Genomic DNA, 107,605 nt, shown 5'->3' with positions numbered 1-107,605 from the left:
CGCATAGGCGGGGCGACGTCCGCTCCTTGCCGCAATCACGTCGTTCCGACAGGCGCGCATACGGCAAGTTTCCACCCTGAGCTGCCCTACGCGTCGGGTAGCAAGCGTCAGGCTTTCACCACTAGGCGCCGCCTCCGGCGGCTTACCGCCGCGATGCGACCGCGGTGATCGGCGCGATCGTTGGCGAATGGATCGGGTCCGACAAGGTCTTGGCGACGATCGTCGACGCGACCTTCAACTATTGGTCCGACCGGCTCGACGCCGCTATCGTGCTCTCATCGCTGTTGTCGTTCGGGTTCTTCATGACTGTCGTCGCCGCCGAGCGATGGTCCGTTCGATATTTTTGACCGGTTGGCTACCGGGATGGCCGCTTGGCGTCGCGCAGCGGACTTTGCTGTATCGCGCAGGCGAGGGCTGGCCTTCCCTGCGTCGGCCTGTAGTATGACAGTGCTTGCAGGGGAGGAGCTCGAGCGTGGGGTTGGGTCGGAATTTCCGCCGTTGGGGGACGTTGGCCTTCATCGCCGTCATGGTGCTTTCGCCGCAGGCGGCGTCGGCCGACAGCCTTACGCCCGACCGGATCACTGCCGCCCTGTCGAAGCTCGAACTGCTCGCCGAAGGTGTCGTCGCGGACGGTGCCGTACCCGGTCTCGCCATCGGGGTCGTGCATGACGACAAGGTGGTCTTTCTCAGAGGGTTCGGGCGTCGCGAGGCCGGCAAGCCGGAGACCGTCGACGCCGACACGGTGTTCCAGATCGTCTCCCTCTCCAAGCCAGTCTCGGCAACGATAGTGGCGGCGCTGGTCAGCGAGGGCATCGTATCCTGGGATGCGAAAATCGTCGATCTCGATCCCGCCTTCCGGCTCGCCGAGCCCTATCCGACCAGTGAACTCACGGTCCGCGACCTGTTTTCGCACCGCAGCGGGCTTCCCGGCACCGCCGGGGACGATCTTGAGGACATTGGCTACGATCGCGCGGAGATCCTGCGTCGTCTGCGGTTCGTGTCGCCATCGTCGAGCTTTCGCGCCGGCTACTCCTACAGCAATTTCGGACTGACTGAGGGTGCCGTCGCGGCCGCGAAGCCGACAGGCAAGTCCTGGGAAGAGGTCGCCGAGGAGAAACTCTACCGGCCGCTTAAAATGGTTTCGACCAGCTCCCGTCATGCGGACTTCATCAAGCATGCCAATCGCGCTGCGCTCCACGTCAAGATCGACGGCGTCTGGGCCGCGAAGGTAAAGCGCGATCCGGATGCGCAGGCGCCCGCGGGCGGTGTCAGCTCCACGGCGCGCGATCTCTCGCAATGGGTGCGCCTCGTGCTCGGCAATGGGGTCTACGCCGGCGAGACGCTCATTAAGGCAGATGCACTGGACCAGACGCATGTTCCCCTGATGGCGCGCGGCAGGAACCCCGTCTCAGGCGGCACGTCCTTCTACGGCCTCGGCTGGAATGTCGAATTCGGCCGGCACGGCCTGAGCTGGGGCCATGCCGGCGCCTTCAGCGTCGGCGCCCGTACCCTGGTGACAGTTTTTCCTGAGGAGAAGCTTGGCATCGTCATCGTCGCCAACGCCTTTTCGACAGGGGTGCCGGAGGGGCTGTCCGACAGTTTCGCCGATCTCGTCTTCGACGGAACGGTCGAGAAGGATTGGATCAAGGCATGGGACGATACCTATGCGGGTCTGTTCGGCCCGGCAATCGCGGCGGCCAACGCCACCTATGCCGCGCCACCGTCTCCGGCAAGCCCGGCCCGGCCAGCCAGCGCCTATGCAGGCCGTTACTCCAACGATTTCATCGGCGATGCGGTCGTGTCGACTGCGGGAGACACTCTTGTGCTCAAGGTCGGGCCGGCCGGCGCCCGGTCATATTCGTTGAAGGATTTCGACGGCGACCTCTTCCTGACCTTCCCGGACGCCGAGACGCCGGACAGGCCATCGGGCGTAGGCTTTGACATCGGCCCCGACGGCAAGGCGTCGGCGATGACCATAGAGTTTCTCAACGATAATAATCTCGGCACGCTGCAGCGCGTCGGAGATTAGAGTTCCTCTGCGCCTTCGTCATCCTGGGGCGGAGCAAGGAGCGAAGCGACGCGGCGCAGACCCTGGGATCCATTCCGTTACATAAGCCGAAGAATGCTGCGGCTCAGAATAAAAGCGCTCTGTAGCGATCTTTCGCGCCCCCTCGCGCTGTTCCTCCGCGATCAAAGGTTCTGCACCGCAGCAGCGCTCCGAGGTAAGATGGTGCCAACTATCCTCCCGCCAGTCTCGGCAGCAGGAATATCTCAGCGCCCTGCGGCAATTCCTTCGACCAGGTGTCGCGATAGATAACCCCGTCTATGGCGACTGCGATGCCGCGGTCGATGTAGGGCTCGAAGCCGGGATACTGCTCAGCCAGCTTCCTGAACAGCTCCCGAATATCCTTCGCCTCGATCTCGACCTTGCTCTTGCCTCCGGCGATTGCGCCGAGCGATCCCCAGAGCGTTACTTCGACCATCGGCCTCCCCGTTCCGCCTCGATCGCAGCCAGAATCCGCGGCGGCGACATCGGGATATGCGTCATCCGCACGCCCGCGGCGTTCGACACCGCATTGGCGATCGCCGCCAGCGGCGGCACGATCGAGGTCTCGCCGACACCCCGCACCCCGTAGGGATGGTTGGGATTGGGGATCTCGAGGATCTGCGTGTCGATCATCGGCAGGTCGGAGCAGACCGGGATGCGGTAGTCGAGGAAGCCGGGGTTCTGCAGCCGCCCGTCCTTGCCGTAGACGTACTCTTCGTTGAGCGCCCAGCCGATGCCTTGCGCGGCACCCCCCTGGTACTGCCCCTCGACATAGGTCGGGTGCACCGCCTTGCCGGCATCCTGCACGACCGTGTAGCGCAGCACCCTCGTGGCGCCGGTCTCCGGATCGACCTCGATATCGCAGATATGGGTGGCGAAGGAGACGCCGGCGCCGTCGGCGACGAGCTCGCTGTGGCCGGCGATCGGCCCGCCGGTTTTTCCTGACGCCGCCGCGATCTCCTTCAGCGACAGCGCCGCAAGGTTGCCGTACTTCTCGCCCTTGGCGATGGCATGGCCGTTTTCCCAGACCACGTCGTCGACGGGAATGTCCCACATCTGCGCGGCGCGTTCGCGCAGGATCTTGATGGCGTTGCGGGCGGCTGAGATCGTCGCCATCGAGGAGGAGAAGGTGCCGCGGCTGCCGTCCGTCATGTCGTTGTAGCCGAGGCTGGAGGTGTCGGCGACCACCGCCTTGACCTGCTCATAGGCGATGCCGAGTTCCTCGGCCGCCACCAGCGACAGCGAGGCGCGGGAACCGCCCACATCGACCGTGCCGACGGCAAGCGAGACCGACCCGTCCATGCCGATGTTGAGGTCGGTGCAGGTCTGGCCGCCGAAGTTGAACCAGAAGCCGCAAGCCATGCCGCGGCCCTGGTTCTTGCCCAGCGGCGCCTTCATGTGCGGATGGTTCTTCGCCGCCTCCAGCGTCGGGCCGATGCCGATCGGGCCGTAAACCGGGCCGTAGGACGATCTGGTGCCTTCCTGGGCGGCGTTCCTGATCCGGAACTCGACCGGATCCATGCCGATCTCCTTGGCCAGCTCGTCGACGGCACTTTCCACTGCAAACGCCGCCATCGGCGCCGATGGCGCGCGATAGGCCGCCGTCTTTGGCCGGTTGACCAGCACTTCATAGCCGACCGTCCTGACGTTAGCGAGATTGTAGCAGGCGAACGCGGTCATGGCGCCGAGCTCGGCCCACATGCCGGCATAGGGGCCGCAGGAATAGCGCAGCGTCGCCTCGGCCGCGGTGATCGTGCCGTCCTTGCGGGCGCCGATTCTGACGTCGATCGAGGTGGCACTGGTCGGCCCGGAGGCGCGGAACACCTCGTCGCGCGTCATCACCAGCTTGACCGGCCGGCCGGCCTTGCGCGAGAGCGCCAGCGCCACCGGCTCGGCCCAGACGTGGGTCTTGCCGCCGAAACCGCCGCCGATTTCCGACGAGGTGACGCGCAGCTTGGAGGCTTCCATGCCAAGCAGCTGAGCGCAGTGCTGGCGATAGACGAAATGGCCTTGCGTGCAGACCCAGAGGTCGGCGGTGCCGTCGGAACTGACGCTCGCCACGCAGGCATGCGGCTCGATATAGCCCTGGTGCGTCTGCTCGGTCTTGAAGGAGCGTTCGACGACGTAATCGGCCTGGCCAAATCCCGCATGGATGTCGCCATGGCCGTACTGGCTGCGTTTGGTGACGTTGGACGGCTTGACGGGCTTTTGCTCAAGGCCCTCGGTGAAGATGGTGTCGTCGAGCACGGGCGCCGAGTGCTTCATCGCCTCGTCGACATCGGTCACATGCGGCAGCACTTCATAGTCGACCTCGATCAGCTTCAGCGCCTGCCTTGCCGTGCGGGCGTCGACCGCGGCGACCGCGGCCACCGCATGGCCGTCATAGAGCGCCTTCTTGCGCGCCATGCAGTTGTCGAGGATGTCGTACATGGCGGCATCGCCGTCGGTGAGGTCGGGCAGGTCGGCCGCGGTGATCACCGCCTTCACGCCGTTGAGCTTCTCCGCCTTCGAGGTGTCGATCTTCCTGATCGTGGCGTGCGCGTGAGGGCTTCTCAGGACACGCCCGACCAACTGGCCGGCCATGTTGAAATCCGCGCCATAGCGCGCGCGGCCCGTTACCTTGTCGACGCCGTCGGGGCGGATGGGACGCGTGCCGACGGAGGCGAAATTGCGTCCGGAATAGCGCGGATCGAAGTTCATCGTCAGGCTCCCTTCATTACGCTTGCGGCGTCCTGGACGGCGCGCACGATCTTGTCATAGCCGGTGCAGCGGCAGAGGTTCCCGGCCAGGCCGAAGCGGATTTCCTCCTCGGTCGGGTCGGGGTTCTTGGCCAACAGGTCTTTCGCCGCGATCAGGAAACCCGGCGTGCAGACGCCGCATTGCAGCGCTGCGTGCTCGAGGAACTTCTGCTGCAGCGGGTGCAGGCTGTCGCCATGCGCCATGCCCTCGATGGTCTCGACGCGCCGGCCTTCGGCCTCCGCGCCAAGCACCAGGCACGAGCACACCAGCCGGTCGTCGAGGATGATGCTGCAGGCGCCGCAGTCGCCAGTGCCGCAGCCTTCCTTGGCGCCGGTCAGCCCGAGGCGGTCGCGCAGCACGTCGAGCAGCGTCTCGTCCGGCTGGCAAAGGTACTCGACATTGTCGCCGTTGATTGTCGTTGAAACTGCTACACCAGCCATCACTTGCCTCCTGCACGCGCATAGGCGGTCGTGGCGGCCCGCCTGGCCAGCACACCCGCAACTTTTCTTCTGAACTCGACGGTGCCCCGCTTGTCGTCGATGGGGCGGCAGGCCCCCGAGCAGACCTTGGCGAGCCGCTCAAGTGCTGCTTCGTCCAGCTTCCTGCCGATGAGGGCCTCGGCCGCCTCTTCCACCAGCAGCACCGTCGGTGCCGCTGCGCCCAGCGCCACGCGGGCCGATTTGACGACGCCTTGCTCATCGAGCGTCAGGTTCACCCCGGCGCTGACCACGGCGATGTCCATCTCCGTGCGTGGAATGAAACGCAGATAGGCATCGCCGGAGCGCGGCGCCCGCCTGTCGAGCAGGATCGCCTCGATGATTTCTCCCTTGGCGAGCGACGTCTTGCCAGGCCCGGTGGGGACTGCCTCCACCGCGACCGTGCGCCTGCCTCCTGGCCCGACAATCGATGCCCTGGCGCCGGCGGCCACCAGCGCCGGCACGCTGTCGGCGGCCGGCGAGGCGTTGCAAAGATTGCCGACGATCGTGCAGCGTCCCTGCACCTGTTTGGAGCCGATCAGCTTGGCCGCTTCGACGACGCCCGGCCATTCCCTGTTCAAGGCCGCGCTCTCTCCCATCAGGGCGCAGGGGACCGCAGCACCGATGCTGAAGCCCTCCGCCGTTTCCCCGATCTCGCCCAATCCGTCGATCGACTTGATGTCGACGATAAGGTCGGGCTCGATAAAGCCGCCTTTCATTCTCACCAGGAGGTCGCTGCCTCCGGCGAGAATGGCGGCGGTGCCGGGCGAGCCGGCCAAATGGCCAACGGCATCTTCCATTGAAAGCGGACGTATGTAGCGCATCGTCTCCCCTTGATCATCGCAATTCTGTCGGCCTGTTATAGAGCCTTGGATTGGAATGGTCATCCGGTTCTGCATGAGCAGCGATTAGGCCAGGCGCGTCCGCGTTCAGGGCGCCGGGTTGAACTGGAGCAATTTGAAACAATCGCCGCTTCCCGACTTCAACTGCGTCAGGAAACGTTTCGACCGATCGATCCATTCCTGGTGCGACCTGGCTTCGGCCTCGATCTCGTCGACCGGTCCAAGCTTGACGAAGCTGCGCCCCTTGCTGAAAAGCCAGCACGCACGGCCGAGAAGTCTTCGGCTGCGCTGGCGCAAGAGGTCGGCATCATAAAAGATGTCGAGCACCTCCTGCTTGATTTTTGCCTGTTTTTCAGGATTTGCGATCGCAACCGCGATCGAGTCTCCGCCGATCGCATCCTGCAGGTCCTTGTAGTCGAGGGCGAGCTGAGTGGTGGCATATTTGATCTCGCTCTCATCCCGGACGATGTTGAACCACAGCGCGGGATCGAGCTCGTTGACGACGAACGATGCCTCGAAGTCGCGCGATAGGTTCAGGATCTCGAACCCTTGAACCTCAACATCGCGCTCAACCAAAAGGATCTCGGCGACCTGCTTGCCGACTTCCGCCCCGTGCGCGCTGATCGCGGCGTTGGTTCCACCGAGTTCCGGACTGATATAGGGTCCGCCATCATCCAGCAGCGCATCGAATTCGCTGAGGTATTCGACGACGGCCGCCCCGCGAGCAATGCGCGCGGCCAGTTTGGCGAGAACCAGCTGGAGCTCGGTTTCGCGTTTGCGCTGCTCCTGATAATTCTGCTGAAAAAAGAAGATGAACAGGGAAACGCCAATTCCGATCAGGATCACGCCGAGTTGGGAAAAGATGTTGCGATAATACTCCAGCAGCTTTTCACGATGGCGCATGTCGTGGCGCACGCTGTGCGCCACACGAGCATTGACGATCAGCGAAAGGATCAGCAGCCCGGCACCGACCAGCATCAGGCCGCCGATGAGGAAATAGCCTTGGCCTGAACTGAAATCCATTCTTTTGCCCGCGTCCCTTAAGCCCGAGACCGCGCAGACTAATCCCATTCCGTTTCAACGCCTACGGGCACCTTCCAAAGCGCGCGCTCGCCTAATACTTTAGTTGTAATCTGTCGCGTGTTTGATATCGTGACAGTGGGAGGAATTCAGATGGCCGTGGAGTGCAAATCCGCGCCCTATATGGGCGTCTTTTCAACCATTGAACTGGATCTCTTGAGGGGTGTGGTTCGGGAAATTTTGCGGTCCGGCGAAGCGGAGCTCGACAACGAGGACGCCGAAATGATCGCGCGCGTGCTCATCGCAACCTACAAGGACGGCGCCTCGGGCCGCGAGGAATTGGTTGAAGCCGCCCGGATTGCCGCCAGGCGCTGCGCTCTCGACCATTTTTACGATCGAGCGGTCGGCTTGTTCGCATAGGATTTCGCATCTAGAGGCCGGCCGGCAGCGACGCTTTCAGGCTCGGGACCACTTCCTCTGTGCAAATGCTCTACGCAGAAAGGCCCAGCCTGAACTTGTCCGTATCTTTCATCCTGCCTCGCCTCGCAGCCAGATGGTTCGTCAGCAGATTTTCTTCGATGGGCTGTGACAGGAAAAACCCCTGAGCGCTGTGACAACGCTCGGCGATCAGGAAATCGAGCTGCGCTTCGTTTTCCACGCCCTCTGCCAGAACGGTCAAGCCGAGGGAATTGGCCAGTGCTATAATGCCTCGAACGACGTTCTGTTTTTTCTTCGACGCTTCCAGACCGCTCAAGAACGATCGGTCGATCTTCAGCCGATCGAGGTTGAAGTCGGCAAGGTAGCCGAAACTTGAATAGCCGGAGCCAAAATCGTCGAGTGCCAGACCGACGCCGATATTTCGAATTTCCGTCAGCATGTTCAAGGCGTTTCGGCTGTTCTGGATAAGCACCCCTTCCGTTATTTCCAGTTGCAGGCGCGACGGCGGCAGTCCTGTTTGTTGCAGCACCAGAACAAGGTGGGCAAAGTACGCATCGTTCTGAAGGCTTTTGCCCGACAGATTGACCGAGCAAACGAAATCATCGGCAGAAACAGGCGCCCATCGAGCTGCCTGCAGGCAAGCCTTGCTCAGCACGACCTTGTCGACTTCCAGTATCAGGTCGCTTCGTTCGGCAATTGGAATGAATGACATCGGCAGACGAATCGCGCCCGAAGCAGGATCGCGCCAGCGCACCAGCGCCTCGGCGCCGATCATGCGGCCGGTTGCCAGCTCGAACTGCGGTTGCCAAACCAGAAAGAACTCGTCGCAGTTAAGCGCACGCTTAATCCCAGCTTCTTGGCCGAGTTGCATATCGAACTGATTGAGGATTGCAGGCGAGAACGTCACGAAGCCAGAGCGTCCTTCGGCTTTGGCGACATAAAGAGCGCTGTCCGCGTTGCGCAACAGGGTGGAAATATCCGAACCATGTTCGGGGAAACACGCCATGCCGATACTGGCTCCCATCCGCACGTGGTGGCCCGCGAGTTCGGCAAACCGGTTCAATTGCTCGCGAAGCCGATTTCCGAGAGCATCGGCTGCCGCGTGCCGGTCCCCGATCGCCATGACGGCGAACTCGTCACCGCCCAAACGGATGGCGACAACTTCGTCGGGCCGTTCGACCGATTGCAGGATTTCGGCGACGGCTTTCAGCAAGAGATCACCGATGTGATGACCGAACGTATCGTTCACGCTCTTGAAATGATCCAAATCTATCAGGAAAAGCCGGAGTTGCTTGCCGGCCAGCCTTGCCCGATCCAGCATCACGTCCCTGTTGGCTGACATCCAGGCACGGTTCTTCAGTTCCGTCGTCGCGTCGCGCCAGGCCAGAAACTCCAGTTTCCTTATCGTTTCCCGACGGCCGATAAGTAATACGGCAGTTCCGATCGCCAGCAGCGACAAGACCGCCAGAGCGAATGCAATCTGGTAGTTGAATCTCTTCAGGCTTTTTTCCGCCGAATAGAGATCTACGTTGATCTCATCTCCATATTTATAATATTCGTCATTCATCCTCGCTACGAGATGCTCGAGCTCCAACCCCATTTCCTTCAAAATCTTTTCGTCGAGAGGCAGCCCGGCCGCAATCATGACATCAAGCCGTGTCACCGCGTCAACGATACGCGGAACGATACTTGCGTAGGCGGGAATCTCGCTTGCCGTCCCGGTGCCGTCGATCCGTTTGAAGCGGATGTAGACCAGGTCGTTCGCCGCCGATAACTGCTCAAGGCTGTCTGCAGAGCCGGGGGCGGCCTTGGCGAGCGATGTCATGTCCTTGAGGTGAGTTACATCGCGTATTGCAATATGGAACTCGCGGATGGCGAAAAAGCCGAACCGCGGCAGCGAATATTCGATCTTGCTGAGGCTGAGAAACAGCACGGTGATCAGGACCGCAGAGCTGGCTGCTGCAGCCGCGATGGCGGTCCCGTAGGTGACGGGAACGCGCCAGCCTTCAAAGCGTGCCATTCGAGCCACGCCGGAGCTCGATCAGCCGCCAGGCTCGAGCGTCTTGATCAGCCAGACCCACCGTGGTTTGTGGATTGGCGTGTCGAAGGCCGGGTGGTCGTTGAGCGGATAGACCAGCCGGGTCGGACCTTGCGTGCGCCGGGTCAGCAATTTTCCATTCTGGCGGGTGGCAAGCAGGAGAGGACCTTCCGTCCAATCCTGGCGCGGAATTATCTGCACATATTCGTCCACCGCCCGCAGAACAACGGAATCCTCGCCGTCCAATCCAACGAGCTTGAGCACATCGCGGAACAGGACGCCTTCAAACGTAAGCTGCCCCTTTTCAAATGGACTTGCGGTGGTGACCCGGTAGAGACCGAGCTTTTCCAGCTGTCGCAACGTGACCGGGGCCGACTTGCCGTTGCTCTGAACATTGAAGGCCACAGTGTCTGGCGACTCCGGGAGATCAACGGGCTCCAACGCCTTAGCCGGCAGGATGCCAAGCGACAGGACTGCCAGCATGATCAGACTGCGCTTAAGTGATGAAAGTTCTGTGTTGAGCAAGGATGACATGCGCAATCCTTTTCTTCTCGATGGGCCAGCACCCAGCCGTCGCCCGACCTTCATTCGGGCAGGCGGGTTTAACATTGCCATGAATGTCTGATTTTTCCGTTAGCCCTGTTCGGCCGACAAACGGGGAGAGACGCGCAACGGCGGACCTGCCGATCTCCCCGCTCGTGGCGGAGATGGTCGGCAGGCCAGAGGGGGGCGCGAAGGATCGCGGCCTCATTCCAGCTTGGGTTCCTCGCCCCGCCTTCGCCAATCTCCATCACGCGCTCACCATGACAGCGCAAAGCAAGATTGCCGAAAAACCCCGACGCGGGCCGGGGCTTTGTTCCGTCCGGCAAATCAGAACTTGTGGCTAACGCCGACCCGGATGTCGTGCGTCTCGAGATCGATGTCCGCAATCGTGTTGACACCGTCGGCTATCGAGAGATCCTGATTGCCGAAGTCGGAGTAGCGATACTCGACCCGAGCGAGCCACTTCTCGGTGAAGGCGTGCTCGACGCCGGCTCCAGCCGTCCAGCCAATATGGGTTTCGTCGTGGATCGGTATGTTGCCTTGCGGGGTGCCGGTGATCAAAGTCGCTTCATACTTGGCCGCGGCAACGCCTGCGGTGATGTAAGGCAAGGTCCGGTCGAAGGTATAGCCAGCCCGCAGCCGTGCCGAACCCGACCACTTGATTTCGCTCTTAAGCAAACCGCTAGAGAAGGTCGTCAGCCCATCTACGTCATTGTACGCAATGTCGGCTTCGGCACCGACCACGAAGCGGGTTGCCATTTCTTGATTGAAGCCGACGTGGACGCCACCGATAAAACCGTCGGGATCCAGGGGTCTGGTAACGCCGGGGTTGGCGATGAAAAAATCGGAGTTTCCGGCTGCGTAACCGACGTGAACGCCCGCATAAAGGCCGGACCAGCTGTAGGCGGCGTCAACAGGCAAAACCTCATTGACGTCCGCCGCCGACGCCATGCCGACAGGCGCGAGAATGAAGGCTGTAGCGAGAAGAATCGTTTTCATTGTTCGTTGCTGCCCCAAATGTGTTGCGTTCCCCGCCGCGGAAAAGCGCCGCGGAGATCCAGCTGTTGTGGAGACGCCGGTGTTGCATTGTCCGCCGGCCGCGTCTTGGGCAGGACCGCACCCGAATTGTCCTGGAACGCACCGCAGCACTTTCCCGGTCAGTGTGGCAGTTCGGCCTCAGTCGACCCGAGGGAGCTTCGCGGTCGGCTCTTCCTCTACAGCGTTTGTGATTGGCGAAACCGAGATGTCGTCCGGGGCAGGTTGGCAGCTTCAGCGGGCACACCACTATCCGGCGGGGGCGAGGGGCGTGCCTATGTCCGAGACGAGTTTAACGAGATCCGCTTGGCGCCTCGTGCCGGTTTTGGCGAAGATGCGGTTGAGGTGGGTCTTCAAAGTGTTTTCACCGATACCGAGGGATAATGCGGTCTTGGACGCAGTCAATCCGCTGCCGACCCGCAGGAGCACACGCGCCTCTGCGGGAGTAAGGTCGAACAGCGTTGTGACAACGGCCTCCGGGAGTGGCGAAGAGGACGTCGTGGTCGACACGAAGACGGCGGCGCATGCAGGCCGAAAAACCGCGCGCGCGGTTCCCTTGCTCAACGGCAAGACATAGGCGACGGCGGGCGGCTGACCGGGACCTGAAATCGGCAGCCCTATGCCGCGGGAGCCAAGCCCAGCGTCCGTGCCCGCGGCACTCGCGATTGCTTCCAGCAGGGCGCGGGCTAGCATCGGGTTCTGCGCCTGGAGCAGGCCGTTCCTGGAAAGAATAGGACCTTGCACGCAAAACATCTGATCGGCAGCCGCATTGGCATGCAGGATTGCTCCGTTGGCGCCAGTAAGAACAATAGGCACAGCCAAATAGTCGAGCGCCTCGCGATAAAGATTGGCGGTCACGCGTGCCTGATCGAGCAGATCTCCAATCAGGGAAGCGCGGCGCAGATGCGGCGACAGCAATGCCAGGAAACGCTGATCTTCAACTGATATAGTCCCCCTGCCGGCCCGCGTGGTGCAGCCCATGAGCCCGATCCGGTCTGCTGTATGAACGAATTTGGTGATGCAAGCCTCGCGCAATCCCTGCGGTTTGGCCCAATTCTGAAAAAATGGCGTTTGCTGGAGTTCGGCTTCACTCATATGCGACAGCGTCGCAACCGGCGTGTCGATGTCGCCGACCACTGCTGCCTTCAGTCCAGGAATTGCATCGAAGTCATAGTCCTCCTGGAGCACGCGCATTTGCACGGGATCCCAGGGCGATTGAGCCGCGAAGCGGCCATGATTGTCGGCGGTGCTGGCAAGCGCGATGGTGGTGTAGGCCGCGTCGACGGCCTTTGTGATCCGGGTCAATACATCAGGCCAGCCTTCCGGATTCAAAACGCAATCATAAATATCACCGATAATCGAACTCAGTGCTTCGCCGCTCAGCCTCACCACGCCTCCTGTCGCTTACATTCCCGATCTCGCATCGGAGGATTTTCGCGGCGTCATACTTTTGGGTGACGCCACGCGTGGTTGAGCTCGATTAAGGGTTCAATTCGATCAGTTGAACGCCAAGCGATTTGTCGCTGTTTATTCCTCGAATGGAAAGCATCGCGTTCGATATTTTTTGAAATTGCAGGTATTTATCGGAGTGCCGCATTGTCGCAAAAGACGGTGTTTTCATCGGCTCAATTGCCCTCGCATCTTAGCGAAAATGATCGGTTTTCCCTCTGGCAGGACATCCATGTCGCGGAGATATGGTCGGTCGAATACGGCATATCCGAAAACCTGCCTTTCGAGGCGACGATCGAAGCCTCGGCGATTGGACCGGTGGTTCTTGGCCATATGTCGGGAACGATCAAGCATGCGACGAGGAAGGCGAACAACATCGCCGACGACGACAATGATGGCTACCTCCTGCTGATCAACAAGGCCGACACCGTATTGGCCGGAGCCCAGGTCGGCCGTGACTATGATGTCGGCCAGGGAGAAGCGGCCCTGGTCACAGCGGCAGAACCTCTAAAAATGAGCGGCAGCGACAAGAACGTATGGATGAACGTGGTGATCCCGCGCGCCATGCTCGCGCATGCCTTCCCTCGCATCGATGACAGGTTGGGGTTGAAGATCGATGGTAAGAACGAGGCCCTCGGGCTGCTCAGGCGTTACTGCCAGTTTCTTGCAACCGGCGATCCTCTCATTGCCCCGGAACTGATAACCCATGCCACGGAAACGATCGTCGATCTGATCGGTCTGGCAACCGGAACAAAGAGTGAGGCGGCTGAATTGGCCGGCTTGCGCGGCCTGCGAGCGGCCAGGTTGCAGGCTGTTTTGGCGAAGATCGCGGACAATTTTGCCAACCCTCAAATCTCGGCGCAGCGCGTGGCGGGAGAGCTCGGCCTGTCGGTCCGCTATGTCCATGATCTCCTTCAGGAAACCGGTATCAGTTTCGCCGAGCGCGTGCTCGAACGGCGCTTGCACAGAGCACACAGGATGCTCTCGCAGCGAGGCAACGACGGCATCCGGGTCAGCGAAATTGCCATGGCAAGCGGATTCAGCGACGTCTCGTACTTCAATCGCTGCTTTCGTCGGCGCTTCGGCTATACGCCGACCAGCGCCAGGTAGAAGAAGCCGATGCCCACAGCGCTTAATGCCAATGGTGCCAAATCGCCACAGCGTGCGGGAAAGGCACGGCACTTCTCTCCACTCCAATTCCGGTGCGTCCCTGCCCAAGACAGCGCCTGGCTGCGATGACATGTCAGCACAGGGCGAGACAACAGCTATATCAGGGGATTTGAATGCCGCAGAATACATTTGGTGGCCGCAAGGCGACGGGATTGAAATATCTGGCGCTGACTTCGACCGCGCTGACGAGTTATCTCAGCCCCTCGCGCAATCCTCGCCACATGGCCGGGTTCGGTTCGCTCGCGCTGGCGTTTGGCTTTGCCGGTCTTGGCGTCGTCGCTTTGCCCACTCCCGTTACGGCAACCGATTGGACCGGCACGACATCCAGCGACTGGTTTACCGCCGCAAACTGGGACACCGGCGTTGTCCCGACAGCGAGCGAGGACGTTGTCATCGCTACAGCCTCTCCCAATGCTGCGGTGGTGAACGGCGCCAATGCTTTCGGCCATAACGTGTTTGTAAGCGACTACGCGCCGGGCACTCTGACGATTTCGAACGGCGGAACGCTCACCAATAGCTCCAGCTATATCGGCTGGGGCGGCGTCGGTACGGTGAACGTCACCGGCGCCGGATCCGCCTGGAACACCGACCTCGCCCTGTCGCTCGGCCTCAATGGCGGCGACGGTGTGCTGGTGATCTCAAACGGCGCGACGGTTGCCAGCACGAGTGGCAATCTAGGTTCCGGCCCAGGCGCTACCGGCGCGGTGACGGTCGATGGTGCCGGCTCGGCCGCGACCTGGACCAACAGTTCCGACCTGTATGTCGGCGAATACGGCACCGGCATTTTGACAATTTCGAACGGCGGCAAGGTCAGCAATGGCTTGGGCCACGTTGGCTACTACACAGACTCGACCGGCACAGCGACGGTCACCGGCGCGGGCTCGACCTGGACCAGCTCGGACCTAAACGTCGGCGAATACGGCACGGGCACACTGACGATCTCGAACGGCGGTACCGTCAGCGACATTAACGGGGTATTGGGCGCCGGCCCCGGTACCGGCACGGTGTTCGTCGATGGCTCGACCTGGACCAACAGTTCCAACCTCACTGTCGGTTATGGGGGCAAGGGTACGCTAAACATCCTGAACGGCGGCATTGTCAGCGACACCAAAGGCTTCGTCGCGCTCGAAATCGGTTCGGCCGGAGGAGTCTCGGTCGATGGACCGGGTTCGACCTGGACGAATTCCGACGACCTGTTCGTCGGCTTCAAGGGCGCCGGTACGCTCCAGATCACCGACGGCGGCCACGTCCTCAACCAATCCGCTACCATCGGCGAATTCAATACCGCTACGGCGGCGGTGACGGTGGATGGGGCGGGATCCTCCTGGAGCACCGACGACGTTCTTGCCGTGGGCGGCAGCGGTGGCGGAACACTCTCCATCTCCAACGGCGGTTCAGCAGATGCTGATTTCGTCATTGTCGCCCAGGGAGCAACTGCCACTGGTGCAGTTGCCGTCGACGGCGCGGGCGCGAAATGGACCAACAAGAACGGCCTGTACCTTGGCGGTCTCGGAAGCGGCGCTCTTGCCGTCACCAATGGCGGCGTCGCCGCCGGCAGCCTCACCTACTTGGCGTTGGGCGCCGATGCCACGGGCCAGGCAACCGTCGACGGCCCAGGTTCGCTGTGGGAGGTGCACGGCGACCTGGTGATCGGTTTGAACGGTACGGCTTCGGTGACGCTCTCCAACGGCGGCAAAGCTGTGGTGGACGGTCTTACCGTGATCGCCAGCCAGAACGGCTCGACCGGCACGCTTAACATCGGCGGGGCGGCAGGCTCCGCAGCAACGGGCGCCGGCGTCCTCGATTCGGCCACGTTGCAGTTCGGCACCGGCGCTGGCACGATCAATTTCAACCATACCGATGCAAACCATATCTTCGCTTCGGCGATCAGCGGGTTGGGGACGATCAACCAGATCGCCGGCAATACCAAGCTGACGGGGACTTCCAGCGGTTTCACCGGAGCGACCAACGTTTTGGGCGGCGGCCTCTATGTCAACGGCTCGCTCGGCGGGGCAATCGATGTCACCGGCGGCCTGCTTGGCGGGTCGGGCACTGTAGGCAACGTGACCATCGCTTCGGGCGGGACCTTTGCACCGGGTAATTCGATCGGCACGATCCATGTCAGCAACACGACCTTCTCGGCGGGCTCGACTTATGCTGTCGAAGTCGAAGGTGGCGGTACATCCGATCTGATCAGCGCCACCGGTGCCGTGACGATCAGCGGCGGCGCGGTTGCCGTCGTCGCCCATCCGGATTATGCACTCGGCACGACCTATACGATCGTCACCGCGACCGGCGGTGTCACGGGCACCTTCGACGGCGCCAGTTTTGGAGACGGCTCGGTCTTCATTGCGCCGACGCTGACCTATGACGCGAACAATGTTTATCTGGACCTCGCCAAGGCAAGTTTTGCCAGTGTGGCGATGACCCCGAACCAGATTGCTGCAGCCGGCGGAGCGGACAGTCTGGGCACCGGCAATGCGCTCTACGATGCGATCTTGGCTCTCGGCACAGCATCTGAAGCCCAGATGGCTTTCGATGCGATCTCGGGCGAAATCCATGCCTCGGCCAAGGGGATGCTGATCGAGGACAGCCGCTTCATCCGCGACGCCGCCGCCAACCGCATCAGCGCCGCGTTCGGCGATGCTGGTGCAGCCGCATTGCCGGTCATGGCCTATGGCGAGGGCGGGCCGGAGATGGTGGCCGCCGAAACCGACCGCTTCGCCGCCTGGGGCCAGGCCTTCGGCTCATGGGGTAATACTGACTCCGACGGCAACGCCGGCGCCTTTGACCGCTCGACCGGCGGGTTTCTGATGGGTGCCGACGGTCTGGTCGGCGACTGGCGCGTCGGCCTGCTCGGCGGCTATAGCCATTCGTCCTTCGACGCCAATGACCGCCAGTCCTCCGGCGACAGCGACAACTATCATCTTGGTCTCTATGGTGGCACCAATTGTGGGGCAATCGCCTTCCGCACCGGCGCCGCCTACAGCTGGAACAGCATCTCGACGAAACGCTCGGTCGCCTTCAACGGTTTTGCCGACACCCTGTCGGCCGATTACGACGCCGGCACTGCGCAAGTCTTCGGCGAACTTGCCTACAAGATGGCTGCCAACCATTTCAAGTTCGAGCCCTTCGCCAACCTCGCCTATGTCAACGTGCACACCGACGGCTTCAGTGAAAAGGGTGGTGCAGCGGCGCTGACCAGCCAAAGCAGCAACGCCGACGCCACCTTCACCACGCTCGGCCTGCGTGCCTCCACCGATCTTGGGCTCGGCGGGATCAAGGCGTCGGGGCACGGCACACTCGGCTGGCGCCACGCTTTTGGCGATGTCACGCCGACTTCGACCTTCGCCTTTACCGGCGGCGATGCCTTTACCATCGGCGGCGTGCCTGTCGCAAGGGACAGCGCCGTGATCGAGGCCGGCTTCGACCTGCAAGTGTCGGCCAATGCCACATTCGGCCTGTCCTATGCCGGCCAGTTCGGCGCCCACGCCGCCAACAACGGCGCCAAGGCCAACCTCAACGTCAGGTTCTGACAAGGGCGGATGAGGAAAATCGCCGGGACGCCGAAGCTGCCAATCTCCCCCATTATTGTGGGGCGAGATGCCTGCCAGGGCAGAGGGGGTTGAAGGATCGCCGGCCTTCGAGCTCACGTCTTCTCGCCGGTCGGCCTGATGAAATGGCCGAGCAAATCCATCGGCACCGGAAACACCACCGTCGACGAGCGTTCACCGGCGATGTCATGGAGCGCCTCGAAATAGCGCAGCTGCATGGCCTGCGGGGTCTCGGACAGCATCTTGCCGGCCTCGACGAGTTTTGCCGCCGCCTGCTGTTCGCCGTCGGCATTGATCACTTTCGCACGCCGCAGCCGTTCGGCCTCGGCCTGCTTGGCGATGGCGCGGACCATGTTCTCGTTGAGGTCGACATGCTTGATCTCGACATCGGAGACCTTGATGCCCCAGGCATCGGTCCGCTGATCAAGGATCTCCTGGATATCGCTGTTGAGCTTGTCGCGTTCGGCCAGCATTTCATCGAGTTCATGCTTGCCGAGCACCGAGCGCAACGTGGTCTGTGCCAGCTGGTTGGTGGCGGTCATGAAGTCCTCGACCTGGATCACCGCCCGCTCGGCGTCGACGATACGAAAATACAGCACTGCGTTGACCTTCACCGAGACGTTGTCGCGCGAGATCACGTCCTGCGGCGGCACGTCCTGGACCACCACCCTCAGGTCGACCTTCACCATCTGCTGCACGAAGGGGATGAGGATGATCAGGCCGGGCCCCTTGACCCCGGTGAAGCGGCCGAGCGTGAAGACCACGCCGCGCTGATATTCCCTCAGGATGCGAATGGCCGCGGACAGGAACATGACCACGACGAGCGCTGCCACCAGATAGGCCACATATCCGAGCATCATTGCCTTGCTCCATCGCTTCGCACATTGCGGCGCCGTATCGTCAGCACGAGACCCCTGACATCAGCCACCTCGACGCTGTCGCCCACCGCAATGGGTTCGTCGGCTTTCGCCCGCCAGCGCTCACCCCGGGCCAGCACGTGTCCCTCGCTGCCCTGCCAGTCGAGGACCTTGGCCGGCAGCCCTTGCATGGCCTGGGCGCCAACACGCGGAACGTTCTTGCGGGCCGCCCACAAATAGCTGCCGGTCAGCAGCGCCAGGCCGAGCGTCAGGATGGCGGCGGTGCCGATGACGGCCCACGACATCTCGAAGCCGGGACCTTCGATCCTGAGCAGCATGGCAGCGCCCAACAGAAACGCAGCCACGCCTCCCAGCCCAAGCACCACTGTGGGATTAAAGACCTCGACGACGAGGAAGATGATGCCAAGCAGCATCAAGGCGAGGCCGGCATAGCTGATCGGCAGGAGATTGAGCGCATAGAGCCCGAGCAGCAGGCAGATCGTGCCGATCACGCCTGGCGCGACCGCGCCTGGGCTGGTGAACTCGAAGACGAGGCCATAAACGCCGATCAGCATCAGGATGACGGCGATGTTCGGGTCGGTGATGACGGCGAGAAGCCGGATGAGCCAGCCAGGCTCGAGCGTTTCAACCGGCAGCCTTTTGGTCGCCAGCACCTTTTTCCTGCCGGCGATCTCGACCGTCCGGCCGTCGGCCAGCTGAAGCAGTTCGGTCGTGTCGCGGGCGACGAAGTCGACGACACGCTCCTGCCGTGCCGCGCTGGCCGACAGGCTGGCCGCCTCACGCACCGCCTTTTCACCCCAATCGGCATTGCGCCCGCGCAGTTCAGCCAGGCTGCGGATCAAGGCAACCGCGTCGTTCGTCGCCTTGGCGATCATCGCATTGCCCGCCGGTGGATTCTTCGGGTCCTTGCCGGCTTCCGGGCCATTGTTCTTGTCGTCGCCGGGAAAGGATGGCATCGGCCCGCCCATCTCGATGGGCGTTGCCGCGCCCACATTGGTGCCGGGCGCCATCGCCGCCACATGGGTTGCGTAGAGGATGTAGGTTCCGGCGCTCGCCGCATGCCCGCCGGCGGGCGCGACATAGCCGATGACGGGAACCGGGGAGGCGAGGATGTCGGCGATGATCTCACGCATGCTGGTGACCAACCCGCCCGGCGTGTTCATCTGCAGGATGAAAACCTCGGCGTTCCGTTCTGCGGCCACCGCCAGCGCTTCCTCGAACTGCATGGCGCTCGCCGGACCGATGGCGCCGTCTATCTCGATGCGCAGCGCAGTCCTCCCCTGGCCGTTTGCTTCTCCTGTTGCTGCGGAAGAAGAACAAACAGCCACAGCGGCTACAAAAGCCGCGGCAATCAGGGCTACACGCGCGAGTTTCACGCTCAAAGCTCCCTGTCAGGGATATGGGCTCGATTTTGCCAAAATCCATGCTGCGTCGCGGCGGTGAAGCTGATCCATGGCAACCTTGCGTTGTGCCTAGACCGGTTGGCAGGAAACGGGTGGTTTGCACGCGCCGATTCACCCATCTGATTGCAGAAGCCGATGAAGCCAGAGGAGGCAGAGCCATGACCATACACACGGTTCCAGAAGCAGCGGTCCGATCGGCGGAAGCGCGCGTCGCCGGATATGGCTGGCAGGCACTGGCCGAGGAGATGAGCTTCTATGGCTGCGCGGTGATGGAAAAGCTGCTGACACCAGAAGAATGCCGGGAGATCGCTGGGCTCTATCCCGACGAAAGCCGTTTCCGCAGCCATGTCCACATGGCGCGGCACGGCTTCGGCAAGGGCGAGTACCGCTACTTCCGCTATCCCTTGCCCGAGCTGATCGGCGGCTTGCGCACCGCGCTCTATCCGCGCCTTGCCGCCGTCGCCAACGACTGGAACGAACGCATGGGCGTCGCGCAGCGCTACCCGGACGAACACGCCGCGTTCCTCAAGCAATGCCACGAACAGGGCCAGACGCGGCCGACGCCGCTCCTGCTGCAATATGGTCCCGGCGACTTCAACTGCCTGCATCAGGATCTCTACGGCGAGCTTGCGTTCCCGCTGCAGGTGGCAATCCTGCTGTCCGAACCGGATAAGGATTTCACCGGCGGCGAGTTCGTGCTGACCGAACAGCGCCCGCGCATGCAGAGCCGCGCCGAGGTGGTGCCGCTGCGCCAGGGCGACGCAGTCGCCTTCGCGGTCCACAATCGTCCGGTCCAGGGCAGCAAAGGCAGCTACCGCGTCAATCTCAGGCACGGCGTCAGCCGGATTCGCTCCGGCCTGCGCCATACGGTGGGCATTATCTTCCACGACGCGAAATAGGGCTGTCCCTGCGTGGAGGCGACCAGCAACTTCGTGCCAAGGGGATCTGTTGTCGGAGTCGGCGCCGCCCCTCATCGCCCTGCCGGGCACTTCTCGCCGTGTGACGGGGAGAAGGGACTGGTCGCACCGTGGCGGATATTCTGCAACGCTGGTGATTGGCGAAACCCTCGATGAGAGCGCCCCTCTCCCCGTCACTATACGGGGAGAGGGTGCCGGCAGGCAGGTGAGGGGCAGCGCAAAGCTGAAGCGATTGGCTGCCGAACAATTCTTCAGGCAACCGCGGCAATCGCGGAAAAATAAAAATCTAACCCGCAAAGATCTTTGTCATCCAATCGTTAACCAAGGTTCATACGGTGAGCGGGTTGTTTCTCTGCCGGCGTTCGTTCGCCGAGCGGATGACTGTTGATATCTGCCAAGACTGAAAACTAGCTATTTGTTCGCGCGTCGGGGATCGCCATGATGTTTCCAGCAAGCTTTGCGTCACTACGGCGCAAATCGGCGAAGTTAAGCGGCGCCATCACGCTGGCTGTTGCCTTGATGATCGGGGCCGCTGCACAGGCCGAGCCTATCCGCGGCGCCGGATCGACACTGGCCGCCCCGATCATCGGCAAATGGGGAACGGCCTACGAGAACGCCCGCGCCGACGGCGGCGACTATGTCTCGCCCGATTGGAAGGTGGACTATGAAATCGTCGGCTCGCTCGCCGGCGTCCTGCGTCTCGATCAGCCGGATATCGACTTTGCCGTGACGGATGCGCCGATCAATGGCGCCGAACTCAAGAAGGCCGGCCGACAGCAGTTTCCGATCGTGATGGGCGCCATCGCCGTCGTCGTCAATCTCGACGGCATCGGCCCGGGAAGCCTTCGCCTGACCGGGCCGCTGCTGGCCGACATCTATCTGGGCAAGATCCAGTCATGGTCCGATCCCGCGATCAAGGCGGTGAATCCGGATGTGACGCTGCCCGATCTCAGGATCAGCGTCGTTCACCGCAAGGATGGCTCCGGCTCGACCTTTGTCTTCACGCAGTATCTGTCGGCGGTCAGCGATGAATGGAAGGCCAAATACGGCGCAAATACACTGATCTCGTGGCCGCTCGGCACTGACGCGGAAGGCACACAGAACCTCATCCAAGCCGTGCACGACACGAAGGGCGCGATCGCCTATGCCGAATCCGGCCAGGCCCAGCGCGCCAGCCTTGCCTACGCGCTGATCCAGAACAGAGCCGGCAAGTTCGTCAAGCCGGAGCCGCAGGGCGTGCAAGCTGCCGCGACATCCATCGACTGGGCGCAAACGACCGACTTCTTCGCCTCGCTGACCGATCGAGACGGCGATGCCGCCTATCCGATCAGCACGGCGGTGTTCGCGGTCGTTCAGGTCTCGGGCCGTTCGGAACATCGCTATCGCCGCGTGCACGACCTTTTCCGGCTCGCCTTCGCCCACGGCGCTGATGACGCCGCCGCGCTCGGCTACGTGCCGCTGCCGAAGGCGCTCGTCGCCCGGATCGAGCAATACTGGGCAAGGCTGGAGCCGGTCGGAAACTGAGCGGAAGAGCCAGGCCGCTGCTTCGCGCAGCGCCTGAACTGAAATTCATATCGCGCCGTGATGGCGGCTTGTTGGGGACTGCGTGACATGGACATCGATATCTTCAAGGACATCCTCGTGCCGGTGATCGGCGGGTTGGGCATTTTTATGCTCGGCCTCGACTTCATGGCCAACGGCATCCAGGCGCTGTCGGTCAACCGGATGCGCGCCTTTCTCGCCAAGGCCGCCGGAACGCCGATCAAGGGCGTGCTGGCGGGAACGCTGATCACCGGCGTCATCCAGTCGTCGACCGCGATGAGCGTCATGGTCGTCGGCCTGGTCAATGCCGGCGTCATCGCGCTTCGACCGGCGATCAGCGTGATCATGGGCGCCAATATCGGCACCACTCTCGGCAACGGGCTCATCGCCCTGCCGCTCGGTCCGCTCGGGCTGATCCTGGCCGGCGTGTTCTCGCTGATCTACTGCTTTGCCAAAAGCGAGAAGGTCAAGAACATAGCGCTTGCCGGCATGGGCTTCGCGCTGATCTTCTATGGCCTCAACCTGATGACCGGCGGCCTGCGCCCGCTGCGCAATCTGCCCGAAGTCATGGCACTGCTTCAAACACTGACGGCCGACTCCTATCTCAACCTGCTCAAATGCGTGTTCATCGCCGCCGGCGTGACCGCCATGATCCATTCGTCCTCGGCGACGATCGGCATTGTCATGGGCCTTGGCGCCGCCGGCATTCTCGACTGGACGACGGCCGTCGCCTTCTCGCTCGGCGCCGATCTCGGCACCACGATCACCTCGTGGATGGCTTCGCTCAATCTTTCGAAAAACGCCAAGCGCACCGCCTACGCCCACATCTCCTTCAACATCATCGGCGTGTGCATCACCATCCCGCTGTTCTTCGTCTCCATGCAGGTCCTGGAATGGGCCATGCAGTTCTTCGGCGGCGATCCCGCCATTCCGGTGATCGTCGACGGCAAGGAGACCTTTCCCCTGGTGCCGGTCGCGGTCGGCCTCTACTCGACCTTCTTCAACGTCTTCAACACGTTGTTGCTGTTTCCGTTCATCGGGGTGTTCGAGCGGGTCCTGTCGCGTGTCGGTCACACCGATGCCGAGGACACGGAAGATTTCTCGACGCCGCGATTCCTCGACCGCAAGCTGGCCGGCGATTTCGCCAAGGCCGTTCCCGCTGTCCAGCAGGAGACGGCCCGCCATCTGCAAGCCGGCGCCATGTTCCTCGACATCGCCCGTTCGTCGAAGAAGGCGCCGTCGGATCCGGGCGAGCACTACCTCGCAACCGATATCCTCAGCCGCGACATCCGCGCCTACACCGCCGAATTGATGAAGGAAGACCTGCCCTACGACCAGCTCGACCTGATCGCCAGCCTGATCGAGGAAGCCGACTTCACCGCCGCCCTGACGGAATCGATGCATCAGGTGGCGCGCCGCGTCAGGCGCGAGAAGTTCAGCGGTCCGGCGCAGGCCATCGTCGACGTCGGGCTGAGCAAGCTCGATGCCTCGCTGCGACAGATCTTGCCGACTTACGGCATCTCCGACCCGAAGGTGCCGGCCGGACATGTCAATCTGCCGGAGGTCGAGGAACTGCGTGCCCGCACGCTGGCGCTCGGACCCAATGCAGGCGCCGCCGAACGCGGCACGATCCTGGCCCTGCTCGGGTCGATCGAACGCGCGGAAATCCTGATCCAACGCATCGATGCCGAGCGCAAATCGGTCAACCGGCAAAGCGTGCTCGCCCGGGCGTCGGCACGCAAGGAAACCAGGCCGCACGCGATGGGCGATTCCGGCCTCAGCCCGGTCCCGGCCGAGTAGCGGGGCGGGACATAGCGCGTTCGCATTAGAGGCGACGAATTATCGAAGTCGGCGCCGCCCCTCATCGCCCTGCCGGGCACTTCTCCCCGTATAGTGACGGGGAGAAGTGGCTGGCGGCGACCTAGGTGAATATTCTGCAACGCTGGTGATTGGCGAAACCGGCGAAGAGAGTGCCCTCTCCCCGTCACTATACGGGGAGAGGATGCCGGCAGGCAGGTGAGGGGCAGCGCCAACCTGAAGCGATGGGCTTGCCGTTCCGCTTTGCCGGGTCGCTTCGGCGCCTTCGCTCAGCCTTGAAACAGCGCCAGTTCTTCGGCCGTGAGGTGGCGGGCCTTGCCCTTGGCGAGGTCGCCGAGCTGCAAGCGGCCGATCGCCACCCGCACCAGGCGAAGCACCTCGACCTCATGCGCGCCGAGCAGCCGGCGGATGTGGCGGTTGCGGCCCTCGTCGAGTGTGATTTCCAGCCAGGCGGTGCTGGCGCCGCTGCGCAGGATGTCGATCGACCGCGCCGTCAAATCTTCGCCATCGACCGTGGCGCCGGCGCGCAACCGCGCCAGCAAGGCCGCGTCGGGCAGGGCGCCGATCTGGACGTGATAGATCTTGGCGACGTGCGAGGCGGGGTCGAGCAGGCGCTGGGCGAAACGCGTGTCGTTGGTCATCAAGAGCAGGCCCTCGCTGGCCTTGTCGAGGCGGCCGACCGGCGACACGAAGGGCAGGTCGAGCTCTGCCAGGCAGTCGTAGACGGTGCCGCGGTCCTGCGGGTCGTTGCGGGTGGTGACCAGGCCGCGCGGCTTGTTGATCATCAGATAGACCTTGCGCTCGGCGACGACGCGGCTGCCGTCGACCTCGATGCGGTCGCGGCCGGGATCGACGCGCAGCGAGCCGTTGCGCACGATTTTGCCGGCGACCCGGACGCGCCCTTCGGCGACCAGAATTTCCGCCTGCTTGCGCGAGCACAGGCCGAGCTTTGACAGCGCACGGCAAAGGCTGACGCCTGGCGGACTGGCTCCGGCGCTAGGCGAGGGGCGTGGCCAGCCGGCGTTCGGCCGTGGCGCCATAGTTTTGCGTGATCGTTCCGGCAAGTCAGGTCTTCCCCGCCACCTGAGGTGAATATTTGCTAACAGAAAGCCGCCGGGGTGGATATCTGGATTTCTCGATAGGAGTATCCGGACGTGTGAGCTGCGGCCCTCCGTTGCGACAGGTCGCCTCCGGACATCATGGCAAAGTTGGCAGGACAGAGGGGGGCGCCGTAGAGCGCCAACATTTCGAGCCTCGCACGCGCCCCGACGCTGATCGCCGGGGCGCCACGATCGTCAGTTTGCCCTGGGCTCGTCCTCGACAACGAAAGATGCGGCAATCAGGTCGTCGGCATCGATCCGCAGGGAGCCTTCACCTCCTCCCATGACAGCGGCGACCTTCTGAAAAATTTTCATCTCGTGCTCGGTAATCCGGGCGCTCCGCATCCTGGCTTTGAGATCAGCGATACGCAGCCCCAATGTGTGGGACGTTCCAATTTCACGGTTCGACATGACAACATGCTCCTCCCCGACCCATGCTTTTTGCCTCCCCACCGGTATTCGCCCGTCGCCTGCCATGTTGCCTAAATATAAGGCATCGCGAATACAGCGCCCCGAACGCTGGTGCGAGGGGAAGGTTCCAGCGCAGCACGGTCACGAAATAATACGGGCCGCCGCCGCCGGCCGGCCGGTCAACCGCAGGAGGTGGCTGGCCGTCCTTCTTCGGATGTGACGGACTCGCCGGCAGACGAGCCTAAAGATAATTTGACTGGATCCTCCGGGGGAGGATACAAAACAGGCATGTCTGAAGGTATCCATCGTTCGCATCCGGCTATCGTGAAGCGCCTGAAGCGCGCGCAGGGCCACCTTGCGGCGGTGCTGTCGATGTTCGAGGCGCATCGTCCTTGCGTTGATCTGGCGCAACAACTCCACGCCGTGGAGAGCGCCATCAGCAGTGCAAAGCGCGAACTGATCCACGATCATATCGGGCATTGCCTGACGGACACCGCGGAAGCCGGCGGCAACTCGCTGGCGGAACTCAAGCAACTGGCGAAATATCTGTGAGCCGTCAAATGCCTGTGCTCGGCGCGCGCTTCCTCGACTGGTTCGGGTTCGGGCCGCGCCATCACGCCGCGCATGGTCATGGCCATCACGATCATGTGAGCGGGTCGCATAGCCACGGGGTCATCGATGCGACCATCGCCACGACCGACCGCGGCATATGGGCGATAAAATGGTCGTTCGTCATCCTGGCAATCACCGCGGCGATGCAGATGGTCGTGGTCGCGCTGTCGGGCAGCGTGGCGCTGCTGGCCGACACGGTCCACAACATCGGTGACGCCACCACCGCCATTCCGCTGTGGATCGCCTTCCTGCTGGCCCGGCGCAAGCCGTCGCCGACCTTCACCTACGGCCTGGGCCGGGTCGAGGACCTGGCCGGGATCATCATCGTCGGGATCATCCTGTTCAGCGCCATCGTCGCCGGTTACCAGGCCATCGACCGTTTGATCAATCCACGCGTGGTGACGCATCTGGGCTGGCTGGCGGCGGCGGGCATTATCGGCTTTCTCGGCAACGAGGCCGTCGCGGTGTTCCGCATCCGCGTCGGCCGCGAAATCAACAGCGCCGCACTCATTGCCGACGGCTACCACGCTCGCACCGACGGCCTGACCAGCCTTGCCGTGGTCCTCGGAGCGTTCGGCGTCTGGCTCGGTTTTGCGCTGGCCGACCCGATCGTCGGCCTGCTCATCACGCTTGCGATCTTCGGCATCGTCTGGCAGTCGGCGCGCTCGGTGCTGACCCGCATGCTCGACGGTATAGATCCTGACGTCATCGGCGACATCCACCATGCCGCCGCGCATGTGCCGGCAGCGCGCATTGTCGAGGCCAAGGCGCGGTGGATCGGTCACAGGCTGCACGCCGACATTGCCATCGCCGTGGAAGAAAGCCTGCCCGTCTGCGAAGCGAAGACGATCATTGCAGCGCTGGAGCACCAGCTGTTCGAGCACATGCCGGCGCTTGCGGCGGCGAATATTAGATTGGCGAACGCGGTTGCCGATCATCGCCATGGACATCCCCACGGCGAGCACGACAGCCACTAACGGTCGCTCCGACCGGCGCGTTTCCGTTCGCCGCGTGAAAGGTGTTGAGACCGCCGCGTCTTAGTCCATTATCCCTGGGTCCATTATCTCTGGCTCGTGCAAGGCTTGACCCGAGCGCCAAGCGTGGCCGGAAACCGGATTGAGAAGATGCCTCAGGCGCCACTTATCGCAACCCTTGTCGCCGGCCTCGGACTCGCCTTCATCCTCGGCACGTTGGCGAACCGACTTCGCCTGTCGCCACTGGTCGGCTACCTCGTGGCTGGTGTCTTGATTGGCCCGTTCACGCCCGGCTTCGTTGCCGACCAGGCGCTGGCGCGCCAACTCGCCGAGCTCGGCGTGATCCTGCTGATGTTTGGCATAGGGCTGCATTTTTCGCTGAACGATCTGCTGTCGGCAAGAAAGATCGCGATTCCCGGCGCTATCGGTCAAATGGCTCTGGTGACCATGCTCGGGCTCCTCGTGACGCAGGCGATCGGCTGGCCGATCGGAGCCGGAGTGGTGTTTGGGCTGGCCCTGTCGGTTGCAAGCACAGTCGTGGTCCTACGGGCGCTGCAGGAAATGCGGCAGCTCGAAACCGATGGCGGACGCATCGCAGTCGGCTGGCTGGTCGTAGAGGACCTCGCCATGATCCTCGCGCTCGTGCTGTTGCCGGCCTTCGCCGGTGTGCTCGGTGGCAATTTCAACGGGCCAAACCTTAACGGCAATGACCTGTTCACATTGTTTGAGCCGCAGACCATCTGGAGCGCGCTCGGGCTGACGCTGGGCAAATTGGCGGCTTTCTTCGCGATCATGGTTGTCGTCGGGCGACGTGTCATTCCGCCGATCCTTCACTACGTTGCTCACACTGGCTCGCGAGAGCTTTTCCGTTTGGCCGTGCTGGCGATCGCCCTTGGTGTCGCTTTCGGGGCAGCCGAGCTGTTCGGCGTCTCGTTCGCTCTTGGCGCGTTTTTCGCAGGAATGATCCTTGCCGAATCCCAGTTGAGCCAAAGGGCCGCTCAGGAAACGCTGCCGCTGCGCGACGCATTCGCCGTGCTTTTCTTCGTCTCCGTCGGCATGCTGTTCAACCCGATGATCCTGGTCGAGCAGCCGCTGCTCGTCGGCGTGACATTTTTGATCATCGTCATCGGCAATGCCACGGCCGCATCGGCCATCGCATTGATGTTCGGCTATCCGTCCCACGTGGCCCTGACACTCGGCCTAAGCCTGGCGCAAATCGGCGAGTTCTCCTTCATCCTGGCGGGACTAGGTGTCGACCTCGCGCTTCTTCCAGAGGCTGGACGTGACCTGGTGCTTGCCGGAGCCATCCTTTCGATCCTCGTCAACCCGCTGCTGTTTGCGGCGTTGGATCGGCTGACGCCGTGGCTGAAAGCACGAGAGCGAACCATCGCCACGCAAGAAGGCAAATCCGAACCGCCCGAACTCGCGGCTACCAGCCTGACAGACCACGCGGTGCTTGTCGGCCATGGACGGGTCGGAAGCCTGGTCGCGGAGACGTTGCAAAAGGCAAGGCAGCCTTACCTGGTGATTGAGGAACGGCAAGTGATAGTAGAACAGCTGCGCGCCCGCGGCGTTGATGTCATTGCGGGAAATGCCGCCCAGCCGGGCCTGCTTGAGGCGGCCAACGTTGCCTCGGCCCGGTGGTTGATCAGCGCCATTCCCAATCCGTTCGAGAGCGGCAATCTCATCGAGCAAGCCCATGCCATCAATCCAAGGCTCGAGATCATCGCCCGTGCGCATTCCGATGCCGAAGTGGATTACCTGAAGAAGTTCGGCGCCGACCTGATCATCATGGGCGAGCGGGAGATCGCGCGCGGCATCTCGGATCACATTCTGAGCCGGATCGATGCCCCAGCCGCCCCGGTCGCCGACCAGAGCCAAAACGCGCGCCAGGTCGACTCAAAACCGATGGCCGGGTAATGCGGCAGCTGCGCCAACAGCATCTCCAGCTTCTTCCGCTGATAGCGTGAGGTCTGGCAGGCGTCGGTCTTTGAAGCAACGCCGGGTTCCGGCACCTGCAATCACGGCCGGCCGACCTATATCCAACTGAAGCTTGCCAATATCGAGCGGCTGTGTCGACGGCGGAAACGTCGTTTGCAACGGCAATAGCTTGTTTGTTCGCATCACTTTCAGGGAGATAAGGAGCCATGATTTCCGGCGCACACATGATCATCTACAGCACGGATGCCGAGGCAGACCGCGCATTTTTTCGCAATGTCCTACGTTTTCCAGCAGTCGATGCTGGCGAAGGCTGGTTGATCTTCGCATTGCCGCCGGCCGAGATTGCCGTTCACCCGGCCGCCGAAGTCGACAGCCACGAAGTCTATCTCATGTGCGAAGACATCAATGCTACGATCCAAGAGCTGAAATCGCACGATGTTGAATGCACTTCGGTCACCGATGAAGGCTGGGGCCTGCTCACGCATGTCTCGCTTCCCAGTGGCGGCTCGCTTGGCCTCTACCAGCCAAGGCATGCTTTGGCGCACAAGGCCGGGGCTGCTTGAGTGGCCGTTTTCCGCCCGGACGCACGACCCATTCAGATGCCCGCTCTCCGGCTGCACCCGCTCATTGGCTGCCGATCACCATGCGGTTGCCCTCGCTGTCGCGAAATTCCGCCACCGTGCGGCCTGGCTGCCAGGGCGCCTCCTGCGGTTCGGTGATGATCTCGACGCCGCCCGCCTTCAACGCGGCGATCGTGGCCTTGACGTCGTCGTCGACCAGCACCAGCACCGGCTCCGCGCCTGGCGTGTCGTCGGCGCGCCTCACGAAATGCAGGTTCGTCACGGCGCCGGGAAATTTCAGCTCGATCCAGCGCCAGCCGCTATCGCCCATCTTCTCGTCGGCCGCGACCTTGCAGGCGAAATGCCTGGTGTAGAACGCCTTGGCGCGGTCCTGGTCGAATACCGGCAGTTCGGCAAACTGGATGTGCATGGTCGTCTCTCCTGCTCCTCGATGGCCGCTGCGTAGCCGTCCACAGGTCGAGGACGGGTCCGGCCGGCCGAAGAGATTTATAGCGTGCGAGAATCTTTTCGGGAACGCGAAACGTCTTCTGCTCAGAGCAATCATTCAGGAGACGAACCATGGGCTACAAACTCATTCGCTACAGCGTGAAAGACACCGGGCTGGAAGAGAACCGCGCGCTGGTGGCAAAAGTGTTCGAGGCGCTGGATGAGACGGCGCCGCAGAGCGTGCGTTATCTCGTGCTCGAACTCGATGACGGCGAGTTCGTCCATGTCGTCGGCGAGGGAAACGACACATCTGCGCTGACCGGGCTTGCGGCCTTCGAGGCGTTCACGCAAAACCATGCGGAACGGCGCTCGACCCCGGTGAAGCGGTCGCCTGCCAAAATCATCGGCAACTACCGTGTGCTTGAGGAGAGCAAGGCCGGATAGAATGGACGCCATGATCCAACCGAAATTCGATCGGCCGGCGCTTGAGGCGATGCTCTCCGAGTTTCGCCCAAAACTGCACCGCTACTGCGCCCGCATGGCCGGCTCGGTGATCGACGGCGAAGACATCGTGCAGGAGACGCTGATCAAGGCGCTGCAGGCGGTCGACGGCAGCATGACGGTCGAGCGGCCCGAGCAATGGCTGTTTCGCATCGCGTATAATGCCGCGCAGGACCATCTGCGCCGGCGCCATCGGGAAAGGTCGCGCATGACCGAGACCGACATGACCACCATCGAGGATCCTTCCGGCAGCGCCGACGCAAGGCTCGCCGCTGCGGCCGGCCTGCGCAGCTTCATGCAGCTTTCGGTGGCGCAGCGCGGCGCCGTGATCCTGGTCGACGTGCTCGGCCTTTCGCTGCACGAGACCTGCGAGGTGACCGGCGCGACGCTGGCCGCCACCAAGGCGGCGCTGCATCGCGGGCGGGCGCAGCTGCGCCTGCTGGCATCGCAGCCCGAGCACGTCGCCGCACCCAGGCTCGACGCCGATGACGAGCGACGGCTGCGCCGCTATGTCGACCTGTTCAACGCGCGCGACTTCGACGCGGTCAGGGCGCTGATCGCCGAGGATGTCCAGCTCGAATTGGTCAGCCGCCTCCGCCTGCGCGGCAAGGCCGAAGTGTCGACCTATTTCGGCAATTACGACCGCATCAGCGACTGGACGCTGTCGCCGGGTTTTGTCGACGGCAGGCCGGCGATCCTGATCCGCAACCCGCAGGAGCCGGACGGCGCGGTGCGCGGCTTCATGCTGGTCGAATGGCGGGACGAGCGGGTCGTCCAGATCCGCGATTTTCGCTATGCACCCTGGTGCCTGGTCGATGCCCAGATCAGCACTGTGGAGGGGTAGGGGGAGGGTCGGCCTCCGGCCGCCCGTTATCCGCGCCGGCCGTCGCGCCAGCCAGCCGGCGAGACGCCCGCGAGCTTCTTGAAGCTCCGGCTGAAGGCCGCTTCGGACTCGTAGCCGACATCACGCCCGACTGCCGAGACTTTGGCCAGCCCATCAGTGAGCAGTCGTGCGGCCAGTTGTACGCGCCATCGCGTGAGATACTGCATCGGTGGGCAGCCGACGAGACGCGTGAAGCGGGCCGCGAGGACGGACCGCGAGACGCCGGTTTCGCGTGCGAGTTCTTCAATTGTCCAGCCACGCGCCGGATTTTCGTGGACAAGCGCAACAGCGCGGCCGACGGCGGGGTCGCGCAAGCCGGCCAGCCAGCCGGTCTGCTCCGGCGGCAGTGCCTCAAGATAGCGGCGAACGACCTCAACGAACATCAGCTCGCTGAGGCGCAGGCGGATGCATTCAGCGCCTGGCCGTTGAACGGACACCTCTGCCAGCGTCAGCTCGATCAGCCGGTCGAGCAGATCGCTCGGTGCGCCGGCCGCGCGCCGGATGCGTATCAGCGGAGGAAGAGCCCCGAGCAGAGGATTGAACGGCCGTGCATCGCAACCAAGGAAACCGCAGACATATCTGGTCAGGAGGAGGCCGTCGCCACCTTCGTTGACCACGAAGGGCAGTTGTCCGGCCGCCATGGCGCGAAAGAAATCGAGCGAATCTTCCGGGCTCAAACCTGATCGCACTCCGGGCGCACTGCACATCGCGTACGAATCCTCATGCGGGATCACGAGTATGTCGCCTTCGGCAAACTCCATCGGCGGATCGTCACCGATGCTGACCGAGCCCGATCCTTGGGTGATGATGTGGTAGGAAATCACGTGTTGGGCGTGCGGCAGGATGAGATGGGCAAATGAATCCGCCCGCGGCACTTCCACGCTCCAGGGCGAAGAGGCATCGACCCAGAAGAAAAGCGCGCCGGTGAGCTTTACCACGCGCAGCACATCCGAAAGCACATCCTTGTCCGGCGCGGCCGAAGGTGCGGCATCGGCAACGACCTCTTCCGGTGGCCGCCCAGGCGATCGCGCCAGAACGGACGCTGCGGCAAGCGATCGAGACGCTGGGTCATGGAGCGTGCCCATGGCCAAGTCTACTATGCGCCGAACAGCATATCCACCGCGCATCCCGTGGAGTCCATGCGATCAACGGAGGTCGGCCATGTCTACCTATTGCTTCTTCGACGTGCGTGAAATCACCGACCAGGCCAAGGTCGAGCAGTATCTGGCAGGGGTCATTGCAACGGTTGAACAGTATGGAGGGCGCTATCTGGTGCTGGGCGGGAAATCCGACCTTGTCGAAGGAGACTGGCAGCCGGTCTATCCGGTCATCGTCGAATTTGCCGACGGCGAGCATGCCCGGCGCTGGTATTCATCGCCCGAATACGAGCCGCTGAAGGCGCTTCGCGTCGCCGGAACCCGATCCAACGCAGTGTTCCTTGAAGGTGCAACGCCGGGATCGGAGCAAGCGGCGGCCCAGACCCGTCGGGGCAAGACATCGAAAACTCCGGCTGAAATCTACGACTCACTGTTCGTTCCAGCGCTGTTCCGACAATGGGGGCCTATCGTCGCCGCCGAGGCGCGAATAGGGAGGGGCGACTGCGTGATCGACATTGCCTGCGGTACGGGTGTGCTGGCGCTCGCGGCCCGAGACCGCGTTGGCGCGGAGGGCAAGGTGGTCGGGCTTGACCCCAATCCCGATATGCTTTGCGTTGCCCGCGGCAAAAGCACTCGCATCGAGTGGCGAGAAGGGCGCGCCGAGCAGATTCCTTTCCCGGATGAAAGCTTCGACGCCGCAGTCAGCCAGTTCGGCCTGATGTTCTTCGACGATCGAGCAGCCGGACTGCGGGAAATGATGCGCGTGGTCAAGTCCGGCGGCCGGCTCGCCGTCGCGGTCTGCGGACCGCTCGACCAGTCGCCCGGCTATGCCGCAGTGGCGGATATGCTTGAACGGCTGTTTGGAAGCGACGTTGCGAACCCGTTCCGGGCGCCCTTTGTGCTCGGCGATGCGGAGTTACTGCGCTCGCTCTGCGCGAAGGCAGGCATAGAGCATGCCGAGGTGAAGCGGCACCGCGGAACGGTCCGTTTTGCCTCGATCGAGACGCTGATCTCGACTGAAAGAGCCTGCATCTGGACGTTGGGCGGGCTTTTGGACAACGAGCAGTTCAAGCGGCTTCTGGAGGAGGCCGAGCGGGCACTTATGCCTTTCGTGACAGCAGCCGGCGCCGTCGCTTTCGACATGCCGGCGCTCGTCATCACGGCATCCAAGGACTGACGCTGGCGACCAGTCTGCGATCAGGCGCTGCCTGCTTCACCTTCCCGCAAAGTCTATCAAACGACACGCACGCGGCGCGTCACCTGGCCATTGCTTTCCCAGTATGTGTGTTTCTTGGCAATCAAGGGATCGTCCATTGCCGGTTGAACCTGTCCCGTGGTGCTGACCGCGCGCGAGGTCACCGTGTGTTCTCCAGGCGACGGATTTGGCCAATCCAGGGACCAGATCTTCCAGGCGTGTTCGGCCTCCTCGCTGCGGTCGATGGTCGCCGGTGCCCATGGCGCTTGATCGATTTGCACTTCGACCCGATCGATCGGTGCCCCCCAGGCTGCCCCAATGATGCGGTAGTCCGAGTCCTTGCGGGTGACCTTCGCGGGCGCGGACTTTATCAGCGCTCGCCCGACTGAGTCCTCGGTCCACACGGTCTCGCCATTGCGCTCTTCCTCCCGGATGGTGACATAGTCACGGGCCATCAGAAGGCTCATGAAGCGGGTGTCGCGCACCTCGATGCGCTCCAGCCACTTGACGTTGGCGATGCCGTACCAGCCCGGAGCAATCAGCCGCAGCGGAAAACCATTGGCCGCCGGCAAGGCGGCTCCGTTCATTTCATAGCAGAGCAGGTTGTCTGGGTTCGTCGCTTCGGCAAGCGACATGCTGCGCGCGAAGTTCTGCTGCATCTTGACGTCGCGGATGGCGACCTCGCCGGTGTCAGTGCCGAAAAAGACCACCTCGATGCCATCTTCCAGGACGCCGGCTTCCTCGAGGATCGGGGCGAGCGGCGTCCCTGCCCAGCGGGCATTGCCGATGCCGCCGGTGAAAAACGGAAAACCGTGGTTGCCCGAGCATTCGACTGTGAAAACGACCTCCTGGCGCGGCCGCGCCTTGATGTCGGCGAGGGTCAATTTCAGGGGCTTCTTGACCAGACCGCCAATCTCCATCGACCATGTCTTCTCGTCGATGGTTGGTCGATTGAAATGCGAGATGCTGAAGAACTTGTCGTTTGGCGTTATCCAGCTGTCCAGATCCTCCCAGACAAGCTGCTTCTGGATACCGACCGGATCGGGATTTTCGGTCGGCTGGTCCAGCCACCGAATAACTTCCTCGCTCGGCCGTGTTGGAAAAGCGTAAGCCCGACGCGAGGTATAGAGAGAAGCAATTGCGGCAAGGGCAGCACTTCCCTGAACAAGAAGTTCTCTGCGTTGAAGATCAGGCATGTTGTTTCCTCCCAGTTGATCCGGAAACAGGCTGCACGTGCCTTAGGCCGCAGCCTGAACACGGATAGGCGCAATGAACGTTTGCCCCACCCGGAGATTATCCGGACAGGTCAAGCGATCAGCGGCGCATCTCAAACATGTGAAGCCTTGGACGAAACTCTCGCTTGGGTTTCGCCTTTTTGAGGGTGCGCCTTTGAGAGGGAAGAGTCCAGTGTATGATGATCGTCTAATATTTCGAGATCAGGGAGGACAGCATGACGTCTTGGGAAATCAAGGGGCGCGAACTCGTCAATTGCACCTGCGAATATGGCTGCAACTGTCAATTCAATGCGCTGCCCGACAAGGGCCATTGCCATGCCGTGGCCGGCATCCAGATCGATGAAGGTCATCATGGCGAGACCGTTCTCGACGGCCTGCGCATCGCCGCGATCTTCAAATGGCCCGGCGCAATCCACGAGGGCAACGGCGAAGCCATCGCTTTCGTCGACGAGAAGGCAACCGACCAGCAGCGTAACGCGCTGCTGCGCATCATGACTGGCCAGGACACCGACCCGTTCGCGACGATGTTCGCCGTCTACGCCTCGACCGTGACAAAAATGAACGAGCCGGTTTTCACCAAGATCGATCTCGACCTCAATATCGACGGCCGCAGGGGCCGCATCTTCGTCAAGGACTACATCGAAACCGTCGGCGAGCCGATCCGCAACAAGGTGACGGGCGCGGACTCGCGGGCTCAAATCGTGTTGCCGAACGGCTTCGAATATGCCGTCGCCGAGATCGGCAGCGCTTCGAGCGCAACCAGCGGGCCGGTTCAGGTGACCACTAAAGACAGTTACGGCCAGTTCGCGCGGCTGCATCTCAACAATCACGGGGTGGTGCGGGCCTGACGCGGCGCATGAACGGCGGGTCGCCACTGGAACGGCTGCTCAGGCGCGACCGCGTCATCACGATTGCGGGCGTGGTGGCGCTGTGCCTGCTGGCCTGGCTTTACATCGCCGCCGGCGCAGGGCTCGGCATGAATGCGTGGGAGATGTCGAGGCTCGCGCTATTCCCCCACCTGCAAACTCCGAACATGACATCCGATATGCCCGGTATGGATATGTCTGGCATGGATATGTCTGGCATGTCCGGCATGGACATGAGCGCGATGGCGACGGAGCCGCGGGCCTGGGGGGCCGCGAACTGGGCGCTGATGATCGCCATGTGGTGGGTCATGATGGTCGCCATGATGTCGCCGAGTGCGGCGCCGACCATCCTGCTCTATGCGCGCGTGCATCGCCATGCGCTGGCACGGGGTCAGATCCAGGACAAGCTCGCGCCGACCGGCGTGTTCATGGCAGGCTACCTCTTGGTCTGGCTGGGGTTCTCCGTCGCCGCAACCGCGTTGCATTGGCTGCTCGAACGCGAGGCCCTCGTTTCGGCGACGATGATGAGTTCGCAAAGCCGCTGGCTTTCAGCCATCGTCCTGATCGGCGCGGGGCTGTATCAGCTCTCGCCCTTCAAGAATGCCTGCGTGTCGCATTGCCGGGCACCGACGGCGTTCCTTGCCCGCCACTGGCGTCCGTACGCAACTGGCGCGCTGCGTCTCAGCGCACTGCACGGGGCGTTTTGTGTCGGATGCTGCTGGATGCTGATGGCGTTGTTGTTCGTGGGTGGCGTCATGAATCTGGTGTGGGTTGCCGCGCTCGCCATTCTGGTGCTGGTGGAAAAACTGTTTCCTGCCGGCCCGTGGGTTGGCCGGGCAGCTGGCATCGCCCTGATCGCCTGGGGCGGCGCAACGCTTTTGGTCTGACAACCAGGGCCGCCTCTGTCGGCATTCAAAGCGTCGAGGAACTTTGAATTCTCGCATCCGTTACCGAATATCGTGGATGGGAGGCTCCGCCGATGAATGTCAGCGATGAAAGGACTGTATCGCTCTGGGCGGCGACCGAAGTCGTGCCCGATGCGGTGCCGCTCGGGCAAAGCGAACAGGTCGATGTCGTGGTTGTCGGGTCTGGGATTGCCGGACTGTCGGTCGCCTACGAACTGGCCGTCGCCGGGCAAAAGGTGGCTGTCCTCGATCGCGGCCGGATCGGAAGCGGCATGACGGCTCGCACCACTGCGCACCTGTCATCTGTCTGCGACGACTATTTTTCGGAGCTGACCAAATTGCGCGGCGAGGACCTGGCGCGGATTTTTTACCAAAGCCAGTCGGCCGCTATCGACCGTATCCAATCCATCCGGGAGACCGAGCGTATCGCTTGCGATTTCCGGCGCCTTGATGGCTTTCTCTTTCCGGCTTCCGGCAGCCAGGAATCCGATATCACGCGCGAACTGGACGCCGCTCTGAAGATCGGTGTCGAGGTCGAGAAGACCAGGGGCGTGCCATTTGCAGGCTTTTCGGATGTGCAGGCCCTTCGATACGCCAATCAGGCGACCTTCCACCCGCTCAAATATCTCCGCGGGCTGGCCGCGGCCATCCGCGCGCGCGGCGGCGTGCTTTATGCTGATACTATCGTCGAAAAGGTCGAGGAGACTGATGGCGGCGTGCGTGTAACCACGGTTTCAGGCTCTACCGTGTCTGCCAGATCGGCCGTTGTCGCCACCAACTCGCCGATCAACGATCGGGTCGCGCTTCACACCAAGCAAGCGCCCTATCGAACCTACGCGATGTCGTTCGAGATCGCGCGCGATACCATACCGGATGCGCTGTATTGGGATACTGAAGACCCTTATCACTACGTTCGGCTTCAGCCTGGCGACGGTGGGACCGACTTCCTGATCGTCGGAGGTGAAGACCACAAGACAGGACAGGCCGATGATGCCGGTGACCGTTTCGCGGCCCTGACGGCCTGGACCAAAAGGCTGGTGCCCGATGTCGGCGTGGAAATCAACCGGTGGTCCGGGCAGGTGATGGAGACCGTCGATTATGCGGGGTTCATCGGCCGCAATCCTGGCGACAGCCGCGTCTTTGTGGCGACCGGGGATTCCGGCCAGGGCATTACCCATGGCGTTGTCGCCGGCCTGTTGATTTCAGACCTGATTCTGAAGGAGGAAAGTCCCTGGCGCGAACTCTACGAGCCGTCGCGCAAGACGGCAGGCGCGATCGGCGATTACCTGTCGGAGAATGCGACGGCGATCAAGAGTTTTGCCGAATATATCGCGCCTGGCGAGATCGATTCCGTCGATAAGCTGCGACCGGGAGAAGGTGCCATCGTCCGCGAAGGGCTCAGCAAGATCGCCGCATTTCGCGATGACGACGGCACGCTCTACAAGCGCTCGGCCGCATGCACGCATGTCGGCTGCCACGTCCACTGGAACTCGCTCGAGCGCTGCTGGGACTGCCCCTGCCACGGTTCGCATTTTGCAATCGATGGCACGGCCTTGAACGGACCGGCCGTGGCGCCGCTGGGAAGCGAGTAGGGCAATAGGCAGTAGGCAGTAGGCAGTAGGCAGTAGGCAGTGGGCAGTAGGCAGTGGGCAGTGGGCAGTGGTGAGGAAGCCATTCCAGGGGCCATTCCCCTACTCCCCTACTGCCTACTGCCTTCCCTTACTTACAATTCCTTTTCGGCCAGCTCGCGAAACGCATCGGGGACCGATCGCGATTGGCCGAGCGCGACCGAGGCATAGCCGACCGCCTCCCAGCCGAAGCGGTCGCGGATCTTGTCGATGGCGTGGTCCGCGGTCCAGCGCGCCGCACCCTTCCTGGTGCCGGGGCGGAGGCGGTCGTCGTCGAGGCCGAGCGGCAGTTCCAGCTGCAGGGCCGGCTGCTTCTCCAGATGCGAGACGGCGATCGCCAGCAGCGAAATGGTCTTTTCGTGCGGATGATCGACAAGCACCTTGCGCACCAGCGCCTCGGCGATCTCGGCCAGCATCGCGGTTGCCGAAATCGGCTGGTCGAGCGTGATCGAACGCGTCACCGAGCGCAGATCGGCAAAGCGGACGCGGACCGTCACCGTGCGGCCGGGCCGGGATTTCGCCCGCAGCCTGGTGGCGACCCTGTCGGCCAGATGCAGCAGGGTGGGTACGAAGATTTTTGCCTCGGCCGGTTTCCTGCCGAGCGCCGATTGCGCGCCGGCCGATCGTGCCCGGCGCTGCGTCTCGAGTTTTCGCGGATCGCGGTTCCAGGCCAGCGCGTTGAGTTTTTCACCTGCCGCCGGGCCGAGCAGACGCTCCAGCGACCCACCATTGGTCTTCGCCAGTTCGCCGATGGTGCGCACACCAATGCCGGCCAGCCGCTCCCTGGTGACCGGACCGACGCCCCACATCAGCTCGACCGGCAGATCGTGAAGGAACTCCAGCTCGTGGCGCGGATCGACCACTACCAGCCCGTCGGGCTTGGCCACCTGCGAGGCGATCTTGGCCAGGTGCTTGGTGCGCGCCACGCCGACCGAGATCGGCAAGCCAAGCTCGGCCCGCACGCGGCGGCGGATGGTTGTCGCGATCTCGGCCGGCGGGCCGAACAGGTGGGTGCAGCCGGCGACGTCGGCAAAGGCCTCATCGATGGAAATCCGCTCGACCACCGGGGTAAAATCGCCGAGCACTTGAATAGCCGCATCGCCGAGCCGCTGATAATCCTTGAAATGGCCGCCGACGAAAATCAGCCCGGGGCAGAGTTCCCGCGCGCGCCGCCCCGGCATGCCGCCGCGCACGCCAAAAGCCCTGGCCTCGTAGGACGCGGCCAAGACGACGCCGCCGCCGACGGCGATCGGCTTGCCGCGCAGGGCGGGGTCGAGCAACTGTTCGACCGAGGCATAGAAAGCGTCCAGATCAGCGTGGAGGATGTTGGCTTCCATCCGGCCCGTTCGCCCGCGGCAGTTCGAACGCCGCATTGTCCTGAGGGTGGGTTTTGTGCGAACATAAAGAGAACAAATAGGGCGGATTGTCAAGGAGCGTGGAGGGCAGGTGGAGGGTAATCGCTTCAGGTCTGCGCTGCCCCTCATCGCCCTGCCGGGCACTTCTCCCCGTATAGGAACGGGGAGAAGGGACACTTCGCAAAGGATTTCGCCAATCTCTGGCGTTCAGAAATGGAGCCGACGCTGCGGCCAGCCCCTTCTCCCCGTCACCATACGGGGAGAAGGTGCCGGCAGCGCGGCAGCGCCGACGTTACTCACCTCTAGCCTAGGCCGCCTGCCGTGCCCAGAGGCGGTGGCCGTAGCGGCGGAAGAAGCGCGCCAGCAGAAGCTGCTGCCTGGCGCGGGCGAGATCGGCGCCGCGCCTTTCCTGGCGCCAGCGCGGCATATTGCGATAACAGGCAATGAAGCGGGCGGCGTCCTCGAGCGCCTCCTCAGTCGACTGCGCCGGGCGGATCGCCGCCAGGAACAAGGCCTCGCCGAGCTTCAGCCGGTCGACCAGCGCCTTGCGCTGGCCATGGCCGAGGCGCGCCCGGCCTATGCCGTCGCGGCGGATAGCGGCGAAGGCGGCGAGCATGGCCGGGCTGTCGCTGGTATAGCCGCAATCGCGGGCGAACTGGGCGGAGAGGGCGTCCATCTTCGTCTCCTTGGCTGGCGGCGGCGCGACGGAGACCCGGTCCCGTCGCCCGTTCGTCTGGAGTATTTTATATAAGCATAACTCAAAAATTGGCACAAGTTAAACTTTTGCACGGGTTGAGCGGAACCGACTCGACTCTTCGGGAAAAACCCCTAATGATGTGAACAAAACAGGAACCGAGGCACCAGGGACGATGGCATTGCCGGGCAAGGAAGCCACGATCGCCGAGGTCGTCTCGATCGCGGTCGAGTGTATCGATTGCGGTCGAAACAGATGGTGGAAGCCGGCGGAGCTGAGGCGATTCGGGGTGACCGCGCAGACGCCGCTGGCGGCGCTGTCGGGGCGGCTTCGCTGCTCGGCCTGTCGCGCCGATGGCCTGCCGGGCGCGGCGGTCTCGATCCAGGCGGCGTTCATCGACGAGCGGCAGCAGCGCCGCGCCGAGGCGCGGATGCTTGGCGAGCGCGAGGTTCCGCTGGAGAGATCCAGGCGGGCTTGATGGGGAGTGGCGATTCCTTCTCCCCTTGTGGGAGAAGGTGGCCTCGCGAAGCGAGGTCGGATGAGGGGTGTTGGACGGATCGCCAACGCCTGCCTTTGCTCCAGGGAAGTGAAGCGAAGGCGACGGATTGCCGATGCCTCATTCCGTCCAGCACCCCTCATCCGGCTCGGCGCTACGCGCCGATCCACCTTCTCCCACAAGGGGAGAAGGGCGCGCTCCGCCGCCGCCCTAGTACCCCAGCAGTTCCTTGAGCGGGATGACGCGCCAGACGTGTTTTATCGCGTAGCGGTTGAAGGTCAGCGACTTCGGCGGATTGTACTGCTCGACGACCAACTCGGCGGCGGTCCGCTTGACCAGCTTTTTGATGAAGGCCTTGCCGTTGCGCTCGTTTTCCTCGGGAAACATCTCGATCACCACGTGGTCGCCGGGCACAGCGTCGCGGCCGCCGCAATAGAGCATCTCGCCGGGCTCGTAGCGCGGCACCATCGAGTCGGAGAGCACGTGCAGGGCGAACACCTTGCGCAGATGGGCGATGCCGGGCGGGCGCTGGACATAGCCGGCGACCTCGCCGTTGAAGGTGAAGTCACCGTCGTCGCCGCCGACCGCGGCACCCAGAAGCTCGATGTCCATCGGGCCGGCGGGCAGGGGGGCGGCGTCGGTGACGATCTCGGCGTCGGCGACATTGTCGGCGTCGTCGAGGAAGACGACCTCGCCCTTGCCGAGCGCCACCGGGTCGATGCGCAGGAAGGCGGCGGTCTTCAAAAGGTTCTCGGTTTTCGGCAGGTTGCGGCCGGTTTCCCAATTGCCGACAGCGGCGACGTCGGTGTCGTTGTGCTCGGCAATATGGCGCATCACCAGGCCGCGCTGCTTGCGCGCCTTGCGGATCGCCGCCCCGACCTTGATCGACAATGAGGTTTTCGCCATGGCGCCATCTGAAACATAAGAATCGGTTTCGTCCATGAAAGAATGGCTTGCATAATTTTTTGAGTTATGCTTATATATAGCCATGCACAAGCCACGCTCCATCTCGCTTTCCCATCCGTCCCGGCTGTCCTCCTCCCCGGCCGGGACGAAGCCCGAGGCTCGCGCCTCGGATCCGGTGGCCCTGCCGTCAGCGGCGGCAACCGGAACGGCCGGAGCCGTCCCCTCACGGCTCCGGCCCCGAATTTCGGCGCGTGCAATGCGGGCCTTTCGTGCAGCCGCACCGAGGACGGCACGGTCATCGTCTTCGCCCGGCGCACGGGCAGGGCGGTTTCCCCTGGGAGAGGTAATCGGCGACGCCGCGCCGCCCCTCACCTGCCTGCCGGCATCCTCTCCCCGTGAACGGGGAGAGGGGGCAGCTTCGGCATCTACGCAACCCTTTCGATCTCGATGGAAGAACATCATGCCCGCCTATACCGACACAAAATTGCAAAGCATCGCCCGCACGCCGGCCAGGCTGGCGCCGCCGGTCTGGCTGCCGCAGCGCCCGTTGGTGCGCGAGATCCAAGGGCCCGACGGCGAGGCCCTCAAGCTGCCGTCGCCGCGCCCCGCTGCCGCCGTCGGGCGCCAGCCGCATGTCGCGGCCATGCGCTTCATCGACTGCCTGTTCAACCGCTGCCGCGCACCGCTCGACCTGACGCTCGAGCAAAATCCCGAAAACGACGCGCCCGGCAGCCGGCCGGCACTGGCGATGCTGTGCTGCGGCTTGCGCACGCGGCCGCTGAAAAGCTACTGCGCCTATCACGCGGCGCGGTTCTGCGACCATCGCCGTACGGCTCTCGCGGACGCAGCGTGAGCGGCATCGGTCGAGAGTCTTCTCGCCAAGCACGGCGGCCCGGTTCCTCGCCCCCGCTGCGCGGAGGAGCCCAGGTTCTGCGAAGACAGCAATGAAACGAGGAGCCACAGATGAGCAAGAAGACCGCCCAAAAGGCCAAACCGCCCAAATTACCCACGGGCGAGGCCGAGCAGGTGCGCATCCGCAAGCAGGTCGGTCATGATTTCGCGCTGAAGGACGATGCCTTTGGCCGCAAGCGGCTGGCGACCGGCACGCTGGAGGCGAGGCGCGTCTATGAGGTGTCCAATAACGGCCACACCGCGACCGGCGGGATTGTGCGGGTGCGCAATGTCGACCCGCTGACCGGCATCACCTCGCTGTCGCGCCAGCAGCGCGAGGCGGGCATGCGCTACCGCGAGGATTTTCGCGTCTCGGCACAGGACGGCGTCAAGCCGATGGCGCTGATCGAGCGCGTCGACGGCGGACCCATCGGCGGCGGCGTTGCCGACCGCATCCTGTCCGCCGGCCGCGCCTATGCCGACGCCACCAGGGCGCTTGCGCATTGGGAGGTGTCGGTCGTGGTGCAAAAAGTCTGCTGCGCCGGCGAAACGGTGAAGAGCCTGGCCGAACAGACCGGCGAGCCGCGGGATGTGCTGTCGAAACTGCTCAAAATCGGGCTGGACTTGCTGGCGGTGCATTACGGCATGATGCTGATGCGGCGGCCGCGGTGAAGGGGCAAACGGGGCGTTTGGCAATGCGTTTTGGCCAGCGTCCTCCAATTGAAGGGCGCGGGTTTCCCGACGGCCTGTTACGCTGCGCCATTGCTGGTAAATCACAATGCCAAAGATGCCGCAAAACGCTCATTTCGCAGATACGGCGCCGACGTCTTCGGCGCTGACCGCGTATGACGAGCACTGCATGCTGACTTACATCCGGCTGCTCGATGCTTCGGCGGACAGCGCCGATTGGCGTGAGGTCGCCCACACCGTCCTGCACATTGACCCGGAGCAGGAGCCAGAACGGGCATTCCGCGCCTGGGCGACGCATCTGGCGCGTGCCCGCTGGATGACCGAGGTTCGTGTCGATCGGCGTGATCGTGGCACGGAATGACGCGGGAGATTTTTCGTGGAACTGCCATCCCGGTCTGACCGTTTAGACAGGAAACCAACTGGGAAGCGCCCGATGAACTCTTGGCAAATCAACACCTTGGAGGCCTGCTGCCTGCTTGCCGTCCCGCTGTCGATGATCCTTACGGTTCTGGTGGCGGGTGTCATCCTTGGCTGAATCTGCACTGTTCAGTGAAGGAGACGGCACGCATGCCGGCACCGGCGTGAGTTGCGCCTTGGCATTCATCGCGCGCGACACCTTCAGTGACGACAGAAATGATCCTGCCTCTCAGTCCTTGGCGCGCTCCACATAGGCGGCATCAGCCGTCATCACCACCACGCGGGTGCCGGCGGTGATGTGCGGCGGAACCAGCGTGCGCACGCCGTTGGACAGCGTCGCCGGCTTGTAGGATGAGGACGCCGTCTGGCCCTTGGTCACCGGCTCGGTCTCGACCACCTCGAAGGTGGCGCGCTGCGGCAGCACCAGCGAGATGGCGATGCCGTTGTACTGTGAAATCTGCACCGCCATGCCTTCCTTGAGATAGGGCGCCATCTCGCCGACCACGCTTTCCGGCACCGCGACCTGGTCATAGCTTTCCGGGTTCATGAAATGATAGCCTTCGGCGTCGTGGTAGAGGAAGGTATGCTCGCGCTCCTCGACATAGGCGCGCTCGACCTGCTCGGTGGTGCGGTAGCGCTCCGAAACCTTCACCCCGTCGGAGATGCGGCGCATGTCGAGCTGGGTCACCGGCGTGCCCTTGCCCGGATGGATGTTTTCGGCAAAGAGGATCACATAGAGCTTGCCGTCCTTTTCGACGACATTGCCTTTGCGTAGGGAACTGGCGATGACCTTCACGGGCTTTATTCCTAACAGCGTTGACTGGCCTGGGAGCGCCGAATGGCGCAAATCGGCTGCGGGAGCCGTTCGGTGCGGCCTAGCGCATCTTGGCGGCAATCGCCAGTCCTCGATGCAAATCCTGTCGCCATGACCGCCGCCTCGCCCTGGTGGACGCCTGATGTTCACGCCGACCGGCGGCCGCGGTTGATCCTGCGCAACGCCATCACCGCGGCCGTGCGCGACTGGTTTGCCCGCCGCGACTTCGTCGAAGTCGAGACCGCGGCGCTGCAGGTCTCGCCCGGCAACGAGGCGCATCTGTCGGCCTTCGCCACCGAGGCGCTCGGCCCAGATGGGCGGCACCAGCCGCTCTATTTGCACACCTCGCCGGAATTCGCCTGCAAGAAGCTGCTCGCCGCCGGCGAGAAACGCATCTTCAGCCTGAGTGCCGTCTATCGCAACCGCGAGCGCGGCCCATTGCACCATCCGTCCTTCACCATGCTCGAATGGTACCGGGCCGATGAGACCTACGACAGCCTGATGCAGGATTGCGCCGGGCTTGTCGCGCTGGCCGCCGAGCGCGCCGGCACGAAACGCTTCGCCTTTCGCGGCCGCGAGGCCGATCCGTTCGCCGAGCCGGAACGGTTGAACGTCGCCGAGGCTTTTATCCGCTATGCCGGTATCGATCTGTTGGTCACGGTCGCCGCCGACGGCAGCACCGATCGTGAGGCGCTGCATGCGGCTCTGGTCCAGGCGGGCTTGCGCACCGCGCCCGACGACAATTGGGCCGATCTGTTCAGTCGGGTGCTGGTGGAAAAGATCGAGCCGGCGCTGGGGCAGGGGCGCGCCACCATTCTTTACGGCTATCCGATCTCGGAGGCCGCCCTTGCCCGGCCGAGCGCCGATGACCCGAGGACCGCCGAGCGCTTCGAGCTCTATTGCTGCGGCGTCGAGCTGGCCAATGCGTTCGGCGAGCTGACCGACGCCGACGAGCAGCGCCGGCGCTTCATCCTCGAAATGGACGAGAAGCAGCGCATCTACGGCGAACGCTATCCGATCGACGAGGATTTCCTCGCCGCACTGGCCATCATGCCGCAGGCAAGCGGCGCCGCACTCGGCTTCGACCGGCTGGTGATGCTGGCGACGGGGGCGATGCGGGTCGAGGATGTGATGTGGACGCCGGTGACGGGGTGAGGCGAGGCCTGCACTCTACGGCGCCCCCTCTGTCCTGCCGGGCATCTCCCCCTCAAGGGGGAGATTGGCTGACCGCAACGCCGCACCTCGTCCTTCAACATCGGCGATTGAGGCCGGAGCGACGCGAAGGCGCAATCTCCCCCCTTGAGGGGGAGATGCCCGGCAGGGCAGAGGGGGGTGCCTCGCTCAGGCGTCACAATACTACCGCCCCATCAGCAAAGCGACGATCAGCCGCTGCAGATTGCCGCGCGGGGCGAATTCTACCCGGTCGAAATCGCGGCTTGCCTGCCGCTGCGCCTGGGAGAGTTCGGCAAGCCGCGTGGTCATTTCGGTCCTGATCTTTTTGCAGCCGGGATCGTCGGCGACGGACAGGCCGATGGTCGCCGTCTCGATCTTGCGGACCATGTCGACGATGATGTCGCCATGCACCTTTTCGTGGGCGGCGAGGCCAGCGGCGAAAACGTCCCAGCTCTTCTGCACGGCGGCCGGCACCGGCCCGGACGCTTTGGGCAAGGTATAGGTTATGATGAGTTTTGGGCGCGCCGACACCAGCACACAGGCATTGCCTTGCCGCTGATAGTCCCTGACCCAGGTCAGCTTGAAATTGGTATAGGCCATGGCGCGGACCCTGCTTTTGCCGATCGTCGGACCGCGCTCGCCCATCGAGGCATGGAGCTGGGGACCGGTCTGCCCTGAAACGGCGTAGGTCTCGACCTTCTCGACCGGCTTCCAGCCCGCCTGCGCCGGCGACGCCAGCAAAATGGCCAGGAGCAGGTAGGTCAGAACGGCTGTTTTCATGCGAATCCTCCGGGGCGATGCCTTTGGTGTGAGATCATCAACGCATGGCCGGAATGCGGTCAAGGCGCCGTTGCCGAACTCGCCGTTCGCATTTCGCGTCGAAAGAACCAATCAACGGCGATGTGCCGCAAACTCAATCCGCTTGGCGGGCTCGTTTTGAAATCTTCTTTCTCATTAAACTCTATAAACTTAGTAGAGTTAAAGCACACAAGCGTTTTGCGAGGAGCCCAAATGTCGAAAAATCTGGTGGTGGGGCTGTCGGGCAACCTGACCCGTCCGTCGAAGACCAAGGCGTTCATCAGCCACATCGTTGCGGAGGTGGCGAGCAGCACCGGTGCAGCCTCGACCGTTTTCGACATCGAGGATCTCGGTCGGTCGTTTCCGCTGGCAAGGCGCATTGGCGATCTGGATCCATCGGCCAGGAACATCGTCGAGCGATTGCTGGGCGCCGACGTTCTGGTGGTTGGCTCGCCGACTTTCAAAGGCAGCTACACCGGGCTTTTCAAGCATTTCTTCGACCTGCTCGACCCGTCATCCCTGCGGGGAAAGCCGGTGATCCTTGCTGCAACCGGCGGCGGCGATCGTCATTCGCTGGTGGTCGAACATCAGCTGCGGCCGCTGTTCGGCTTCTTCGAGGCTTTGACCCTGCCGACCGCGATCTACGCCTCCGACAAGGACTTCGCCAACGGCGTGCTGGTGTCCGAAGCCATCCATGCTCGCGCCAGCCAAGCGGTCGCCGAAGCATGCCGTGCGGTGCCACGCAGCGTCGGTCTTGCCGCCTGAATACCGGCCCCGTGTCCTCAATTCGCTTCCCGCACAGCTCAGAAGGAGCCCGCAATGACCAGACCCAGCAAGTCGAGGCAGATCAAGCTTGGTGCTTTCCTGCCCGGTGGCGGACAGCATATCGCAGCCTGGCGCCATCCTGACGCGCCGGCCGACGGCGCGACGAATTTCGAGTTCCACAGGCAGCTCGCGCTGACCGCCGAGCGCGGCCTGTTCGACGCCTATTTCCTGGCCGACAATCTGACCGTCGGCCTCGGCGCCCGCGAAGGCGGCAATGCCAAGATCGCCGGGTTCGAGCCGGTGACGCTGTTTGCCGCATTGGCGCCGCTCACCACGCATCTGGGCTTCATCGCCACCGCCTCCACCACCTATGAGGAGCCCTATACGCTCGCCCGCAAGTTCGCCTCGCTCGACCTGCTGTCGAACGGCCGGGCCGGCTGGAATGTGGTGACCTCGGCGGGTGACGAGACCGCGCGCAATTTCAATCGCGTGACGCAGCCTGCCCACGCCGAGCGTTATGCCCGCGCGGATGAACATGTCGAGACGGTCAAGGCGCTGTGGGACAGCTGGGAAGACGATGCCTTCATCCGCGACAAGAAGTCGGGGCGCTTCTACGACAAGGACAAGCTTCACGACATCGACCACAAGGGCCGGCATTTCAGCGTCAAAGGCCCGCTCAATGTGCCGCGACCGGTGCAGGGCCATCCGGTGGTGGTTCAGGCCGGGCAGTCGGAGGACGGACGCAAGCTCGCCGCCCAGTCGGCTGAGGTCATCTTCACCGCCCATCAGAACCTGGCCTCGGCGCAAGAATTCTACCGCGACATCAAGGCGCGCGTGGCGGCAGTCGGCCGCGATCCCGGGCAGGTGCTGATCATGCCGGGCGTAGCACCCTTCGTCGGCCGCACCGAAGAGGAAGCCCGCGCCAAGTACCAGCAGCTGAACGAGCTGATCCTGCCCGAGGATGGCGTGGCCCTGCTCAATGGGCTGGCCGGCCAGACGCTCGACATCCGGGGTTACCCGCTCGACGGACCGCTGCCGCCGAGCCGGGAAACCGAAGGCATGAAGAGCCGCCAGGCGCTGATCCGCCAGATTGCCGACGAGCACAACTTCACCATCCGCCAGCTCTACCAGTGGGTGGCGACGGCCCGCGGCCACTACACCGTGATCGGCAGCGCGGCGCAGGTTGCCGATCAGCTGGAGGAATGGTTCGGCAACGACGCCGCCGACGGCTTCAACATCCTGCCGCCGTGGCTGCCCGGCGGGCTCGACGATTTCGTCGACCTGGTGATCCCCGAGCTGCAGCGTCGCGGCCTGTTCCGCACCGCCTACGAGGGCAGGACGCTGCGCGAGAATCTCGGCCTCAGGCGGCCGGAAAACCCCTGGACCGCCGCCCGCTCCAAGGTGCTGGCCGCCGAATAGATTCTCTTGAAGCAAAGGGCAAGACGATGAGTTTGCAACACATCGAGCAGCGGGTGACGATCGATGCACATGACGGCAGAACCGGCCTTGGCGCCGATTTCCCGCGCCTGGCCAACCGCACTGTCATCCGCTTCCTGTCCCGCTACGGCATCCTGATCGGCTTCCTCGCGATCTGGCAGGTGTCGAGCAGCGCGGGATGGGTCAACGCCGCGGTGCTGCCGCCGGTCGACACGATCGTCTCCGCACTGTGGAATGGTCTGGCCGGCGGCACCTTGCTTGGCGATATCGCCATCAGCCTGCAGCGCGCCGGCCTCGCCTTCGCGGCGGCGGTGGCGGTTGCCATCCCGCTTGGTCTGTTCATGGGCCAGGTGCGCGCCGTCGAAACCGCGCTTGACCCGATCCTGCAGGTTTTCCGGCAGACCTCGGCGCTTGCGCTCTATCCGGTGTTCATCCTGCTGCTCGGGTTGGGGGAGGCATCAAAGGTCTTCGTCATCTTCTGGGCGACGCTGTTTCCGCTGCTGCTCAACACCATCAGCGGCGTCAAGCAAGTCGATCCGAAACTGCTCGAGATGGCCCGGGTCTACGGCGCCACGCGGGTCACCGCGTTTCGCCGGGTCGTGCTTCCGGGGGCCGTCCCTTCGATCTTCGTCGGCTTGAGGCTGAGTGCGACCACGGCGCTCTTGTTGCTGATCGCATCCGAAATGATCGGCGCCAACAAGGGCATCGGCTTCCAGGTGATGAACGCGCAGTACAACTTCCAGATCCCGCTGATGTTTGCAGCGATCGTCATCCTTGCCGGCCTCGGCCTGATCGCCAACCAGGCGCTGGTCGGCCTGCAGCGGCGGCTCTGCCGCTGGAGCAATCCCATCGACTGACCAGCTTTCAACCACCCTCTCCAACAGGCCCCATCCTCCAACACGAAAGTCCGGACCATGCCAATCACTCGCCGTTCCCTGCTTGCGGGCGCTCCCTTTGCCGCCGGCATCATCGCCTCCGGCCTGCCTCGCTTTGCCGTTGCGCAAGCCGCGCCGGTCACGTTGCGCTACCTCGCCAGCCGTGGCAGCATCTCGCCGCATGAGCTGGCGGACGCGCTCGGCTATTTCAAGGACGTCGGCGTCAAGCTTGAGAATGTCGGCTACTCCAGCGGCGGCCCGGAATCGCTGTTCGCGCTCGCCTCCGGCAGCGTCGATCTCGGCTCGGCCGCAACCGCTGCGGTGATCAATTCGATCTCCGGCGGCAACGACTTCGTCGCTGCCTATCCAAGCAACGGCATCAACGGCCAAGTGCGCAGCATCTTCTACGTGCTGGAAGACAGCCCGATCAAATCGATTGCCGACATCGCCGGCAAGACCATTGCGGTCAACACGCTCGGCGCCCATCTCGACTATACCGTCCGCGAGGCGCTGCACGGCGTCGGCCTGCCGCCTGATGCCGCCAACCTCGTCGTCGTGCCCGGGCCGCAGCTTGAACAGACCTTGCGGTCACGCCAGGTCGATATCGCGGCACTGGGCTACTGGCAGGCGACGTTTGCCGGCGCGCTGGTCGACAAGGGCGGTGTGCGCGGCGTGTTCAACGACACCGACGTGCTGGGCGAACTGGCCGGCGGCTTCATTGTCCTGCGGCGCGACTTCATCGCGGCGCATCCGGATGGCGCCCGCAATTTCGTCGAACAGTCGGCCCGCGCCGCCGACTGGTCGCGCCAGAACCCGAACGAGGCGCGCAAGGTGCTTGCGGAGATCCTCGATAAACGCGGCGAAAATGGCGAGCTGGCGCGCTACTGGACCGGCTTCGGGCTGCGCGAAGGGGCGAAGGCCGACGACCGCGACATAGACTTCTGGGTCGGCGTGCTCGAGCGCGACGGCCGGCTGCCCAAGGGCAGGCTGAAAGCCGCGGATATTCTTTACGGGCGCGGCGAAACGAAAACCAATTGATCGGGAGACGGCCATGGCCAGCACAAGCGGCGGCGAGGTCACGATACGCGACCTCTCCAAATCCTTCACCCTCGGCGGGCGCCTGCTTGCCGTGCTGAGGGCGCTCAACCTCGACATCCGCTCCGGCGAATGTCTCGTCATCGTCGGCGTCAGCGGATCGGGCAAGACCACGCTGCTGCGCATCCTTGCCGGTCTTGAGGCCGCGGACAGCGGCGGTGTCGCGATCGACGGCAGGCCAGTCCATGGCGTCGGCGCCGAGCGCGCGGTCATCTTCCAGGAACCGCGCCTGCTGCCCTGGCTGACGGTGCTCGGCAACGTCGCCTTTGGCCTCGAAGTGCGGGGCGTGCCCAAGGCGGAGGCCGAGGACAAGGCCCGCTTCTATACCGCGCTCGTCGGCCTGGCCGAATTCAGCGATGCCTATCCCAGGCAGCTTTCGGGCGGCATGGCACAGCGCGTCGGCATTGCCCGGGCCTTGACCGTGCAACCTGAAATCCTGCTGCTCGACGAGCCGCTAGGCGCGCTCGACGCCATGACCAAGATCGGCATGCAGGAGGAACTGGCACGCATCTGGAGCGAGGAGAACGTCACCATGGTCATGGTCACCCATGATCTGGAAGAAGCGATCTATCTTGCCGACAGGGTGCTGATCCTGCCCAGGGAGAAGGGCGGCACAGCACGGCTGGTCGAGGTTGAACTGCCGCGCCCCCGCGATCGCAGCGAGAGCCGGTTCGTGCGCTACCGCGAAGAACTGCTGCGCGAGTTTGGCTTGCACTGAGACTGGGGGCACCGAGACGCTGGTGAAAGGCGCGTCTTGCGCGCCTTACTTCCTGGCCGCCCCGGTCGAGAACAGCGCGCGCTCGACCGTCGGCTCCAGTGTTTGCGCAAAGGGCGTCGCCATGTGGTGGCGGTCGCGATAGGCCAGCTTGCCATCGATGAAGACATGGCAGGTCTTGGCGTCGCAGAACCGGTCGGTCATGTCGATGTAGGTCGCGTTGGGGACGGCGCGCACGATGTCACGCTCCACCGCGGCCATGGCGTCGTTGGCGGCGTCGGTTCGCGGCGCGTCACATACCGATGGCGTCTGTCCACGCCACAGCGCGCGGGCCACGCAGGTGTCGACAAAAAGGGTGTTGAACGGCACATCGCGGATGAAGGCGACTTTCAGCCCGGCCTGGCTGAACGCCTCCAGCGTTGCGCGCAGGCCGCCCCGCCAGTCCTGATCGAGGCTTTCGGATTGCCGGGCGTCGGGCGACAGTTTGCGCGAACTGGTCAGCGAGATCTCCGAGATCACCACCAAGCTCGGGCGCAGGGCGATGATCTCCTTGATCGATTGCTCGCGCCATTGATCGCACTCGGTGTAGTCACGCTTCAGCTTCGAGCTCCAGACCGTCAGCCGCGATGCCCGGCAGGCGGCTTTGAGCCAAGTGACGACCTTGTAGTCGTTCTTCTTCGCCGCCTCGATCAGCGGCGTCGACCAGTGATCGGCATGCGAATCGCCGAACAGCGCGATCGAGCGCTCGGCATTCTTGGCGCCGAACTCGCAGGCCCTCGGCGTCACTGTCTCGTAGTCGACAACGCAGCCTACCTTGGCGCGCGCGGTAGAGGGCCGCGCGGCAGTTTCGGCAATGATGCGTTGCGAGGGGTCGAGGCCGTCCACGGCAAGGCGCGCATTGGCGTAAGTCGCCACGACGCCGGCGCCGGTCAGCATTGCGGCGGGGATTAGCGCGCGCGCCGCGTTCGCCATCAGCCAGCCATTGCGACGGATCGGGTTTTCGATGAAATTATAGGTGAAGAGCGACAGCGCCAGCGTCAATGCGGCGCAGGCAAGCCGCCCCGGCCAGGCCAGGTCGGGCACCATCATCGTCGCATAGACGATGACCGGCCAGTGCCAGAGGTAGAGTGAGTAGGAAAGTTTCCCCACCCATTGCAGGGGCGGCAGCGCCAGCATGGCGCTCGGCCCTCTTTGGACATTGCCGGAGCCGCTGAGCAGCAGGAGCACGGTGCCGGCCACCGGCACCACCGCCGCAAAGCCGGGGAAGGGGGTGTCCTGCTCGCTGAAGGTCAGATAGGCACCGGCGATCAGCGCCAGGCCAAGCCATGCCAGTGCTGCGCCCAGTTGCGGGCTCTCTCGCCAGAATTTTACCGGCGCCATCGTCGCCAGGCCGCCGGCGGCGAATTCCCAGGCCCTGAGCGGCGAGAAATAGAAGGCCCAGGGCTGCGCCACGGTGGTGAGCCAGGCGCAGACGGCGAACGACACCGCGCCGGTGAGGCCGATCACCAGGATCGCCGTGCGCTTGCCCGGGCGCAGCCATGCCGCCAGCAGAAGCAGCCCCGGCCATACGAAATAGAACTGCTCCTCGACCGAGAGCGACCAGAAGTGGATGAAGGGGTTGTTCGCCGCGTCGGGGGCGAAATAGTCGAACGACCAGCGTATCAGCCAGAAATTGATCGCATAGGCCGAGGCGAACATGGCGCCTTTCGAATAGAGCGACTGTTCGTCCGGCGACAGGATGAAGTAGCCGGCGACCAGCGTGGCGAAGATGACGAACAGCGAGGCCGGCAGCAGGCGCCGGGCGCGCCTTGCATAGAACCGCCACAGGTCCAGCCTGCCGTCCTCGGCGATTTCCCGCAGCAGCTGGCCGGTGATCAGGTAGCCGGAGATGACGAAGAAGATGTCGACGCCGGTGAAGCCGCCAGGCAGGTCCGACAGACCAAAATGGAACGCGACGACGCCGGACACCGCCAACGCACGCAGCCCTTCGATATCAGGCCGAAACGATGCTGACACGGCAAAACCTCGCGAAGTCGTTGAAAAGCCACCCGTGCGAAGACTCGACGCAATGCATTGATATTGCAATGCAACAAATCTAACGCAGTGCAACATAAGTGGAAGTTTGCCGGGTGCAGTGCGGAATGCTCGTCGGCGCGTCCTCAGCGAACGCCGCGCCAGCGCTGCCATCCGCATCCGCGGCGGCGGACTTTGGGCGGCGGGATTTTGGAGCACAAAAAGACAATTTGGCCGGGATACGGCGGGCGGGAGGCGTGCGAATTTGACTGGCGTCCGCTCTATCTGTTCGTTTTAGCCGCATTTCTGCAACGCCAGATTCCTCCTGGCTGCAAAAACACTCTAGCGGGCCCGATCTCAGGCTTTAGAAGGAGCCCGCCGCTCGCGCGCCGCGCTCCTCCCTTAAAGCGCCTCGCGTTCGAAAGGAAATCGACGCGCTTTAAGTCTTTGTTTCTGTGCCTGTCGTTACCCCCCAAAACCGCTGCGCACCCTCGGGTCAGGCCCGAGGGCATGCTTTTGGGCGACAAGCATCAGTCGTCACCGATCACGCATGCGCTGGCGGATGATGACGGGAGTCCCAGACTGCCCAGGCCGATGCCGCAACCACCAGCACGCCGAGGACAACGTGGGTCGCCATTGCGTTGGCGTTTGCCACGAAGCCGAGCAGCCAGGGCGACGCGATCAGCCAGAGCCCGACGACAAGGTTCACCCACTCTTCCCATTCGGCGAATACTGAAAGCGCCGCGAGCGCCAAGGCGCCGAGCACGACCGCGGCAATCCAGGCGTTCCAGGCAGCAGCGGTTTCAGCAGCGAAGCCGATAACCCAGGGTGAGATGAACAGGCATGCCGCAAGGATCAGGTTGATCCAATCCTGGGCCTTCTTTCCTTCCATCAGATCGTTTGCCATGACAACCTCCACAGATGAAGCTTGACCAAAGCACTACGTCGCGTGCAACGCACGCTTAGTCATTGATATATCGCAGTTTCGCGCGCTTTCAAGGAGTGGCGCCGGGGGCGGCCGGTTACGCACCTGAGTGCCGGGCGCGATCACGCCTTTTTCAGGAACTCGGTCTTCAGCACCAGGCCCTTGACCTGCTTGGTGCTGCACTCGATCTCGCCGGGATTGGCGGTGAGGCGGATGTTCTTCACCAGCGTGCCGCGCTTGATCGTCTCCGACGTGCCCTTGACCTTCAAATCCTTGATCAGGGTGACGGAATCGCCCTCGTTCAACTGGGCGCCGTTGCTGTCTCTTGCGATCGCGTCTGTCATATCAGGGTCTTTCATCGAAGGGGATAGCGGACTATCCGGCGGATGGCGGCAAGGTCAAGCGTGGTGGCAACTGTGCCATCGCTGGCGCGTGAAGCGGGCAGGGCACCCTTGTTGCTCATGTCAGGAGGCCGTATCGCCCGTCGAAGTCGGCGATGCCTCGTGGTTGAAGCCGATTTCACCGGAAGGTGGAGGATCACAGCCTGGCGCGCCGCCGGCTAAGCCTGTCGATCATGTGGCCTGTCGAACAAATGACTTGTCGAACAGGTGACCTGTCGAAATGCGGACCCGTCGATCGCGGACACCGCAAGCGGCGTACGGCCGGTTAAAGATTGAGCCCCACAACGGATGGAGGGACTCTAGAAATTGAAATAGATCGCCGGCGGATACAGACTGGATCCATTGTTGTCGGCTGGCGCCGCCGTCGCATCAGACGACGTGATCCCGCTGGTGGACTTGTTGTCGAGCGGCGGCCGGTTTTTCTCGGCTGAGGACGCTTTGGCATCGGTGGCAACGGCTTTCGTCTTGGCCTCCACGGCTTGCGAAAGTGCGAGCACGGTGAGAAGTGCAGACAGGGCAAGTTTCATGACGAGGTCCCTCCATGGTTAACGCAAGGTTAACCGCGGCCGCCGGCCCGAACACGGCCGCTGTGTGGAAGGACGTGGAATTCTCCGGAATTTCTGGAATATTAGCTTGTGGAAAAGTACAATGTGAGCAGTTGCCGGCACGTGTAGGCTTGCAGCCGCATCAGGCCGAAGCTTGGAGCGGCCGCGACAGAACCCAGACATCCAGTTGCGCTTGGCCGCTCAATGTCGCGGCCAACGCTGGTGTTAAGATCAATCCCTGAAGCCGTTCGAGTCGAGCAGGGCGACCTGCTTGCCGTCGATGAAAAAGCGTATCACGTGCGCGCCGCCGTCGACTTCGATGCGCGTCGGATCGATGACCGGCGCCGCAGGAGCCGCCTTGCCATATGTCGCTGCCGCGCGCGAGCCGGCAGCGGCACGCGACGGTCCATCCGGCCCGAAGGTCAGCAGCAGCAGTGCAGCGGATCCAGCCGCAACCGCGGTGAAAGGGATTTTGGGGGAGGCAATCCAGGACATCGAATTATTCCTTCCTTGTTGAGGCGGCATCTACGCTGGTTTGTGCCGGTGCCGAGAGCTCGGCTTCGCCGTCGTTCAAATGACTGAGGAAGGGTGTTGGTATTCAGGCCTAAATAGCGTGAGTTTCATAACTTGCCCCTGCCCTGCGCGACCTTAGCGCCGCCCGGCGGGGCGAAAAGCGCAGGCGCGTGGAGGGGCGTGGAATTCTCCGGAATTTCTGGAATATTAGCTTGTGGAAAAGTATAGCCGGCGCGTGCTATCCTCGCGGCGGCATAAAGGGGCGGGTAGGATGGCACGGCATATCGCGCAGAAATTGCGGCTGACCGCGGCCGTGCTTGGGACCGTCACCCGCAAGGACCTTGCGGCGGCGTTCCGGGGCGTCAACCCGAAGACGGCGTTCGACCTCGGCCGCGCCGATAAATGGCTGCAGGGGCGCTCCCAGCCACGCGAGCTCAGCGTCTACGACGACTGGACGAAGCTGCTCAAGCTGGAGCAGCCCGGCGCCTGGATCGCCGAGAGCGACCTGCTAGGTTTTACCGCGGCGATCTGTGCCCGCCACGGCATCGACAGGGCCGAACTGGAGCGCCGCGCCAATGCGCATTTCGAAACCGCTGCCGGGCATGAGGAGCGGAGCCCTGGATTGGCCCTTGCCGGAACCTACGCCTGTTATTCGAGCGCCTTGTCGCCCTACTATCGCGGCCAGCTGATCAGGGGCAGCCTGTCGATTGAGGTCGGGCCGGGGGCGAACGGCCTGACCGCCGCCTATCGCGAGGCCTTGCCGACCGGGCAGCTGCTGCTCGGTGGGCAGATGACGTCGGCAAAACGCGGGCTTTATGCGCATCTGAAGGAAGCCAGCGGCGAAGCGCAATTCTTCTTGTGCCTGTTTCCGCACTCGCGGCCGGGAAGCGTGCTTGGCGGCTATTTGTGCGGCACCACCATCATCGGCCCGGAGCCGCAGCCGTCGCTGACCCGAATCCTGATGGTCCGCTTGCGCAATCCGGCGCCCCAGGCATGGGGCGGATATCTGCCGCCCGACGGATCGATCGCCGCCGATCTGGCATCGCTTGGCCTGTCCGTCGAGCAGACGGAAGCGGTTGACCGGCAGCTGGCGCAATTCCTCGTCGGAGACAGCGACGGCGGCGCCAGCCAGATCCCGCCGGCCGAGTTCCGCGCCATCGTCGACGTGTTCGACCGTCATTGGCTGAGCCATTCCGCCTGACACCGGGCCGTCTGACCCCGGGCTGAGCGAGAGACGAAGACCGCTTGTCGCTCGCGCGGGGCTCGCTGGCACGAAGGTGGGGACGTTGCATGCCGGCTCAATATGCCCGATCATGGTCATGGCAGGGTGGAGGCATCAAGTGGCGGCCAATCGGCGAAACGGCATGCATCCGTCGGAGCCCGGGCTGGTGGGCGTTGTTTCGGCTGCCATGGCCCTGCCGCGCATGTCGCTGCCCACCGTCGCGACCGTCGTGGCGGCGGTTGCGGCCCTGTATTTCGGGCGCGAGGTTTTCCTGCCGATCGCAATCGCGCTGCTGCTGACCTTTGCGCTTGCACCCTTGGTTTCGGCACTCAAACGGGTTGGCATTCCCCGTCTTCCTGCGGTCATCGCCAGTGTGCTGGGCGCATTCACCGTCCTTGCGCTGTTCTCCTTCATTGTCGCCACGCAGGTCAGCGAACTGGCGCAGAACATCCCGCTTTACCAGTCAAATATCCTGACCAAAGTCCGATCCCTGAAGGAGACCGGCGTCGGCGGCGGCGTCATCGCCAGGCTGAGCGAGGCGATCGAACGTGTTGGCCAGGAACTCGACAGGCAGGAAACCTCGCCGCCGGCCGCGGATCAGCCACGGCGCGAGCCGGTGCCCGTCGAGATCATCGCACGCGAAAGGCCGCTCCAGGTTCTGCAGAACCTGATCGGCCCGCTGATCAGCCCGCTGGCATCGGCCGGCCTGATCGTCGTCGTCGTCATATTCATGCTGCTCGAGCGCGAGGACCTGCGCGATCGTTTCATACGCCTCGTCGGCTACGGCGACCTTCATCGGACCACCGAGGCGCTCCAGGAAGCGGGCAAGCGGGTCGGCCGATATCTGCTCATGCAATTGGTCGTGAATATCGTCTATGCCATACCGGTTACAGCAGGGCTTTGGGTTCTCGGCATACCCAATGCACTGCTGTGGGGATTGCTGGCGCTGGCGCTGCGCTTTGTTCCCTATATCGGCCCGATCATTGGTGCGCTGCTGCCGCTGTTCCTGGCGCTTGCCGTGGCGCCCGGCTGGTCGCTCGTGCTGTGGACCGCCGGGCTGTTCGTGGCCATGGAAATGATAACCGGCAACGTCGTCGAACCGTGGCTCTACGGGTCGCGCACCGGGCTTTCGCCATTGGCCATCATCGTCGCGGCTATCTTCTGGACCTGGCTCTGGGGCCCGCTGGGCCTGGTTCTGTCGACGCCGCTCACGGTCTGCCTCGTCGTGCTCGGCAGGCACGTGCCGCAGTTCGAATTCCTCGACGTGCTGTTCGGCAACGAACCGGTGCTCGAACCCCACGCCCGGCTCTACCAACGGCTGCTGGCCGGCGATCCAGAGGAAGCCACGGATCACGCCGAGGAGATGCTGGAGGAAGAATATCTTTTCCAATTCTATGACAAGGTCGCCATTCCCGCACTGCTGCTCGGCGAGCAGGATCGCGTGCGCGGCGTCATGGGCGATGAGCAAAGACGGCGGGTGGCGGCCAGCGCGCAGATGCTGGTGACGAACCTCGACGACAGCGCACGTGAGGAAGCAGAGGAGGACGACAATCCGGCCACAGTCGAGCCTGCCACAGCGGACAAGGACAAGGACAAGGACAAGGACAAGGACAAGGACAAGGACAAGGACAAGGACAAGGACAAGGACAAGGACAAGCAGGCTCAAGCGGAGGGCGAGGACGACACTGAGCTGCCGGATGGCACTGACATGTCGGTGCTGTGTGCCGGCGGCCGCGGCGAACTCGACGATGCCGCCGCCGCCATGCTGGCGCAGGTGCTCGAAGTCCAGGGGGCGACGGTCTCGAAGGCGAGCTTTGCCGATATGGATCCGACTGGCATTCGCCGGCTCGACCTCGACGCCGTCGACACCGTCGTGGTCGGCTTCCTGAACCGCGACTCGGTCAAGCACGCCCGTTTCCTTGTTCGTCGGCTGAAACGTGCCAGGTCGGCGCTGCGGGTAGGCATTGTGTTCTGGTCGAAGGACGGCGACGACAAAAAGACAGAAGTCGAATTGGCCAATGACATCAACGCCGATTTTGTGGCGTTTGGCATGGTCGAAGCCGTTCTGGGCGCATTGTCGAGCGATCCGCCGGTTGCGCTGAAGGTCGCTGTCAAGCGCCGCATGCGCCGCCGGCCGCGCCCGGCCAGGAAGGCGCCGCTTGCGGCTGCAAAGTAAGAGACTGTTTGGAAACTCTACTCCGGCGGCCATCTGATGGCGTTTTCTGCGCTTCCGGTGCTCACGGACCCAAATGTCCGCTGCGCTCCGGTTCTCGAAACCACCACCATATGACTCGCCGGAGCGACTTTCGAAACAGCCTCTGAGGTCGTAGCTCGCCCTCACGTCCAGAAATAGCGCACCGTGTGAAAGAAAACCGGGGCGGCGAAGACCAGGCTGTCGGCGCGGTCCATCATGCCGCCATGGCCCTCGATCAGATGGCCCCAGTCCTTCACCCCCTGGTCGCGCTTGATGGCGGAGGCGACCAGCCCGCCGAGGAAGCCCATCAGGCAGGCGATGAAGGCGACGCCGGCCGCCTGCAGCGGCGAAAACGGCGTCAGGAACGACAGCAGCGCGCCAAGCAGGCTCGACGTCGCCAGCCCGCCGACCAGCCCTTCCCAGGTCTTCGACGGCGAAACCTTCGGCGACATCAGATGCCTGCCGAACAGCTTGCCGAAGATGTATTGCAGCACGTCGCTGCCTTGCACGGTGATGATCAGGAAAGCGACCAGCAACAAGTTGCGGCCTTCGAAGCCGGGCACATCGAGCGTCAGCAGCGCCGGCACGTGGCTGACGCAATAGACCGAGATCATGACCGCCCATTGCTGCGCCGAGACGCGCTCGAGAAAGCGCTCGGTGTCGCCGTGCAGCGCGGTGATCGCCGGCATCAGCAGGAAGCAGTAGACCGGGATAAAGATGGTGAAGAGGCCGTACCAGGCGGTCCACACCAGCCAGTACTGGAACGGGATGATGATGCCGAACATGCCGAGCAGCACCCAATGGTCGCTGCGGCGGCTGTGCGTCAGCGTCACGAATTCGCGCAAGGCGGCAAACGAGATCAGCGCGAACAGGATGGTCATGCCGGCGCGGCCGAAGAAGAAGGCGACGGTGATCGCCACCACCATCACCCACCAGGCGTTGATGCGCTGGTTGAGATTGACCAGCGTCGAGGACAGCGGCTTCGGCGCGCGCCACGACAGGATGCCGGCGACCAGGCTTGCCGTGGTCAGCACCGCAGTGAGGCCGACAACCATGATAAGCGTCTCGTGCATTGGCATGTTGTTCTAGTCGTCTCTTGGAACATCGTGTCTGGGAGCATCGTGTATTGGAGGATCGTGTCCGGGAGCATCGTGCCGGATACCGGATCCGGCACGATCTCCAGCTCTTTGGGCTCTACGCTCTTTGGGCTCGACGCTGTTTTGGTCGCATGATGTTTTTCGGTAAACCGGATTCCACTTTTCCGCATCATGCGTTGGCGGGCGGGGGTTCAGCGCCAGCAGTGCTTGGCGGGCGCGCTCGAGAAAGGTTCGGCGTTCCTCGCCGGGCGCAATGGCGATCGGCGCGCCGAAGACCACCCGGCAGAGCAGTGGCACCGGCACGAACTGGCCCTTGGGCAGCACCCGCGACATGTTCTCGATCCAGCACGGGATGAGTTCGACGTCGGGCCGCGCCATCGACAGATTGTAGAGGCCGGAGCGGAACGGCAGCAGCGGCTGGTCGGTCATGTTGCGCGTGCCCTCGGGGAAGATGATCAGCGAATGACCCTCGTCGAGCACCGACAGCATGATCGAGATCGGATTCTGCGCTTCATCGGTCCACTGCCGGTGGATGAGCACCGAGGACAGCATGTCCTGCGCGATGAACCGGCGCAGCCGCGATTTTCCCCAATAGTCGGCGGCTGCCACCGCATGGGTGCGGACGCGCTGCTTCTCGCTGAGGCAGGCCGACAGCAGGATGAAATCGCCGTGGCTGGCATGATTGGCGAAGTAGATGCGCTGCCGGTTCGACGGCTGGCTGCCGTTCCAGATCGGCCGCACGCCGGTCACCGCCCAGGCCAGCGCCGACAGGCCGACCGAGGTCACGGTCTGCAGCAGGGTGAAGGTCCTTGTGCCGAGCTTGCTCATCGCCGGGCTCAGAACCACAAGGCGACGAGGGACGCCGCCACGAACAGGCCGAGTGCGATGCGCTGCTTCATCAGCAGGCGTTGCGTGCCCGCGATGCGCCGGTCGAGCGAGCGGATGCCGGCAGCGGCCGGTTTGACGCGCATGCGCGCCAGCACGTCGTCGACCGAGGCACCACCGGCGGCCTCGCTGATGTGGCTGGCCATCAGCCAGAACAGCAACGCGTCGAAGGCAAGCAGGGCCGAGACGGCGAGAGTGACCACGCCGCTCGCTGCCGCGACCAGCCACGCCGCTGCGGCCAGCGTGGTCGCCTGCGGCTGCGCTGCCACGGCAATGACCGGCGCGGCCGCCAACGCGGCCAGCACAAAAAACAGCGGCCACACCGCCTGCGTCATCAGCCCGGCGGCGAACGCTTCGGCCTTGTCTCGATGGGCACTCATGCCGGAATAATCGCTTCAGGTTTGGTGCCGCCCTTTTCCAAATGCTTGCGCCGCCCCTCATCGCCCTGCCGGGCACTTCTCCCCGTATAGTGACGGGGAGAAGAGGCTGGCCGCAGTGTCGGCGCCATTTCTAAAACGCTGGTGATTGGCGAAACCGCTGATAACGGCACCCCTCTCCCCGTCACTATACGGGGAGAGGATGCCGGCAGGCAGGTGAGGGGCAGCGCCGACTTTGGCAAGTGGCTTCGTCTATTGCTCGAACTGTTCATGCCGGCTCGTCCATCGCGATCCGAAGATGCACCGGCCGGCCCGATGCGGCGAGCCGCGCATGCGCCTGCGCCAGCGTGTCGGCGCGGCCGGTGGCAACCAGCCATGCGGCGACGGCGCCGGCGCTGCGCTGGAAGCCGAGCGCGCAGCAGACAAGCACCGTGCCGTAGCTGCGCGCGTCCTCGATCGCCGCCACCGCTTGCGCCTGCGCCTCGGGCGAGGGCGGCAAAAGATCGACCATGGCGACAGCCGTCCAGCGGCAGGCGACGCCGCGCGGCCGCTCCAGCTCGCCGGCAAGGTCGATCACCGTGCCGAATGCGCCAGCCTCGGCGACGGTGGGAAAGCGGCCGAGGAAGACACCGTCGGCAATGGCGACATGCGGCGGCAGCTTGCGCGTCCATATCCATGCATTGATCCTGGCGCCAACCCGGTGGGGCAGCAGCAAGACACGGCTGGCCAGCGAGACGCTGCGGTCGGCAGTTTTCTGGAACACTTTGGCGCCGGCTCCGGCATAGGCGAAGGCAACGATGGCCAGCGCCAGCGCCGGCCACAGCAGGATGAGCCACAGCGCCAAAACGAAGGCGCCGGCAGCGGCGCCGGCCAGCGCCAGCGCTGCAACCAGCGCGTAGAACAGCGCCAGCCGCCGCGCGCCGGCATCAGCGGTCAGCCGGAAGCCGGCGAACGGCAATTCGCCGTGGCGCGGAAACAGCCACAGGGCGAAGAAGCCGAGCAAAGCGCCGGTCGGGATATCGATGACATGGTGCTGCCACGTCGTCAGCACCGAGGCGCCGATCAGCAAACACCAGGCATGCCAGACGACGCCGGCCATGCTTTTCAGCCGATAGCGCCAATGATCCCAGATGATGACCAGCAGCGCGATGTGCAGCGACGGCGCCTGGTTGAACGGCTTGTCGAAGCCGCCGAGCACCGCGAACATGGAGCCTGGCAGGCCCGATGTCTGCGGCCGCACGAAGGTCGCCGTCAGCGGGAACAGGATGAAACAGGCGACGGCGACGATCTGCGCCGTCAGATAGCGGCCGGCAAGCCGATCGACGCCGCGCTTGGTATCGTTGAGCAGCAGCGACAGGCCGTAGAACAGATTGATCGACCAGTAGGGCACGATCGTCCAGGCGATGAACGGGATGTTGTGCTCCCAGGCGAAGACGATGCTGCCGACATCGTCGCGCTGCGACGCCAGCCAGTTGGCGAAGCCGTAGCTCGCGTAGAAGAACGGCGCCAGAAAGACCAGCCACAGCGCCGCCCGCAGCGCGATTCCAGCGTACGGCTCGCGCGCAGGGGCAGAAGGGGCGGCAGGGCCAAGGACAGGCAAGACCATGCTCAGACGCGCCGCGCGACCGATACGGTGAAGATCCCCCACTGGTCGATGCGCTGGTCGAGCTTCTCGAAGCCGGCCGCCGCCACCAGCTGGTCCATCTCGCCTTGCGTGCGCCGGCGCATCACCCAGGCCTGGCCGCCGCGATGCGAGGTCAGGCTGCGGGCGATCATTTCGAGCTGCGGATGCCAGGGCTGGTTGGTGTAGACAAGCAGGCTGCCGGGCTGCATCGCCCTGGCCAGCCCGCCGAGCGAGCGGATGATCATGGCGTTGTCGGCAAACAATTCGTAAAGCCCGGAGACGATGGCCAGGTCCGGCGCCGGATCGAGCCCGGCAAGCATCTCGGCGTCGAAGGCGTCGGCCTGGTGGAACGAGACATCGGTCGGCAGGGGCCGCTCGGCGATCAGCTTGCAGCCGAGCGAAACGTTGAGCTCGGAAAAATCCTGCAACCGCACGCTGGCCGGCGGCTCGGTGCATTTGGCGACAGCGTCGAGCACGTAGCGGCCGTGGCCGGCAGCGATATCGACGATATGGACCGTGCGGCCGGCGGCCTTCAGCGTGCGAGTGGCGCTGCCGATCAGCTCTTCGAGATGCAGCTTGCGCTGGCGGATGCCGCGCCAGCCGATGGCGTCGAGAAAGGTGCGGTCGATCATGCGGCCGAGCGGACCGGCGCCCCGCGCCTGGTTCTCATAGACGTAGTCGAGGGTCGAGCCGGAATCGAAGCCGGTGGCGATCCCGGTCTTCATGCCTGACGACAGCCAGGCGCCCGCGCGGATCGAGGCGCGGCTCATCGCCCAATAGAGGCCTTTCGGTGACAGCAAAGCGAGCGGCGAGGCCAGCCGGTCGGCCTCGTCGCGTGTGTAGCCGGAGCGGTCGGCCGCGGTCAGGTCGACGGACTTCTGTGGCGTCGAGAACTGGCTTTCGAGGAACGGCTTGATCAGGTCGAGTGCCTTGCGGCGGTCGCGTTCGCCCAGCGTGTCGTGGAAGAAGCCGGGCAGCACATGCCGCTGCTTGGCCGGGCTGGCGAGATTGACGAAGAATTCGTGCTGCGGTCCATGCCGCACAACCCAGTCGCTGCCGGAGATCAGCAATTGCGTCGGCACGGTGATGGCGCGGGCATCCGAGACGATGCGGGCGGCGTGGTCGTAGAGCTCGACCAGGATGTTGGAAGCGATCGGCCGCGTGATCAGCGGATCGGCCTCGAAGGAGGCGATGCGCTCGGGGTCATGCGTCAGGAACTTGGCCTTGACGTAGGAATTGACGAAGAAGCGGCCCTTGATCTTCTGCCACAGCGCAATGCCTTGCTTGGCGAAAGGCACGTAGAGCTTGACCGAGAAGGCCGGCGAGGCCAGTACCAAGGCGCGAATCTGCGGTGCATAATCATGCACCCAGGCGGCGGCGAGCACCGCGCCGAAAGATTGCGCGATCAGCGCGATGTCGCGCTGGGAAAAACCGTCTCTGCCGATCTCGCGCACCAGACAATCGATGTCGCGCACAAGTGTTGCAAAAGACGGCGCATAGCCGCGCTCGCCGGCCGAGCGGCCATTGCCGCGCGCGTCCCAGGCGTAGAAGGCATGGCCGGGCATATCGAGTTCGTCGACCAGATGCGCCATGCGGCCGCCATGCTCGTGGCCGCGGTGGAACAGCACAATCGCGCCCCTGGCGGGTTGCCCGACCGCCGGCCAGTAGCGGTAGAAGATCTCGGTGCCGTCATGGCTGCGGAAGGTGCGCTCCTGCGCCACCCGCAGCTCAACTGCGGAAGCAGCAATCGTCGGTTCATGAAGCATGTTTTTCCCCAGGCGGATGCGACCGGAATTTCAGTCGCCGCTCCCGTTAAGGCCGCTGCGTATCCGGTTGATGGCGGTCACCAGCGAGAGTGTAGCCATTGCCGGAAACACGAACGGCGTGATCGCGTCCACCCACAGGCCGCAGGCGATGAGAAAGGCGACGATGCCGAGCGCCAGCGCCCGATCGCTCTTGCCGAACGGCCCGGCATAATTGCGCCCGGTGCCTGCCGCGATGCCGAGCACGCCGGCGAACTCCACAAGCATTGCTGTGACGGCAAAGGCGACGACCCCCCAGGCAGGGAAGAGAGCGGCAAAGGCCAGGATCAGCGCCAGGTCGGAGACGGCGTCGCAGAGTTCGTTGAGATACATGCCGAGTGTTGAGGCCTGGCCATGTTCGCGCGCAAGCATGCCGTCGATGGCGTTGAGCGCCATGCGCGCAAACAGCACCACCGGCATAAGCAGCAAGACCGCGCGATGGCCGGCAAGGGCTGCGACCACAACGCCGGTGGCAACCGACAGGGCGGCAGCCAGCAGCGTGATCTGGTTGGCGGTGACGCCGGCCGCGGCCAGCCGGTCGGCGAGCGGCCGCAGCCTGGCCTGGAAGGCCGGTTTCAGCGCATAAAGCGTCGGCATGTGCGAACCCCCCGGCCGCGGTGCAACTGCGGCGAGAATGATCAATTGGCGCGCAAGACGCAAGGGCGGCCAGCGGTTGTACAGGGTTGCGATCAGCAGCGCCCGCCCGGAACCTTACCATGCGCAGGCCCTACGGTTTGGCGGCGCCGCCTCAAGGTCGAATTCCCTAGAGCTCTCAAATGAGGACTTTACAAATTGTCGTATACATGTGAAGTTATGTTCACCAAAGGGTCATCCATGACAGCCAATCGTTTCGCCACACGCCTCAATTCCTTTGCCTCGCGGCCGCAGGCCGAATGGCCGGATCTTGTCGGCAAGCCGTCCATGCTGCAGATGGCGGCGCGTGCGGCGAAGGTTGCGGGGCTGACCGACCTCGACCTCAACTTTCCCGATCATGTCGATGAAAAACCTGCGGAAATGGCACAAAACCTCGGCGATCTTGGGCTTTCCATCAATGGTTTTGCCATGCGCTACTACTCCAATCCCGCCTTCAAGCTCGGCGCCTTCACCAATCCGGATCCGGCAGTTCGCCGCGAAGCCATCGACCTGACCAAGGCCGGCATCGACGCCGTGCGTGAGGCGGGCGCCAATCTGATGACGCTGTGGCTCGGCCAGGATGGCTTCGACTATGCCTTCCAGGCCGATTACGCGACGCTGTGGCAACACGAAATAGATGGTATTCGTGAAGTGGCGGCGCATGATCCCGACTGCGAGATCAGCCTGGAATACAAGCCCAACGAGCCGCGTTCCTACAGCCTGATGCCCGACGCGGCGACGACATTGCTGGCGATCCGCGAGATCGGCCTGCCCAATCTCGGCGTGACGCTCGATTTCGCCCATGTGCTCTATGCCGACGAGCAGCCGGCCTTTGCCGCAGCACTGGTGGCGCGCCACAGCAAGCTCCTGGGCGTGCATCTCAACGACGGCTATGCCAAGCGCGACGACGGCCTGATGGTCGGCGCAGTGCACACGCTGCAGACGATCGAGCTGCTCCGCCAGATCCGCCGCGACGGCTACGCCGGCGCCATCTACTTCGACACCTTCCCCGACATGACCGGCCTCGATCCGGTCCACGAATGCGAAGTCAACATCGCCACCGTCAAGCGCATGCTGCGCGTCGTCGACCGTCTGGAGAAGGACAATCGCCTGTCCACCGCCATCGACCGCCAGGACGCGGTCGCGTCGCAAGCCATCATCCAGGAAGCCATGCTCGGGCCGGAGAACTGAGGCCGGCGCCGTTTTCAACAAGGGAGGAAAGACCATGAAATTTCTGCTTGCCACCGCCACCGCTGCGCTGATGGCGCTGTCCATCGGCTCGGCCTTTTCCGCGGAACTCGCGCCGCTCAATTCCGATACCGAGAAGGACCGCATCGACTGGTCGCAGCTCGAGGCCAAGTTCGGCGCGTTGCCCAAGCTGCCCGACGGCACCAGGGCGGGCGCCGTCTCCAAGACGCTGACCAACGAATACTGGCGCTCGCTGGGTGAGGGCTACAAGTCGTTCGGCGATCGCGTCGGCGTGCCGGTCGTCTACCAGGCGGCGCAGAGCGAGGGCGACCAGCTCGGCCAGCTGACAATCGCCGAAGGCCTGGTCACGCAGGGCTACAACGTGCTGCTCGTCTCGCCGCAGACCGACTCCAACCTGCAGCCGATCATGGAACAGGCCAGGGCCGCCAACGTGCCGGTGGTCAACGTCAACGACGCGGTCATCCCGCAGGCCGAGCACTATGTCGGCAATGTCCAGCGCGACAATGGGGTGCGCGTCGCCAAATGGTTCATCAAGAACCGGCCGGATGGCGGCAAGATCGCCATCGTCGAAGGCCAGGCCGGCGTCTATGCCGCCGTCCAGCGCACCGATGGCTTCAAGACCACGATCACCGAAGCCGGCAAGTTCGAGGTCGTCGCCAGCGTGCCCGGCAACTGGGACCGCCAGACCTCCTTCGACGCGGCCAGCAACATCCTGCAGCAGCACCCCGACCTGATCGGCTTCTATGCCAACAATGACGGCATGGCGCTGGGCATCGTCGAGGCGGTCAAGGCCGCCGGCCTGCAGGACAAGGTCGCCGTCTTCGGCACCGACGGCATCTCCGACGCCTATGCCTCGATCCGCGCCGGCGAACTGACCGGCACTGTCGACAGCTTCCCGGTGCTGACCGGCGAGGTGGCGCTGGAATCGGCGCTGCGGCTGGTGGCCGGGCAGAAGCTGCCGCGCGTCGTCGCCACGCCGCAGGCGCTTATCACCAAGGACAATGCCGACCGCTATTCCGGCGCCGGCGACGCCGTGCGCAAGGCGCTGCTCGAGGACGCGGCAGCGGGCAATTAAGGGCAGGACTGCGGGTGCCGGCCGGGCTGGCGCCCTTTGCCTGGAGAATAGAACCAATGTCTGTCCCGCGGCTGCAATTCGAGGGCGTTTCCAAGGTGTTTCCGGCGGTGCGAGCGCTGAGCGATGTGTCCTTTTCCGTCGGCGCCGGCGAAATCCATGGCCTGCTCGGTGAGAACGGCGCCGGCAAATCGACGCTGCTGCGCATCCTGTCGGGGGTCTACAGGCCGACCGCCGGAAGCGTGCTGATCGACGGCAGACCGGTGGCGCTGAACAATCCGGTCGCGGCGCGCGCCGCGGGCGTCGCCATGATCCATCAGGAATTGCAGCAGGTGCCGCATCTCAGCGTCGCCCAGAACATGTTCCTCGGCCATCCGCTGACGCGCGGCGGCATCTTCGTCGCCCGCCGCGAGCAGGAACGCCGCGCCGCGGAAGCCCTTGCCGCCCTCGATCCGACCATCGATCCGGCAGTCCCGCTCGGCAGCCTGAAGGTTGCGCAGCGGCAGATCGTCGAGATCGCCCGGGCGCTGCTCGATCGGGCGCGCGTCGTGGCGATGGACGAGCCGACATCGAGCCTGACGCCGAGCGAGTTCGAGCGGCTGGCCGAAGTCATTGCCGGGCTGGCGCGCGACGGTGTCGCGGTCGTCTATGTCTCGCACAAGCTGGACGAGGTGTTCGGCATCTGCCAGCGCGCCACAATCATGCGCGACGGCGTCGTGGTCGGATCCGTCGATCTGGCGCAAATGTCGGAAAAAGCCGTCGTTTCGATGATGGTCGGCCGCGAGCTCGCCCAGGAACAGCACCGCTCCCACACCTCGAGCGAGGTCAGGCTGAGCGTGCGTGGCCTCGCCTCGGCGACAAAAGTCCGTAACGTCTCGTTCGACCTGCACCGCGGCGAGGTGCTGGGCATTGCCGGCCTGGTCGGCTCGGGCCGTACCGAACTGCTGCGGCTGGTGGCCGGCGCCGACCGCGCCTCGTCGGGCAGGGTCGAGATCGACGGCAAGGCGATAAAACTTTCCGGTCCGCGCGAAGCCATCGCCGCCGGCATCGGCCTGGTGCCGGAGGAGCGCAAGCGCGAAGGCATCGTGCCGCTGCGGTCGATCTCCAGCAATATGGCGTTGGCCTCGATGGGCGTGTTCGCACCGTGCGGCGTCATCGATCACGCCAGGCTGAAACGGGTCGCGGCCGAGAAGATGAATCGGGTCAATTTGCGCCCGTTCCTGCTCGACCGGCCGATCCGGCTGTTCAGCGGCGGCAACCAGCAGAAGGCGATCATCGGCCGCTGGTTGGCGGCGGGAACGCGCATCCTTTTGTTCGATGAGCCGACGCGCGGCATCGACGTCGGCGCCAAGGCGGAGATCTACCATTTGATCGAGGAACTCGCCGCCGAAGGGCATTCGGTCGTCGTCGTGTCGTCCGAGCTTCCCGAGGTGATCCGGCTCGCCGACCGCGTGCTGGTCATGCGCGACGGCACGGTCGCCGCCGAACTCGACCGGGCCGATCTCAGCGAACAGGCGATCGCGGCGCACGCCATACCCCAATCGGAGACGCAAGGCCGGCAAGGCGCAAGGCCATCGGGCCGGCAAGGCATAACGGACAGGACCAGCGTATGACTGATGTAACCGAACACACAGCAGCGCGCCCACGGGCTGAATTCCTGCACCGGTTTTCGCTGCGCGATGCCGGCACGCTGATCGGCCTGGTGGTGATCCTCGCCGTCTTCGGCGCGCTGGTCCCGGGCTTCTTTGCCGAGCGCAACTTGATCAACATCCTGCAGCAGTCGAGCATCAACGCCTGCCTGGCGTTGGGCATGACGCTGGTGATCATCTCGGGCGGCATCGATCTGTCGGTCGGGCCGACGGCAGCCCTTTCGGCCGTCATCTCGGCCTCGATGCTGATTGCCGGCGTGCCGTTTCCGCTGGCCATCGCCGCCGGCTTCGCTATCGGCCTCGTCTGCGGCCTGCTCAATGGCGTGCTGGTCGCCTATGTCGGGCTGCAGCCTTTCATCGTCACACTGGGAACGCTCAGCACCTACCGGGCGCTGGCGCTGATCTATACCGGCGGCAATCCGGTGCTCGGCCTGCCTGCCGGCTTCCGCGCCATTTTCAACGGCTCGCTGTTCGGGCTGCCATTGGCGGTCATCATCGTGGCCGTGGTCGCGCTGATCGCCTGGATCATCCTCAAGAAGACGCCTTTCGGCGAATCTCTGCTCGCCGTCGGCGGCAATGAGGAGGCAGCCTACATAGCCGGCGTGCCGATCGCTCGCACCAAGATCGCCGCCTACATGATCTCGGGCCTGCTGGCGGCCCTTGCCGCGCAGATCCTGATCGGACGGCTGGGTGCCGCCGAACCCATTCTCGGCAATCTCTGGGAGCTCGATGCCATTGCCGCGGCGGCCATCGGCGGCGCCTCGCTGATGGGCGGCAAGGGCAGCGTCGTCGGCACCATCCTGGGCGCCGTCATCCTCGGCACCATGCGCAACGGCCTGACGCTGATGAATGTCCAGTCCTTCTATCAGCTCTTGGCAACTGGCCTTATAATCCTCGCCGCGATGCTCATCGATCGCGTGACGAGGGGACGTGGATGACCTTGACCAGCCTGGATCTGAAAGCAGTAGGACCGCGGATCCGCATGATGATGCCGCATTTGACGCCGCTCGAGGCGAAGGTGGTGGAAACCGTGTTCGGACGGCGCGGCTTCGACGAGACCATTCCGCTCAAGCAGATCGCCGAAGAAGCCGGCGTGTCGGAGGCGATGGTGGTGAAGATCGCCAAGAAACTGGGCTTTTCCGGCTATCGCGACTTCCGCACCGCGGTTTACGAATACAGCCGCCTGCCGACCGCCGAAATGCACCAGGAACTGTCGGTCGACGACAGTTCGGCCGAGATCGTCCAAAAAGTGTTCCGCACCTCGATCCAGGCGCTGGAGGAGACGCTGGCGATCCTCGACATGGACGATTTCGACCGCGCCGCCGATCTTTTGTACCGCGCCAGGAACCGCGATTTCTATGGCGTCGGCGGTTCGGCGCAGATCGCGCGCGACGTCTCGCACAAATTCCTGCGCATCGGCATCCGCGCATCCGTCTACGACGATTCGCACATGATGCTGATGTCGGCCTCGCTGCTCGGCGCTGACGACATCGCCGTCGGCTTCTCGCATTCCGGCAACACCAGCGCCGTGATCGATGCCATCCATCTCGCCCGCAAGAGCGGTGCGCGGACGCTGGCGATCACCAATTACGACAACTCGCCGCTGGCCGCCGTCGCCGACATCGTGCTGTGCTCGACCGCGCAGGGCTCGCCATTGATGGGCGAGAACGCGGCGGCGCGCATCGCCCAGCTCAACATTCTCGACGCGCTGTTCGTCGCGGTGGCACAGCGCGACTACCAGGCGGCGGAGCGCAATCTCGGCCGCACGATGTCGGCGGTGACCTCGAAACGCCGGGACAAGGGCGGTTCATGAAAGATTGGGGCGGCTCATGAAAGATTGGGGCACATGACGGCTCCGCTGGTCACCGTGTTCGGCAGCCTGCATTACGACATCATGGTCGAAGCGCCTGACCGCCCGCGCAAGGGCGAAACCGTAACCGGCCATGCCTGGCAGCCGAAATGCGGCGGCAAGGGCGGCAACCAGGCGGTCTCGGCGGCGCGGGCCGGCGTGCGCTCGGCAATGATCGGCGCCGTCGGCGATGACGATTTCGGCCGCGCGCTTGTCAGCAATCTCGCGCGCCGCGGCGTCGACAGCCGCTTCGTGCGGGTCGCACCTGGCGCCGGCTCGGGCATGAGCGTGGTGATCTTCGACGCCGGCGGCGATTATGGCGCGGTGATCGTCTCGGGCAGCAATCTCACCTTGGGCGAGAAGGACATCGTGGCCGCGACCGAGATAGTTGCGCAAACGGCGGTGCTGCTGCTGCAGAACGAGGTGCCGGAAGCCGCCAACATTGCCGCAGCGCGGGCGGTGAAGGCGCATGGCGGCCGCGTCGTGCTCAACGCCGCCCCCGCGCGAAAACTGTCCGGCGAATTGATCGCACTCACCGATATCGTCATCGTCAACGCCATCGAGGCGGAATTTTTGGCCGGCGTTGCGGTCGTCGATACGCTCGAGGGTGCTGCCGAGGCGGCACGCATGCTGATCGATTTCTACCCGGCGGCGATCGTCACGGCCGGCGGGGAGGGCGTTGCCTATTGCGGCCGCGACGGCCAGGCGTTCGCGCGGGCCGCCCTTCCGGTGAAGGTGGTCAGCACCCATGGCGCCGGCGACGAGTTCGTCGGCGCGTTCGCGGCAGGCCTTGCCCGCGGGCATCCGGTCGAGGCCGCACTTGCTGCCGCCAACGCCGCCGCGGCCTTGCTGGTCGCCACGCCGGAACGGCAGCGCGAGGCGATCTGAGACGGGTGGCTGCCTCCGCCCGCGATCGTGACACGAGCGGATGGCGAGGACTTTTCACAGGCCGATAAAGCCGACAATTGATACGAAAGCCCGCCACCCCAAGGATGACGGGCTCCGTAGCCTGTGCGCCAGGAACGCCACGGTAGCGACGCTGCTACTCAATGCTCCGTAGATACTCACTATGCGGCCTTCGCACCGTCAGGCGCATCGGCCGAACAAATGAAGCCCGTGCCTTTGGGCGGAGCGCGCGGGCCGATCGGGATGTAGCCCGATCTGCAGCCGGGCGCGGCTGGCGCGTCCGGCTGCCGATATCGTCAGTGCTTGCTCTTGCCGGGGCTGGCGGCACTGCCACTGATGGCGATGCGCTTGGCTTTCGTCCGTGCGCGCTCCGTCTTGGGCAGCGTCACGGTGAGCACGCCGTTATGGAAGGCGGCGTTCACCTTGTCCTCCTCGACCTCGTAGCCGAGCGGGATGCGGCGCTCGAAGCGGCCGTAGAACCGCTCGGAGAACTGCCTGTCCTTGTCTTCGGTCTCGGAGCGCTTCTCGCCACGCAGCGTCAGCACGCCGTCATCGAGCATCACCTCGACGTCCTTTTCGTCCATGCCGGGAATTTCCGCGGTCACGCGGATCTCCTTCTCGCCGTCGGCGATTTCGACGCTCGGCCAGCTGCCGCGCGCCGACGAAAATCCGCTGAGCATCGGCATGCGCGTTTCGAAGCCGCGGAAGGCGTCGTCGATCAGGCGGTTCATCTCGCGATGCAACGCCATGAACGGGTCGCGGTCCTCGTCACGATAGAAGCTGGGAACCGGACTGTTCTCCCGGCCCCAGGGAATGAGATCACGAATAGCCATTGCTGTTCTCCTTTCTCGACTGGTTGTGTCAAAGGCGAACGCCAGAGATCGCCTTCGCTCAGGCGGCCTGCTTCGGCTTCTCGACCTGTCCGGCCTTCGGCGCGGCGTCTTGCTTGGCGATCGTGATGCGACGCGGCTTCATCTCTTCGGGCACTTGGCGCACGAGGTCGATCGTCAGCAGGCCGTTGTTAAGCGAGGCGCCGGTGACCGTCATGTGATCGGCAAGCTCGAAGCGCCGTGTGAACGGTCGCACCGGAAGGCCGCGATGGAGATATTCCACCTCGTTGTGTTCCTTGCGCTCGCCAGAGACGATGAGAAGGTTCGGCTCGTGGCTGATGTCGAGATCGTTCTCGGAAAAGCCGGCGACGGCGATCCTCACCCGATAGGTGTTCTCGTCGCTTCGCTCGATGTCATAGGGCGGCCAGGTTTCGACTGCCTGCTGCGCGTTTTCCAGCAGGTTGAAGATGCGGTCGAAACCGATGCTCGACCGATAGAGCGGGGAAAAGTCGAATGCGGTTCTCATAGCTACATCCTCCATGGAGCAACATAGTACGAGGGACGCCAAAGAGCTTGGCGCTCCCTGGGTTCTGCCGGTCCCATTCGGCAACCGGCAATTTTCATTTGGTTATTGTCAGGCCGAAATCAAGACCCAGATTCTGTCCCGCTGCCAGAATTTTTGTTGCCGGATTGTACTGGCCCCGATTGTGCTGGCAATGCCGGTTTCAACTGTCGTTTGAGGGTCGCGCCGGCACGCCGCATGGAGGACATCATGACCATGACACGCGACGACATCATTTCGGTGCTGGGCCCGGTCGACGACGCCGTGATCGCCGACATCGCCTCGACCGGCGCGACGATCGAAGAGTTGCGCGAGGCCTTTGCCTGGGTCGGCGCCGATGAGGCGCTGGTCAACGAGGGCCGCCCGCTGCCGTCGGCAAGGGTGGCGACGCTGATCGGACTTCTCGAACCGCCGGACGACGACATATAGCGCCGGGTTTCGGCAAGCAGGGCTGGAACAAGTAAGGCTAAGCCGGGGGAGGTCTTGAAGCGTGCAGCTAGACGAACCATCTCGTCAGTCGGGCGCCGATCGGGCCGCCTTCCTGGTTAAGGAGGAAGTGATGAACGACGTCCCATTCTCCGAGCCGATCACGCTCAAGCTCCAATCCGTCGGAGAGCGCAAGGTCGCCAGCAGCTGGGAAGCCATCGAATGCATGCAGCAATGGCCGGACCGGGCGCGCGGCCGGAGCTGGCGCGCAGCCTATCGCGCCTGCCGCGACGCGCTCGACGGCTGGCGCACCGCCCGCGAGGCGCGAACCGCCTTCGTCAAGGCGGCGCGCACCGCCGGACTGCTGGTCACGGGACGTAAATCCACCTGAACGCCAATCCACCTGAACGCCAATGAACCTGAAGCCGGGGAACCTGAAGCCGGGGCGGACGCGCTGTGCTGCAGAGGCGGCGCCATTCATGAAAAGCGCCGCCTTTTTTCTATTTCACTGCAGCGTAATGACGCCGTCCACCGCCCGCCATTCGGAGGGCTGAATCAGACGGTGATGGGCGACGCGCACAGAATGCAGCGGGCCCTCGATCTCACGTTCCCAAAATTCGAGGAAATGCTTCAGCGTCGGGAAATCCGGGGCGATGTCGTATTGCTGCCAGATGAAGAGCTGGAGCAGGTCCCGATAGTCGGGAAGACGATAATGGATCTCTGCCGTCGTCAGGCCAAAACCCTGCATCTGGAGCCGGAACTCGTTGCTGACCTGGAACTCATTACCGACCATGCCCGTCTCCTTTCCGAACGATCAGGCGTCCATCCTCCGCGGGGGAAAACGCTTCCACTTCCTCATCGGTTCCGGCCGCCGGCAGACGGTGCCGGGATCGACGATGATGTCGGAAGGTTGCGCCCCGATTTCAAGCCGCATCCATCGTTTCAAATCCTGGAATAGCGCCATTATTACAGTGCGTTATTACGGTGCGTTGGCACTCGACAACGGCGAGTGCTAAAATTTTTTCGGCGTCCTCTTGAAAGGCTGGATAGGCAGACTAATTCGATAGGCGCGTGATGCCTGAGCAGGGGTCGCGCACCGTCGCACCGACCCACTGATCGGCTGCGAAGGGAGGTCCAAGAAAATCTGTTTGTCCCATGAGGAGAACGACATGGCGTTCCGTCCATTGCATGACCGTATCCTGGTCCGCCGCATCGAGGTCGACGAGAAGACCGCGGGCGGCATCATCATTCCTGACACAGCCAAGGAGAAGCCGCAGGAAGGCGAGGTCATCGCCGCCGGCCCCGGCGCGCGCGACGATAGCGGACAGCTGCAGCCGCTGGACGTCAAGGTCGGCGACCGCATCCTGTTCGGCAAATGGTCGGGCACCGAGATCAAGCTCAATGGCGAGGACCTGCTCATTATGAAGGAAAGCGATGTGCTGGGCGTGATTGAAATGACCGACCAGATAAAAAAGAAGGCCGCCTGAGCGGGGCCTGAACAAGCCATCAGTCAACGTAAGCTGCCTATTTGAAGGAGTTATCCAATGGCTGCCAAGGATGTGAAATTCCATACCGAAGCCCGCGAGAAGATGTTGCGCGGTGTCAACATCCTCGCCGACGCGGTGAAGGTGACGCTCGGTCCCAAGGGCCGCAATGTCATCCTCGACAAGTCATTCGGCGCCCCGCGCATCACCAAGGACGGCGTTACCGTCGCCAAGGAAATCGAACTTGAGGACAAGTTCGAGAACATGGGTGCGCAGATGGTGCGCGAGGTCGCCTCGAAGACCAGCGACGTCGCCGGCGACGGCACGACGACCGCTACCGTTCTGGCGCAGTCGATCGTCCAGGAAGGCGCCAAGGCGGTTGCCGCCGGCATGAACCCGATGGACCTGAAGCGCGGCATCGACAAGGCGGTCGACGCCATCGTCGCCGAACTCAAGGCCAATGCCCGCAAGGTGACAAGGAACGACGAGATCGCCCAGGTCGGCGCCATCTCGGCCAATGGCGATGTGGAGATCGGCCGCTTCCTCGCCGAAGCGATGCAGAAGGTCGGCAATGAGGGCGTCATCACGGTCGAGGAGGCCAAGACCGCCGAGACCGAGCTCGAAGTGGTCGAGGGCATGCAATTCGATCGCGGCTATCTCAGCCCCTATTTCATCACCAACCAGGACAAGATGCGCGTCGAGCTCGAAGAGCCCTATGTGCTGATCCACGAGAAGAAGCTGTCCAACCTGCAGGCCATGCTGCCGGTGCTCGAAGCCGCTGTGCAATCGAGCAAGCCGCTGCTGATCATCGCCGAGGATGTCGAAGGCGAGGCGCTGGCGACGCTGGTCGTCAACAAGCTGCGCGGCGGACTGAAGGTTGCCGCCGTTAAGGCGCCGGGTTTTGGTGACCGCCGCAAGGCGATGCTGGAAGACATTGCCATCCTGACCGGCGGCACGGCAATCAGCGAGGATCTCGGCATCAAGCTCGAAAACGTCACGCTGGAGATGCTCGGCCGCGCCAAGAAGGTGTTGATCGAGAAGGAGAACACCACGATCGTCGACGGTGCCGGCCGCAAGGACGAGATCCAGGCACGCATCAGCCAGATCAAGGCGCAGATCGAGGAGACCACCTCCGACTATGACCGCGAGAAGCTGCAGGAACGGCTGGCCAAGCTCGCTGGCGGCGTCGCCGTCATCCGCGTCGGCGGCTCGACCGAGGTCGAGGTCAAGGAGCGCAAGGACCGCGTCGACGACGCCATGCACGCCACCCGCGCTGCGGTCGAGGAAGGCATACTGCCCGGCGGCGGCGTGGCGCTGCTCAGGGCGGCGAAGGCGCTCGACAATGTCGCCGTCGACAACCCCGACCAGAGGACCGGCGTCGAGATCGTGCGTCGGGCCATCGAGCAGCCGGTGCGCCAGATCGCCGAGAATGCCGGTGCGGAAGGCTCGATCATCGTCGGCAAGCTGCGCGAGAAGACCGAATTCGGCTATGGCTGGAACGCCCAGACCAATGAGTTCGGCGATCTCTACGCGCAGGGCGTGATCGACCCGGCCAAGGTGGTGCGCGCCGCTCTGCAGGACGCCGCGTCGGTGGCCGGCCTGCTGGTAACCACCGAGGCGATGGTGGCCGAGAAGCCGAAGAAGGAAGCTGCCGCACCGGCAATGCCCGGCGGTGGCGGCATGGACTACTAAGGTCAGGCCTCCAAAGCGAGGCTTCTGAACGGCAGATGGACCGTGTCCGCCAAAGCGGGCACGGTCTTGCCGGTCCGGGATTAATGCGGAGCAGGTGTTGCGATGGATGTGATGGACAGTTTTGGAAAGATCGCGGCGCCGACCCGCCCGAAGAACGATTTCAACTATGAAACCGATTGCAGGGCGGCGCTGGCGCCCCTGGTCGACGGCTTGCTGGGCATGGCCGAGCAGGCCGGCTGGGATCGCCGCAAGGCGGCCTATACGCTGATGTTCCTGTCGGCCCAACGCGTCGGGGCCGGCCAGGAGGAGCGTAAATGATGGTCGCGCGGGCGCGCATGCCTGCGCCTGTTGGAGACAGTTGAACCGGAAAGGAGAGTGTCATGGACCGTTCTTCTTTTGAAAAGCCGGTCACCATCCTTACCGGCCTCGGCACGCCGACCAGGATAGAAAGCGCGGCTGAGGCCTATGCGCTGCTTGCCGACTGGCCGCGGGCGAGCCGGACGGCCGCGCATGACATCGCCGCCAACGCCTGCCGGGCGGCGATGGACGGAGAGATCGACGCCGAGACGGCGCGGGCGACCCTCGTGGCGTTCGCCCGCCGCAACGATCTTCTCGCGCCGCTGACGAGTTCTACCGTTGCCGGCGGGACAGTCATCGATTGGGCAACGCGTTCGCAGCGTCTCAACGCACCGGCATGAACGCGGCTTTTCCCCAAGTTGGAGAATGGCGAAAGCCGCAGCAACACCCAATCTCCCCCTCAAGGGGGGAGATTGGCAGCTTCGCCGGTAGCGCTTATTCTGAGATTGGCGAAAGCCGAAGCGACATCCAATCTCCCCCTTGAGGGGCAGATGTCCGGTAGGACAGAGGGGGTACTGTCCCATAGGCGCTAACCTTAGGGGGTAGACTGGTGGAATCGGGATGTGATTCCTAGGCCAGATGCAGAGGAATGATTCGATTGAAAGCGACTGGCAGGCTCTGATCTCGAGACTGTCGCAATGTATTGATCTTGACGCGACGGCGCGAGCGACGGGAGCGCTGGTACGTCGTCGCAATGTTGCGGATGCAGCGACATTGCTGCGTCTGGCCTTGGCCTATGGCCCCGGCGGGATGAGCCTGCGCTCGGCGGCCGCCTGGGCCGGGCTGAACGACGTTGCGAGCCTTTCCGATGTTGCTCTTTTGAAGCGCTTGCGTGGAGCGGCCGATTGGCTTGGCTGCATCGCAGGCGCCTTGCTGGAAAACGCTTGTGTCAAAAGTACCGCGGCGACGGGGCGTCGGCTGCGCGTCGTCGATGGCAGTTCGATCTCGCACCCCGGCAGTGCCGGCACGGACTGGCGGCTGCACGCCACCTACGAACCTGCGCTTGCGCGGTTCACGCATCTGGAGATTAGCGACGCTCGCGGCGGTGAAGGCTTCTGTCGTGTTCCGCTTCGCCAAGGCGACATCGTTGTTGGCGATCGCGCCTACGCTCGTACCCCGTCCCTTGAAAAGGTGGTGGCGGCGGGCGGCGACTTCCTCGTGCGCACGGGCTGGAACAGTGTTCGGCTGACCACGCCCGAAGCGCAACGGGTCGACTGGAACGCCATCTTTGAGCCCTTGCAGCCCGGTGAAGTTTGCGAGATGAGCGTGCTCCTGGAGCATTCAGGCCGCACAGGCAAGGGCCGAGGCAAGCCGCTCTTGCCGGCGAGGCTCATCGTCAAGCGCAAGGATGAGGAGGCCACGCAAAAAGCACAGAAAGCGGCAAGGCGAGGGCATCAGCGACGTGGCAGCAAGAGGCTGCACCCGATGACCCTCACCGTAGCAGGCTTCGTCATGTTGCTGACGTCGGTCCCAGCCGATGAATTGGCGGCCGACGAGGTTCTGCAAACCTATCGGCTGCGCTGGCAAGTCGAACTCGCCTTCAAGCGGCTCAAGAGTGGAATGGGTATCCATAAGCTTCCCGCACGCGATGAGCGGCTCGCTCGAAGCTGGCTGACAGCCCATCTGATCCTGGCGCTGATGATCGACGAGGCCGTCACCGACGTTCTCGACTCTCCCCCCTGTGACGATCAAACCACCCACAGCGCAATCGCTGTCCCTTTGGAGGCTGCATAGTCTCCTGCGTCCTGCAATCCTCAACGCCATACTGATCGTGATGCGGCCGGGAAAAATCGTGGCGCGCTTTGCCGAAATCATCCGCCACGTCTGCGATCCACCGAGGCAACGAAAAAGCCAATCCGCCGCAGCAAGGATGACGCTCGTGCCCTAAGTTAGCGCCTATGGGGGTACTGTCCCGCCGACCTAGGTCTGTATTGCCCCTCGGACTACCGCCTTACCCGCGATTTCAGCCAGCGGTCGAAGGCCACGGCGAGGATCAGGATCAGGCCGATGACGATGCTTTGCGTGTAGGACGAGACGTTGTTGAACTGCAGCCCGTTCTGCAGCACGCCGATCAGTGCCGCACCCACCACCGTGCCGCCGACCGAGCCAATGCCGCCGAACAGCGAGGTGCCGCCGATGACCACCGCCGAGATCACGGTCAGCTCGTAGCCGATGCCGGCGACGGCTTCCGAGGAATTGAGCCTGGCCGATAGCACGAAGGCGGCAAGGCCGGCGAAGAAGCCGACGATGATGTAGACCGAGATCAGGATGCGGTCGACGCGCAGGCCGGACAGCCGCGCCGCCTCGGCATTGCCGCCGACGGCGTAGACGGCGCGGCCGTAGCGCGTGTAGCGCAGGACGATGTGGCAGAGGATCGCCGCCGCCGCGAAGATGATCGCCGGCACCGGCACCGGGCCGATCAGCCCGGTGCCGAACCAGCGCATAGAAGCGTCGAAGCCGGAGATCGGGCCGCCATTGGAGATCGTCAGCGTCAGGCCGCGAAAGACGGTGAGGCCGCCGAGCGTGACGACGAAAGGCGGCACTTTCAGCCGGGTGATGGCAAAGCCCTGGACGCCGCCGGCCAGGGCGCCGACGACGACGGCAGCCAGAAGGGCGGCGAACCAGCCATAGCCTTGTGCGCCGGACGTCGACAGCGACAGCGTGTTGGCGGTGCCGCCCTTGGCCACCACCGCCGCGACCATGCCGCAGAAAGCCAGCAGCGAGCCGACCGACAGGTCGATGCCGGCGGTGAGGATGACGAAGGTCATGCCGAGCGCGATCAGCCCGGTGATCGAGATCTGCCGCATGATGTTGAAGATGTTGATCGGGTCGATGAAGCTCGGCTTCAGCACCGTGAAGACGACGATCAGCAGCGCCAGGAACATCAGCGGTCCGAAGCTCATCAGCAGGCGCGCGACATTGATGCCGCCGCGCTGGCTCTGTTCGGTCGTGCTGGTCATTGCGTCGCTTCCTGCGTTTGATCGAGCGCCATCAGTTCCATCAGTTTTTCCTCGGTCGCCTCGATGCCTGGCATCTCGCCGGTGATGCGGCCGCGCCGCATGGTGACGATCCTGTCCGACACCGCAAGCACTTCGGGCAATTCCGACGAGATCATCATGATGGCGATGCCGCGCGCCGCGAGCTGCACCAGGATCTGGTGCACCTCGGCCTTGGCGCCGACATCGACGCCGCGCGTCGGCTCGTCGACGATCAGCACCTTGGGGTCGCGCGCCAGCCAGCGGGCGAGGATGACCTTCTGCTGGTTGCCGCCGGACAGCCCTTCGATGGGCTGCTCGGGCGAGGCCATGCGGATCGACAACGTTTTTCTGTAGCTCGCCAGCGCCTGGCGCTCGCGGCGCTCGGCCATGAAGCCGAGAGCGTTGGAGTAGCGGCCGAGCGCAGCGACGGAAAAGTTGGTGAGAATGCCGAGCGCGGCGAAGATCGCCTGATGCTTGCGGTCTTCCGGCACCAGGCCGATGCCGAGGGCGATGGCGTCGGCGGGTGTTTCAGGCGCGATCGTCTTGCCGTCGAGGGTGATGGTGCCGGCGGCGATGCGGTCGGCGCCGAAGATGGCGCGGGCAAGCTCGGTGCGGCCGGAGCCGACGAGGCCGGCGACGCCGAGGATCTCGCCGGCCTTGAGGTCGAGATCGATGCCTTCGAGCACGATGGCGTGCGGCGCCTGCGGATCGCGCACCGTGCGCAGGCCGCGCACGGAAAGCCTGACGTCGCCGGCGACATCGCGCAGCGTCGGCCTGGCATAAAGCTCGGACGCGGCTCGGCCGACCATTTTTTCGATGATTTTCGGCAGCTTGATCGGCCCGCCATCGCGGTCGAGATGGCCGGCCAGCCTGCCGTCGCGCAGCACCGTCATGCGGTCGCAGATAGCGGAGGCCTCTTCCAGCCGGTGGGTGACGAACATGATGGCGACGCCGTCCTTGCGCAGCCGGCCCATGATCGACATCAGTTTTTGCACTTCGGTTTCGGTCAGCGCCGAGGTCGGCTCGTCCATGATGATGAGCCGGCTCTTCAGCGACAGCGCGCGGGCGATCTCGACCAGCTGCTGCTCAGCCACCGACAGCGCCGACACCGGCGTCGCCGGGTCGAGGTCGAGGCCGACGCGGGCGATGATCGCGCGCGAGTCTACCTCCATCTTCCGCCAGCTGACCAGGCCGAAGCGCCCGAGCGGCGCGCGGCCGATAAAAATATTTTCCGCCACGGTCAGCGTCGGGATCAGGCTCAATTCCTGGTAGATGGTGACGATGCCGAGGCGCTTGGCATCCTGCGGATTGTGCGGATTGAATTCGACGCCGTCAAAGACGATGCGGCCGCTGGACGGCGGCATCACGCCGGACAGGATATTGAGCAGCGTCGACTTGCCGGCGCCGTTCTCGCCGAGCAGGCCGAGGATTTCGCCGGGCCGAACCTCGAGCGAGACATCGCTCAGCGCGGTGACGCCGGCAAAGCGCTTGGTCACGCCCTCTATGGCGAGGAGGGGGGTATTCGGCGACGCAGTGGCTTCGGCTGGCAAAAGCTTTTCCCTCGATGCAGTTGTTCACGCCGCGCTTGAACACCCCCCTCTGTCCTGCCGGACATCTCCCCCTCAAGGGGGGAGATCGGATGTCATGGCCGCTTTCGCTAATCTTCGGCGTTGGAGAAAGGGGCGACGCGTTGAAACTGCCAATCTCCCCCCTTGACGGGGCGATGGCCGGCAGGCCAGAGGGGGTGCTGTCCCGCCGGCCTCGCCAATTGCCCTACTTCGTCTCGCCCAGCCTTTCCGCCTTGTCGAGATTGTCCTTCTCGATGACGATCGGCGTCAGCAGCACGAGCTTTTCCTTCGGCTCGGTCTTGTCCCTGGCATAGGCGACGGCGATCTGCACCGCGGTGCGCGACTGCTCGCCGGGGAACTGTTCGACGGTGCCGGCCAGGTTGCCGTCGCGCACGGCGACCAGCGCTTCGGGAAGCGCATCGAAGCCGTAGATCTTGACGTCGGTAAAGTTGCGCGCCGCGCAGGCTTCGACCGCGCCAAGCGCCATGTCGTCATTGGCGCAGATGATCGCGTCGGGCTTGCCGTTGGCGGCCAGGCCGGCCTCGGTGACGGAGAGCGCCTCGGCGCGCGCGAAATTGGCGGTCTGCTCGAAGATGATCTGGTACTTGTCCTTCATCGGGTCGAGGACGTTGTGCACGCCCTTGTTGCGGTCGATCGCGGGCCCGGCACCTGGCTGGCCCTGCAGATGGAAGATCTTGGCGCCGTTCGGGAAAGCCGCCACCATGGCCTGCGCTTCGGCCTCGCCGCCCTTGACGTTGTCGGCGCCGACATGGGCGAGGATGCCTTCGACCCCGTCGACGCGGCGGTCGATGGTGACGACGGGGACGCCGGCCTGGATCGCTTGCTCGATGGCTGGGGCCAGCGCGTTGACGTCGAGTGGCGAGATGACGATGGCGTTGACCTTCTGCACGAGCGCTGCCTCGATATCGGCGGTCTGCTTGGGCGCCGAGTTCTGGCCGTCGCTTTCGACAAGATTGACGCCCTGCGCCTGAGCTTCCGCCTTGATCTGATTCAGCATGTGCACGAAGAACGGAAAGCCGAGGCTCGGCACGGAACCAAGGATGGTCAGCTTGTCCTGGGCGAAAGCCAGTTGCGGAGCGGCCAGCGCCATCGTGCCCATCGCCACGGACGACAGCAGGAATTCACGTCTGTTGATCAATTTAGTCTCCTCCCACATGAGCGCATGAACCCGAAAACCGGTTCCGGTTTTCCGAAAATTCCTGCGTCGATCCAGAAATGGAGTGTCCTTTGAGCGCCCAAGGGGACGCAACGGCGCTCCAGCCGGTCCACCGCGACGTTCTCCTCCGCTCGGCGCCGGCGGGCGGATGCTAGCCAAGGCCGGAGATTTGCGCAAGAACGGGGGGATCCGACACAGGGCCGCGTCACGCGCCCAACGCTCCGATGCTGCTCATGGTGTTGTCGGCAATTGCGCTTCATCCCATCCGGCCAACTCGAGACCGGATCGTATCCGCTCCTGATCTTCCGAGCGCATCATATGAAGATCCGCCATGATTTCCTGCACGGTCAGGCCGGGGTTTAGGCGACGGCCCTCCCTGGTGCAGGCCGCTGCCTTGTCGATATTGCCGTCAAGCGCGTGACAAGCCGCCAGCCGCGACCATTGCCAGGCACTCTTTCGCGGAAGGCAGGAAAAAGACGCGGCCGCTTCCGGGTAGCGGCCAACGACAAGCAGGGCCTCACCCCGGTCGTAATAATACCAGGCGGGATGCATCGGATTGAGTTGGATCGCCTGGTCCAGCAGCACCAGGCCGGCCTCGCCATGGCCGCGTATGACCTCGAAGAAGCCCGTCTGGGCCAACGTGTCGGCATCATAGGGGTTCAGATCCAACGCGCGCGCGAAATGGCGTGCGGCGGCGTCGAATTCGGCCAGGTAGAGGAGGATCAACGCCAGGATGCGATGGCAGCGTGCCTCGTCTGGGCTGAGTGCAGTGGCGTGCAACGCCCGGTCCCGCGCCTGATCGAGCAAGGCGCGGGGCGCACCGCCATAGCCGCCTATGATTGTGTCCGCCAAGGCGAGATAGGCGTGAGCGAGCCCCGAATCCGGATCGCGTTCGAGCGCCTTCAGCAAATGTTCGCGGGCCTGCTGGTTGACACCCTCGCCATAGCTGCGCAGCAGTGCCATGCCGCGCAGGATATGGACGTAGGCCTCAATGTTGGCGGCGGGCGCGGGGGACATGCGCCGCATCGCCGCGCTCTCGATGTTGGCGACCAGCGCGGTCGCGATCCGTTGCGCCACCATCCTTTGAAAGACGAAGATATCGCTGGTCCTGAACGAAAATGCCTGCGCCCAGATGCGCCGGCCGGACGATGTCTCGGACAGCACGACATGCGTGCTGTAACCATCCTCAGCGCTCTCGACGCTGCCTTCCGCAACATAGTCGGCGCCGAGACGCTCAGCAGTCGCCCAGATGTCCTGGTCGGAATGTTCGGCAAGCGCGAAGGCCGAATGGCGCGCCAGCACCGCGATGGTCTTGAAGTAGGAAAGCGCGTTGATGATCTCCTCGACCGCGCCGTCGAAGAGCGGCTTTGCCATCGCATCGTCAATGTTAACGCGAAACGGCAGGATGGCGACCATCGGCTCGGGCGCTCGTTCAATCTGAACCGAAGCTCTGGCCGGCGGCAGCGAACCGGACAGGTCGTCGGCAGCCTGGAACATGTAGCCGCGCCGGGGCACGGTGCGAACCAGCGACTGCGTCTCGTCGCCTATGCATTTGCGCACATCGCGAATGCATTGCGTGAGCGAATCCTCTGTCACGATGGTGTTGGGCCAGACCGCATGGAACAGTTCGTCCTTGCTCAGCACACGGCCGGGATTGCGCACCAGGAAGGCGAGCAGGTCGAAGGTCTTTGGCCGCACCGGCACGATCTCGCCGTCACGCCGCAATGTGCCGCGGTCGAGATCGAGAACCGAGCTGCCGACCTGGTGTGCCAAGCTCCTGCACCACCGCTGCGCCTGATTGAGCAAGGATCATCGGAGCCGCATAAGCCGGTAAAGGTCAAGCCCGAAAGAAGCGGGAAAGGCGCTGCCATAGGCGCGGCATCGTTTCTGCAGGAATCGTTTCGGCAGGAATCATGGCTGTCTCACTCGGCATCAGCCGGTCGAGATAGTGCAGCATCTGAGCCGTTTCGCCGCCACAGAATTCAACGTTGCCCGTCGACAGGATCCGGTGCACGGCTTCCCGTGCCAGAACCGACGGGGGGAATGATCCTTCAGCCTTCGCATGCATGTTCGATCTCCACGGTTGGTGCCGGCAAGGGCGTGCCGGATTGCAATGATCCGAGGTAGGCGGCGACCTTGCCCTGCAGCCGCCATAGCGTGGCGTCGCGGATGTTGCGGGCTTCAAGCTGAACGACGGTGCGGCGCAGATAGTCGGCGCAACTTCCGATGTGGCCGGCGGCGAGCGACAGGATTTCCACCGTGGTCTGCTCGGGCAGGTCTGCTGCATAGGCGGGGCCACTCCGGTCGGCGACGAAGGCGATGGCCCGCAAATTCGCACCCGCGCCTCGAACCGAAACCCAGCGCGGAATGTTGGTCGGCGGGTTGGCGCTCATCTCCCGGCGCAGCAGCCGGTCGATTGCCGCGTTGATATCAAGGTCGGGGAGACGATAGACGACACCGCGGCAGCTGCCGCCGCGGTCGAGCGCAAGCATCAGCCCGGGCCGCTCGCGCGTGCCGCGCCAGCGGGTCAGCCACAGCGAAAATCGCCGATGCCAGCCATGCACGGTTGCCGGTCGCTCCTCGACGAATTCGAAGCAAGGGTTCCACAGCAGGGAGCCGTAGGCGAAAACCCAGACGTCACGCGGGCGTCCCGCAAGCAGTTGCTTGCGAATGCCGACATAGTCGCGATCCTCCAGATTGCGCAGTCCAGGCGCCGGGCCAGCGTCTTCGATCTTGCGATCGATCCTGGCGAGGAGGTCTTCTGTCAGGGCGATTGTCATGGTCGCTCATCGGGTTTGTCTCCCGGGAGCATCGCCGCGACAAGGCATCCGCGTCCTGAACGGATGCTGATATTGTGCTGAAATCGAATGGAGCCGCAGCGGCTGGTCCCACAATCTCTCAGTCTGCCACCGCCGGCTTGCTGATTTTGCCCGTTGTCAGCGACAGCAAGGTGATTGATCCAAATATGACCGCAGCACCGGCTGCTCCGGTCGGCGACAGCCGCTCGCCCAGAAATATGGCGGCGCCAACCGCTCCGAACACGCTCTCTGCGCTGACGATCACCGCGGCATGGCTGGCCGACGTGAAGCGTTGAGCGATCGTCTGCATGCCGAAGGCGGCCCCGGTCGAGAAGATGCCGAGCACGGCGAGTTCCGGGGCGGCATCGCTGATGGCGGCCAGCGACAGATTACCCAGAAGGGTGCCGAGCGGCAGCGTGATCACGGCGGCGCCGAGAAATTGCGCGGCAGCCGCCGCGACCGGCGCGCCGTGGGTCTGCACGTGGCGGCCAAGCTCCACCATCCACAGCGCGTAGCACGCGGCCGAAAGTGTCGCAGCGAGATCGCCCTGGCTGAAGCTGGTGATCAAGCCTCCTGACAGCAACAGGACACCGGCCAATGTCATGGCAGCCGCAAGCCCGCCGACAGCAGTCGGGCGCTCGCCAATCAGGAACCAGGCCGCAAGCGGTGTCATCACCGTTGCGGTGCTCACCAGGAAACTCGCATTGGTAACCGACGTGTCGAGATAGGAGACCTGCTGGATGATGATGGATATCGAGAACAGAGCGCTGACTTTGGCGAGGCTGATCCAGTAGCCTGGCCCGGATTTCGTTCCCCATTCGAGCCCCGTCAGCGGCGCGGCCATGAGCCCCGCGATCAGGCAGCGCATGCCCACGGCGCTGAGCGGATCGAGATGATCCAGCACAGTCTTCTGCGCAACATTGCCGAAGCCCCAAAAGGCAGCGGCAAGCAGAAGCAGACAGTTGGCCTGCACCTTCGACATATCGATGTCTCGGCAAAGCTTGCGCCGGAAAGGGCGGATCGCTGGTTGCTAGCGGGCGGCGAGCTTGTCCCACCGCTTGCAATACAGGCGGACGCCGACGGGCATGATCTCATAGCCGGCGTCATTCAACTGGAGCTTCATCTCCTCGAAATGCCGCTTTGAGCCGCTGACGATCGATTCAGGCGTGTAGTCCCAGCCGTTGCGGGCGGCATTGGCCAGGATGTCGGCATAGAGGCGCATGCTCGTGATTTTCACATCCGATTCCAGCACCTGCCTGCATCCTCTTGCGAACGACGGCGACTGGGCGGCGGAAAAACTCAAGATCGTGCATGCCAGCATTATCGAAACAGGACGCATGGAAACCTCCCCCGGATTGCCGCTTTTTGCGGCAAACGACCTTGCAATTTGTGCGCCTGCGACGGGATCGGGCAGATGCAGTATTCGGCCTCCTGCATTTGTAGTATTCTGTCCTGGGACGGGTTCCACCATGACGGTCAATGACGCTTCGAAAGCGCAGACGCTCGATGCCTTGTCGGGTCGCGAGCGCGCGGTCGCGGAAAAATTCGCAACCGGCATGACCTATCGCGAAATCGGCAATGCACTTTTCATTGCCCCGACCACTGTTCGCACCCACCTTGCGGCCATCTACGAAAAACTTGGCGTGCGCACCAAGATCGGACTCGCGGCGTATTTTGCCGGCGCTTCCGGCGCTCGGCCGGGCGGGCAGTCACCCCCGTCGGACGCTCCGCCGGTGCTCGCCATATTTCCGATCGAATGCCTGAATTCCGAAGAGCGCTGGAACCGCTTTGCCGACGGCCTGTCGTCAGACATCACCATCAACCTGGCGCGATACGCGGGCCTGCCTGTCATCGCCTTCCACACGATGAAATCGCTGGGCAGCAAGCCGGCCGATTTCGCGGCGGACGGCAAGGCGCTCGGCGCCACCTATTTCGTATCGGGCCAGTTGCGTGCGGACGACCAGAGGATTCGCTTGACGATAGAGCTTGCCGATGCCCGTAGCGGCGTCGACCTGTGGAGGGAGCGCTACGATCGCCCGGCCGAGGACATTTTCGCGCTGCAGGACAGCCTGACCGAAAGCATCATCAATGTGTTCGCCGGCAGTTATGGAACGCTGGCCACGGTCGGCCGCAATGCGGTTCGCCGCAAGCCGCTGGCCAGCTTGCGGGCCTACGATTTTTATCTGCTTGCCCTCGAACAGCACACCATGTTCAGCCGCGCCAGCAATGCCGAGGCGATCCGCTTGTTTTCCCGCGCGCTGGAGCTTGATCCTACCTTCGCAAACTGCTGGGCCGAACTCGCCTACGCCTATTCGATCGAGGCCTGTAACGGCTTTGGCGACGACGTGCTGACGTCGATCGAGAACGGGTGGATCACGGCCGAAAACGCCTTGCGTCTCGACCCGACGGACAGCTGCGCTCACGCATGCCTTGGCAATGTCAGGGCATGCCTTGGCGATCTCGAAGGAGCGGAGCGCGCGCACCGGCGCGCTCTCGAATACGGCTCCAACCACGCCGGCATACTGGCGCTGCTGGCCGGCAGCAAAGCGCTTGTCGCCGGTGATCCGGCCGAGGCGATCCCGCTCATCGAGCGTGCCATGCGCCTTAATCCATTGGCCCCGCCCTGGTATTTCGGCATGCAAGGCCGCATCCTGTTTGCCGCCGGCAGGCATCGCGAAGCTGTCGCGGCGCTCCGCAGGAGTTCGCCGGAGTCGCCGGACGTGCTGATGTTCCTGGCACTTTCGCATGCGGCCATGGGCGAGACCGGCGAGGCGGCGCGCGCCGCGGCCCGCTTGAGAGCCGAATTTCCAGGCTTTTCGGTCGAACGCTTCATCGCAGGCTATCCGGTGACCAACCGGGACGCCTTGCTTGCCATCCGCCACGCTGCCGAACTGGCGAAGCTGCCGTAGGCAAGTTGAAAAATTGACACAACCGTCTGTCTCGGCCATCCTTATGCCAGCCGTCTTCTCCTGCGGCGGCGTGTGTATGAGCAGTCCATGGCCAGTTCCGTCACCAGCCAGAATTCCAAGCGCGCTGCAGTGCGCAGGGCGCTCGGCCGCCACAAGGTCTACATCACCGCACAGAGCTTTTCCGCCGGCGCCTACAAGGCGCGTGTCCTCGTCGACGGCGAGGCTTATTGGGTCGACGAATTCCGGCTGAGCCAGCTCCAGCAGGGTCTGTCGCCTGCCGAGCTCGAATTGACGCCGGCCACCGACGATTGAGCTGCGTGAGCGCCGCTGCGGTGGAATTTTGATGCTGGCGGGACAGCGCCCCCCTCTGTCCTGCCGGACATCTCCCCCACACGGGGGGAGATCGGCAGCGTCACTGTTGGCGCCCTCTTTGCGACGTCGGAGATTGGCGAAAGCATTCGTGACATCCAATCTCCCCCCTCGTGGGGGAGATGTCCGGCAGGACAGAGGGGGGCGCGAAGGAATGAGACGCTGGTTGCTGACTGCCGCGCGCTTCGGTCTTTGACATGCCAGCTCCCTCCAAACTCAAGGCCTATCGCGCCAAGCGCGAATTCAGCAAGACGCCGGAGCCCGCCGGCGGGCCGGTTGCCGCAGAAGGCAATCGCTTCGTCGTCCACAAGCACCATGCCACCGCCGACCATTACGATCTTCGCCTGCAAGTCGGTGACGTGCTGAAGAGCTGGGCGGTGCCTCGCGGCCCGTCGCTCAATCCGGCCGACAAGCGGCTGGCGGTCGAGACCGAGGACCATCCGCTCGAATATATCGACTTCGAAGGCGTCATTCCCGAGGGCGAATATGGCGGCGGGCCGATGATCGTCTGGGACACCGGCGTCTGGGCGCCGATGGACGATGTCGAAAAGAGCTTGCGCACCGGCTCGTTCAAATTTCGTCTCGCCGGCGAGAAACTGAATGGCGGCTGGATGCTGACCAGGCTGAAACCGAAGCCCGGCGAGGATGAGGGCAAAAAGAACTGGCTGTTGTTCAAGGAGCGCGACCTCGCCGCCGACGCCAGGCTCGACATACTGGAAGCCCGGCCGGAAAGCGTCAAATCCGGCCGTCGCATCGAGGAGTTGGTGGCAAAGCCTGCCGCAAGGCCTGCGAAACCGGTGGCATTGAAACCCGGTGCGCTGCCGGGTGCGGTCAAGGCGCCGCTGCCTTCCCGGATCGAGCCGCAGCTGGCCACGCAGGTTCCGAAGCCGCCGGGCGGCGAAAGCCCTGCCGAAAAAACGCGCGAAATCTGGCTGCACGAGATAAAATTCGACGGCTACCGCACCATGGCGCATCTGGCCGACGGCGCGGTCAAATTGATCACCCGCGCCGGCCTCGACTGGACCAGGCGCTATGGCGACCTGCCGCTCGCCTTTGCCAGGCTGCCCTGCCGCGATGCAATCATCGACGGCGAGGTCGTTGCGCTCGACGCGAGGGGCATCAGCCGCTTCGCGCTGCTGCAGGAGGCATTGGCGCAAGGCGCCGGCAACAAGCTCCACTTCTATGCCTTCGACCTGTTGTATCTCGACGGCTGGGACCTGACAAAAGCGCCGCTCGGCCGGCGCAAGGCGCTGCTGTCGCAATTGCTGTCCGGCCTGGGCGCCAACTCCGCCATCCAGTTCTCGGACCATGTCGAAGGCGATGGCCAGGCGCTCTACGACCAGGCCTCCGAGATGGGGCTGGAAGGCATCGTCTCCAAGCGCGCCACGGCGATCTACCAGAGCGGCCGCACCAAGACGTGGACCAAGACCAAGGCGCTGAAGACCGGCGATTTCGTCATCGCCGGCTACACCACCTCCGCTGCAGCCGAGGGGCTGGCCGCACTCGGGCTCGGCGAATTCGAGGATGGCGAGCTGCACTATCGCGGCAAGGTCGGCACCGGCTTCGACGCCGCCACCGCCACCGCGTTGCTGGCGCGGCTGGAGCCGCTGCGCGCCGGCGCGTCTGCACCCGAAGGCGTTCCACGCGAGATCATGCGCGAGATGAACTGGGTGCGGCCGCTGCTTTCGGCCCATATCCACTATGCCAACCGGACCACCGACAATGCGCTGCGCCATGCCGTGTTCCGCGGACTGCGCGACGTCGGCCTGTCGACGCCTGTATCGGCCAAGCGCAAGCGGTTGATCGCCGAGGCCGACCTCGCCACGATCTGGGTGACCAACCCGACGCGGCGGCTGTTCGGCAGAACCGGACCGACCAAGCTCGATATCGCCGTTTATTACGCGCTGGTCGGCGACTTCATGCTGCCGCATATTTTGGGCCGCCCGGTGTCACTGGTGCGCTGCCCGACCGGCAAGCCGCAGGACTGCTTCTTCCAGCGCCATGCCTTCACCGGCATGCCGAAATCGGTGGCGACTTTCGAGGCGACCAATTCCGAGGGCGAGACCAAATCCTACCTGTCGGTCGAGGATGCCAAGGGCTATCTGGCGCTGGCGCAGTTCGGCGTCGTCGAGTTCCACACCTGGGGCACCCATCGCACGCGGCTCGACAAACCCGACCTGATCGTCTTCGACCTCGATCCCGGTGAGGGGGTTGGCTGGCGCGAGGTGGTCGAGGCGGCGGTGCATATCCGCGCCGAACTGGAGGCGATGGGGCTGGTGCCGTTTGCCAAAACCTCGGGCGGCAAGGGCATCCACATATCAGTGCCGGTGACGCAAAAACAGAACTGGAAGAAGCTGCACCAGGCGACCAGCGCCATCTCCTCGGCATTGGCCGCCACGGCGCCCGATACCTTCACCACCACCATGGGCAAGGACAACCGCAAGCGGCGCATCTTCATCGACTTTCATCGCAACGCGCGCGGTCACACTTCGGCGGCACCCTATTCGCTGCGTGCCCGCACAAACCTGCCGGCCTCGACGCCGGTGAGCTGGTCCGATCTGGAATCCATCGACGCTCCGGAAGATTTGAATTATTCTTCGCTGCCGGGCCTTCTAAACACCTCCGGCGATCCCTGGGCCGACATGGAAGATTTCGCTAGGGATTTGCCGGTATTGTGAGGGCGATGTAGGTTTTGCGCGGCGCCGTTCGTCCTTTGGACGAAGCGCTGCGAACAGTTCGACGGTGCACGGCCGCGTAGGAGAGTTTCATGGCGCCCAGGGCAAGTTGGAAAGGTTACCTCAAGCTCAGTCTCGTCAGCTGTCCGGTCCGGCTGTATCCGGCGACGAGTGCCAGCGAGCGCATCAGTTTCAACCAGCTGCACAAGGACACCCACAACCGCATCAACATGAAGCCGGTCGATCCCGAGCTCGGGCTGGTCGAGCGCTCGGATCTGGTCAAGGGCTACGAATACGAGGACAAGCAGTACATCATCATCGAAGATGCCGACCTCGAGGCGGTGCGCATCGAATCCAACCACACGATGAACATCGAAGCCTTTGTCGACGAGCATTCGGTCGACGTCATCTATCAGGACGCCCCCTACTACCTGGCGCCGGATGGCGCGATGGCGGAGGAAACCTTCGCCGTGCTGCGCGAAGCGATGCGCAAGTCCGGCAAGCTGGCGATCGCGCGGCTGGTGCTGTCCAGCCGCGAGCGCGTGGTGACGATCGGCGCGCGCGAGAACGGCATGTTCGTCTGCACCTTGAGGAACCCGAACGAAGTGCGCGGCACGGCTGAATATTTCGGCAACATCCCGGCCGGCAAGCCCGACCCCGAAATGCTGCAGCTTGCCGAAGCGCTGATCAAGCAGAAGGAAACCACCTTCGATCCGAAGAACTACGAGGATCGCTATGAGATCGCGCTGATGGCGATGATCCGCGAGAAGCTCAAGGGTCACAAGCCGATCATCGCGGCAGCGCCCGAGCGCGGCAATGTGATCAATCTGATGGATGCGCTGAAGGCCAGCCTGTCGCAGTCGGCCAAGCCGCCGGCCAAGAGCAAGAGCAAGGCCGATGAAGCGGCGAAACCGGCAACGAAATCCGCCAGGGGCGGCGCCGGCGCGGCCAAGGAAAATCCGCTCAAGGCCAATCTGCTCAAGGCCGTCGGCAAGAGCAAAGGGTGACAGCGCCCACCGGTATGATTTCCGGCAGCGTCTTCGGCGCGATCGGCGCGCTGGCGGCGTTCCCGCTGAGGCTGGCGGCGCGTGAAGTCGAGCGCCGGCAGGGCCAGTTGCGACGCGGCGTCAACAGGCGCACCAGCCATGTCGTGTTCGGCCGCACGCTTCTGGCCAAGGCCGGGGATGCCGAGATCGAGCGCCGCGTCGCCGCCGAGCGTGCGGCCGGGCGCAAGCTGATCAGCGAAAACGGTTTTTTGCGCCTGCTCGGGCTGATCAAGGCGCCGGAGGCTTCGGCGCTGCCCAGGCAGTCGCTCATTGACCAGTCGCGGCTTGCCGCCGCCAACCTCGACCTGTTGTCGCTTTTCGATGCCTTCGAGCATGATGGCGAACCCTATTCGTTTCGCGACCTGATCCTGGCCCGCAAATATGCCGGGCTGATTGCCGGCGGCGCCTCGTGGGGGGCGATCGCGCGCTCGGTGCACCGCTGCGGTCCGATCGCCTCGCTGACCGCCAAGTCGCTGAATGTCGGCTCGCAGCATGGGCGTGCCGATCAGATCTACCTCGAGGGCGGCCAGAGCGAACTCGACGGCCAGCTGCTGTTCGATTTGGGGTCGCCGGATGACGACACGCTGGAAGAACTGTTCGCCGACGCCGAAGCCGCGGAAGAGGCTGAAGACCACGAGCAGGCGGCAGCACTCTACCAGCGCTGCCTGGCCATCGATTCGGGCGATGCGATCGCCGCCTTCAACCGCGCCAACTGCCTGCGCGCCGCCGGACGCGCGGCCGAGGCGGCGCACGACTATGCCCGCGCCATCAAGTGTGACCCCGGCTTTGTCGAGGCCTGGTTCAATTTGGCCGGGCTGATGAGCGATGAGGGTCGCGAGGCCTCGGCGCGGCGGCACCTGCAGAAGGCGATAGCGCTCGACCAAAACTATGCCGACGCGGTGTTCAACCTGGCAAGGCTGGAGTTCGACGCCGGCAACCTCGCCGAGGCGCGGCGGAACTGGTCGCGCTATCTCGAGCTCGACGCCGGCTCCGAATGGGCGCGGATGGCGGCCAAGGGTATTCAGTTTGTCGATCTGCAGCTGGCGCACAAATCGGCGGGGTGAGGCGATGGCGCTCCCTTCTCCCCTTGTGGGAGAAGGTGGATCGGCGCTTTAGCGCCGAGACGGATGAGGGGTGCTGGAAGAAATGAGGCGTTGGCGTTCCCTGGAACACCCCTCATCCGACCGAGCTTCGCTCGGCCACCTTCTCCCACAAGGGGAGAAGGGGTCGTCTACGTTGGAGTTCCCATGACCACCTTCCTCTTCGACGGCCCAGACACCGCCGCCATCACCATCCTGCTCGCCCATGGCGCCGGCGCGCCGATGGATTCTGCCTCGATGACCGCCACGGCAAAAGCGCTGGCCGAAGCCGGGTTTCGCATTGCGCGCTTCGAGTTCCACTACATGGCGGCCCGCCGCTACGGCCATCGCAAGCCACCGCCGCGCGCCGAGACGGTGAACCCGGAATACATCAAGGCGATCGCCGACCTCAGGGCGAAGGGCGTGAACGGGCCGCTCATCATCGGCGGCAAGTCGATGGGCGGCCGCGTCGCTTCGATGATCGCCGACGAGATGTTTTCGAAGGACGAGATTTCAGGGCTGCTTTGCCTCGGTTATCCCTTCCATCCGCCGGGGAAACCGACGCAGCTTCGGACAAAACACCTCGCCGGTCTCAAGACGCCGACATTGATTTTTCAGGGCACACGCGACGAGTTCGGCACCAGGGACGAGGTCGCGACCTACGATCTTTCCGACACCATCGAAATGCGGTGGCTGGAAGACGGCGACCACGATCTTAAACCGCGCAAGAGCATCTCCGGCTTCTCCACTGCCGATCATCTGAAGACTCTCGCCGATGCGGTGAAGGCGTGGACCGAACGCATCGTGCGCTGAAGCAGGCCGATGAAGATCGCCACCTTCAACGTCAACAACATCAACGGCCGGCTGCAGAACCTGCTCGCCTGGCTGACTGTCGCCAAGCCCGACATCGTCTGTCTGCAGGAACTGAAGGCAAGGCAGACGCAGTTTCCGCGCACAGCACTCGCCGCGGCCGGCTATGGCGCGGTTTGGGTGGGACAGCCGACCTGGAACGGCGTTGCCATACTGGCGCGGGGTTCAGAACCCGTTCTGACCCGCGAGGCGCTGCCTGGCGACGACAGCGACAACCAGGCCCGCTACATCGAGGCGGCGGTCAGCGGCATCGTCGTCGCCTGCCTCTATGCGCCGAACGGCAACCCTCAACCCGGCCCGAAATTCACCTACAAGCTGGCGTGGCACGAGCGCCTGAACACGCATGCGGAAGAACTGTTCGACACCGGCCTGCCGGTGGTGCTGGCCGGCGACTACAACATCGTGCCCGAGCCGCGCGACATCTATCCGACCCGCTCCTATGACGACAATGCGCTGGTGCAGCCGGAAAGCCGCGCCGCTTTCGCAGCGCTGCTCGACCAGGGCTGGACCGATGCGCTGCGCAAAAGACACCCGAAGGAGACGCTCTACACATTCTGGGATTATCGCCGCAACCGCTGGCCGCGCAACGCCGGCCTGCGGCTGGATCATATATTGCTGTCCAAGAAACTGACGCGCCGGCTGGCCGGGGCAGGCATCGACCGCGACGTCCGCGGCGAGCCCGGCGCCAGCGACCACGCCCCGGTGTGGGTGGAGTTGCGGTGAGAGCGGAGATTGGCCGTCATTGGCGGTTTCGCCAATCTTAATCCTTCATGCGCAACCGGTCAGCCCGGTCGCGCGCCTTCGCGGGCGAAGGCCTCGATCAATGGCGTATACCCCTCAAGGTCGGGTTGGGTGGCGAAGCTGTGGCTGGCGGCGGTCGTTGCCCAGGGCAGCCTTTCCGACGTGAAGACCTCGACGAAGGGCACATACCAATGATGCTCATCCAGCATGGTAGCGCGAACGTTGACGAAGAAGTCCAGGCCGTGCGGATGCGTGAACATCCAGTTCTTGCAGTGCGGGCAGTAGAGTTGCCGGTGCGGGCCATGCATGCCGCCGACCACCGGCTCGCCTTGCGTAACGGTGAAGCCGCTGCTTGGCACCGCCATAGTCAGGGAATAAGCGCTCGCGCTCAGCTTCTGACAGCCGGTGCAATGACAGGCCATGGTCAGCAAGGGCGGCGCACTTATGCGAAAGCGTATCCCACCGCACAGGCAGCCGCCTTCCCACGGTAATTTCCACCCATCCATCATTGGCCTCGATCGGTCTTGAGCCCTGCCGAGCGATTCTAGCGCGCGACCGGGCAACATTGCGGCGACCAAGAGTGTCGCCAGGCCATATCGAGCGCTTTGGCGCAGGCGCGTGTTTTGCGCTCGCTGTTTCGCTCTTCGGAATTGACCGGGCATCGACAAACCCGGCGCCGACCTGCATCATTGCGGACGAAGCGAACAGCGGCGCGAGGGGAGCCCGATGAACAGGTTTGTCGACAGGCTGCTGGCAATGCTGCTGCTGGCGATCGGCATGCTCTGCTTCACACGCGTGTATTTCGCGCTGGGCGGCGAGGGCGCCGGCGACGCTTTCGCGTCCGCGCGCCTGGCTTTTTTCGGCGCCGCGGGTGTTTTCTCAGCTCTTGCCGCCCTGCTGTTCTGGGCCGGCCTGTTGCCGGGCCGATCGACGCTCGCTCCGAAGACGCCTCTGTTCGGCAGGGGCGCCGAACTGCAACCCGGCGGACGACCACGCCTGCGGCGGCTCTTTGCCGTCGTTCCGTTCCTCGCCGTGCTCGCTCTGGTGGCCGACCAACTCGGCCCCTGGTCGCGGCAGCCACAGGACGCCGGCAAAAGCCTGATCGCCGAGCAAACCGTGCCGAGCGCGCCGGAAAGCCAAGAGGTCACCAGCGCACCGGCCCCGGAACCGGAAGCGGCTCCTGCCTCGCCATCCGAGGTCGCGCTTGCCCCACCTGTCTCACCGCCGGAGCCTGCTCCAGCCCCGGCTGCGCCACCGCAGACCGTCGCGCCGCTGCCTCAGGCTCCGCCGCCGCAGCCGACGCAGCCCGATGGCCACCGCGAGCCCGTCGTCTGGCTGGCGGTGGCGTCCGACGGTCACTCGATCATGAGCGCCAGTACCGACCGCACGATCAAGCTCTGGGATATCGATGGCAAGCGCCTGATCCGCACCCTCGGCATCCACAAGGACATGGCGCGTACCGCGCTTTTCCTGCCCGATGGGGCGCGGGCGCTGACGGCGGGCGACGATGGCGAGATCGTGCTGCGCCAGCTCGCCGATGGCGCGGTGCTGCACGTCTTCTCGTCAGGCCAGAACGGCGGCGTCAACAAGCTCGCGATCGGCCCGGACGGCAAACGTGCCGTCAGCGGACACGACACCGGCAGGGTTATCGTCTGGGATATCGAGAAAGGCTCGGTGCTGCATGTGATGCCGGGGCACGACTGGTCGATCAGCGGGGTCGCCGTCTCGCCCGACGGCACACGCGCGATCAGCGGCAGTATCGAGGGCACACTAAAACTATGGGACATCGGCACCGGCAATCAGCTGCGCAGCTGGCACGGGCATGAGCGCGGCCCCTATGGCGTGGTGTTCACGGCCGACGGGCGCCATCTGATCACCGGCAGCGGCGATTATACGATCAAGCTCTGGGATCTCGACAGCGGCCGCGAAGTCCGCCGCCTCGAGGGCCATTCGGCCACGGTCTATGCGCTGGCGCTGTCGACCGACGGCAAGCGGCTGCTGTCCGGTTCGCTCGACGGCACGGCACGGCTGTGGGACATGGAAACCGGCAGCGAGACCGCGCTGTTCGACAGCCGGTCCGGACCGATCTACGCCGTGGCGTTCGCCGCTGACGGAACAGTGCTGACCGGCGGCTACGACCGCACCATCCGGGACTGGCCGGCAGGCGGCGGAGACGGGGTGGTGCTTTTCGCCGGAGCGCCAGATTGATTAGATTTTCAAGGTGCGAATATTTCGGAAAGAGGCGGCGTGCGCTAATGATTACCGCTATCGACAAATGGATTGGCGAACGTGAGCAGTGAAGACTGGCTGCTTGAGGCGAACACAACTGTGTCCATTTTGCCCGTGCCACATCGCCGAAGAATCTTTCCCATCGTCTTGCTTGTGTTGGCTGCTGTCGTGCTGTTTTGGCCAGCTCGCAATTATTACGTTCAGTGGTCGGCCATCCAGAAGGCGCAAGCGGCATTCCTCGACAAGGACTACGCCGAGGCATTCCGCCACTGGAAGATAGTGGCCGACGCCGGCAACCCCGATGCGCAGAACAATATTGGTTTGATGTATTGGTTAGGCCAAGGCGTTGCTCGGAATGACGCGCTGGCAGTGAACTTTTGGCGCAAGACCGCAGAGGCAGGAAACCTAGATGGTGCGTCCGGCCTCAGCCAAGCTTATTATGATGGCAGAGGTATCGGAAAAGACGATCAGTTGGCCTTAATGTGGGCGCGGAAGGCTGCGGACAATGGGCACGCAAATGGTCAACACTTCCTTGGCGTTCTCTATTCAGAAGGCCGGGCGGTGGCGAAGGATGACCGCAGGGCGTTCGAATGGTGGATGAAAGCCGCGGCCAGTGGCCTCGCCGATGCGCAATATGCCGTTGGAACTGCATATGCGTTGGGAAAAGGCGTGGGCAAGGATGACGCAAAGGCATTTTCCTGGTTCAGTAAGGCGGCCGATCAGGGATATCCCAACGCTCAATTCGCTGTTGGCCAAGCCTATTCACAGGGTTGGGGGGTTCAACATGATCATGCTCAGGCTGCCGTCTGGTGGCGTAAAGCGTCCGAACACGCCAACGCCCAGGCACAAGCCGCGCTTGGCTATGCATACTCAATCGGCAACGGTGTTACCCAAAGCGATGCGGACGCAGCGTCTTGGTGGCTCAAGGCGGCCAATCAGGGAGACGTCAGTTCGCAACTGAACCTGGGGGTCGCCTATTCGAAAGGCGCTGGTGTTAGCAAAAGCAAGGCGGACGCGGTTTCGTGGTGGCTCAAGGCCGCTAAGCAGGGAGATATCCAGGCCCAGCTCCTCGTGGCATACGCCTATGCCAATGGTGAAGGCATCGCCAGAGACCACAAATCTGCTGAGTTCTGGTGGCTGGCTGCCGCGAAAACGGGAAATGTCGATGCCGAAGCCAGTCTTGGGATGCTGTATTATCGCGGTATCGATGGACAACCGGACTACAAGGAAGCCGCTAAATGGTTGCTCAAGGCTTCTTCCCATGGCCATCCCGGTGTCCAGATTTATCTGGATATGATGAAGGAGGAAGGTCTGTTGGACACCAAGACATTGTAGGCGAAGATCATATTTGACCTTGTTGCGGATAACAGACGTTTGGCTTTCCCAAAGTGACCGATCTCCACATCGTCGAAGCGTCGATCGCAGAGCTGCGGCAGGCGCTGGAGGCCGGCACTGTCACCAGCGTCGAGCTGGTCGGGGCCTGCCTGCGCAGGATTGCGCATTACGACCGCCATGGCATCGCCCTCAATGCCGTTCCCTTGCTCAATCCCAAAATGTTCGAGGAGGCGGCCGCGTCCGACTGGCGCCGCAGGAATGGTGCTGCGCTCGGGCCGCTGGACGGCATCCCCTATACCGCCAAGGACAGCTACAAGGTATCAGGCATGACAGTCGCCGCCGGCTCGCCGGCCTTCGAGCATCTCATCGCCAACGAGGACGCCTTCACCATCGGGCGGCTGCGGGCCGGCGGCGCGGTGCTGATCGGACTGACCAATATGCCGCCTATGGCCAATGGCGGCATGCAGCGCGGCGTCTACGGCCGGGCGGAAAGCCCCTACAATGCCGATTACCTGACCGCCGCCTTCGCGTCGGGCTCGTCGAATGGTTCCGGCACCGCGACCGCCGCCAGCTTCGCCGCCTTCGGGCTTGGCGAGGAGACATGGTCGTCGGGCCGCGCGCCGGCGTCGAACAACGCGCTGGTCGCCTACACGCCGTCGCGCGGCGTCATTTCCGTGCGCGGCAACTGGCCGCTGGTGCCGACGATGGACGTGGTGGTGCCGCATACGCGTAGCGTGCCCGACATGCTCGAACTGCTCGACGTGATCGTCGCCGACGATCCGAACACAAGGGGCGATTTCTGGCGTGCGCAGCCCTGGGTGGCGCTGCCGAAGAGCTCGGATGTACGGCCGCCAAGCTACACCGGCCTTGAGCTGGAGGGAGCGCTCCGAGGCATGCGGCTCGGCGTGCCCCGCATGTATATCGGCCGCGATACGGACGTTGCGATCCAGACCCGCGCCTCGGTGCTGGAACTGTGGCAGCAGGCGGCGGCCGATCTGCGGCGGCTCGGCGCAGATGTGGTCGAGGTCGATTTTCCCGTCGTCTCCAACTACGAGCGCGACCGGCCGGGAGCAAAAAACATGGTCGATCGCGGGCTGATTCCCAAAGGATTCGCCGAGCGCGAGATCTGGGACCTGTGCGTCTTCGCCTGGGACGATTTCCTGCGCGCCAATGCCGACCCTGCCATCGCCGATCTCGCGTCGGTCGACGGCCCAAAGATCTTTCCGCAGCCGCCGGGCACGCTGCCGGACCGTTATGAGGACAGTTTTGATGTGGCGGAATATGTCGAGCGGGCCAAGCGCGGCGTCACGCCATTCCTGGCCATTCCCGAGCTGGAGGCCGGCCTGAAAGGCCTGGAGGCGACGCGGCGCATCGATTTCGAGGATTGGCTCGCCGCGCAACGGCTCGACGCGGTGGTGTTTCCCGCCGTCGCCGATGTCGGGCCGGCCGATGCGGATGTCAACGAGGCCTCCGCAGCACTGGCCTGGCGCAACGGCACCTGGGTCGCCAATGGCAATCTGGTGCCGCGCCATCTCGGCATTCCGACCGTCACCGTGCCGATGGGCGCGATGGCCGATATCGGCATGCCGGTCGGCCTAACCTTCGCCGGCAAGGCCTATGACGACACCCGGCTGCTGCGGCTGGCCGGCGACTTCGAGCGTTTTGGCCAGCGCCGCAGCCGCCCGCCGCGCACGCCGGAACTTCCCGACGATGTTTTTTTCGCCCGACACAACGCGAGCATGCCCGGCGAGACGCCGCCGCTGACCGTGGCGCTTGCCGCCGAGACGCGCCATGCCGGTGATCAGGACGAGATAACAGTCACGCTAGATGTGGCCGGAACGGGAATCGAGACCAGCGTGAAAGTCCATGTCAACGGCGAGCCCATTCGCATGCAACGGACCGGCGCGCGCTTCACCGGGCGTGCAGTCTTACCGGCCAAAGAGCATGAGAGAATTCACATTGTCTGGCGCGGCGTGTATGGCTCGATCGTCACCGCCGTCGTGCGTCTTGAGGACGGACGCGCCGCCGGCGCCTACGTGGTGACCGGCGGGATCGGGTGACCATCCAGCTTCGCCTTGTGCTGCGGCGCGCCGTCTGCAAACGGCTTTTCAATTCGCGTCAGTCCGGCTTGCAGGGGTCGGCCTTGGCCGCTGCTGTCTTCTCGCCCTCCTGCTGCGCCTCGACATCCTGCTGCGAGGTGGCAAGGTTTTTATCGCCGCCGGCTTCCTGGTTGGCAAGCGGCATGGTGTTGCCGGTCTTGTTGGCCGGGCCGCCCTTTACCCTGTTACCGGTATTCGCGTCGGTTTCGAGGGGCGCGCGCGTTGCGTCTTTTGCGACGCCTGATTGAGCTTCGATCGATGCGGTCGTGTCGTGGCAGGTAGCGCTTGCCGTGCCGGCCGTCAGCCCGATCATTGAGGTGGCGAGCAAAATAGCGGTTAGGGTCTTCATCTCGTCCTCCTTCGCTGTTTGAGGTCATCTTTCTAAACTGCCGGCCCTATCTGAGGTTCCGCCAATTCAGTTCGAACTTCGAATGTGGCGTCGTATTCCGATTGATTTGCGGGCTTCCGCAGGCGCCGCCTATCGCGTATTGGCGCGGGGAAACTCCCTTGGGCGCGCGTGAAAAGCATGATTCGACTGGAAAGCATCAGCAAGCAGAACGGCCGGCAGATCGTCTTCATCGAGGCCTCCGCCTCCTTGCAGAAGGGCGAGAAGGTCGGCCTGGTCGGCCCGAACGGCGCCGGCAAGACGACGCTGTTTCGCATGATCAACGGCGAGGAGCAGCCCGACGAGGGCCAGGTCTCGGTCGATCGCGGCGTCACCATCGGCTATTTCAGCCAGGATGTCGGCGACATGGCGGGCCGCAGCGCGGTTGCCGAAGTGATGGACGGCGCCGGGCCGGTGAGCGAAGTGGCGGCCGAGATGGGCGCGCTCGAAGCGGCCATGGGCGATCCCGATCGCGCCGACGAGATGGACGCCATCATCGCCCGCTACGGCGACCTGCAGGCGCGTTTCGAGGAGCTCGACGGCTATGCGCTGGATGGCCGCGCCCGCGAGGTGCTGGACGGCCTCGGCTTCAGCCAGGAGATGATGGACGGCGACGTCGGAAAACTTTCCGGCGGCTGGAAGATGCGCGTGGCGCTGGCCAGGATCCTGCTGATGCGGCCCGACGCCATGCTGCTCGACGAGCCGAGCAACCATCTCGACCTGGAAAGCCTGATCTGGCTGGAACAGTTCCTGAAGAATTATGACGGCGCCCTGCTGATGACCTCGCACGACCGCGAGTTCATGAACCGCATCGTCGACAAGGTGGTCGAGATCGATGGCGGCTCGCTGACCGCTTACTCCGGCAACTATGAATTCTACCAGCAGCAGCGGGCGATCGCCGACCGGCAGCAGCTGGCGCAGTTCGAACGCCAGCAGGCGATGCTGGCCAAGGAGATCGCCTTCATCGAGCGCTTCAAGGCGCGCGCCTCGCACGCCGCCCAGGTGCAGAGCCGGGTGAAGAAGCTGGAGAAGATCGACCGCGTCGAGCCGCCAAAACGACGCCAGAAAGTGTCGTTCGATTTCCAGCCGGCGCCGCGCTGCGGCGAGGACGTGGTGACGCTGAAGAACGTCCACAAGGGCTATGGCAGCCGCCCGATCTATCAGGGGCTGGATTTCCAGGTGCGCCGCCGCGAGCGCTGGTGCGTGATGGGCATCAACGGCGCCGGCAAGTCGACGCTGCTGAAGCTGGTCGCCGGCGCTTCCGAGCCGGACAATGGCACGGTGGCGCGCGGGCCCAGCGTCAGGATGGGATATTTCGCCCAGCACGCCATGGAAGTGCTGGAGGGCGAACGCACCGTGTTCCAGACGCTGGAGGGCGCCTTTCCGCAGGCAGGCCAGGCGCCGCTCAGGGCGCTTGCTGGCTGCTTCGGCTTTTCCGGCGACGAGATCGAGAAGAAATGCCGGGTGCTGTCGGGCGGCGAGAAGGCGCGGCTGGTGATGGCGCTGATGCTGTTCGACCCGCCCAACCTGCTGGTGCTGGACGAGCCGACCAACCACCTCGACATCGCCACCAAGGAAATGCTGATCACGGCGCTCTCGCAATATGAAGGCACCATGCTGTTCGTCTCGCACGATCGGCATTTTCTGGCGGCGCTGTCGAACCGGGTTCTGGAACTGACGCCCGAGGGGATTCATACCTACGGCGGCGGCTATACGGAGTATGTCGAGCGAACCGGGCAGGAGGCGCCTGGGTTGCGGAGCTGAGGCGCAGAGCGGCGTTGCCGCTCACCATGACCCAAACGCTCGATTCCGGAAGGAAGCACGGGCTGCTCAGCCGTGTATCACAATTTCGCGCAGCGGATCGCCGCCGTCGATGAACAGCCGGCCTTGCGCCGTCAACGCGGCCTTGAGCCGTTGCAGGGCGATTTTTCCTGCTTCGGGATGACGCCCGTCCAGCGCGCCGACGCGCACCGCAACTGCAATGTCGAAGTGCTTTTCGTCCGCCTCCAACTGGAAATCCTCGATGGCGACCTGACGCAGGCTCAGCCGGCCCGCTGCAATCTCGGCGCGCGAGGCGGCCCTGGCCTGCGTGATGGCCTTGGCCGAGCGGTCGATCGCCAGCACGTGGCCGTCGCCAATCCGGCGCGCGATCTCGCGCGCCGCAGCACCCGGTCCGCAGCCGATCTCCAGCACCCGCATGCCCTGCCGCAAAGGCAGCGCATCGACGATCGCCAAAAGCCTTGGCGACAAGTCGTTCGCCATTCCGCTTCTCCAGCCTTTCCGTGAGCCGAGATTAGCGACCATGGCTGGCGACGGGAAGGCCGACACCTGAGGGGATCGCGGACGTCGTCGATGTGTTCACCGCCGGTGAAGGCCCCTTGATCGATATCGAAGCGGCCTACGATCGGTCGACTTTTCAACTGCGCGACAGGAACAGTAGGGGATACTTAAAGAAGAAATAAACCCCGAGCGGCCCGGCGTCGTTGGCCTGAGGGGGGCGGGACTGGCGCCGAGCCTAACCGGTTGGGGGGTAGATCACCGGCCACCTGCATACATACGCTAAATCTAATTTAAGAGCAAGCTAATGTAACAGTGATTCAATGTTGCGCGTTGGCGATTTTCCAGCGGTTGTTTCCAATCAGTTGATGTTTCTGGCGGCCGCTGACTGGCCGCGTGCGTCATGGCGGTGGCTAACCCTGACATGTTGAGCGGACCGGCCAGGAGGCGCCGGGGGCGCGGGGCTGAAGCGCAGAGTGCCGGCTTGACCCTTCACCAGGCCGGCGACATTGTGCTGTTCGCCAGTCCATAACGGTCGTGTGGTAATGGATTTTCGCAACGCCATCGATGAATCGCTGGCCTGGGCCAGCCGATGGTTCGACTACGCCGTCACGCCGTGGTTTTTCTATCAGGCGGCCATCATCGTCACGCTCTTCCTGGTCGCGAAGCTCGCGGCGCAGCGCATCGAACCGCTCGTGGAGAACCGGGCACGCCAGATCAAGGGGCATCCCGGACTGTTGAGGGTCGTCGTTGCCCTGTTGCGGCGCACCGACTGGATACTGTTCACGGTCTTCCTGCTTGCAGCGCTCGTTCTCATGCGCGCCGTCACCTGGCCAAGCCGGACCCATTTCATCTATATCGCGCTCTCGCTATCGCTTGCGTGGCTGTTTGCGTCGGTGCTGTCGCGCATCGTCCGCAATCGCTTTGTCGCGCGGGCTCTCGCCTGGCTGACCTGGATCTATGCGGCCCTCGTCATCCTGGGCATCGATGACGACGCCGCGACTTTCCTGGAAGGCCTCGCAATACCTTTGGGCGCGGTGCGCCTTTCGGCGCTCATGGTGCTGAAAGCGGCGCTGCTGCTGATCGCCACGGTTTGGCTTGCGGTGGTCGTCGGCAAGTATATTGACGAGCGCGTCCGCATCTCCGAAGAGCTGACGCCCTCGATCCGCGTCCTCGTCGGCAAGGTCGCAAAGGTCGGCCTTGTGCTGGTGGCGGGTGCCATCGCCCTGTCTTCCGTCGGTCTCGACCTGACGGCCCTGACGATATTTTCCGGTGCCGTCGGCGTCGGCCTGGCTTTCGGGCTGCAGAAGGTGGTTTCGAATTTCGTCTCCGGCATGATCATCCTGCTCGACAAGTCGATCAAGCCGGGCGACACCATTTCGCTCGAAGGCACTTTCGGCTGGGTGCGCGAATTGCGGGCGCGGTTTGTCTCGGTGGTGACGCGCGACGGCCGCGAGTACCTGATCCCGAACGAAGACTTCATCACCCAAAGGGTCATCAACTGGTCGTTCAGCGACAACCTCGTGCGGCTCGACGTGAATTTCGGGGTCTCTTACGACGCCGACCCGCATAAGGTCAGTGAACTGGCCATCAAGGCCGCCATGAGCGTCGGCCGTGTCGAAGCGGACCGGCGGCCGGTCTGCTGGCTCACCGACTTCGGCGAATCCTCGCTCAATTTCGTGCTGCGCTTCTGGATCCACGACCCTCAGCAAGGCCTGACCAACGTGCGCGGCAGGGTGCTGCTGGCGCTGTGGGACACTTTTAGGGAAAACGGCATAGACATCCCCTATCCGCATCGCGAGATCATCATGAAGCCGGACGGGCGTGCTGAGAAACCAGGCGGGCGCTGAAGCTGCCAATCTCCCCCCTTGTGGGGGGAGATGTCCGGCAGGACAGAGGGGGGCGCTGTCCCGCCGACTTCTCTCACCGATCCGCTCTCACGCGCATTCGCTTAGAACGTCCTTTGCGCGTTCAGAACGAACAAGGTTGGCGATCCTTCGCGCCCCCCTCTGCCCTGCCGGGCATCTCCCCCACGAGGGGGGAGATTGGCAGCTTCGGCGCCGTGCGCGTTCGCGAGTGCATCCGGCAAGGGTTCGCACCCCGGCTCCAATGCTGTATCCAGCCCGAATTCAAGGAGCCTGCGATGACCTCACACCTCGATACCCCCGACGCCGTCATGGCGGCCGACGACGAGCCCGCCTACGACAGCACGTGGCAGGGCGATGTTCGCGCCGGCGTGCGGCAGGTGCGCGATCTCGACTCCCTGCCGCTTTCGCCAGCCGAGCGCGCGGCGGCTCAAGCCGCGGCCACGCGCCACAAGGTTCGCATCCCAAAAGCCTATCTCGACCTGATCGACTGGAGCGACCCCGCCGATCCGATACGGGCGCAGGTCATCCCGTCGCCCGACGAGCTGGCTGAGCAGGAGGGCGAGCTCGACGATCCGATCGCCGACCACGCCTTCAGCCCGGTGCCGCGATTGACGCATCGCCATGCCGACCGGGTTCTGCTGTTTGCGACCTACCAGTGCGCGGTCTATTGCCGGTTCTGCTTTCGCAAGGAGTCGCTGACCTCGATCGGCCGGGGTTTTTCGCGCGAGGCGCTGGAGCCGGCCTTCGCCTATATCGAGGCCCACCCCGAAATCCGCGAGGTGATCCTGACCGGCGGCGATCCGCTGTCGCTGCCGGACAGGGCGCTGGCAGAAATCCGCGCCCGCATCGAGGCGGTTGCGCATGTGCGGCTCTTGCGCATCCACACGCGCGTGCCCGTAGCGCTGCCCTCGCGCGTCACGTCAGGAATGGTTCGCTCGCTGCAGGGCCGGCTGATGGTCACAGTCGTCACCCATTTCAACCACGCGCGGGAGATCACGCCGGCCACCGAAGAAGCCTGCCGCGCGTTGCGGCAGGGCGGCTTCGTGCTGCTCAACCAGAGCGTCCTGCTGAAAGGCGTCAACGACACGGTCGAGGTGCTGGAGGAGCTGTGCCGCGAGCTAATGTACCGCCTCGGCGTCAAACCCTATTACCTGCACCACGGCGACCTCGCGCGCGGCATGGCGCATCGGCGCACCACGATTGCCGAGGGACGGGCGCTGGTCAGCGCCTTGCGGGCGCGCCTGTCGGGCATCTGCAACCCCGTCTACGTGCTGGACCTGCCGGACGGCGGCGGCAAGGTGCCGCTCGGGCCGTGCTATGTCGAGGCGCGGGACGGGGAGACCTGGCGGATTCGCGGGCAGGACGGGACGGTGAGGACCTACACGGAGCTTGTCGGCGACCTCTGAAACCTTGGTTCCTCGCCCCCGCAAGCGGGGGAGAGGTGGCCGCGAAGCGGTCGGAGAGGGGGGCCTCTGAAGTGGGGAACCGCGCCCGGGATGAAGGCCGTATTGCGCAAGCCGGCGGAAATTAACCCGCTCCCGGGGGGGGGG

Annotated in this window: 102 protein-coding genes and 1 pseudogene; 57 read left to right on the top strand and 46 right to left on the bottom strand. The window is 63.9% G+C overall.

The window, feature by feature from the left end; genetic code table 11:
- Nucleotides 1–164 precede the first annotated feature (164 nt).
- Together AC0L28_RS25085 and AC0L28_RS25080 are read left to right on the top strand one after the other, a co-directional pair.
- Complete coding sequence (locus AC0L28_RS25085) at nucleotides 165–347, top strand: hypothetical protein (protein ID WP_413468436.1); 183 nt, start codon at nucleotides 165–167, stop codon at nucleotides 345–347.
- A gap of 125 nt (nucleotides 348–472) precedes the next feature.
- Nucleotides 473–2,029 (top strand): serine hydrolase, encoded by a 1,557-nt coding sequence (locus tag AC0L28_RS25080; RefSeq protein ID WP_473480919.1) that lies wholly within the window; start codon nucleotides 473–475, stop codon nucleotides 2,027–2,029.
- A 208-nt stretch (nucleotides 2,030–2,237) separates the two neighbouring features.
- Here the strand turns inward: AC0L28_RS25080 and AC0L28_RS25075 are convergent, their stop codons facing one another.
- From AC0L28_RS25075 to AC0L28_RS25055, 5 genes are all read right to left on the bottom strand, one after another.
- A complete protein-coding gene (locus AC0L28_RS25075; RefSeq protein ID WP_023799104.1) occupies nucleotides 2,238–2,483 on the bottom strand; it encodes a MoaD/ThiS family protein in 246 nt (81 codons plus the stop codon).
- Nucleotides 2,471–4,747, bottom strand: a complete 2,277-nt coding sequence (locus AC0L28_RS25070) for a xanthine dehydrogenase family protein molybdopterin-binding subunit (protein WP_473480916.1) — start codon at nucleotides 4,745–4,747, stop codon at nucleotides 2,471–2,473. Before AC0L28_RS25070 ends, AC0L28_RS25075 begins: the two co-directional genes overlap by 13 nt.
- A gap of 2 nt (nucleotides 4,748–4,749) precedes the next feature.
- Nucleotides 4,750–5,226 carry a (2Fe-2S)-binding protein gene (locus AC0L28_RS25065; protein ID WP_023799102.1) on the bottom strand — a complete coding sequence of 159 codons (477 nt, stop codon included), beginning with the start codon at nucleotides 5,224–5,226 and terminating at the stop codon, nucleotides 4,750–4,752.
- Complete coding sequence (locus AC0L28_RS25060) at nucleotides 5,226–6,086, bottom strand: FAD binding domain-containing protein (protein ID WP_473480913.1); 861 nt, start codon at nucleotides 6,084–6,086, stop codon at nucleotides 5,226–5,228. Before AC0L28_RS25060 ends, AC0L28_RS25065 begins: the two co-directional genes overlap by 1 nt.
- Before the next feature lie 105 nt (nucleotides 6,087–6,191).
- Nucleotides 6,192–7,127, bottom strand: coding sequence for a hypothetical protein (locus tag AC0L28_RS25055; RefSeq protein ID WP_473480912.1), 936 nt, complete (start codon nucleotides 7,125–7,127; stop codon nucleotides 6,192–6,194).
- A gap of 150 nt (nucleotides 7,128–7,277) precedes the next feature.
- Here AC0L28_RS25055 and AC0L28_RS25050 point away from each other — a divergent pair, with 150 nt between their 5' ends.
- Entirely contained in the window at nucleotides 7,278–7,544 is a 267-nt protein-coding gene (locus tag AC0L28_RS25050) for a hypothetical protein (protein WP_473480910.1), read from the top strand.
- 70 nt (nucleotides 7,545–7,614) lie between these two features.
- Here the strand turns inward: AC0L28_RS25050 and AC0L28_RS25045 are convergent, their stop codons facing one another.
- The 4 genes from AC0L28_RS25045 to AC0L28_RS25030 form a co-directional block, all read right to left on the bottom strand.
- A complete protein-coding gene (locus AC0L28_RS25045) occupies nucleotides 7,615–9,582 on the bottom strand; it encodes a putative bifunctional diguanylate cyclase/phosphodiesterase (RefSeq protein WP_473480908.1) in 1,968 nt (655 codons plus the stop codon).
- 21 nt (nucleotides 9,583–9,603) lie between these two features.
- Nucleotides 9,604–10,188 (bottom strand): putative pterin-binding protein, encoded by a 585-nt coding sequence (locus AC0L28_RS25040; RefSeq protein WP_473480906.1) that lies wholly within the window; start codon nucleotides 10,186–10,188, stop codon nucleotides 9,604–9,606.
- A gap of 282 nt (nucleotides 10,189–10,470) precedes the next feature.
- Nucleotides 10,471–11,160, bottom strand: a complete 690-nt coding sequence (locus tag AC0L28_RS25035; protein WP_473480904.1) for an outer membrane protein — start codon at nucleotides 11,158–11,160, stop codon at nucleotides 10,471–10,473.
- A 267-nt stretch (nucleotides 11,161–11,427) separates the two neighbouring features.
- The gene (locus tag AC0L28_RS25030; RefSeq protein ID WP_473480902.1) at nucleotides 11,428–12,567 is read right to left on the bottom strand and encodes a LuxR C-terminal-related transcriptional regulator; all 1,140 of its coding nucleotides are present in this window, start codon (nucleotides 12,565–12,567) and stop codon (nucleotides 11,428–11,430) included.
- 207 nt (nucleotides 12,568–12,774) lie between these two features.
- Here AC0L28_RS25030 and AC0L28_RS25025 point away from each other — a divergent pair, with 207 nt between their 5' ends.
- Nucleotides 12,775–13,737, top strand: coding sequence for an AraC family transcriptional regulator (locus AC0L28_RS25025; RefSeq protein ID WP_473480900.1), 963 nt, complete (start codon nucleotides 12,775–12,777; stop codon nucleotides 13,735–13,737).
- A gap of 173 nt (nucleotides 13,738–13,910) precedes the next feature.
- Complete coding sequence (locus AC0L28_RS25020) at nucleotides 13,911–17,333, top strand: autotransporter domain-containing protein (RefSeq protein WP_473480898.1); 3,423 nt, start codon at nucleotides 13,911–13,913, stop codon at nucleotides 17,331–17,333.
- A 113-nt stretch (nucleotides 17,334–17,446) separates the two neighbouring features.
- Here AC0L28_RS25020 and AC0L28_RS25015 read toward each other — a convergent pair whose 3' ends face one another.
- Nucleotides 17,447–18,211, bottom strand: coding sequence for a slipin family protein (locus AC0L28_RS25015; protein ID WP_023799095.1), 765 nt, complete (start codon nucleotides 18,209–18,211; stop codon nucleotides 17,447–17,449).
- Nucleotides 18,208–19,605, bottom strand: coding sequence for an NfeD family protein (locus AC0L28_RS25010; protein ID WP_473480896.1), 1,398 nt, complete (start codon nucleotides 19,603–19,605; stop codon nucleotides 18,208–18,210). Before AC0L28_RS25010 ends, AC0L28_RS25015 begins: the two co-directional genes overlap by 4 nt.
- A 185-nt stretch (nucleotides 19,606–19,790) precedes the next feature.
- Between AC0L28_RS25010 and AC0L28_RS25005 the strand changes: the two genes are divergently transcribed.
- The 3 genes from AC0L28_RS25005 (at nucleotide 19,791) to AC0L28_RS24995 (ending at nucleotide 23,891) form a co-directional block, all read left to right on the top strand.
- A complete protein-coding gene (locus AC0L28_RS25005) occupies nucleotides 19,791–20,531 on the top strand; it encodes a 2OG-Fe(II) oxygenase (RefSeq protein ID WP_473480894.1) in 741 nt (246 codons plus the stop codon).
- A 456-nt stretch (nucleotides 20,532–20,987) separates the two neighbouring features.
- Complete coding sequence (gene pstS / locus AC0L28_RS25000; RefSeq protein ID WP_473480892.1) at nucleotides 20,988–22,073, top strand: phosphate ABC transporter substrate-binding protein PstS; 1,086 nt, start codon at nucleotides 20,988–20,990, stop codon at nucleotides 22,071–22,073.
- 87 nt (nucleotides 22,074–22,160) lie between these two features.
- Nucleotides 22,161–23,891, top strand: coding sequence for a Na/Pi cotransporter family protein (locus AC0L28_RS24995; protein ID WP_473480890.1), 1,731 nt, complete (start codon nucleotides 22,161–22,163; stop codon nucleotides 23,889–23,891).
- A gap of 287 nt (nucleotides 23,892–24,178) precedes the next feature.
- Here the strand turns inward: AC0L28_RS24995 and AC0L28_RS24990 are convergent, their stop codons facing one another.
- Both AC0L28_RS24990 and AC0L28_RS24985 read right to left on the bottom strand, forming a co-directional pair.
- Entirely contained in the window at nucleotides 24,179–24,949 is a 771-nt protein-coding gene (locus AC0L28_RS24990) for a pseudouridine synthase (RefSeq protein ID WP_287249701.1), read from the bottom strand.
- 255 nt (nucleotides 24,950–25,204) lie between these two features.
- Nucleotides 25,205–25,420 carry a hypothetical protein gene (locus AC0L28_RS24985; RefSeq protein ID WP_128170309.1) on the bottom strand — a complete coding sequence of 72 codons (216 nt, stop codon included), beginning with the start codon at nucleotides 25,418–25,420 and terminating at the stop codon, nucleotides 25,205–25,207.
- A gap of 288 nt (nucleotides 25,421–25,708) precedes the next feature.
- Between AC0L28_RS24985 and AC0L28_RS24980 the strand changes: the two genes are divergently transcribed.
- From AC0L28_RS24980 to AC0L28_RS24965, 4 genes are all read left to right on the top strand, one after another.
- The gene (locus AC0L28_RS24980; protein WP_473480888.1) at nucleotides 25,709–25,972 is read left to right on the top strand and encodes a metal-sensing transcriptional repressor; all 264 of its coding nucleotides are present in this window, start codon (nucleotides 25,709–25,711) and stop codon (nucleotides 25,970–25,972) included.
- Between the two features lie 8 nt (nucleotides 25,973–25,980).
- Nucleotides 25,981–27,009 carry a cation diffusion facilitator family transporter gene (locus AC0L28_RS24975; RefSeq protein WP_473480886.1) on the top strand — a complete coding sequence of 343 codons (1,029 nt, stop codon included), beginning with the start codon at nucleotides 25,981–25,983 and terminating at the stop codon, nucleotides 27,007–27,009.
- Between the two features lie 147 nt (nucleotides 27,010–27,156).
- On the top strand, nucleotides 27,157–28,926 hold the full coding sequence (locus AC0L28_RS24970) for a cation:proton antiporter domain-containing protein (RefSeq protein ID WP_128170307.1): 1,770 nt from the start codon (nucleotides 27,157–27,159) through the stop codon (nucleotides 28,924–28,926).
- Between the two features lie 227 nt (nucleotides 28,927–29,153).
- A complete protein-coding gene (locus AC0L28_RS24965; RefSeq protein WP_023799084.1) occupies nucleotides 29,154–29,510 on the top strand; it encodes a VOC family protein in 357 nt (118 codons plus the stop codon).
- Between the two features lie 61 nt (nucleotides 29,511–29,571).
- Here AC0L28_RS24965 and AC0L28_RS24960 read toward each other — a convergent pair whose 3' ends face one another.
- Nucleotides 29,572–29,937 (bottom strand): VOC family protein, encoded by a 366-nt coding sequence (locus tag AC0L28_RS24960; RefSeq protein ID WP_287230045.1) that lies wholly within the window; start codon nucleotides 29,935–29,937, stop codon nucleotides 29,572–29,574.
- A 149-nt stretch (nucleotides 29,938–30,086) separates the two neighbouring features.
- On the opposite strand from AC0L28_RS24960, the gene AC0L28_RS24955 reads away from it, so the two are divergent.
- Together AC0L28_RS24955 and AC0L28_RS24950 are read left to right on the top strand one after the other, a co-directional pair.
- Nucleotides 30,087–30,398: a hypothetical protein gene (locus AC0L28_RS24955; RefSeq protein ID WP_236377460.1), complete on the top strand. Its 312-nt coding sequence runs from the start codon at nucleotides 30,087–30,089 to the stop codon at nucleotides 30,396–30,398.
- A gap of 10 nt (nucleotides 30,399–30,408) precedes the next feature.
- Nucleotides 30,409–31,299, top strand: a complete 891-nt coding sequence (locus AC0L28_RS24950; RefSeq protein WP_473480884.1) for a sigma-70 family RNA polymerase sigma factor — start codon at nucleotides 30,409–30,411, stop codon at nucleotides 31,297–31,299.
- Nucleotides 31,300–31,325: 26 nt separating this feature from the next.
- Here the strand turns inward: AC0L28_RS24950 and AC0L28_RS24945 are convergent, their stop codons facing one another.
- On the bottom strand, nucleotides 31,326–32,423 hold the full coding sequence (locus AC0L28_RS24945; RefSeq protein ID WP_473480882.1) for an AraC family transcriptional regulator: 1,098 nt from the start codon (nucleotides 32,421–32,423) through the stop codon (nucleotides 31,326–31,328).
- A gap of 76 nt (nucleotides 32,424–32,499) precedes the next feature.
- Here AC0L28_RS24945 and AC0L28_RS24940 point away from each other — a divergent pair, with 76 nt between their 5' ends.
- The gene (locus AC0L28_RS24940; protein ID WP_473480880.1) at nucleotides 32,500–33,612 is read left to right on the top strand and encodes a DUF1330 domain-containing protein; all 1,113 of its coding nucleotides are present in this window, start codon (nucleotides 32,500–32,502) and stop codon (nucleotides 33,610–33,612) included.
- A gap of 56 nt (nucleotides 33,613–33,668) precedes the next feature.
- Here the strand turns inward: AC0L28_RS24940 and AC0L28_RS24935 are convergent, their stop codons facing one another.
- Complete coding sequence (locus AC0L28_RS24935) at nucleotides 33,669–34,826, bottom strand: sulfite oxidase (RefSeq protein ID WP_473480878.1); 1,158 nt, start codon at nucleotides 34,824–34,826, stop codon at nucleotides 33,669–33,671.
- 254 nt (nucleotides 34,827–35,080) lie between these two features.
- On the opposite strand from AC0L28_RS24935, the gene AC0L28_RS24930 reads away from it, so the two are divergent.
- The 3 genes from AC0L28_RS24930 (at nucleotide 35,081) to AC0L28_RS24920 (ending at nucleotide 38,228) form a co-directional block, all read left to right on the top strand.
- Complete coding sequence (locus AC0L28_RS24930) at nucleotides 35,081–35,713, top strand: DUF1326 domain-containing protein (protein WP_473480876.1); 633 nt, start codon at nucleotides 35,081–35,083, stop codon at nucleotides 35,711–35,713.
- Nucleotides 35,714–35,721: 8 nt separating this feature from the next.
- Nucleotides 35,722–36,618: a DUF2182 domain-containing protein gene (locus AC0L28_RS24925; protein WP_473480874.1), complete on the top strand. Its 897-nt coding sequence runs from the start codon at nucleotides 35,722–35,724 to the stop codon at nucleotides 36,616–36,618.
- Between the two features lie 92 nt (nucleotides 36,619–36,710).
- Nucleotides 36,711–38,228: an FAD-dependent oxidoreductase gene (locus tag AC0L28_RS24920; RefSeq protein WP_473480872.1), complete on the top strand. Its 1,518-nt coding sequence runs from the start codon at nucleotides 36,711–36,713 to the stop codon at nucleotides 38,226–38,228.
- Nucleotides 38,229–38,359: 131 nt separating this feature from the next.
- On the opposite strand, the gene dinB is transcribed toward AC0L28_RS24920, so the two are convergent.
- Together dinB and AC0L28_RS24910 are read right to left on the bottom strand one after the other, a co-directional pair.
- On the bottom strand, nucleotides 38,360–39,601 hold the full coding sequence (dinB, locus tag AC0L28_RS24915; RefSeq protein WP_287345379.1) for a DNA polymerase IV: 1,242 nt from the start codon (nucleotides 39,599–39,601) through the stop codon (nucleotides 38,360–38,362).
- A gap of 325 nt (nucleotides 39,602–39,926) precedes the next feature.
- The gene (locus AC0L28_RS24910; protein WP_473480870.1) at nucleotides 39,927–40,295 is read right to left on the bottom strand and encodes a hypothetical protein; all 369 of its coding nucleotides are present in this window, start codon (nucleotides 40,293–40,295) and stop codon (nucleotides 39,927–39,929) included.
- A 193-nt stretch (nucleotides 40,296–40,488) separates the two neighbouring features.
- Between AC0L28_RS24910 and AC0L28_RS24905 the strand changes: the two genes are divergently transcribed.
- Nucleotides 40,489–40,791 (top strand): hypothetical protein, encoded by a 303-nt coding sequence (locus tag AC0L28_RS24905; protein ID WP_023799072.1) that lies wholly within the window; start codon nucleotides 40,489–40,491, stop codon nucleotides 40,789–40,791.
- Nucleotides 40,792–41,019: 228 nt separating this feature from the next.
- Here AC0L28_RS24905 and AC0L28_RS24900 read toward each other — a convergent pair whose 3' ends face one another.
- Complete coding sequence (locus AC0L28_RS24900) at nucleotides 41,020–41,715, bottom strand: XRE family transcriptional regulator (protein ID WP_473480868.1); 696 nt, start codon at nucleotides 41,713–41,715, stop codon at nucleotides 41,020–41,022.
- Between the two features lie 460 nt (nucleotides 41,716–42,175).
- Here AC0L28_RS24900 and AC0L28_RS24895 point away from each other — a divergent pair, with 460 nt between their 5' ends.
- The 3 genes from AC0L28_RS24895 to AC0L28_RS24885 all read left to right on the top strand — a co-directional run bounded on the left by AC0L28_RS24895 (nucleotide 42,176) and on the right by AC0L28_RS24885 (nucleotide 43,657).
- Complete coding sequence (locus AC0L28_RS24895; protein ID WP_051407815.1) at nucleotides 42,176–42,568, top strand: hypothetical protein; 393 nt, start codon at nucleotides 42,176–42,178, stop codon at nucleotides 42,566–42,568.
- Between the two features lie 110 nt (nucleotides 42,569–42,678).
- The gene (locus AC0L28_RS24890; RefSeq protein WP_023799069.1) at nucleotides 42,679–43,278 is read left to right on the top strand and encodes a DUF6456 domain-containing protein; all 600 of its coding nucleotides are present in this window, start codon (nucleotides 42,679–42,681) and stop codon (nucleotides 43,276–43,278) included.
- 106 nt (nucleotides 43,279–43,384) lie between these two features.
- Entirely contained in the window at nucleotides 43,385–43,657 is a 273-nt protein-coding gene (locus AC0L28_RS24885; protein ID WP_473480866.1) for a DUF2285 domain-containing protein, read from the top strand.
- Nucleotides 43,658–43,942: 285 nt separating this feature from the next.
- Here the strand turns inward: AC0L28_RS24885 and efp are convergent, their stop codons facing one another.
- Complete coding sequence (gene efp / locus AC0L28_RS24880) at nucleotides 43,943–44,509, bottom strand: elongation factor P (protein ID WP_023799066.1); 567 nt, start codon at nucleotides 44,507–44,509, stop codon at nucleotides 43,943–43,945.
- 129 nt (nucleotides 44,510–44,638) lie between these two features.
- Here efp and epmA point away from each other — a divergent pair, with 129 nt between their 5' ends.
- On the top strand, nucleotides 44,639–45,682 hold the full coding sequence (gene epmA / locus AC0L28_RS24875) for an EF-P lysine aminoacylase EpmA (protein WP_128173020.1): 1,044 nt from the start codon (nucleotides 44,639–44,641) through the stop codon (nucleotides 45,680–45,682).
- Between the two features lie 201 nt (nucleotides 45,683–45,883).
- On the opposite strand, the gene AC0L28_RS24870 is transcribed toward epmA, so the two are convergent.
- Complete coding sequence (locus AC0L28_RS24870) at nucleotides 45,884–46,480, bottom strand: DUF922 domain-containing Zn-dependent protease (protein WP_023799064.1); 597 nt, start codon at nucleotides 46,478–46,480, stop codon at nucleotides 45,884–45,886.
- A gap of 231 nt (nucleotides 46,481–46,711) precedes the next feature.
- Between AC0L28_RS24870 and msuE the strand changes: the two genes are divergently transcribed.
- The 5 genes from msuE to AC0L28_RS24845 are packed head-to-tail and all read left to right on the top strand — an operon-like array spanning nucleotide 46,712 to nucleotide 51,388.
- Nucleotides 46,712–47,263: an FMN reductase gene (gene msuE, locus AC0L28_RS24865; RefSeq protein ID WP_128246992.1), complete on the top strand. Its 552-nt coding sequence runs from the start codon at nucleotides 46,712–46,714 to the stop codon at nucleotides 47,261–47,263.
- A 54-nt stretch (nucleotides 47,264–47,317) separates the two neighbouring features.
- On the top strand, nucleotides 47,318–48,682 hold the full coding sequence (locus AC0L28_RS24860) for an LLM class flavin-dependent oxidoreductase (RefSeq protein ID WP_473480864.1): 1,365 nt from the start codon (nucleotides 47,318–47,320) through the stop codon (nucleotides 48,680–48,682).
- Nucleotides 48,683–48,708: 26 nt separating this feature from the next.
- Nucleotides 48,709–49,557, top strand: a complete 849-nt coding sequence (locus tag AC0L28_RS24855) for an ABC transporter permease (protein ID WP_287346225.1) — start codon at nucleotides 48,709–48,711, stop codon at nucleotides 49,555–49,557.
- Between the two features lie 57 nt (nucleotides 49,558–49,614).
- A complete protein-coding gene (locus AC0L28_RS24850) occupies nucleotides 49,615–50,613 on the top strand; it encodes an ABC transporter substrate-binding protein (RefSeq protein ID WP_473480862.1) in 999 nt (332 codons plus the stop codon).
- A gap of 13 nt (nucleotides 50,614–50,626) precedes the next feature.
- Nucleotides 50,627–51,388 carry an ABC transporter ATP-binding protein gene (locus tag AC0L28_RS24845; protein WP_128246996.1) on the top strand — a complete coding sequence of 254 codons (762 nt, stop codon included), beginning with the start codon at nucleotides 50,627–50,629 and terminating at the stop codon, nucleotides 51,386–51,388.
- Between the two features lie 45 nt (nucleotides 51,389–51,433).
- Here AC0L28_RS24845 and AC0L28_RS24840 read toward each other — a convergent pair whose 3' ends face one another.
- The 5 genes from AC0L28_RS24840 to AC0L28_RS24820 all read right to left on the bottom strand — a co-directional run bounded on the left by AC0L28_RS24840 (nucleotide 51,434) and on the right by AC0L28_RS24820 (nucleotide 55,764).
- A complete protein-coding gene (locus tag AC0L28_RS24840; RefSeq protein WP_473480860.1) occupies nucleotides 51,434–53,401 on the bottom strand; it encodes an acyltransferase family protein in 1,968 nt (655 codons plus the stop codon).
- A 541-nt stretch (nucleotides 53,402–53,942) separates the two neighbouring features.
- Nucleotides 53,943–54,305, bottom strand: a complete 363-nt coding sequence (locus tag AC0L28_RS24835) for an SPW repeat protein (protein WP_023799062.1) — start codon at nucleotides 54,303–54,305, stop codon at nucleotides 53,943–53,945.
- A 140-nt stretch (nucleotides 54,306–54,445) separates the two neighbouring features.
- The gene (locus tag AC0L28_RS24830; RefSeq protein ID WP_023799061.1) at nucleotides 54,446–54,667 is read right to left on the bottom strand and encodes an alkylphosphonate utilization protein; all 222 of its coding nucleotides are present in this window, start codon (nucleotides 54,665–54,667) and stop codon (nucleotides 54,446–54,448) included.
- A gap of 356 nt (nucleotides 54,668–55,023) precedes the next feature.
- Nucleotides 55,024–55,251: a hypothetical protein gene (locus tag AC0L28_RS24825; RefSeq protein WP_027154287.1), complete on the bottom strand. Its 228-nt coding sequence runs from the start codon at nucleotides 55,249–55,251 to the stop codon at nucleotides 55,024–55,026.
- 249 nt (nucleotides 55,252–55,500) lie between these two features.
- A complete protein-coding gene (locus AC0L28_RS24820) occupies nucleotides 55,501–55,764 on the bottom strand; it encodes a hypothetical protein (protein WP_023799059.1) in 264 nt (87 codons plus the stop codon).
- A 289-nt stretch (nucleotides 55,765–56,053) separates the two neighbouring features.
- Between AC0L28_RS24820 and AC0L28_RS24815 the strand changes: the two genes are divergently transcribed.
- Both AC0L28_RS24815 and AC0L28_RS24810 read left to right on the top strand, forming a co-directional pair.
- The gene (locus AC0L28_RS24815; protein WP_473480857.1) at nucleotides 56,054–56,983 is read left to right on the top strand and encodes a hypothetical protein; all 930 of its coding nucleotides are present in this window, start codon (nucleotides 56,054–56,056) and stop codon (nucleotides 56,981–56,983) included.
- A 139-nt stretch (nucleotides 56,984–57,122) separates the two neighbouring features.
- A complete protein-coding gene (locus tag AC0L28_RS24810) occupies nucleotides 57,123–59,180 on the top strand; it encodes an AI-2E family transporter (protein ID WP_473480855.1) in 2,058 nt (685 codons plus the stop codon).
- Between the two features lie 161 nt (nucleotides 59,181–59,341).
- On the opposite strand, the gene AC0L28_RS24805 is transcribed toward AC0L28_RS24810, so the two are convergent.
- From AC0L28_RS24805 to AC0L28_RS24780, 6 genes and pseudogenes are all read right to left on the bottom strand, one after another.
- Nucleotides 59,342–60,271 (bottom strand): phosphatidate cytidylyltransferase, encoded by a 930-nt coding sequence (locus AC0L28_RS24805; protein ID WP_287066368.1) that lies wholly within the window; start codon nucleotides 60,269–60,271, stop codon nucleotides 59,342–59,344.
- Nucleotides 60,272–60,463: 192 nt separating this feature from the next.
- Nucleotides 60,464–61,123: pseudogene (locus AC0L28_RS24800) on the bottom strand (lysophospholipid acyltransferase family protein); the annotation flags it as partial.
- Between the two features lie 8 nt (nucleotides 61,124–61,131).
- The gene (locus AC0L28_RS24795) at nucleotides 61,132–61,560 is read right to left on the bottom strand and encodes a hypothetical protein (RefSeq protein ID WP_473480853.1); all 429 of its coding nucleotides are present in this window, start codon (nucleotides 61,558–61,560) and stop codon (nucleotides 61,132–61,134) included.
- A gap of 265 nt (nucleotides 61,561–61,825) precedes the next feature.
- Nucleotides 61,826–63,163, bottom strand: coding sequence for a phosphatase PAP2/dual specificity phosphatase family protein (locus AC0L28_RS24790; RefSeq protein ID WP_473480851.1), 1,338 nt, complete (start codon nucleotides 63,161–63,163; stop codon nucleotides 61,826–61,828).
- A gap of 2 nt (nucleotides 63,164–63,165) precedes the next feature.
- Nucleotides 63,166–64,947: a bifunctional alpha/beta hydrolase/class I SAM-dependent methyltransferase gene (locus AC0L28_RS24785; protein ID WP_473480849.1), complete on the bottom strand. Its 1,782-nt coding sequence runs from the start codon at nucleotides 64,945–64,947 to the stop codon at nucleotides 63,166–63,168.
- Nucleotides 64,948–64,977: 30 nt separating this feature from the next.
- Nucleotides 64,978–65,580 carry a CDP-alcohol phosphatidyltransferase family protein gene (locus tag AC0L28_RS24780; RefSeq protein ID WP_473480847.1) on the bottom strand — a complete coding sequence of 201 codons (603 nt, stop codon included), beginning with the start codon at nucleotides 65,578–65,580 and terminating at the stop codon, nucleotides 64,978–64,980.
- A 237-nt stretch (nucleotides 65,581–65,817) separates the two neighbouring features.
- Here AC0L28_RS24780 and AC0L28_RS24775 point away from each other — a divergent pair, with 237 nt between their 5' ends.
- From AC0L28_RS24775 to AC0L28_RS24750, 6 genes are read left to right on the top strand one after another with little or no spacing between them, the layout of a single operon-like run.
- The gene (locus AC0L28_RS24775; RefSeq protein WP_128247003.1) at nucleotides 65,818–66,807 is read left to right on the top strand and encodes a TIM barrel protein; all 990 of its coding nucleotides are present in this window, start codon (nucleotides 65,818–65,820) and stop codon (nucleotides 66,805–66,807) included.
- A gap of 34 nt (nucleotides 66,808–66,841) precedes the next feature.
- Nucleotides 66,842–67,900: a sugar ABC transporter substrate-binding protein gene (locus tag AC0L28_RS24770; protein ID WP_128247004.1), complete on the top strand. Its 1,059-nt coding sequence runs from the start codon at nucleotides 66,842–66,844 to the stop codon at nucleotides 67,898–67,900.
- A gap of 56 nt (nucleotides 67,901–67,956) precedes the next feature.
- Complete coding sequence (locus tag AC0L28_RS24765) at nucleotides 67,957–69,510, top strand: sugar ABC transporter ATP-binding protein (protein ID WP_473480844.1); 1,554 nt, start codon at nucleotides 67,957–67,959, stop codon at nucleotides 69,508–69,510.
- Nucleotides 69,507–70,484, top strand: a complete 978-nt coding sequence (locus AC0L28_RS24760) for an ABC transporter permease (protein ID WP_473480842.1) — start codon at nucleotides 69,507–69,509, stop codon at nucleotides 70,482–70,484. The genes AC0L28_RS24765 and AC0L28_RS24760 overlap by 4 nt, the downstream gene beginning before the upstream one ends.
- Nucleotides 70,481–71,359 (top strand): MurR/RpiR family transcriptional regulator, encoded by an 879-nt coding sequence (locus tag AC0L28_RS24755; protein ID WP_091598869.1) that lies wholly within the window; start codon nucleotides 70,481–70,483, stop codon nucleotides 71,357–71,359. Before AC0L28_RS24760 ends, AC0L28_RS24755 begins: the two co-directional genes overlap by 4 nt.
- 33 nt (nucleotides 71,360–71,392) lie before the next feature.
- Nucleotides 71,393–72,283 carry a ribokinase gene (locus AC0L28_RS24750; protein ID WP_473480840.1) on the top strand — a complete coding sequence of 297 codons (891 nt, stop codon included), beginning with the start codon at nucleotides 71,393–71,395 and terminating at the stop codon, nucleotides 72,281–72,283.
- 314 nt (nucleotides 72,284–72,597) lie between these two features.
- Here AC0L28_RS24750 and AC0L28_RS24745 read toward each other — a convergent pair whose 3' ends face one another.
- Nucleotides 72,598–73,134 carry an Hsp20/alpha crystallin family protein gene (locus tag AC0L28_RS24745; protein WP_023799044.1) on the bottom strand — a complete coding sequence of 179 codons (537 nt, stop codon included), beginning with the start codon at nucleotides 73,132–73,134 and terminating at the stop codon, nucleotides 72,598–72,600.
- A gap of 58 nt (nucleotides 73,135–73,192) precedes the next feature.
- Nucleotides 73,193–73,657, bottom strand: a complete 465-nt coding sequence (locus AC0L28_RS24740) for an Hsp20 family protein (RefSeq protein WP_473480838.1) — start codon at nucleotides 73,655–73,657, stop codon at nucleotides 73,193–73,195.
- A 246-nt stretch (nucleotides 73,658–73,903) separates the two neighbouring features.
- Between AC0L28_RS24740 and AC0L28_RS24735 the strand changes: the two genes are divergently transcribed.
- Together AC0L28_RS24735 and AC0L28_RS24730 are read left to right on the top strand one after the other, a co-directional pair.
- Nucleotides 73,904–74,122 (top strand): hypothetical protein, encoded by a 219-nt coding sequence (locus tag AC0L28_RS24735; protein WP_023799042.1) that lies wholly within the window; start codon nucleotides 73,904–73,906, stop codon nucleotides 74,120–74,122.
- Nucleotides 74,123–74,252: 130 nt separating this feature from the next.
- Nucleotides 74,253–74,510, top strand: coding sequence for a DUF982 domain-containing protein (locus tag AC0L28_RS24730; protein ID WP_128247007.1), 258 nt, complete (start codon nucleotides 74,253–74,255; stop codon nucleotides 74,508–74,510).
- Nucleotides 74,511–74,624: 114 nt separating this feature from the next.
- Here the strand turns inward: AC0L28_RS24730 and AC0L28_RS24725 are convergent, their stop codons facing one another.
- On the bottom strand, nucleotides 74,625–74,912 hold the full coding sequence (locus tag AC0L28_RS24725; protein ID WP_091598882.1) for an usg protein: 288 nt from the start codon (nucleotides 74,910–74,912) through the stop codon (nucleotides 74,625–74,627).
- On the opposite strand from AC0L28_RS24725, the gene AC0L28_RS24720 reads away from it, so the two are divergent.
- From AC0L28_RS24720 to AC0L28_RS24695, 6 genes are all read left to right on the top strand, one after another.
- Nucleotides 74,911–75,135: a hypothetical protein gene (locus tag AC0L28_RS24720; protein WP_128173002.1), complete on the top strand. Its 225-nt coding sequence runs from the start codon at nucleotides 74,911–74,913 to the stop codon at nucleotides 75,133–75,135. The two genes, AC0L28_RS24725 and AC0L28_RS24720, sit on opposite strands and share 2 nt — an antisense overlap.
- A 153-nt stretch (nucleotides 75,136–75,288) precedes the next feature.
- Nucleotides 75,289–75,606 (top strand): co-chaperone GroES, encoded by a 318-nt coding sequence (locus AC0L28_RS24715; protein ID WP_023799038.1) that lies wholly within the window; start codon nucleotides 75,289–75,291, stop codon nucleotides 75,604–75,606.
- 57 nt (nucleotides 75,607–75,663) lie between these two features.
- A complete protein-coding gene (gene groL, locus AC0L28_RS24710; protein ID WP_473480835.1) occupies nucleotides 75,664–77,295 on the top strand; it encodes a chaperonin GroEL in 1,632 nt (543 codons plus the stop codon).
- A 111-nt stretch (nucleotides 77,296–77,406) separates the two neighbouring features.
- Complete coding sequence (locus AC0L28_RS24705) at nucleotides 77,407–77,613, top strand: hypothetical protein (RefSeq protein WP_473480833.1); 207 nt, start codon at nucleotides 77,407–77,409, stop codon at nucleotides 77,611–77,613.
- A gap of 62 nt (nucleotides 77,614–77,675) precedes the next feature.
- Nucleotides 77,676–77,993, top strand: a complete 318-nt coding sequence (locus AC0L28_RS24700; protein ID WP_473480831.1) for a DUF982 domain-containing protein — start codon at nucleotides 77,676–77,678, stop codon at nucleotides 77,991–77,993.
- 373 nt (nucleotides 77,994–78,366) lie between these two features.
- Complete coding sequence (locus tag AC0L28_RS24695) at nucleotides 78,367–79,386, top strand: transposase (protein ID WP_473480829.1); 1,020 nt, start codon at nucleotides 78,367–78,369, stop codon at nucleotides 79,384–79,386.
- A gap of 209 nt (nucleotides 79,387–79,595) precedes the next feature.
- Here AC0L28_RS24695 and AC0L28_RS24690 read toward each other — a convergent pair whose 3' ends face one another.
- From AC0L28_RS24690 to AC0L28_RS24655, 8 genes are all read right to left on the bottom strand, one after another.
- The gene (locus AC0L28_RS24690) at nucleotides 79,596–80,612 is read right to left on the bottom strand and encodes an ABC transporter permease (RefSeq protein ID WP_023799033.1); all 1,017 of its coding nucleotides are present in this window, start codon (nucleotides 80,610–80,612) and stop codon (nucleotides 79,596–79,598) included.
- Entirely contained in the window at nucleotides 80,609–82,180 is a 1,572-nt protein-coding gene (locus AC0L28_RS24685; protein WP_473480826.1) for a sugar ABC transporter ATP-binding protein, read from the bottom strand. Before AC0L28_RS24685 ends, AC0L28_RS24690 begins: the two co-directional genes overlap by 4 nt.
- Before the next feature lie 223 nt (nucleotides 82,181–82,403).
- Nucleotides 82,404–83,354 carry a substrate-binding domain-containing protein gene (locus AC0L28_RS24680; protein ID WP_473480929.1) on the bottom strand — a complete coding sequence of 317 codons (951 nt, stop codon included), beginning with the start codon at nucleotides 83,352–83,354 and terminating at the stop codon, nucleotides 82,404–82,406.
- Between the two features lie 252 nt (nucleotides 83,355–83,606).
- A complete protein-coding gene (locus tag AC0L28_RS24675; protein ID WP_473480823.1) occupies nucleotides 83,607–85,148 on the bottom strand; it encodes a winged helix-turn-helix domain-containing protein in 1,542 nt (513 codons plus the stop codon).
- A 64-nt stretch (nucleotides 85,149–85,212) separates the two neighbouring features.
- Nucleotides 85,213–85,443 carry a hypothetical protein gene (locus tag AC0L28_RS24670; RefSeq protein ID WP_473480820.1) on the bottom strand — a complete coding sequence of 77 codons (231 nt, stop codon included), beginning with the start codon at nucleotides 85,441–85,443 and terminating at the stop codon, nucleotides 85,213–85,215.
- Nucleotides 85,427–86,155 carry a gamma-glutamylcyclotransferase gene (locus AC0L28_RS24665; RefSeq protein WP_473480817.1) on the bottom strand — a complete coding sequence of 243 codons (729 nt, stop codon included), beginning with the start codon at nucleotides 86,153–86,155 and terminating at the stop codon, nucleotides 85,427–85,429. The genes AC0L28_RS24670 and AC0L28_RS24665 overlap by 17 nt, the downstream gene beginning before the upstream one ends.
- A gap of 118 nt (nucleotides 86,156–86,273) precedes the next feature.
- The gene (locus tag AC0L28_RS24660; protein ID WP_419693901.1) at nucleotides 86,274–87,155 is read right to left on the bottom strand and encodes a DMT family transporter; all 882 of its coding nucleotides are present in this window, start codon (nucleotides 87,153–87,155) and stop codon (nucleotides 86,274–86,276) included.
- A gap of 48 nt (nucleotides 87,156–87,203) precedes the next feature.
- On the bottom strand, nucleotides 87,204–87,653 hold the full coding sequence (locus AC0L28_RS24655) for a hypothetical protein (RefSeq protein ID WP_156942584.1): 450 nt from the start codon (nucleotides 87,651–87,653) through the stop codon (nucleotides 87,204–87,206).
- Here AC0L28_RS24655 and AC0L28_RS24650 point away from each other — a divergent pair.
- From AC0L28_RS24650 to AC0L28_RS24620, 7 genes are all read left to right on the top strand, one after another.
- On the top strand, nucleotides 87,643–89,082 hold the full coding sequence (locus tag AC0L28_RS24650) for a LuxR C-terminal-related transcriptional regulator (RefSeq protein ID WP_473480814.1): 1,440 nt from the start codon (nucleotides 87,643–87,645) through the stop codon (nucleotides 89,080–89,082). The two genes, AC0L28_RS24655 and AC0L28_RS24650, sit on opposite strands and share 11 nt — an antisense overlap.
- 87 nt (nucleotides 89,083–89,169) lie before the next feature.
- Nucleotides 89,170–89,394 carry a hypothetical protein gene (locus tag AC0L28_RS24645; protein WP_023799025.1) on the top strand — a complete coding sequence of 75 codons (225 nt, stop codon included), beginning with the start codon at nucleotides 89,170–89,172 and terminating at the stop codon, nucleotides 89,392–89,394.
- Nucleotides 89,395–89,648: 254 nt separating this feature from the next.
- Nucleotides 89,649–92,129: a DNA ligase D gene (ligD, locus tag AC0L28_RS24640; protein WP_473480810.1), complete on the top strand. Its 2,481-nt coding sequence runs from the start codon at nucleotides 89,649–89,651 to the stop codon at nucleotides 92,127–92,129.
- A gap of 89 nt (nucleotides 92,130–92,218) precedes the next feature.
- Nucleotides 92,219–93,133: a non-homologous end joining protein Ku gene (ku, locus tag AC0L28_RS24635; RefSeq protein ID WP_023799023.1), complete on the top strand. Its 915-nt coding sequence runs from the start codon at nucleotides 92,219–92,221 to the stop codon at nucleotides 93,131–93,133.
- A gap of 14 nt (nucleotides 93,134–93,147) precedes the next feature.
- Nucleotides 93,148–94,236, top strand: coding sequence for a tetratricopeptide repeat protein (locus AC0L28_RS24630; protein WP_473480927.1), 1,089 nt, complete (start codon nucleotides 93,148–93,150; stop codon nucleotides 94,234–94,236).
- 183 nt (nucleotides 94,237–94,419) lie between these two features.
- A complete protein-coding gene (locus tag AC0L28_RS24625) occupies nucleotides 94,420–95,064 on the top strand; it encodes an alpha/beta hydrolase family protein (RefSeq protein WP_128172991.1) in 645 nt (214 codons plus the stop codon).
- 9 nt (nucleotides 95,065–95,073) lie between these two features.
- Complete coding sequence (locus AC0L28_RS24620) at nucleotides 95,074–95,844, top strand: exodeoxyribonuclease III (RefSeq protein ID WP_473480806.1); 771 nt, start codon at nucleotides 95,074–95,076, stop codon at nucleotides 95,842–95,844.
- A 59-nt stretch (nucleotides 95,845–95,903) separates the two neighbouring features.
- Here AC0L28_RS24620 and AC0L28_RS24615 read toward each other — a convergent pair whose 3' ends face one another.
- Nucleotides 95,904–96,368 (bottom strand): GFA family protein, encoded by a 465-nt coding sequence (locus tag AC0L28_RS24615; protein ID WP_287174972.1) that lies wholly within the window; start codon nucleotides 96,366–96,368, stop codon nucleotides 95,904–95,906.
- 220 nt (nucleotides 96,369–96,588) lie between these two features.
- Here AC0L28_RS24615 and AC0L28_RS24610 point away from each other — a divergent pair, with 220 nt between their 5' ends.
- The 3 genes from AC0L28_RS24610 to AC0L28_RS24600 all read left to right on the top strand — a co-directional run bounded on the left by AC0L28_RS24610 (nucleotide 96,589) and on the right by AC0L28_RS24600 (nucleotide 101,486).
- Nucleotides 96,589–98,070 (top strand): WD40 repeat domain-containing protein, encoded by a 1,482-nt coding sequence (locus AC0L28_RS24610; RefSeq protein ID WP_287174961.1) that lies wholly within the window; start codon nucleotides 96,589–96,591, stop codon nucleotides 98,068–98,070.
- Nucleotides 98,071–98,151: 81 nt separating this feature from the next.
- A complete protein-coding gene (locus tag AC0L28_RS24605; RefSeq protein WP_287174959.1) occupies nucleotides 98,152–99,426 on the top strand; it encodes a tetratricopeptide repeat protein in 1,275 nt (424 codons plus the stop codon).
- A gap of 53 nt (nucleotides 99,427–99,479) precedes the next feature.
- Nucleotides 99,480–101,486 carry an amidase gene (locus tag AC0L28_RS24600; RefSeq protein WP_473480801.1) on the top strand — a complete coding sequence of 669 codons (2,007 nt, stop codon included), beginning with the start codon at nucleotides 99,480–99,482 and terminating at the stop codon, nucleotides 101,484–101,486.
- Between the two features lie 58 nt (nucleotides 101,487–101,544).
- Here the strand turns inward: AC0L28_RS24600 and AC0L28_RS24595 are convergent, their stop codons facing one another.
- Nucleotides 101,545–101,874 carry a hypothetical protein gene (locus AC0L28_RS24595; protein ID WP_023799016.1) on the bottom strand — a complete coding sequence of 110 codons (330 nt, stop codon included), beginning with the start codon at nucleotides 101,872–101,874 and terminating at the stop codon, nucleotides 101,545–101,547.
- A 177-nt stretch (nucleotides 101,875–102,051) separates the two neighbouring features.
- On the opposite strand from AC0L28_RS24595, the gene AC0L28_RS24590 reads away from it, so the two are divergent.
- On the top strand, nucleotides 102,052–103,674 hold the full coding sequence (locus AC0L28_RS24590) for an ABC-F family ATP-binding cassette domain-containing protein (RefSeq protein WP_287174954.1): 1,623 nt from the start codon (nucleotides 102,052–102,054) through the stop codon (nucleotides 103,672–103,674).
- A 66-nt stretch (nucleotides 103,675–103,740) separates the two neighbouring features.
- Here the strand turns inward: AC0L28_RS24590 and AC0L28_RS24585 are convergent, their stop codons facing one another.
- The gene (locus tag AC0L28_RS24585) at nucleotides 103,741–104,172 is read right to left on the bottom strand and encodes an SAM-dependent methyltransferase (protein WP_287174953.1); all 432 of its coding nucleotides are present in this window, start codon (nucleotides 104,170–104,172) and stop codon (nucleotides 103,741–103,743) included.
- A 560-nt stretch (nucleotides 104,173–104,732) separates the two neighbouring features.
- On the opposite strand from AC0L28_RS24585, the gene AC0L28_RS24580 reads away from it, so the two are divergent.
- Entirely contained in the window at nucleotides 104,733–106,037 is a 1,305-nt protein-coding gene (locus tag AC0L28_RS24580; protein WP_287174951.1) for a mechanosensitive ion channel family protein, read from the top strand.
- Between the two features lie 293 nt (nucleotides 106,038–106,330).
- On the top strand, nucleotides 106,331–107,461 hold the full coding sequence (locus AC0L28_RS24575) for a KamA family radical SAM protein (protein WP_287346168.1): 1,131 nt from the start codon (nucleotides 106,331–106,333) through the stop codon (nucleotides 107,459–107,461).
- Nucleotides 107,462–107,605 lie beyond the last annotated feature (144 nt).

The organism is Mesorhizobium sp. WSM4847, from assembly GCF_055811335.1.
Note: the sequence above shows the minus strand (reverse complement) of the source record. Positions and strands in the feature narration are given on the sequence as shown.

Coding starts and splice junctions, on each gene's coding strand:
- AC0L28_RS25075 (WP_023799104.1), bottom strand. CDS start 2,483: ATGGTCGAAGTAACGCTCTGGGGATCGCTCGGCGCAATCGCCGGAGGC.
- AC0L28_RS25070 (WP_473480916.1), bottom strand. CDS start 4,747: ATGAACTTCGATCCGCGCTATTCCGGACGCAATTTCGCCTCCGTCGGC.
- AC0L28_RS25065 (WP_023799102.1), bottom strand. CDS start 5,226: ATGGCTGGTGTAGCAGTTTCAACGACAATCAACGGCGACAATGTCGAG.
- AC0L28_RS25060 (WP_473480913.1), bottom strand. CDS start 6,086: ATGCGCTACATACGTCCGCTTTCAATGGAAGATGCCGTTGGCCATTTG.
- AC0L28_RS25055 (WP_473480912.1), bottom strand. CDS start 7,127: ATGGATTTCAGTTCAGGCCAAGGCTATTTCCTCATCGGCGGCCTGATG.
- AC0L28_RS25050 (WP_473480910.1), top strand. CDS start 7,278: ATGGCCGTGGAGTGCAAATCCGCGCCCTATATGGGCGTCTTTTCAACC.
- AC0L28_RS25045 (WP_473480908.1), bottom strand. CDS start 9,582: ATGGCACGCTTTGAAGGCTGGCGCGTTCCCGTCACCTACGGGACCGCC.
- AC0L28_RS25040 (WP_473480906.1), bottom strand. CDS start 10,188: ATGAAGGTCGGGCGACGGCTGGGTGCTGGCCCATCGAGAAGAAAAGGA.
- AC0L28_RS25020 (WP_473480898.1), top strand. CDS start 13,911: ATGCCGCAGAATACATTTGGTGGCCGCAAGGCGACGGGATTGAAATAT.
- AC0L28_RS25015 (WP_023799095.1), bottom strand. CDS start 18,211: ATGATGCTCGGATATGTGGCCTATCTGGTGGCAGCGCTCGTCGTGGTC.
- AC0L28_RS25005 (WP_473480894.1), top strand. CDS start 19,791: ATGACCATACACACGGTTCCAGAAGCAGCGGTCCGATCGGCGGAAGCG.
- pstS (WP_473480892.1), top strand. CDS start 20,988: ATGATGTTTCCAGCAAGCTTTGCGTCACTACGGCGCAAATCGGCGAAG.
- AC0L28_RS24995 (WP_473480890.1), top strand. CDS start 22,161: ATGGACATCGATATCTTCAAGGACATCCTCGTGCCGGTGATCGGCGGG.
- AC0L28_RS24990 (WP_287249701.1), bottom strand. CDS start 24,949: ATGGCGCCACGGCCGAACGCCGGCTGGCCACGCCCCTCGCCTAGCGCC.
- AC0L28_RS24985 (WP_128170309.1), bottom strand. CDS start 25,420: ATGTCGAACCGTGAAATTGGAACGTCCCACACATTGGGGCTGCGTATC.
- AC0L28_RS24980 (WP_473480888.1), top strand. CDS start 25,709: ATGTCTGAAGGTATCCATCGTTCGCATCCGGCTATCGTGAAGCGCCTG.
- AC0L28_RS24975 (WP_473480886.1), top strand. CDS start 25,981: ATGCCTGTGCTCGGCGCGCGCTTCCTCGACTGGTTCGGGTTCGGGCCG.
- AC0L28_RS24970 (WP_128170307.1), top strand. CDS start 27,157: ATGCCTCAGGCGCCACTTATCGCAACCCTTGTCGCCGGCCTCGGACTC.
- AC0L28_RS24965 (WP_023799084.1), top strand. CDS start 29,154: ATGATTTCCGGCGCACACATGATCATCTACAGCACGGATGCCGAGGCA.
- AC0L28_RS24960 (WP_287230045.1), bottom strand. CDS start 29,937: ATGCACATCCAGTTTGCCGAACTGCCGGTATTCGACCAGGACCGCGCC.
- AC0L28_RS24955 (WP_236377460.1), top strand. CDS start 30,087: ATGGGCTACAAACTCATTCGCTACAGCGTGAAAGACACCGGGCTGGAA.
- AC0L28_RS24950 (WP_473480884.1), top strand. CDS start 30,409: ATGATCCAACCGAAATTCGATCGGCCGGCGCTTGAGGCGATGCTCTCC.
- AC0L28_RS24945 (WP_473480882.1), bottom strand. CDS start 32,423: ATGGGCACGCTCCATGACCCAGCGTCTCGATCGCTTGCCGCAGCGTCC.
- AC0L28_RS24940 (WP_473480880.1), top strand. CDS start 32,500: ATGTCTACCTATTGCTTCTTCGACGTGCGTGAAATCACCGACCAGGCC.
- AC0L28_RS24935 (WP_473480878.1), bottom strand. CDS start 34,826: ATGCCTGATCTTCAACGCAGAGAACTTCTTGTTCAGGGAAGTGCTGCC.
- AC0L28_RS24930 (WP_473480876.1), top strand. CDS start 35,081: ATGACGTCTTGGGAAATCAAGGGGCGCGAACTCGTCAATTGCACCTGC.
- AC0L28_RS24925 (WP_473480874.1), top strand. CDS start 35,722: ATGAACGGCGGGTCGCCACTGGAACGGCTGCTCAGGCGCGACCGCGTC.
- AC0L28_RS24920 (WP_473480872.1), top strand. CDS start 36,711: ATGAATGTCAGCGATGAAAGGACTGTATCGCTCTGGGCGGCGACCGAA.
- dinB (WP_287345379.1), bottom strand. CDS start 39,601: ATGGAAGCCAACATCCTCCACGCTGATCTGGACGCTTTCTATGCCTCG.
- AC0L28_RS24910 (WP_473480870.1), bottom strand. CDS start 40,295: ATGGACGCCCTCTCCGCCCAGTTCGCCCGCGATTGCGGCTATACCAGC.
- AC0L28_RS24905 (WP_023799072.1), top strand. CDS start 40,489: ATGGCATTGCCGGGCAAGGAAGCCACGATCGCCGAGGTCGTCTCGATC.
- AC0L28_RS24900 (WP_473480868.1), bottom strand. CDS start 41,715: ATGGCGAAAACCTCATTGTCGATCAAGGTCGGGGCGGCGATCCGCAAG.
- AC0L28_RS24895 (WP_051407815.1), top strand. CDS start 42,176: ATGCCCGCCTATACCGACACAAAATTGCAAAGCATCGCCCGCACGCCG.
- AC0L28_RS24890 (WP_023799069.1), top strand. CDS start 42,679: ATGAGCAAGAAGACCGCCCAAAAGGCCAAACCGCCCAAATTACCCACG.
- AC0L28_RS24885 (WP_473480866.1), top strand. CDS start 43,385: ATGCCAAAGATGCCGCAAAACGCTCATTTCGCAGATACGGCGCCGACG.
- epmA (WP_128173020.1), top strand. CDS start 44,639: ATGACCGCCGCCTCGCCCTGGTGGACGCCTGATGTTCACGCCGACCGG.
- AC0L28_RS24870 (WP_023799064.1), bottom strand. CDS start 46,480: ATGAAAACAGCCGTTCTGACCTACCTGCTCCTGGCCATTTTGCTGGCG.
- msuE (WP_128246992.1), top strand. CDS start 46,712: ATGTCGAAAAATCTGGTGGTGGGGCTGTCGGGCAACCTGACCCGTCCG.
- AC0L28_RS24860 (WP_473480864.1), top strand. CDS start 47,318: ATGACCAGACCCAGCAAGTCGAGGCAGATCAAGCTTGGTGCTTTCCTG.
- AC0L28_RS24855 (WP_287346225.1), top strand. CDS start 48,709: ATGAGTTTGCAACACATCGAGCAGCGGGTGACGATCGATGCACATGAC.
- AC0L28_RS24850 (WP_473480862.1), top strand. CDS start 49,615: ATGCCAATCACTCGCCGTTCCCTGCTTGCGGGCGCTCCCTTTGCCGCC.
- AC0L28_RS24845 (WP_128246996.1), top strand. CDS start 50,627: ATGGCCAGCACAAGCGGCGGCGAGGTCACGATACGCGACCTCTCCAAA.
- AC0L28_RS24835 (WP_023799062.1), bottom strand. CDS start 54,305: ATGGCAAACGATCTGATGGAAGGAAAGAAGGCCCAGGATTGGATCAAC.
- AC0L28_RS24830 (WP_023799061.1), bottom strand. CDS start 54,667: ATGACAGACGCGATCGCAAGAGACAGCAACGGCGCCCAGTTGAACGAG.
- AC0L28_RS24825 (WP_027154287.1), bottom strand. CDS start 55,251: ATGAAACTTGCCCTGTCTGCACTTCTCACCGTGCTCGCACTTTCGCAA.
- AC0L28_RS24820 (WP_023799059.1), bottom strand. CDS start 55,764: ATGTCCTGGATTGCCTCCCCCAAAATCCCTTTCACCGCGGTTGCGGCT.
- AC0L28_RS24815 (WP_473480857.1), top strand. CDS start 56,054: ATGGCACGGCATATCGCGCAGAAATTGCGGCTGACCGCGGCCGTGCTT.
- AC0L28_RS24805 (WP_287066368.1), bottom strand. CDS start 60,271: ATGCACGAGACGCTTATCATGGTTGTCGGCCTCACTGCGGTGCTGACC.
- AC0L28_RS24795 (WP_473480853.1), bottom strand. CDS start 61,560: ATGAGTGCCCATCGAGACAAGGCCGAAGCGTTCGCCGCCGGGCTGATG.
- AC0L28_RS24790 (WP_473480851.1), bottom strand. CDS start 63,163: ATGGTCTTGCCTGTCCTTGGCCCTGCCGCCCCTTCTGCCCCTGCGCGC.
- AC0L28_RS24785 (WP_473480849.1), bottom strand. CDS start 64,947: ATGCTTCATGAACCGACGATTGCTGCTTCCGCAGTTGAGCTGCGGGTG.
- AC0L28_RS24780 (WP_473480847.1), bottom strand. CDS start 65,580: ATGCCGACGCTTTATGCGCTGAAACCGGCCTTCCAGGCCAGGCTGCGG.
- AC0L28_RS24775 (WP_128247003.1), top strand. CDS start 65,818: ATGACAGCCAATCGTTTCGCCACACGCCTCAATTCCTTTGCCTCGCGG.
- AC0L28_RS24770 (WP_128247004.1), top strand. CDS start 66,842: ATGAAATTTCTGCTTGCCACCGCCACCGCTGCGCTGATGGCGCTGTCC.
- AC0L28_RS24765 (WP_473480844.1), top strand. CDS start 67,957: ATGTCTGTCCCGCGGCTGCAATTCGAGGGCGTTTCCAAGGTGTTTCCG.
- AC0L28_RS24760 (WP_473480842.1), top strand. CDS start 69,507: ATGACTGATGTAACCGAACACACAGCAGCGCGCCCACGGGCTGAATTC.
- AC0L28_RS24755 (WP_091598869.1), top strand. CDS start 70,481: ATGACCTTGACCAGCCTGGATCTGAAAGCAGTAGGACCGCGGATCCGC.
- AC0L28_RS24750 (WP_473480840.1), top strand. CDS start 71,393: ATGACGGCTCCGCTGGTCACCGTGTTCGGCAGCCTGCATTACGACATC.
- AC0L28_RS24745 (WP_023799044.1), bottom strand. CDS start 73,134: ATGGCTATTCGTGATCTCATTCCCTGGGGCCGGGAGAACAGTCCGGTT.
- AC0L28_RS24740 (WP_473480838.1), bottom strand. CDS start 73,657: ATGAGAACCGCATTCGACTTTTCCCCGCTCTATCGGTCGAGCATCGGT.
- AC0L28_RS24735 (WP_023799042.1), top strand. CDS start 73,904: ATGACCATGACACGCGACGACATCATTTCGGTGCTGGGCCCGGTCGAC.
- AC0L28_RS24730 (WP_128247007.1), top strand. CDS start 74,253: ATGAACGACGTCCCATTCTCCGAGCCGATCACGCTCAAGCTCCAATCC.
- AC0L28_RS24720 (WP_128173002.1), top strand. CDS start 74,911: ATGCCCGTCTCCTTTCCGAACGATCAGGCGTCCATCCTCCGCGGGGGA.
- AC0L28_RS24725 (WP_091598882.1), bottom strand. CDS start 74,912: ATGGTCGGTAATGAGTTCCAGGTCAGCAACGAGTTCCGGCTCCAGATG.
- AC0L28_RS24715 (WP_023799038.1), top strand. CDS start 75,289: ATGGCGTTCCGTCCATTGCATGACCGTATCCTGGTCCGCCGCATCGAG.
- groL (WP_473480835.1), top strand. CDS start 75,664: ATGGCTGCCAAGGATGTGAAATTCCATACCGAAGCCCGCGAGAAGATG.
- AC0L28_RS24705 (WP_473480833.1), top strand. CDS start 77,407: ATGGACAGTTTTGGAAAGATCGCGGCGCCGACCCGCCCGAAGAACGAT.
- AC0L28_RS24700 (WP_473480831.1), top strand. CDS start 77,676: ATGGACCGTTCTTCTTTTGAAAAGCCGGTCACCATCCTTACCGGCCTC.
- AC0L28_RS24690 (WP_023799033.1), bottom strand. CDS start 80,612: ATGACCAGCACGACCGAACAGAGCCAGCGCGGCGGCATCAATGTCGCG.
- AC0L28_RS24670 (WP_473480820.1), bottom strand. CDS start 85,443: ATGCATGCGAAGGCTGAAGGATCATTCCCCCCGTCGGTTCTGGCACGG.
- AC0L28_RS24665 (WP_473480817.1), bottom strand. CDS start 86,155: ATGACAATCGCCCTGACAGAAGACCTCCTCGCCAGGATCGATCGCAAG.
- AC0L28_RS24660 (WP_419693901.1), bottom strand. CDS start 87,155: ATGTCGAAGGTGCAGGCCAACTGTCTGCTTCTGCTTGCCGCTGCCTTT.
- AC0L28_RS24650 (WP_473480814.1), top strand. CDS start 87,643: ATGACGGTCAATGACGCTTCGAAAGCGCAGACGCTCGATGCCTTGTCG.
- AC0L28_RS24645 (WP_023799025.1), top strand. CDS start 89,170: ATGGCCAGTTCCGTCACCAGCCAGAATTCCAAGCGCGCTGCAGTGCGC.
- ligD (WP_473480810.1), top strand. CDS start 89,649: ATGCCAGCTCCCTCCAAACTCAAGGCCTATCGCGCCAAGCGCGAATTC.
- ku (WP_023799023.1), top strand. CDS start 92,219: ATGGCGCCCAGGGCAAGTTGGAAAGGTTACCTCAAGCTCAGTCTCGTC.
- AC0L28_RS24630 (WP_473480927.1), top strand. CDS start 93,148: ATGATTTCCGGCAGCGTCTTCGGCGCGATCGGCGCGCTGGCGGCGTTC.
- AC0L28_RS24625 (WP_128172991.1), top strand. CDS start 94,420: ATGACCACCTTCCTCTTCGACGGCCCAGACACCGCCGCCATCACCATC.
- AC0L28_RS24620 (WP_473480806.1), top strand. CDS start 95,074: ATGAAGATCGCCACCTTCAACGTCAACAACATCAACGGCCGGCTGCAG.
- AC0L28_RS24615 (WP_287174972.1), bottom strand. CDS start 96,368: ATGGATGGGTGGAAATTACCGTGGGAAGGCGGCTGCCTGTGCGGTGGG.
- AC0L28_RS24610 (WP_287174961.1), top strand. CDS start 96,589: ATGAACAGGTTTGTCGACAGGCTGCTGGCAATGCTGCTGCTGGCGATC.
- AC0L28_RS24595 (WP_023799016.1), bottom strand. CDS start 101,874: ATGAAGACCCTAACCGCTATTTTGCTCGCCACCTCAATGATCGGGCTG.
- AC0L28_RS24590 (WP_287174954.1), top strand. CDS start 102,052: ATGATTCGACTGGAAAGCATCAGCAAGCAGAACGGCCGGCAGATCGTC.
- AC0L28_RS24585 (WP_287174953.1), bottom strand. CDS start 104,172: ATGGCGAACGACTTGTCGCCAAGGCTTTTGGCGATCGTCGATGCGCTG.
- AC0L28_RS24580 (WP_287174951.1), top strand. CDS start 104,733: ATGGATTTTCGCAACGCCATCGATGAATCGCTGGCCTGGGCCAGCCGA.
- AC0L28_RS24575 (WP_287346168.1), top strand. CDS start 106,331: ATGACCTCACACCTCGATACCCCCGACGCCGTCATGGCGGCCGACGAC.